At 64.1% G+C, this 92116-nt stretch carries 75 protein-coding genes and 1 tRNA gene; 35 read left to right on the top strand and 41 right to left on the bottom strand.

Annotated elements, in window-relative coordinates:
- Positions 1-67: 67 nt before the first annotated feature.
- The gene (locus tag ACLEJP_RS22270) at positions 68-370 is read left to right on the top strand and encodes a hypothetical protein (protein ID WP_440809961.1); all 303 of its coding nucleotides are present in this window, start codon (positions 68-70) and stop codon (positions 368-370) included.
- A gap of 3 nt (positions 371-373) precedes the next feature.
- Here ACLEJP_RS22270 and ACLEJP_RS22265 read toward each other — a convergent pair whose 3' ends face one another.
- The gene (locus ACLEJP_RS22265) at positions 374-1624 is read right to left on the bottom strand and encodes a 2-aminoadipate transaminase (protein ID WP_440809958.1); all 1251 of its coding nucleotides are present in this window, start codon (positions 1622-1624) and stop codon (positions 374-376) included.
- Between the two features lie 235 nt (positions 1625-1859).
- Complete coding sequence (gene gcvA, locus ACLEJP_RS22260) at positions 1860-2756, bottom strand: transcriptional regulator GcvA (protein ID WP_440809956.1); 897 nt, start codon at positions 2754-2756, stop codon at positions 1860-1862.
- A 254-nt stretch (positions 2757-3010) separates the two neighbouring features.
- On the opposite strand from gcvA, the gene ACLEJP_RS22255 reads away from it, so the two are divergent.
- The 5 genes from ACLEJP_RS22255 (at position 3011) to ACLEJP_RS22235 (ending at position 7195) form a co-directional block, all read left to right on the top strand.
- The gene (locus tag ACLEJP_RS22255; protein ID WP_440809953.1) at positions 3011-4393 is read left to right on the top strand and encodes an amino acid permease; all 1383 of its coding nucleotides are present in this window, start codon (positions 3011-3013) and stop codon (positions 4391-4393) included.
- Positions 4394-4450: 57 nt separating this feature from the next.
- Positions 4451-4948, top strand: coding sequence for a PaaI family thioesterase (locus ACLEJP_RS22250; protein WP_440809951.1), 498 nt, complete (start codon positions 4451-4453; stop codon positions 4946-4948).
- A 277-nt stretch (positions 4949-5225) separates the two neighbouring features.
- Entirely contained in the window at positions 5226-5606 is a 381-nt protein-coding gene (locus ACLEJP_RS22245; protein WP_440809948.1) for a DUF4398 domain-containing protein, read from the top strand.
- An 11-nt stretch (positions 5607-5617) separates the two neighbouring features.
- A complete protein-coding gene (locus ACLEJP_RS22240) occupies positions 5618-6391 on the top strand; it encodes an OmpA family protein (RefSeq protein ID WP_440809945.1) in 774 nt (257 codons plus the stop codon).
- Positions 6392-6499: 108 nt separating this feature from the next.
- A complete protein-coding gene (locus tag ACLEJP_RS22235) occupies positions 6500-7195 on the top strand; it encodes a glutathione S-transferase N-terminal domain-containing protein (RefSeq protein WP_440809942.1) in 696 nt (231 codons plus the stop codon).
- Between the two features lie 61 nt (positions 7196-7256).
- On the opposite strand, the gene ACLEJP_RS22230 is transcribed toward ACLEJP_RS22235, so the two are convergent.
- On the bottom strand, positions 7257-8846 hold the full coding sequence (locus ACLEJP_RS22230) for an inorganic phosphate transporter (protein ID WP_440809939.1): 1590 nt from the start codon (positions 8844-8846) through the stop codon (positions 7257-7259).
- A gap of 128 nt (positions 8847-8974) precedes the next feature.
- On the opposite strand from ACLEJP_RS22230, the gene ACLEJP_RS22225 reads away from it, so the two are divergent.
- The 7 genes from ACLEJP_RS22225 to ACLEJP_RS22195 all read left to right on the top strand — a co-directional run bounded on the left by ACLEJP_RS22225 (position 8975) and on the right by ACLEJP_RS22195 (position 13544).
- Positions 8975-9364, top strand: coding sequence for a DUF488 domain-containing protein (locus tag ACLEJP_RS22225; protein ID WP_440809936.1), 390 nt, complete (start codon positions 8975-8977; stop codon positions 9362-9364).
- Between the two features lie 23 nt (positions 9365-9387).
- Positions 9388-9819 carry a GNAT family N-acetyltransferase gene (locus ACLEJP_RS22220; protein WP_440809933.1) on the top strand — a complete coding sequence of 144 codons (432 nt, stop codon included), beginning with the start codon at positions 9388-9390 and terminating at the stop codon, positions 9817-9819.
- Positions 9820-9888: 69 nt separating this feature from the next.
- Positions 9889-10278, top strand: coding sequence for a helix-turn-helix domain-containing protein (locus tag ACLEJP_RS22215; RefSeq protein ID WP_440809930.1), 390 nt, complete (start codon positions 9889-9891; stop codon positions 10276-10278).
- A gap of 63 nt (positions 10279-10341) precedes the next feature.
- Positions 10342-10980 (top strand): response regulator transcription factor GacA, encoded by a 639-nt coding sequence (gacA, locus tag ACLEJP_RS22210; protein ID WP_003251380.1) that lies wholly within the window; start codon positions 10342-10344, stop codon positions 10978-10980.
- A gap of 6 nt (positions 10981-10986) precedes the next feature.
- Positions 10987-12810 carry an excinuclease ABC subunit UvrC gene (uvrC, locus tag ACLEJP_RS22205; RefSeq protein WP_440809928.1) on the top strand — a complete coding sequence of 608 codons (1824 nt, stop codon included), beginning with the start codon at positions 10987-10989 and terminating at the stop codon, positions 12808-12810.
- Positions 12811-12843: 33 nt separating this feature from the next.
- Positions 12844-13404, top strand: coding sequence for a CDP-diacylglycerol--glycerol-3-phosphate 3-phosphatidyltransferase (gene pgsA / locus ACLEJP_RS22200; protein ID WP_289133290.1), 561 nt, complete (start codon positions 12844-12846; stop codon positions 13402-13404).
- 64 nt (positions 13405-13468) lie between these two features.
- Positions 13469-13544 (top strand) — tRNA-Gly (locus tag ACLEJP_RS22195).
- A gap of 433 nt (positions 13545-13977) precedes the next feature.
- On the opposite strand, the gene ACLEJP_RS22190 is transcribed toward ACLEJP_RS22195, so the two are convergent.
- The 4 genes from ACLEJP_RS22190 to ACLEJP_RS22175 all read right to left on the bottom strand — a co-directional run bounded on the left by ACLEJP_RS22190 (position 13978) and on the right by ACLEJP_RS22175 (position 17967).
- Positions 13978-14976 carry a transketolase family protein gene (locus tag ACLEJP_RS22190; protein ID WP_440809924.1) on the bottom strand — a complete coding sequence of 333 codons (999 nt, stop codon included), beginning with the start codon at positions 14974-14976 and terminating at the stop codon, positions 13978-13980.
- Positions 14973-15821: a transketolase gene (locus tag ACLEJP_RS22185; RefSeq protein ID WP_440809921.1), complete on the bottom strand. Its 849-nt coding sequence runs from the start codon at positions 15819-15821 to the stop codon at positions 14973-14975. The genes ACLEJP_RS22190 and ACLEJP_RS22185 overlap by 4 nt, the downstream gene beginning before the upstream one ends.
- Before the next feature lie 21 nt (positions 15822-15842).
- Complete coding sequence (locus ACLEJP_RS22180) at positions 15843-17141, bottom strand: MFS transporter (protein WP_289133284.1); 1299 nt, start codon at positions 17139-17141, stop codon at positions 15843-15845.
- A 76-nt stretch (positions 17142-17217) separates the two neighbouring features.
- A complete protein-coding gene (locus ACLEJP_RS22175) occupies positions 17218-17967 on the bottom strand; it encodes an SDR family NAD(P)-dependent oxidoreductase (RefSeq protein ID WP_186686905.1) in 750 nt (249 codons plus the stop codon).
- Between the two features lie 195 nt (positions 17968-18162).
- Here ACLEJP_RS22175 and ACLEJP_RS22170 point away from each other — a divergent pair, with 195 nt between their 5' ends.
- Positions 18163-19083: a LysR substrate-binding domain-containing protein gene (locus tag ACLEJP_RS22170; RefSeq protein WP_440809917.1), complete on the top strand. Its 921-nt coding sequence runs from the start codon at positions 18163-18165 to the stop codon at positions 19081-19083.
- Between the two features lie 245 nt (positions 19084-19328).
- The gene (locus ACLEJP_RS22165) at positions 19329-20519 is read left to right on the top strand and encodes an MFS transporter (protein WP_440809916.1); all 1191 of its coding nucleotides are present in this window, start codon (positions 19329-19331) and stop codon (positions 20517-20519) included.
- A 53-nt stretch (positions 20520-20572) separates the two neighbouring features.
- Here ACLEJP_RS22165 and ACLEJP_RS22160 read toward each other — a convergent pair whose 3' ends face one another.
- Both ACLEJP_RS22160 and ACLEJP_RS22155 read right to left on the bottom strand, forming a co-directional pair.
- On the bottom strand, positions 20573-21088 hold the full coding sequence (locus tag ACLEJP_RS22160) for a DUF4880 domain-containing protein (RefSeq protein ID WP_440809914.1): 516 nt from the start codon (positions 21086-21088) through the stop codon (positions 20573-20575).
- Positions 21089-21519: 431 nt separating this feature from the next.
- Entirely contained in the window at positions 21520-21831 is a 312-nt protein-coding gene (locus ACLEJP_RS22155; RefSeq protein WP_406819303.1) for a DUF6124 family protein, read from the bottom strand.
- 130 nt (positions 21832-21961) lie between these two features.
- Between ACLEJP_RS22155 and ACLEJP_RS22150 the strand changes: the two genes are divergently transcribed.
- Positions 21962-22615, top strand: coding sequence for a LexA family protein (locus ACLEJP_RS22150; protein WP_440809911.1), 654 nt, complete (start codon positions 21962-21964; stop codon positions 22613-22615).
- Positions 22616-22861: 246 nt separating this feature from the next.
- On the opposite strand, the gene ACLEJP_RS22145 is transcribed toward ACLEJP_RS22150, so the two are convergent.
- From ACLEJP_RS22145 to ACLEJP_RS22130, 4 genes are read right to left on the bottom strand one after another with little or no spacing between them, the layout of a single operon-like run.
- Entirely contained in the window at positions 22862-24814 is a 1953-nt protein-coding gene (locus tag ACLEJP_RS22145) for an acetyl/propionyl/methylcrotonyl-CoA carboxylase subunit alpha (protein WP_440809909.1), read from the bottom strand.
- Positions 24811-25626 carry a gamma-carboxygeranoyl-CoA hydratase gene (locus ACLEJP_RS22140; RefSeq protein ID WP_440809906.1) on the bottom strand — a complete coding sequence of 272 codons (816 nt, stop codon included), beginning with the start codon at positions 25624-25626 and terminating at the stop codon, positions 24811-24813. Before ACLEJP_RS22140 ends, ACLEJP_RS22145 begins: the two co-directional genes overlap by 4 nt.
- A 3-nt stretch (positions 25627-25629) precedes the next feature.
- Positions 25630-27237, bottom strand: a complete 1608-nt coding sequence (locus tag ACLEJP_RS22135; protein ID WP_440809904.1) for a carboxyl transferase domain-containing protein — start codon at positions 27235-27237, stop codon at positions 25630-25632.
- Positions 27238-27256: 19 nt separating this feature from the next.
- The gene (locus tag ACLEJP_RS22130) at positions 27257-28420 is read right to left on the bottom strand and encodes an isovaleryl-CoA dehydrogenase (protein ID WP_025339821.1); all 1164 of its coding nucleotides are present in this window, start codon (positions 28418-28420) and stop codon (positions 27257-27259) included.
- 323 nt (positions 28421-28743) lie between these two features.
- Between ACLEJP_RS22130 and ACLEJP_RS22125 the strand changes: the two genes are divergently transcribed.
- A complete protein-coding gene (locus ACLEJP_RS22125) occupies positions 28744-30426 on the top strand; it encodes an AMP-binding protein (RefSeq protein ID WP_440809901.1) in 1683 nt (560 codons plus the stop codon).
- Between the two features lie 140 nt (positions 30427-30566).
- On the opposite strand, the gene ACLEJP_RS22120 is transcribed toward ACLEJP_RS22125, so the two are convergent.
- Complete coding sequence (locus tag ACLEJP_RS22120) at positions 30567-30728, bottom strand: hypothetical protein (RefSeq protein WP_170030651.1); 162 nt, start codon at positions 30726-30728, stop codon at positions 30567-30569.
- A 140-nt stretch (positions 30729-30868) separates the two neighbouring features.
- Here ACLEJP_RS22120 and ACLEJP_RS22115 point away from each other — a divergent pair, with 140 nt between their 5' ends.
- The 3 genes from ACLEJP_RS22115 to glgB all read left to right on the top strand — a co-directional run bounded on the left by ACLEJP_RS22115 (position 30869) and on the right by glgB (position 38569).
- Positions 30869-32887: an alpha-1,4-glucan--maltose-1-phosphate maltosyltransferase gene (locus ACLEJP_RS22115; protein ID WP_440809897.1), complete on the top strand. Its 2019-nt coding sequence runs from the start codon at positions 30869-30871 to the stop codon at positions 32885-32887.
- A gap of 154 nt (positions 32888-33041) precedes the next feature.
- Positions 33042-36362, top strand: a complete 3321-nt coding sequence (gene treS / locus ACLEJP_RS22110) for a maltose alpha-D-glucosyltransferase (protein ID WP_440809894.1) — start codon at positions 33042-33044, stop codon at positions 36360-36362.
- Positions 36359-38569 (top strand): 1,4-alpha-glucan branching protein GlgB, encoded by a 2211-nt coding sequence (gene glgB, locus ACLEJP_RS22105; protein ID WP_440809891.1) that lies wholly within the window; start codon positions 36359-36361, stop codon positions 38567-38569. The genes treS and glgB overlap by 4 nt, the downstream gene beginning before the upstream one ends.
- A 107-nt stretch (positions 38570-38676) precedes the next feature.
- Here the strand turns inward: glgB and ACLEJP_RS22100 are convergent, their stop codons facing one another.
- From ACLEJP_RS22100 to glgA, 8 genes are all read right to left on the bottom strand, one after another.
- On the bottom strand, positions 38677-39750 hold the full coding sequence (locus tag ACLEJP_RS22100; protein WP_440809888.1) for an autotransporter outer membrane beta-barrel domain-containing protein: 1074 nt from the start codon (positions 39748-39750) through the stop codon (positions 38677-38679).
- 314 nt (positions 39751-40064) lie between these two features.
- A complete protein-coding gene (locus ACLEJP_RS22095) occupies positions 40065-40859 on the bottom strand; it encodes an endonuclease/exonuclease/phosphatase family protein (protein WP_440809885.1) in 795 nt (264 codons plus the stop codon).
- A 177-nt stretch (positions 40860-41036) separates the two neighbouring features.
- Positions 41037-43190: a glycogen debranching protein GlgX gene (glgX, locus tag ACLEJP_RS22090; protein WP_440809882.1), complete on the bottom strand. Its 2154-nt coding sequence runs from the start codon at positions 43188-43190 to the stop codon at positions 41037-41039.
- Positions 43191-43341: 151 nt separating this feature from the next.
- Entirely contained in the window at positions 43342-43638 is a 297-nt protein-coding gene (locus tag ACLEJP_RS22085; protein ID WP_440809880.1) for a DUF2934 domain-containing protein, read from the bottom strand.
- Positions 43639-43652: 14 nt separating this feature from the next.
- Positions 43653-46427, bottom strand: a complete 2775-nt coding sequence (locus ACLEJP_RS22080; RefSeq protein ID WP_440809878.1) for a malto-oligosyltrehalose synthase — start codon at positions 46425-46427, stop codon at positions 43653-43655.
- Positions 46424-48493: a 4-alpha-glucanotransferase gene (gene malQ, locus ACLEJP_RS22075; RefSeq protein WP_440809876.1), complete on the bottom strand. Its 2070-nt coding sequence runs from the start codon at positions 48491-48493 to the stop codon at positions 46424-46426. Before malQ ends, ACLEJP_RS22080 begins: the two co-directional genes overlap by 4 nt.
- The gene (gene treZ, locus ACLEJP_RS22070; protein ID WP_440809874.1) at positions 48490-50232 is read right to left on the bottom strand and encodes a malto-oligosyltrehalose trehalohydrolase; all 1743 of its coding nucleotides are present in this window, start codon (positions 50230-50232) and stop codon (positions 48490-48492) included. The genes malQ and treZ overlap by 4 nt, the downstream gene beginning before the upstream one ends.
- A 14-nt stretch (positions 50233-50246) precedes the next feature.
- Complete coding sequence (gene glgA, locus ACLEJP_RS22065; protein ID WP_440809871.1) at positions 50247-51809, bottom strand: glycogen synthase GlgA; 1563 nt, start codon at positions 51807-51809, stop codon at positions 50247-50249.
- Positions 51810-52683: 874 nt separating this feature from the next.
- On the opposite strand from glgA, the gene ACLEJP_RS22060 reads away from it, so the two are divergent.
- The 7 genes from ACLEJP_RS22060 to ACLEJP_RS22030 all read left to right on the top strand — a co-directional run bounded on the left by ACLEJP_RS22060 (position 52684) and on the right by ACLEJP_RS22030 (position 60327).
- The gene (locus ACLEJP_RS22060; RefSeq protein WP_440809869.1) at positions 52684-54999 is read left to right on the top strand and encodes a type VI secretion system Vgr family protein; all 2316 of its coding nucleotides are present in this window, start codon (positions 52684-52686) and stop codon (positions 54997-54999) included.
- Positions 54996-56399, top strand: coding sequence for a hypothetical protein (locus ACLEJP_RS22055; protein WP_440809867.1), 1404 nt, complete (start codon positions 54996-54998; stop codon positions 56397-56399). The genes ACLEJP_RS22060 and ACLEJP_RS22055 overlap by 4 nt, the downstream gene beginning before the upstream one ends.
- Positions 56400-56408: 9 nt before the next feature.
- The gene (locus tag ACLEJP_RS22050; protein WP_440809865.1) at positions 56409-57362 is read left to right on the top strand and encodes a PoNe immunity protein domain-containing protein; all 954 of its coding nucleotides are present in this window, start codon (positions 56409-56411) and stop codon (positions 57360-57362) included.
- 101 nt (positions 57363-57463) lie between these two features.
- Positions 57464-58219, top strand: a complete 756-nt coding sequence (locus tag ACLEJP_RS22045; RefSeq protein WP_440809862.1) for a PoNe immunity protein domain-containing protein — start codon at positions 57464-57466, stop codon at positions 58217-58219.
- A 44-nt stretch (positions 58220-58263) separates the two neighbouring features.
- Positions 58264-59037 (top strand): PoNe immunity protein domain-containing protein, encoded by a 774-nt coding sequence (locus tag ACLEJP_RS22040; protein ID WP_440809860.1) that lies wholly within the window; start codon positions 58264-58266, stop codon positions 59035-59037.
- A gap of 15 nt (positions 59038-59052) precedes the next feature.
- Positions 59053-60015 carry a PoNi-like cognate immunity protein gene (locus ACLEJP_RS22035; protein WP_440809858.1) on the top strand — a complete coding sequence of 321 codons (963 nt, stop codon included), beginning with the start codon at positions 59053-59055 and terminating at the stop codon, positions 60013-60015.
- Positions 60016-60033: 18 nt separating this feature from the next.
- Positions 60034-60327 carry a PAAR domain-containing protein gene (locus ACLEJP_RS22030; RefSeq protein WP_289133232.1) on the top strand — a complete coding sequence of 98 codons (294 nt, stop codon included), beginning with the start codon at positions 60034-60036 and terminating at the stop codon, positions 60325-60327.
- A gap of 42 nt (positions 60328-60369) precedes the next feature.
- Here the strand turns inward: ACLEJP_RS22030 and ACLEJP_RS22025 are convergent, their stop codons facing one another.
- Positions 60370-60537, bottom strand: a complete 168-nt coding sequence (locus ACLEJP_RS22025) for a DUF6026 family protein (RefSeq protein WP_186674681.1) — start codon at positions 60535-60537, stop codon at positions 60370-60372.
- Positions 60538-60740: 203 nt separating this feature from the next.
- Between ACLEJP_RS22025 and gnd the strand changes: the two genes are divergently transcribed.
- The 3 genes from gnd (at position 60741) to ACLEJP_RS22010 (ending at position 65167) form a co-directional block, all read left to right on the top strand.
- Entirely contained in the window at positions 60741-61724 is a 984-nt protein-coding gene (gene gnd / locus ACLEJP_RS22020; RefSeq protein WP_289133229.1) for a phosphogluconate dehydrogenase (NAD(+)-dependent, decarboxylating), read from the top strand.
- Complete coding sequence (gene zwf / locus ACLEJP_RS22015; RefSeq protein WP_440809853.1) at positions 61721-63226, top strand: glucose-6-phosphate dehydrogenase; 1506 nt, start codon at positions 61721-61723, stop codon at positions 63224-63226. Before gnd ends, zwf begins: the two co-directional genes overlap by 4 nt.
- A gap of 144 nt (positions 63227-63370) precedes the next feature.
- The gene (locus ACLEJP_RS22010; RefSeq protein WP_440809850.1) at positions 63371-65167 is read left to right on the top strand and encodes a glycoside hydrolase family 15 protein; all 1797 of its coding nucleotides are present in this window, start codon (positions 63371-63373) and stop codon (positions 65165-65167) included.
- A gap of 33 nt (positions 65168-65200) precedes the next feature.
- Here the strand turns inward: ACLEJP_RS22010 and ACLEJP_RS22005 are convergent, their stop codons facing one another.
- Entirely contained in the window at positions 65201-66043 is an 843-nt protein-coding gene (locus ACLEJP_RS22005) for a hypothetical protein (protein ID WP_440809847.1), read from the bottom strand.
- Entirely contained in the window at positions 66040-67368 is a 1329-nt protein-coding gene (locus ACLEJP_RS22000) for an AAA family ATPase (RefSeq protein WP_440809844.1), read from the bottom strand. Before ACLEJP_RS22000 ends, ACLEJP_RS22005 begins: the two co-directional genes overlap by 4 nt.
- 308 nt (positions 67369-67676) lie before the next feature.
- On the opposite strand from ACLEJP_RS22000, the gene ACLEJP_RS21995 reads away from it, so the two are divergent.
- Positions 67677-68297: a TetR/AcrR family transcriptional regulator gene (locus ACLEJP_RS21995; RefSeq protein ID WP_440809842.1), complete on the top strand. Its 621-nt coding sequence runs from the start codon at positions 67677-67679 to the stop codon at positions 68295-68297.
- A 136-nt stretch (positions 68298-68433) separates the two neighbouring features.
- On the opposite strand, the gene preA is transcribed toward ACLEJP_RS21995, so the two are convergent.
- The 3 genes from preA to hydA form a co-directional block, all read right to left on the bottom strand.
- The gene (gene preA, locus ACLEJP_RS21990; RefSeq protein WP_440809840.1) at positions 68434-69708 is read right to left on the bottom strand and encodes an NAD-dependent dihydropyrimidine dehydrogenase subunit PreA; all 1275 of its coding nucleotides are present in this window, start codon (positions 69706-69708) and stop codon (positions 68434-68436) included.
- Positions 69709-71076: an NAD(P)-dependent oxidoreductase gene (locus tag ACLEJP_RS21985; RefSeq protein WP_440809838.1), complete on the bottom strand. Its 1368-nt coding sequence runs from the start codon at positions 71074-71076 to the stop codon at positions 69709-69711. It lies immediately after the preceding gene.
- Between the two features lie 82 nt (positions 71077-71158).
- Positions 71159-72598, bottom strand: coding sequence for a dihydropyrimidinase (gene hydA, locus ACLEJP_RS21980; protein ID WP_440809836.1), 1440 nt, complete (start codon positions 72596-72598; stop codon positions 71159-71161).
- A 337-nt stretch (positions 72599-72935) separates the two neighbouring features.
- Between hydA and ACLEJP_RS21975 the strand changes: the two genes are divergently transcribed.
- Positions 72936-74426, top strand: coding sequence for an NCS1 family nucleobase:cation symporter-1 (locus ACLEJP_RS21975; protein WP_440809833.1), 1491 nt, complete (start codon positions 72936-72938; stop codon positions 74424-74426).
- Positions 74427-74501: 75 nt separating this feature from the next.
- Complete coding sequence (locus ACLEJP_RS21970; RefSeq protein WP_440809831.1) at positions 74502-75785, top strand: Zn-dependent hydrolase; 1284 nt, start codon at positions 74502-74504, stop codon at positions 75783-75785.
- Positions 75786-75824: 39 nt separating this feature from the next.
- Here ACLEJP_RS21970 and ACLEJP_RS21965 read toward each other — a convergent pair whose 3' ends face one another.
- From ACLEJP_RS21965 to nhaB, 3 genes are all read right to left on the bottom strand, one after another.
- Positions 75825-76784 (bottom strand): ribonuclease Z, encoded by a 960-nt coding sequence (locus ACLEJP_RS21965; protein WP_440809830.1) that lies wholly within the window; start codon positions 76782-76784, stop codon positions 75825-75827.
- Between the two features lie 50 nt (positions 76785-76834).
- A complete protein-coding gene (locus ACLEJP_RS21960) occupies positions 76835-77395 on the bottom strand; it encodes a lipocalin family protein (RefSeq protein WP_440809827.1) in 561 nt (186 codons plus the stop codon).
- A gap of 175 nt (positions 77396-77570) precedes the next feature.
- Positions 77571-79073 carry a sodium/proton antiporter NhaB gene (gene nhaB / locus ACLEJP_RS21955; RefSeq protein WP_440809826.1) on the bottom strand — a complete coding sequence of 501 codons (1503 nt, stop codon included), beginning with the start codon at positions 79071-79073 and terminating at the stop codon, positions 77571-77573.
- Positions 79074-79223: 150 nt separating this feature from the next.
- Here nhaB and ACLEJP_RS21950 point away from each other — a divergent pair, with 150 nt between their 5' ends.
- Together ACLEJP_RS21950 and nudC are read left to right on the top strand one after the other, a co-directional pair.
- Positions 79224-80036: a crotonase/enoyl-CoA hydratase family protein gene (locus tag ACLEJP_RS21950; RefSeq protein ID WP_440809824.1), complete on the top strand. Its 813-nt coding sequence runs from the start codon at positions 79224-79226 to the stop codon at positions 80034-80036.
- 35 nt (positions 80037-80071) lie between these two features.
- Positions 80072-80902 (top strand): NAD(+) diphosphatase, encoded by an 831-nt coding sequence (nudC, locus tag ACLEJP_RS21945; RefSeq protein WP_440809821.1) that lies wholly within the window; start codon positions 80072-80074, stop codon positions 80900-80902.
- A 130-nt stretch (positions 80903-81032) separates the two neighbouring features.
- Here the strand turns inward: nudC and ACLEJP_RS21940 are convergent, their stop codons facing one another.
- From ACLEJP_RS21940 to ACLEJP_RS21895, 10 genes are all read right to left on the bottom strand, one after another.
- Complete coding sequence (locus ACLEJP_RS21940; RefSeq protein ID WP_225778406.1) at positions 81033-81812, bottom strand: TSUP family transporter; 780 nt, start codon at positions 81810-81812, stop codon at positions 81033-81035.
- Between the two features lie 201 nt (positions 81813-82013).
- The gene (locus tag ACLEJP_RS21935; RefSeq protein ID WP_440809815.1) at positions 82014-82844 is read right to left on the bottom strand and encodes an alpha/beta fold hydrolase; all 831 of its coding nucleotides are present in this window, start codon (positions 82842-82844) and stop codon (positions 82014-82016) included.
- 106 nt (positions 82845-82950) lie between these two features.
- Complete coding sequence (locus ACLEJP_RS21930; protein ID WP_440809814.1) at positions 82951-84240, bottom strand: NAD(P)/FAD-dependent oxidoreductase; 1290 nt, start codon at positions 84238-84240, stop codon at positions 82951-82953.
- A gap of 134 nt (positions 84241-84374) precedes the next feature.
- Positions 84375-86333 (bottom strand): DNA topoisomerase III, encoded by a 1959-nt coding sequence (locus ACLEJP_RS21925; protein WP_440809812.1) that lies wholly within the window; start codon positions 86331-86333, stop codon positions 84375-84377.
- 224 nt (positions 86334-86557) lie between these two features.
- Entirely contained in the window at positions 86558-86986 is a 429-nt protein-coding gene (locus tag ACLEJP_RS21920) for a GNAT family N-acetyltransferase (protein WP_225778402.1), read from the bottom strand.
- The gene (locus tag ACLEJP_RS21915) at positions 86979-88145 is read right to left on the bottom strand and encodes a ribosomal protein uL16 3-hydroxylase (protein ID WP_440809809.1); all 1167 of its coding nucleotides are present in this window, start codon (positions 88143-88145) and stop codon (positions 86979-86981) included. The genes ACLEJP_RS21920 and ACLEJP_RS21915 overlap by 8 nt, the downstream gene beginning before the upstream one ends.
- An 81-nt stretch (positions 88146-88226) precedes the next feature.
- Positions 88227-89597 carry an adenylosuccinate lyase gene (gene purB, locus ACLEJP_RS21910; protein ID WP_440809807.1) on the bottom strand — a complete coding sequence of 457 codons (1371 nt, stop codon included), beginning with the start codon at positions 89595-89597 and terminating at the stop codon, positions 88227-88229.
- A 216-nt stretch (positions 89598-89813) separates the two neighbouring features.
- The gene (gene hflD / locus ACLEJP_RS21905; protein WP_440809806.1) at positions 89814-90440 is read right to left on the bottom strand and encodes a high frequency lysogenization protein HflD; all 627 of its coding nucleotides are present in this window, start codon (positions 90438-90440) and stop codon (positions 89814-89816) included.
- Positions 90437-91561, bottom strand: a complete 1125-nt coding sequence (gene mnmA / locus ACLEJP_RS21900; protein WP_440809804.1) for a tRNA 2-thiouridine(34) synthase MnmA — start codon at positions 91559-91561, stop codon at positions 90437-90439. Before mnmA ends, hflD begins: the two co-directional genes overlap by 4 nt.
- Positions 91562-91620: 59 nt before the next feature.
- The gene (locus tag ACLEJP_RS21895) at positions 91621-92061 is read right to left on the bottom strand and encodes an NUDIX hydrolase (RefSeq protein WP_440809801.1); all 441 of its coding nucleotides are present in this window, start codon (positions 92059-92061) and stop codon (positions 91621-91623) included.
- Positions 92062-92116: the final 55 nt, after the last annotated feature.

Here is a 92116-nt window from a genome sequence, read left to right as displayed (position 1 = left end):
GACAATAGAGACCACCTGCCGTACTCTACGCGCCCATACGCCTACCCACCCACCGAGGTAACCCCGCTTGAGCACCCAGTACCCGTACATCGCAACCATTACCGTCAGCGCCGAAGACCGTGGCGGCGACGCCGAAGCCTCGGAGAACCCAGGCATGCGCGTTGGCCTGGAGGCCGTCACCGAAACGCTGAAGAAGGTGCATTTCGTCGGTACGCTCGCAGCCCCGGAAAAGTCCGCCACGCACATCTGTGTGACCCTGGAGAACGGCCTGACCTACTACGGCCCGATCGTCAATGGCCACGCCGAACTCGAAGGCGGCTGGATTGCCTTCGAGTCCGACATGCTCACGCCGCAGGAACTCGGCCTGTAACCTTCAGCCCAGCTCCGCCAGGCACTGCTCGAGAATGTCCAGGCCTTCTTCGAGCAGCTCGGTTTCGATGGTCAGCGGCGCCAGCAGGCGGATGATGTGCCGGGCCTTGCCGCTGGGCATCAGCAACAGGCCCCTGGCCCTTGCCGTCTCCATCACCTTGGCCAGTTGCGCCGGCGCCGGGCTGCCGTCGGCATTGACGAACTCGATGCCGCGCATGGCGCCGACGCCAGTCAGGCGGCCGATGAACGGCGTCAGCCCCGAAGCCTTCCAGCGCTCGAAACGGCGAACGATCGCCTGCTCCTGGCGCTCACCCCAGGTGGCGATGTTTTCGTCGCTCATCTGCGCCAGGCTGGCCAGGGCTGCCGCGCAGGCGATCGGGTTGCCCGAATAGGTGCCACCCAGGCCGCCCTTGGGCAGTGCCGCCAGCAACTCCTTGCGCCCGACCACCGCGCCCAGCGGCATGCCACCGGCAATGCTCTTGGCCAGCAACAGCAGGTCCGGCTCGATGCCCAGCCGGGGGAAGGCGAAGCGCTGGCCGGTACGGCCAAAGCCCGACTGGATCTCGTCGATGATGATCAGGATGCCGCGTTCGTCGCAGAAACGGCGCAGGGCCTGGGCAAAGGCCGGGTCAAGGGCGAGGAAGCCGCCTTCGCCCTGCACCGGCTCGAGGATGAATGCGGCGACGTCCTCCACCGCCAGTTCGACGCTGAACAGGCGGTCCATGGCCTTGAGTGCCTGTTCACAGGTCACCCCGGTGTCGGTGCTGGGGTAGGGCAGGTGATAGACCGGCCCGGGCAGTTCCCCGACCCGTTGCTTGTACGGGGCAACCTTGCCGTTGAGGTTCAGGGTCGCCAGGGTGCGGCCGTGGAAGGCGCCGTCGAAGGCGATGATGGCGCGCTTGCCGGTGGCGCCGCGGGCCACTTTCAGGGCGTTTTCTGCGGCTTCCGCGCCGCTGTTGGTGAGCATGCCTGCCAGCGGGTAGCTGACCGGAACGAACTGGCTCAGTTGCTCCATCAACGCCAGGTATGGGCCGTGTGGCGCGGCGTTGAAGGCTGAGTGGGTCAGGCGGCTGGCCTGGGCCTGGATCGCCTCGACCACCGCCGGGTTGCAGTGGCCCAGGTTGAGTACGCCGATACCGCCGACGAAGTCGATGTAGCGTTTGCCGTCGGTGTCCCAGACTTCGGCATTACGGCCATGGGAAAGTGTGATCGGATGAACGATGGCAATGGACTGGCTGATACTTTCCTGGTTCATGGGCACGCGGACCTTTGTTCGGGTTTCTTATTATCCAAGCGTGTTGGCCAATTATTCCGCAAACGAATTATTCGATTGGGGTCATTCCATGGATTCGTGATCTGGCCGTTGAGTTGTGTTGGCTGTGCCGGCCTCTTCGCGGGCTTGCCCGCTCCCACAGGATCACCACAGGTTCGAATTCTGTGCAGTACCTGTGGGAGCGGGCGAGCCCGCGAAGAGGCCGGTCCAGATTAACTCAATCCCCCTCAGCCACCCGCTCGCGGATCCACTGCACAAAGGCCCGGATCTTGGGCACTTCGGCGGCATGCTCGGCATGCGCGATGAAATGCCGGCCATTGCTCGCCACCGGGTGGTCCCAGGCCACCACCAGCTTGCCCTCGCTCAGCTCTTCGGCCACCAGGTAGCGCGGGATCAAGGCGATGCCGCAGCCGGCAATGGCCGCACGGATGCACAGGTAGAACGTGTCGAAGCGCGGCCCGTGGTAGCTGTTCTGGCTGTGCAAGCCCAGCCCCAGGAACCATTCGTGCCAGGCTTCCGGACGCGACACGCATTGCAGCAGGCGGTGCTCGGCCAGTGCCTGGGCGCTGTCGAAACGGTGGCTGGCCAGCAGCTGCGGGCTGCACACCGGTACCACCTCTTCGCTGAACAGCTCGATGCAGGTTGCCCCGGGCCAGGTGCCCTGGCCGAAGAAGAAGGCGATATCGGCCTTGGCCTGGACCAGGTCGAATGGCTCCAGCTCGTTGCGGATGTCCAGGTGAATGCGCGGGTAGCGGTCGCCAAAACCCTTCAGCCGCGGCACCAGCCAGCGCGCCCCGAAGGTGGGCTGGGTGGCGATGCGCAGCACTTCGGTCTCGTCGCCATAGCTGAGGATGTAACGGCTGGAAATGTCGATCTGGGTGAGGATCTTGTTCACTTCGGTGAGGTACAGCGCCCCGGCCGGGGTCAGGTGCAGGCGTCGCCGAATGCGCTGGAACAGCGAATGCGCCAGCATGTCCTCGAGCTGTGCCACCTGCTTGCTGACTGCGCTCTGGGTCAGGTGCAGTTCCTGCGCCGCGCGGGTGAAGCTGAGGTGGCGCGCGGCCGCTTCGAAGCACTGAAGGGCGGTGGTCGAAGGCATCAGGCGTTTGGACATGAGGGGTAACTACCGAGCAAAAAAGGAAGAAGTTCATTCCGTAGCGGAATCATGTGTTTCGAAAAGGTCGTTTGTTGACCCCGGCCTATAGATTAATACTGACCTGGATCAATCATGACAACCGGTTGTGCGAAGAGGAGGCCAGTACGTTTTCCAGCATCTGCAAAACAACAATAACCAACACCAGAAATTGACCAGAATTCTGCTCCAGTCTTCCGCCGCTTCGCCGCGGCCGAGCCATTCGAGGGTTGTTCATGGCTTCGCTACACAACAACAAACAGCGCACCCTGCAGCACGGCCTGACCTCCCGTCAGGTTTCCATGATCTCTATCGCCGGCATCATCGGCGCCGGCCTGTTCATCGGCTCTTCCAACGCCATCGCCACCGCTGGCCCGGCCATCCTCATTTCCTATGCAATGACCGGCCTGCTGGTGCTGCTGGTCATGCGCATGCTGGGCGAAATGGCTATCGCCAACCCCAATAGCGGCTCGTTCTCCACCTATGCCACCGAAGCCATCGGCCCCTGGGCCGGCTTTACCATCGGCTGGCTGTACTGGTGGTTCTGGGTGCTGATCATCCCGGTCGAGGCGATCGCCGGCGCCGATATCCTGCATGCCTACTTCCCCGCTGTGCCGTCCTGGTTGTTCGCCTTCCTGATCATGCTGGTGCTGTCGGGTACCAACCTGATCAGCGTGAAGAACTTCGGCGCCTTCGAGTACTGGTTCGCCCTGGTCAAGGTGGTGGCGATCATCGCCTTCATCGCGGTCTGCAGCCTGGCAGTGTCTGGCGTCTGGCCGCTGGCCGAGGTGTCCGGGGTCAGCCGGCTGTGGGACCACGGCGGTTTCATGCCCAACGGTTTCGGCACCGTGCTGGGTGGCGTGCTGATCACCATTTTCTCGTTCTTCGGCGCCGAGATCGTGACCATTGCCGCGGATGAAACCGCCAACCCGAAAGACAAGATCCGCCGCGCCACCAACCTGGTGGTGTACCGCATCGCCATCTTCTATCTGGCGTCGATCTTCCTGGTGGTGTCGCTGGTGGCCTGGAACGACCCCGGGCTGAAAGCGGTGGGTTCGTTCCAGTGCGTGCTGGAAGTGCTGAATGTGCCGGGTGCCAAGCTGCTGGTCGACCTGGTGGTGCTGGTGGCCGTGACCAGTTGCATGAACTCGGGCCTGTATACCGCGTCGCGCATGCTCTATTCGCTGGGTGCCCGTGACCAGGCGCTGAGCGTGACCAAGCGTATCTCCGGCGCTGGCGTACCGACCGTGGCGGTGCTGTTCTCGACCCTGGCCGGTTTCGCCGGTTGCTTCGTCAACTATGTGTTCCCTGGCAAAGTGTTCGGCTTCCTGCTGTCCACCACCGGTGCCATCGCCTTGCTGGTGTACCTGGTGATTGCCGTGTCGCAACTGCGCATGCGTGCCCGTGCCGAGCGTGAGGGGCGCCAGCTGGAACTGAAGATGTGGCTGTTCCCGTGGCTGACCTGGCTGGTGATCGGCACCATCGTCATGGTCCTGGGCTACATGCTGTTCAGCGATGCCTACCGCTACGAGACCCTGATGACCGCAGGCGTGACCGTGTTCATCCTGCTGGTGTCGCTGACCCAGAAGCGCGGCAAGGCAGTCACCCAGACGGCCTGATGTTTCTGCTTAAATGGGGGCGTTATCCGCCCCCATTCCAACAAGCACAGGAAGCGTATGAACGACCAGCCCCTTTCCCTCCAGGCCCTGGCTGCACCCGACGGCACCTGCTACGGCTGTGGTTGCTCCCATCCCAGTGGCCTGCACCTGCAAAGCCACTGGGACACCGACGGCGTCCATCTGTTATGCCGGCATGCCCCGGACAGCACCTTCATCGGTTGGCCCGGCCTGGTCTACGGCGGTTTGCTGGCGATGCTGGTGGACTGCCACTCCAACTGGACGGCGATGGCCTACCACTACCGCGCCGAGGGCCGCGAAGCGGGCAGCCTGCCGCGTATCGATTGCGTCACTGGCACGCTCAACCTGAGCTACCTGAAACCGACACCGATGGGCGTCGAGTTGCTGCTCAAGGCCCGCGTGGAAGGTGAGGTCGGGCGCAAGACGCGGGTGCTCTGCGAGGTCTGGGCCGGCGATGTACTGACGGTCAGCGCCGACTCGGTGTTCGTGCGCGTGGACACGGAAAAGCTCAAGCTCAAGGCGCATGGCCAAGGCTGAGACCGGCGCCATGCCGCCTGCCTGTTGAAGAATCGCACGTCTTTCAGCGATAGGTCCGATTTGGGCTTCCCGCTTTTCGCACTACTCTGGCCGCGTCTTCACCACAAGAAGCCCAGGATGACCACACGTTTCACGCTGCCCCTTCGCCCGGCCCGCTGACGCGGGCGGGTTTCTCGCCCCATCCTGGTTCATTCCCAACCCTCTGCATCGACACTCCGGCAACGGCGGCAATGCCGTGCCCGAGACCTTTGCAGACGCATTCAAGGAGAGACCCTTCATGCGTGCCAGATCCACAGTCAAAAGCCTGCTCATCGGCTCGCTGGTATTGCTCGGCGGCTGCGCCAGCGCCCTGGTGCCCAGCGAGCAGATCGAACTGACGCGAAGCGCCGTCAACCGCGCGGTGTCTGCCGATGCCACGCAATATGCCCCGGTCGAGATGCGCGCGGCCCAGGAAAAACTCAGCGCCATGGACCGCGCCCTTGGCCAGGGCGACCTCGAGCAGGTCCGTCGGTTGGCCGAGCAGGCCGAGGCCGATGCCCGCCTGGCCGAGCGCAAGGCCATGGCCGGTAAACGCCAGGAACAACTGGATACCGCCCGCAAAGGGATCGAGGTGCTTCGCCAGGAAATGCTCGAAGCGCCGCAGAACGCCATCCACTGAAGGACACGAACATGTCGAAACGCCCACTGTTTACAATGGTTTCGCTACTTGGCCTGCTGCTGGCCGGCTGCGCTGCCACGCCGGAAAACGCCCGCCTGCTGGAAGCCCGTGAGGCCTACTCGGTACTGCAGGGCAAGCCTGAGTCCAGCCGGATTGCCGCACTGGAAACCCAGGAAGCCTACATCGCCCTGGGCAAGGCCGAAGGGGTTTCACTGAACAATCGGAAATCGCCCGACGTCGAGCAGCTGGCCTACCTGGCCCAGCGCAAGATCGACAGCGCCGAGCAGACCATCCTGCTGCGTCAGGCGGAAGCCGGCCTGCAGGGTATCGAGGCGCAACGTACCCAGGCGCGCCTGGACGTGCGTACCGCCCAACTGAAGGCGCTGCAGGCGCTCAAGGCCAAACAGACCGAGCGCGGTACCGTGGTGACCTTCGGTGATGTGTTGTTCGATACCGGCCGTGCGGAACTGCGGGGCAGTAGCCAGCGAAACATCCGGCAACTGGCCGAGTACCTGCTGGCCAACCCGGAGCGCAAGGTGCTGGTGGAAGGGTTCACCGACTCCACCGGTAGCGATGCCTTCAATCAGCAGCTGTCAGAGCGGCGTGCCGTGTCCGTGGCCAATGCCTTGCGTCGCCAGGGTGTGGCGACCGCGCGTATTGCCAGCGCGGGCTATGGCAAGGAGTACCCGGTGGCGAGCAATGCCGATGCGCAATCGCGCCAGCTCAACCGTCGTGTCGAAGTGATCATCTCGCAGGGTGCCGAGGCTGTGGCGCCGCGCTACTGATTGCCGCTCGGGCGTGGCAGGGAGCCGCGCCTTCTGCATCTGCCTGGCGATGGTCAAACCGCGGCGTTGTCCCTAAAGTAGCAGCTTTCATTTCTGCAGGGGCCAGGCATGACCGATCTGAGCGCGTTCCCCATCACCCGTAAATGGCCGGCTCGGCACCCCGAGCGGTTGCAGCTGTATTCGCTGCCCACGCCCAATGGCGTGAAGGTTTCGATCATGCTGGAGGAAGTCGGCCTGGCCTACGAGCCGCACAAGGTCAGTTTCGACAACGATGACCAGCTGAGCCCCGAATTCATCTCCCTCAGTGCCAACAACAAGATCCCCGCCATCCTCGACCCTGATGGGCCGGGCGGCCAGCCGCTGGCGCTGTTCGAATCGGGCGCGATCCTGCAGTACCTGGCGGAAAAGAGCGGGCAGTTGCTGAGCCGCGACCCGGCCCAGCGCTACCAGACGATCCAGTGGCTGATGTTCCAGATGGGCGGCATCGGGCCGATGTTCGGCCAGGTTGGCTTTTTCCACTTCTTTGCTGGCAAGGAATATGAAGACAAGCGCCCGCGTGACCGCTATGTCAACGAATCCAGGCGCCTGCTCGGCGTGCTGGACCGGCATCTGCAGGGGCGGGACTGGATGGTCGATGACTACAGCATCGCCGACATCGCAATCTTCCCTTGGGTGCGCAACCTGGTAGAGCGGTACAACGCCCGCGAGCTGGTCGGTTTCGATCAGTTCAAGGAAGTGCAGCGGGTGCTGGCGGTGTTCCTCGAACGACCAGCGGTGCAGCGTGGCCTGAAGATTCCTGGCTGACCAGGCAACAGCGACCTTGCAGGTATGCACCGGCCGGGCCTGCCACGTCACGTCCAGCCCGTCAGAAAATGTGGCTCAGGAGCCAGTACAGGCTCCCGGCCAACAGCATCGCCGCCGGCAAGGTCAGCACCCAGGCCATCAGTAAGTTGACCAGCGTGCGCTTCTGGATACCTGACCCATTGGCCACCATGGCCCCGGCTACCCCTGAACTCAGCACATGAGTGGTCGACACGGGGAGCCCGAACAGGTCCGCCGCGCCAATGGTGCACATTGCCACCACTTCCGCAGACGCACCCTGGGCATAGCTGAGATGGGTCTTGCCGATCTTTTCGCCAACCGTCACCACGATACGCCGCCAGCCAATCATGGTCCCCAGCCCCAGCGCGATGGCCACGGCTACCTTCACCCACAGCGGGATGTAGCGGGTGGCGTCGTCCAGTTGGGTCTTGAACAGCTGCACTTGGCTGCGGGTGTCGGCATCGAAGGTCACCAGCTGGTATTTCTCGATCAGGTGGATGGCTTCGCTGGCCAGGTACATGTCATTGCGCACGTTGGCCATGGCCTCGGCCGGTACACGCTTGAGCGAGCCGTAGCCGCTGACTTCTTCGCCGATCGTCCCGGTCAGCGCAGCCAGTGCCGGTACCAGTTGCGGGCTGGCCTTGGGTTCGGCAACGAAGCGGGCGAGCAGCTGGCGCGGGTCGGCCGGGGCCGTTTGCGGGGCATTGCTTACCAGCGCCTGGCGGGTCACCTCGGCAATGGCGGAAAACTGCAGCGCCTGCTCATTGGGCATGGTCTTGTTCAGCGCGTAAGCCATCGGCAGGGTGCCGACCAGAATCAGCATGATCAGGCCCATGCCTTTCTGGCCGTCGTTGGAGCCATGGGCAAAGGAAACCCCGGTGCAGGTCAGGATCAACACGCTGCGGATCCACCACGGCGGTGGCGTCTGCCCCTGCGGCGCCTGGTACAGTGCCTGGCGCTTGACCAGCGCCCGCAATGCCACCAGCAGGAGTGCGGCGCAGACAAAACCGATCAGGGGAGAGAACAGCAGGGCATAGCCGACCTTGCTGGCCTGGGCCCAGTCCACGCCGCTGGTGCCGTCACGCCCATGCATCAGCGCATTGGCCACGCCGACGCCGATGATTGAACCGATCAGGGTGTGCGAAGAAGAGGCCGGCAAGCCCAGCCACCAGGTGCCGAGGTTCCAGATGATTGCCGCCAGCAGCAAGGCGAAGACCATGGCGAAGCCGGCTGAAGAGCCGACCTGCAATATCAGCTCCACCGGTAGCAGGGCGATGATGCCGAACGCCACCGCACCGCTGGAAAGCAGTACGCCAAGGAAGTTGCACAGGCCGGACCAGACCACCGCCACAGGTGCTGGCAGGGCGTGGGTGTAGATCACCGTGGCGACTGCGTTGGCGGTGTCATGGAAGCCATTGACGAACTCGAAGCCCAGGGCAATCAGCAACGCCAGCCCCAGCAGCAGGAAGGGTGTGGCCGTGGTGACCACCGTACCGCTGGCACTCACGTCCTGTTTCAGGCTCCAGGCACTGTAGGCGAGGCCGGCCAGCAGCAGGCCGAAGAACAACGCCATGGTGGCGCGCCCAGGTTTGTGCGCCAGCTGCGGCTGGCTGGCCAATAGCGGGGTAGCCATGAGGGCTCCGGTTGGCGTTGGCGAAGGTGCCGAAGGCCTAGAGCATAGAAACAATTCGCCGCCTGGCCGTGACCTCGATCAATGAATTACCTAGTCTGATGACAGACGGTAAAGCCAGGAGAAAACCGATGATTCGCTGCAAGCGTGTCTACGATGCGGTTGAGCCAGGCGATGGCCAACGGGTGCTGGTCGACCGCCTGTGGCCGCGCAACAAGCGCAAGGAGGATCTGCACGGGCAGTGGTTGCGCGAAGTTGCGCCGTCGGATGAGTTGCGCAAGGCATTTCATCAGGGAAGCGTGGACTTCACCGGTTTCACCCAGCGCTACCGGCAAGAGCTGGCAGCTCATCCCGTGCATTGGTATCCGCTGCTGGACGTGGCAGGGAAGGGTACGCTGACCTTGCTCTACGCCGGCACGGACACCGAGTGCAACAATGCCCGGGTTCTGGCCGAGTGGCTTGAAGACGAGCTGGATAGACGAGGCCCCGGCAGCTCGCCGGTATGCTACGCCCAGGATTGACGAACCCAGGAGCCCGACAGTTGATGCCGCTGAGCCTTACCCCCGCCAACGCCAGCCACTGTGCCTTCGCCCGCGATCTGACGCGGCGTGCCATGCTGCCGTACTACCGCGAATACGGCCTGTTGTGGCTCGAGCAAGCGTTCGACGAAGCCTGGGGCTGGCGTGAGCAGTGGCTGGTCACCGAAGGTGATGCCCTGCTGGGCTTTTGCAGCCTCAGCCAGGACCGTCAGGCGTTGTTCATCCGCGAACTGCACCTGCTTCCCGAGCAGCGTGGGCGGGGTATCGGCAGCTGGGTGCTGGAGCAACTGGCGCAATGGGCCAGGCAGCGCCGCCTGCCGCTGTTGCGGTTGATGGTGTTTCGCAGTAACCCGGCGCGCCTGTTGTACCAGCGGCACGGCTTTGTCGAAATGGGCGAGGACGAATGTTTCGTGCGCATGCAGCGCACGATCGATTGATAGCTTAATGGTGGCTTGTAGTGGCCAAAGAGCATCGGCATAGTGAGCCCTGGTAACAGGAGAACCGCTATGGATGGAATCGGGCCGCGGTTGCGGAAAGAACGTGAGCGCCTGGGCATGACCCAGCGAGCGTTTGGCGAGATCGGTGGGGTCGAACCCAACGCCCAGGGCAAGTACGAGAGTGGCGAACGCACGCCCAGGCTCGATTACCTGGCAGCATTGGCGGCCCAGGGCGTGGATGCCTTGTATGTGCTCAACGGCACGCGCACCCCGGCAGCACTGGAGGGGCTGAGCATGGATGAGGCCGGCTTGCTGGCAGCTTTCCGGCAGTTGTCGGGCGACGATCAGGCAGCACTTTGGCACTTGATGGCGCGTTTGACCCACAATGCCAGGCCACGGCAGACAGTAAGACCGTTCAGCGCTGAAGCTCAGTCTTTTCTGACAGAAGGAATGCGTTAGGCCCGCCATGAAAAATTTTGTTAAGGTGGCGGGATCCAATCGCCCTGCTGACGAGGTGTGTGCTTGATTAGGGTCCTAGTGGTTGACGATCACGATCTGGTACGAACCGGTATTACCCGCATGCTGGCCGACATCGACGGCCTGCAGGTGGTGGGTGAGGGGGACTCTGGCGAGTCGGCACTCAAGCTGGCCCGCGAGCTGAAGCCGGACGTGGTGCTGATGGACGTGAAAATGCCCGGCATCGGTGGCCTCGAGGCCACCCGCAAACTGCTGCGCAGCCACCCGGACATCAAGGTGGTTGCCGTGACCGTGTGCGAGGAGGACCCGTTCCCCACGCGGCTGTTGCAGGCCGGTGCCGCCGGCTACCTGACCAAGGGCGCCGGCCTTGACGAAATGGTCCAGGCGATCCGCCTGGCCTTTGCCGGCCAGCGCTACATCAGCCCGCAGATCGCCCAGCAGCTGGCACTGAAACCCTTCCAGCCACAGGGCTCGCCGTTCGATGCCCTGTCGGAACGGGAAATCCAGATTGCCCTGATGATCGTCGGCTGCCAGAAAGTGCAGATCATCTCCGACAAGTTGTGCCTCTCGCCCAAGACCGTCAATACTTACCGGTATCGGATCTTTGAAAAACTCTCGGTCACCAGCGACGTCGAACTGACCTTGCTGGCCGTTCGCCACGGTATGGTCGACGCAAGCCTGTAGAACCTCATGTCCCAAGTTTTCGATGCCAGCGCTTTCCTGGCGACCTGCAGCGGTCGCCCGGGCGTCTACCGGATGTTCGATGGCGAAGCTCGCCTGCTTTACGTAGGCAAGGCCAAGAACCTCAAGAAGCGCCTGGCCAGTTATTTCCGCAAGACCGGCCTGGCACCCAAGACCGCCGCGCTGGTGGCGCGCATCGCCCAGGTCGAAACCACCATCACCGCCAACGAAACCGAGGCGCTGCTGCTGGAGCAGAACCTGATCAAGGAGTGGCGGCCGCCGTACAACATCCTGTTGCGCGACGACAAGTCCTACCCCTACGTGTTTCTTTCCGACGGTGAATTTCCGCGCCTGGGCATTCACCGCGGGGCGAAGAAGGCCAAGGGCCGCTACTTTGGCCCGTATCCCAGCGCCGGTGCCATACGCGAGAGCCTCAGCCTGCTGCAAAAGGCCTTTTCCGTGCGCCAGTGCGAAGACAGCTACTACGCCAACCGCACCCGGCCGTGCCTGCAGTACCAGATCAAGCGCTGCAAAGGGCCGTGCACCGGGCTGGTAGGCACCGAGGAGTATGCTGAAGACGTGCGTCACTCGGTGATGTTCCTCGAGGGCCGCAGCCAGCAGTTGGGCAACGAGCTGAATGCGGAAATGGAGAAGGCGGCCATGGCCCTCAACTTCGAGAAGGCCGCCGAGCTGCGTGACCAGATCGCCCTGTTGCGCCGGGTCCAGGACCAGCAATACATCGAAGGCGGCAGTGGTGACGTCGACGTCGTCGCCGCCTTCGTCAACCCCGGCGGCGCCTGCGTGCACCTGATCAGCGTGCGTGGCGGGCGGGTGCTGGGCAGCAAGAACTTCTTCCCGCAGGTTGGCATCGAGGAGGAGGTGGCCGAAGTGATGGCCGCATTCCTTGCCCAGTACTACCTGGGCAATGCCGAGCGCGAACTGCCCGGCGAGCTGATCGTCAACGTGGTGCATGAAGACTTCGAGGCCATCGGCGAAGCCCTGCAGACCCTGCGTGGCCGCGAACTGGCCATCAGCCACCGCGTGCGCGGCACCCGCGCTCGCTGGCAGCAGCTGGCAGTGACCAATGCCGAGCAGGCTCTCAATGCGCGCCTGGCCAACCGCCAGCACATGGCCGCCCGCTTCGAAGCGCTGGCCGAGGTGCTGGGCCTGGACGAAGTGCCGCAGCGCCTGGAGTGCTACGACATCAGCCATTCCAGCGGCGAGGCCACCGTGGCCAGCTGCGTGGTGTTCGGCCCGGAAGGCCCGTTGAAGTCCGACTACCGCCGTTTCAACATCGAAGGCGTCACCGCCGGCGACGACTACGCCGCCATGCACCAGGCGCTGACCCGCCGCTACGGGCGCATTCGCGACGGCGAGGGCAAGCTGCCCGACGTGCTCCTGGTGGACGGTGGCAAAGGCCAGCTGAACATGGCCCGCGACGTCATGCAGGAGCTGGGCTTTACTGACCTGACCCTGCTCGGCGTGGCCAAGGGCGTAACGCGCAAGGCCGGCTTCGAAACCCTGTACCTGAATGATGTGCATCACGAATTCACCCTCAAGGGCGATTCACCGGCGTTGCACCTGATCCAGCAGATCCGCGACGAAGCGCACCGTTTCGCCATTACCGGCCACCGCGCACGGCGTGGCAAGGCGCGGCGGGTGTCCAGCCTGGAGGATGTGGCCGGGGTAGGGCCCAAGCGCCGCCGCGACCTGCTGAAACATTTCGGCGGCCTGCAGGAACTCAACCGCGCCAGTGTCGACGAAATTGCCAAGGCCCCCGGCATCAGTAAAAAGCTTGCCGAGTCGATTTATGCCAGCCTGCATAGCGAGTAGAATGCCGGGCTCAACTTGCCGCCAGTCGTACCGATGAATATTCCAAACCTGCTCACCGTTCTGCGCGTCCTGCTCATCCCGATTTTCATCCTGCTGTTCTACCTGCCGTACCACTGGAGCTACATGGCTGCCAGCAGCGTGTTCGCCGTCGCCGCCGCTACCGACTGGCTGGATGGTTACCTGGCGCGTCGCCTGCAGCAGAGCACGCCGTTCGGCGCCTTCCTCGACCCGGTGGCCGACAAGCTGATGGTGGCGGTGGCGCTGGTGCTGCTGGTGCAGACCCACGCCAACTTCTGGCTGACCCTGCCGGCGGCAGTCATCATCGGCCGCGAGATCGTGGTCTCGGCACTGCGCGAGTGGATGGCCGAACTGGGGGCACGGGCGCAGGTGGCGGTGTCCAACCTGGGCAAGTGGAAGACTGCCGCGCAAATGCTGGCCCTGGTGATCCTGCTGGCCAACCCGCCGGCCGTGACCTTCTGGGTCATCCTCGGCTACGCACTGCTGTTGGTGGCGGCGGGGCTGACGCTGTGGTCGATGGTGCACTACCTGCTGGCCGCCTGGCCGCACCTGCGTGAAGGCTCGGAACGGAAATAAAAAGTTTTTTGAATCAAGGGGTTGACGCCATTTTGGAAATCGCTAGAATGGCACCCATCACGACGCGGGAATAGCTCAGTTGGTAGAGCACGACCTTGCCAAGGTCGGGGTCGCGAGTTCGAGTCTCGTTTCCCGCTCCAAATATCGGCCTATAGATTTCCATGGAAGTCTGTAGGTCATTGAAAAAAGACGCTTAGGCGTCTTTTTTCGTTTCAGTCAAAGCCGCTTCGTTCCATGGGCATCCGGGCTTTTATGGTCCAGAAATCAGTCCATGAAATCCGGGCTTCCACCGTGGCGGGTTGTTGCTGGAGAGAAGCGTCCAGCGTTACGAGCATCTAGCCCTGAAATTCGTGTTCAGGCGCTCGTACTGGGCACTCTCCGGATGCAACTGTTCGCCAGGCCAAGGCACCGCAAAGAGTATACCCTCGGCGATAGTGACGGTTTGTCACTTGGCGATCGCCTTGGCTGCACAGGCTGTTCGCAAACGCTGCGCACAACCTGTGGTAGCGGTGTCACCCGCAAACACCGGCTAAGCCGGTGCCATCCCAGCCTGACCCGCAACGACTGGCTGCGCTACAACCACGCCTTGATCTGCCTCGACACCGCGTCGGTGGATATCCCGTAGCGGTCATGCAATGTCGGTAGCGCACCCGCATCGAGAAATGCATCCGGCAGTGCGATCTGGCGGAAGGTGGGCGTGACCCCGTTACGCAGCAGCACGCCCGCCACCGCCTCGCCAAGGCCGCCGATGATCGAGTGGTTTTCCGCCGTGACCACCAGGCGCCCAGGCTTGCGCGCCTCGGCGAGGAGGGTCTGTTCATCCAGCGGCTTGATAGTCGGCACATGCAGTACCGACACATCCACGCCATCCTTGTGCAACTGCTCTGCAGCCTCCAGGGCACGCATGGTCATCAGGCCGCTGGCGATCAGCAACACGTCGCGGCCACCGCGCAGCACCTGGGCCTTGCCCAGCTGGAAGCGGTAGTCGTAGCGATCCAGTACCAACGGTACGTTGCCGCGCAGCAGGCGCATGTACACCGGCCCCTGGTGGGCGGCGATCGCCGGCACGGCCTGTTCGATTTCCAGCGCATCACAGGGGTCGACGATCATCAGGTTGGGCATCGCCCGGAAGATCGCCAGGTCATCCGTGGCCTGGTGGCTCGGGCCATAACCGGTAGTCAGGCCAGGCAAACCGCAGACGATCTTGACGTTGAGGTTTTCTTCGGCGATCGCCATGCAGATGAAGTCATAAGCCCGACGCGAAGCGAATACCGCATAGGTAGTGGCGAAGGGGGTCATGCCTTCGCGGGCCATGCCAGCGGCAGCGCTCATCAGTAACTGCTCGGCCATGCCCATCTGGTAGAACCGCTCGGGGTGGGCTTTGGCGAAGATGTGCAAGTCGGTGTACTTGGACAGGTCGGCACTGAGCCCGACGATATCCTGGCGGTGCTCGGCCAGGCTGGCCAGGGCATGGCCGAACGGGGCAGCGCGGGTTGGCTGACCCTCGGCGGCAATCGAGGCGATCATGGCCGAGGTGGTCAGGCGTTTTTTCGGTGCATTCACTGTGCTCATACTTGGCTCCCGGCGTCCAGCGCCTCAAGGGCGAGATCCCATTCGTTTTCATCGACGCGAATGAAGTGCGTTTTGTCGCGGTTTTCCAGGAACGGCACACCTTTGCCCATGCGCGTGTCACAGATGATCACCCGCGGTTGTGCTGCCGGGTGGGCGCGGGCTTGGTCGAAGGCGCTGACCAGCGCATCCAGGTCATTGCCATCCACTCGCTGCACGAACCAGCCAAACGCTTGCCAACGCTCGACGATCGGCTCGAAGGCCAGTACTTCGCTGGCGTGGCCATCGGCCTGTTGGTTGTTCACATCGATGATCGCGATCAGGTTGTCCAGGCGCCAATGGCTGGCCGACATCGCCGCCTCCCAGGTCGAACCCTCGTTCAGCTCGCCATCGGACAGCAGGTTGTACACCCAGCTGTCCGAACCTTTGCGCTTGAGCCCGAGGCAGGCGCCGACCGCGATGCCCAGCCCGTGGCCCAGCGAACCGCCGGTGATTTCCATGCCAGGGGTATAGGCGGCCATGCCTGACATAGGCAGACGGCTATCGTCGCTGCCGTAGGTTTCCAACTCCTCCTCGGGAATCACGCCGACCTCGATCAACGCGGCGTAGAGGGCGATCGCATAATGCCCGATGGACAGGTAGAAGCGGTCGCGCCGCTCCCACTCAGGGTTGTCGGGGTCGATACGCAGCGCGTGGAAGTACGCGACGGCCAGCAGGTCGGCAGCGCCCAAGGCCTGGCCGACATAGCCCTGGCCCTGGACCTGGCCCATGCGCAATGCATGGCGGCGGATATTGCGGGCGCGCACAGCCAGTGGCAGCGCCTCGTTGGTGGAAGGCACAGCAGTCATGGGGGTGACTCCTTTTTCGAATCAGCGATTGACCAGATGAGCCGGTACTCGCGACACCAGGAAGGCGCCAAGGATGAGCACGGCGGTGATGAGATACATACCGATGGCGTTGCTGCCCAAGGTGGTGGTAACCCAGCCGATCAGGTACGGCGAGCAGAACCCGGCGAGGTTGGCGAAACTGTTCACCGCGGCGATGCCGGCTGCTGCCGAAACCCCGCCGAGCAGCGTGGTAGGCAACATCCAGAACAGTGAGGAAGCGGACAGCACCCCGGCCGCAGCCAGGCACAGGCTGAGGATCGACAGGGTCAGACTGCTGCCCAGCGCGGCGGCGAGGCTCAAGCCCAGGGCGCCGATCAGCATGGGGATCGCCAGGTGCCAGCGGCGCTCACGGTGGCGGTCGCCACTGCGTCCGGCCAGCAGCATCGCGACGATGGCGCACAGGTACGGCAGGCTGGTCAGCAGGCCGATGTGCAAGGGCTCGCTGACACCGGCATTGCGCACCAGCGTAGGCAGCCAGAAGGTGATCGCGTACTGGCCCATCACCACGCAGAAGTAGATGCCGGCCAGCAACCACAGGCGACGGTCGCGGATGAAATCGGACACCGAACCATGCGTGACCTTGTGTTGCTCGTCTTCGGCCAGTTCCTTGCGCACCAGGGCCTTTTCTTCGTCGCTCAGCCAGTGTGCCTGGTCGACGCCATCCTTCAGGTAGCTCAGCACCAGGATCCCCACCAGCACCGTGGGGATGGCTTCGAGCAGGAACATCCACTGCCAGCCCGCCCAGCCGTGCACCCCGGCGAAACGTTCCATGATCCAGCCTGACAGCGGGCCGCCAATCATCCCCGAGAGCGGAATGGCGATAAACCACAGCGCAGTCATTTTCGCCCGGCGATAGGAGGGGAACCAGTAGGTCAGGTACAGCAGCAGCCCAGGTGCCAGGCCTGCCTCGGCGATACCCAGCAGGAAGCGCAGGGCATAGAACTGCCAGGCCGTCTCCACCAGGGCGAACATTGCCGAGATGATGCCCCAGGTGATCATGATGCGGGCAATCCAGCGCCGGGCGCCGACCTTGTGCAGGATGATGTTGCTGGGCACCTCGCAGAGAAAGTAGCCAATGAAGAACATGCCGGCACCCAGGCCATAGACCGCTTCGGACAGGGCCAGGTCGTCCATCATCTGCAGCTTGGCGAAGCCGACATTGACCCGGTCGAGGTAGGCACACAGGTAGCAGAGCATGAGGAAGGGCATCAGTCGCCAGGCCGTCTTGCGGTAGGCACTGCTGCGTGCGGCGGACACCGCATCGAGCGCTAGTGTGGTCATTTCGTTCTGATCTCTTGTTGTTATCGAACGCGTGACCTGCGCCGGGCTCGGGCGCCGGTCACGATGCGGCGGATGCTCAGTGGATCAGCATGCCGCCGTTGACATCCAGGGTAATGCCCGTGAGATAGCTGGACAGATCACTGGCAAGGAACAATGCCGCATTGGCGACATCCCGGGCCTCGCCCAGGCGCCCCAGCGGGATGCCTTCGATGATGGCGTGACGGCGTTCATCATGCATCAGGCCGCCAGTGATATCGGTGTGAATCAGGCCAGGGGTGATCGAATTGACGCGGATGTTATCCGGCCCCAGCTCCCGGGCCATGGCCTTGCCGAGGCCGAGTACGCCAGCCTTTGCGGCGCTGTAATGAGGGCCGCCGAAGATGCCGCCACCGCGTTGGGCAGACACCGACGACAAACAGATGATGCTGCCGGCCTGCTGCGCACGCATGGTCGGGATGACCGCCTGGGACATCAGCAGCGTGCCACGCAGGTTCACGTTCAGAATGCGGTCATAGTCCGCGCCAGTGATGTCGAGAGTCTTCACTGGCTGGGTGATACCGGCGTTGTTGACCAGCACGTCGATCCGTCCGAACTGCGCCAGGACCTGGGCGATGGCATCGCGCACTTGCGCTTCATCGGCAACGTTGGCGGCCAGGCCGATGTGGCCTTCGCCGAGGGAAGCGGCGGCTTCGGCGGCGGCGGTTGGATCAAGGTCGAGAATCGCGACCTTGGCGCCCTGTTCGGCGAACGCCTGGGCAGTGGCGCGGCCGATACCGCGGGGCGAGGCGGCGCCAGTGATGACGGCAAATTTTCCTGTTAACAGCATGGGAGTGCTCCGGGTGATTATTGTTGTGAGCGGCGGTTCAGGCAGAACCGATAGGCACAGCTTCGTCTCGCTGGGCGGGCCGAGCAACGCTGGCGGTTTCACCCGATGCTGAAAAATATTCAGCCCTCGGCTTGTGCCTGGGTTTGAAGGACGGGTAAAACCCTAGGTACCGCCGCGAACCATGCAGGAATGCCCATGAGCCTGGACCTTCTCAGAAAGTCTCCGCAGATCCCTTCGCTGAAAGCAATTCAGGCCTTCGAGCAAGTCGCCCGCTTCGCTAACGTTGCGCGCGCCGCCGAGCAGTTGAACCTCACGCCCTCTGCGGTCAGCCATCAGATCGCCAACCTGGAGGCCTTGATTGGTCGACCATTGTTCATTCGCGAGGCGCGCGGTGTGGCGCTGACCCCGGCGGGTGAGCAGTACCTGCGCGAGGTATCGGGCATCCTGCAGAGCCTGGCCATGGCCACCGAGCGCGCCGGTAACGCCGTGGGCTTCGATTGCCTGCGGCTGCATTCCGCACCAAGCTTCGGGCTGCTCTGGTTGCTGCCGCGCCTGGACCACTTCCGCACCAGTCACCCGCAAATCCAGATCAACCTGTCCTGCTCGTACGAGTCATTGCACTTTGGCCGTCATCAGATCGACCTGGATATCCGCCATGGCTATCCCAACTGGCCCAGCCTGGAAGTGCGCACCATCCGCCATGAACGCGCCACCGTGCTGGCTTCGCCGCAGCTGCTCGAACGCACACGGGTCAAGCAGCCCAGCGACTTGCTGGGGCAGAACCTGATCCTGTCGGAGGCCGCATTGGTGCAGTGGCCGCAATGGTTCGCCCAGCAAGGCTTGGCCTTGCCGCAATCGCCCTATGCGCTGAGTTTCGATCGCTCGTACATGAGCCTTGAAGCCGCCAGCCACGGTTACGGGCTGGCGTTGGAGAGCTCCTTGCTGGCGCAGGACTATATAGCCCGGGGCGAGCTGGTACCGGTATTCGCGCAGGACTTGGCGACCCCGGTCAGCGCTCACCATCTGGTGTTTCCCCGGGGCCATGCCGAAACCCACAGGGTGCGGCAATTTCTCGAATGGATGCAGGGCCAGCTTGGCCATGATTTCAATTACTGAGCGGGGCGGGTCGTTTGCTGTTGTCGAAGGCTCAGCGTTACTCGCGAAGGGCCTGGCCAGGGGCAGCGGCGAGGCGTCTTGTATTGCTTCGGATGGGAGCAAAATCCTACATTTTTATCGGAAGTATCGCTGACCGCTTCGCCTTGTGCATCTTTCGGCCATCGCTATCATCGGGCAACAACTTGGCGGAGTTCCGGAGACTCAGGTGATGCTCTTTTGCAACGAGAAGCGGCGAGGTTAACAGCGTGCCTCGGCCCTTCGAACCGGTCAGCAATTTTCTGTACTCGGCCCTGTTGATCCTGCTGTGCCTACTGGGCGTGTTCCCCCTCGATGTGATCCTCCCGTCATTCCCTGCGCTTGCAGATGAATTTCATGTCGGGTCGCAGCAAATAGCCTACTCGGTGAGTTTCTTTGCTTTGGGTGTGGCCCTGGCGCAACTGGTGATCGGGCCACTGTCCGATGCCATGGGACGCAAGCGGCTGTTGCTCGCTGGGCTGGGCCTATCCATCATCGGGGCAGTGGGTTGTGCATTCTCGGGCCGCTACGAGACGTTCATGGCGTTCCGTTTGCTGCAGGCCTTGGGATGCGGGAGTTTCGTCCTGGGCCAGGCGCTGGTCCAGGACCTGTATAGCGGCAAGCAGCGCAATGCCATGCGTATCCTGCTGACCAGTGCGAGTGGGCTGTTCATCTCGTTGTCACCGGTCGCGGGGGCGTTTCTGCAACAGGCCTTTGGTTGGAAGGGCAGCTTTAGCGTATTTGCCTTCATTGCCCTGATCGTTGCGTGCTTGTCGTTTGCGTTGCTGCAGGACACGCCTGCATCGCGCGGGCGGGTTTCAGGCATGGGCAGCTATCGGATCATGCTGCGTGACACGACCTATCTTGCGCACTCCCTGTTGTCCAGCCTCGCTTTTGCCTGCCATTTTTCCTTTATCGTGGTCGCGCCACTGGCATTCATGGATGACCTCGGGCTGACCCCGTATCAATTCTCGATGGTGTTTATCGCCTATGGGCTGGCATATATCGCCGGCGGTGCAGCCGCGACCTATGCGAACAACCGCATAAGCCCGCTGGCGCAGATCAAGACCGGGTTCCTGCTGATCGCTTTCGGTGGCGTCACGCTGCTGGTCTGGGAGTGGGTGGCAGGGTTGACGGTGACGGGGCTTCTACTATCGATGATCGTGTGCAGCACCGGGACAACGCTGGTGCGGCCTGCGGCTACGACCCAAGCCTTGGCGCGTTACCCGCAGCAGGCCGGTGCGGCAGCGTCGCTCAATACCACGCTACTGTTCGCCGGCGGTGGTTTGGCTGGCAGTCTTGTTGCCAGTGTCGAAAGCGCGCTGCCGATGAGCCTGGGGCTTCTGTTCGTGGCCGTCAGCTTGTGCGGGTGGCTGTTACTGGCCGGCTTGTCGGAAACGCTGACCAGCACGCGAACCTGAGCGCCAACAGGCCAATCCCGGTGTAAACGCTGACGGCGTGGTTGAGGCGTGGATCAGGCGCAAAAACCGAGCACTACCAGCGCCGCTACGCCCAGACCTAACGCGACCGAGCAACCGCCCAGCGACAGAGCGGCTCGTCCTTGCCGGTACCAGCCGTCATGCCCCAGTTGCCGTGCCGGTACCAGCAGGCTGCGCCAGTGCAGTTCAGTGTCATGAAACGCTTGCAGGTGCGTCGGGTCTGCGTCCAGCCAGCGACGGAAGTCAATGCGCTCGCAGGCAGTCACCTCGGGGCTCTGCAAACGTACGTACCATTGACCGGCGACGCTCGCCAGCGCATCGCGGCGTGAGTGGCCGGCCTGCAGGGCCTGGCCCATATGCCGCTCGATGCTCGCCAGGGGCAGGTCGAGGCGGGCGGCGATGGCGGCGAAGCCCAGCTGGTCCAGGCGGCTGAGCAGGAACACTTGCTGTACGCGCCGTGGCAGATGCCTCAAGGCGTGCAGTAGAGACGCTTCGGTATCGTGCCCCGCAGCCGGGGTTCGGTGCTCGAGCGGTACTAGCAGGCGGCTCATGGTCAGCTCCTTGCTGGATGGGAGAGGGGGCATCTTCCGTGACGCAACGTCAGCGTAAGACAAACGATATTGATTCTCAAGTGCTGTTTTCGCAATGTTCTGCAATGAACGTTCACGCCCTGAAACACTTTTGCTACGATGCGCGCCATCACGATCTTCATTAGCCTGAAGAGCCAAAAAAAAAGACCCGGCAAAAAAGCCGGGTCCAAAACCGTGATTAGCCTGATGAGGAGATAATCTGATAGCGACCTAAGCTCCAGGTTATCCAGCTGATCTCGCGATCAGTTGAGTGCAATAATAATCGTTATCATTTGCCAGTCAAATGAATTTTTCGCTTATCCGGTAAAAAAGTTTTACCGGTGCGCTTCCTGGTCCGGCAATCGGGGCCTTTGCCGTTACCCGGCCAATCACGTCTCTCCCTTCTTTGTTGCCTAGATGCCTGGTTCCATAGCGCGTTTGTGCTCCAGCAGCGCGCGGGCCATGTCCATCATGTGCATCAGGGCGAAGGTCAATTCGCGCTGGCTGCCGTGCTGGTGGGTGGCGGTTTCCTGGGCGGTGGCGGCGGCGCAGCGCAGCAGGGCGATGGCATGCTCCCGGGCCTGTTCGCTGGTGACGCCCTCGTGCAACGTCCAGATCCTGTTGTCGAGGGTGGGGCGCTGCGGGTTGGGGTTGAGGTAGTAGTCGAGGGCGCGGCGAGCGGCTTCGCTGTCGAGATCTGTTTCGTCGTTTTTCGGTGGTTTCATCGCGATACCTTCTGATTTCCCTTCAAACACACAGGAATCACAGCATAGGTCAAACTGTACTATTCATGCCCAAATAAATAATTCAGATTGTGTATTGCTGCGGATAATACAGTCCGTATTGTTGCCGCTCATGGAAAACTGGAACGCATTTCTCAAGCGCTACAAGCGCGAACACAATCTCAGCCAGCTCAAGCTGGCCGAACGCCTGGGCATGACTCAGGGCGGCGTAGGCCATTGGCTGCGTGGCACGCGGCAGCCGACGTTGGAAACCATCAACGAAAAGCTTGAAAAACTTGGGCTGGTGTTTCTCGAAGCGCAGGTCATGGTGGTGGAGCGCGATATGGTGCGCGAATCACCTGGTCGCTATGCGGCCGACCAAGCGGACTCAGGCAAAGCGCTGCTCTATGCAAGCTTTCGCTTCCCAGTCCTGAGTTGGGCGGACTTGCAGGGACCCTTGCCAGAAACAGGCAAAAGCCACGAGCAGAGCGACTACATGCCTGCGGGTAATGCGTTCTGGCTGGTGGTAGAGAACGATTCGATGAATGCCGCCAGTGGCAAGAGCGTGCCCGAGGGTATGCGAGTGCTGGTGGATACCGGCCTGCCGGCAGAGCCAGGTAGGCTGGTCATTGCCCGGCAGCCGGGGCGGCCGGCGGTGTTGCGGCAGTTGATCGAGGAGGGCGGAGACAAGATGCTCAAGCCGCTGAATACGCGCTATCCGACTGTTCTCTGTGAAGCGGGGTGCGAGTTTCTGGGTGTGGTCGTGCGGGTGCATGGGGTTTTTTAGGGTCTGAGATTCGGGTGGGGCTGGCGGGTGCCAGGCGTGGTTGTTGTGGCGCGTTGGAGATCGAGCGCCGCCCGCGCGGCGCATCGCGGATGAAATCCGCTCCTCCAGGCATGCGCCAGGCTGGCAACCATGGCGTAACAGGTTCGGCACGTTGCAACAAATGTAGGAGCGGATTTATCCGCGATGCGCCGCGCGGGCGGCGCTCGATCTCACAGGCCCCACAAAACTCAAGCCAAACAGCTCCGGTCACTCCGCCAGTTCGACCAGCACCGTCCCTTCGCTGACCATATCGCCTTCCTGGCAGAACAACGCCTGCACCGTGCCGCCATGCGGCGCACGAATGCTGTGCTCCATCTTCATCGCCTCCAGCACCACCAGCGCCGTCCCCGCTTCCACCAGCTGCCCTGGCTCGACCAGCACCCGCACGATGCTGCCATTCATCGGCGCACCCAAACCACCCTGATGGCTGTGGCTGGCCTCGGCCTCGGCGATCGGGTCGAAGGCTGCCACTGCATGCATCTCGCCGTCCCAGTGCAGGTACAACGTGGCGCCACGGCGGATCGCCAGATGCTGGCGACGCATACCTGCGTGGTCATGCACCAGGTGCTCGCTCACCAGTTGCCAGGTGGACGCGGCGCTGCGTTCCAGGGCCACCGCCTGGTCCTGCCCATTGCTGGCCAGATGCAGGCTGCTGCGTGCCGGCAGCCCCAGGCGCAGGCCAGTGCGCTCGGCCCACGGCGAGCCGCGGTCGTCATCGCGCTGCAGCCCGGGCTGGCCTTGCAGCCAGGCCTCGGCTGCGGCCTCCCAGAAAGCGGCCGGCAGCGCCTGCGGCGCGGGCAGCAGAACGTCCTGGTGGCGCGGAATGAAACCAGTGTCCAGCTCGGCCGCGGCAAACGCCGGGTGGGCGAGAATGCGCCGCAGGAAGGCAATGTTGGTCTTCAGCCCGCCAATGGCAAATTCATCGAGCATGGCCAGCAAGCGCAGGCGTGCCTGTTCGCGGTCCTCGCCCCAGGCAATCAGCTTGCCCAGCATAGGGTCGTAGAATGGCGATACCGCATCGCCCTCGCTGACGCCGCTGTCCACCCGCCGGCCTTCACCAGGCGCCGACTCACGGTACAGCGCCAGCGTGCCGGTGGCGGGCAGGAATTCGTTGGCCGGGTCCTCGGCATACAGGCGCACTTCGATGGCATGGCCGATCAGCGGCACCTGTTCCTGGGTAATCGGCAGGGGCTCGCCGCAGGCCACGCGGATCTGCCAGGCCACCAGGTCGAGGCCGGTGATGGCCTCGGTAACCGGGTGCTCCACCTGCAGGCGGGTGTTCATCTCCATGAAGAAGAACTCGCCACGGGCGTCAAGCAGGAACTCGACGGTGCCTGCGCCGACATAGCCGATGGCCTGGGCCGCGCGGACCGCCGCCTCGCCCATGGCCCGGCGCAATTCAGGCGACAGGCCAGGCGCAGGGGCTTCTTCAACCACTTTCTGGTGACGGCGCTGGATCGAGCAGTCCCGCTCATTGAGGTACAGGCAGTTGCCGTGCTGGTCGGCGAACACCTGGATTTCCACGTGGCGCGGCTTGAGCACGTACTTTTCCACCAGCATGCGCGCGTCGCCGAACGACGATTGCGCCTCGCGCTGGGCCGAGGCCAGGGCGTCGGCCAGCTGGCTTTCCTCCTCGACCACTTTCATGCCCTTGCCACCACCACCGGCACTGGCCTTGAGCAGCACCGGGTAACCGATGCGTTCGGCGGCGGCGCGGAAGGTGTCGAGGTCCTGGGCCTCGCCGTGGTAACCCGGCACCAGCGGCACGCCAGCGGCTTCCATCAGCGCCTTGGCCGCCGACTTGCTGCCCATCGCATCGATGGCGCTGGCCGGTGGGCCGAGGAAGATCAGCCCGGCCTGTTCGATGGCACGGGCAAAGCCCGCGTTCTCCGACAGGAAGCCATAGCCGGGGTGAATGGCCTGGGCGCCGCTGGCCTTGGCCGCGGCGAGAATCTTGTCAACCACCAGGTAGCTGTCGGCCGCCTTGCTGCCGCCGAGGTCGACGCGAATATCGGCTTCGCGGCTGTGCCGGGCGTCACGGTCGGTGGCGCTGTGCACGGCGACGGTGGTCAGGCCCATGGCCTTGGCGGTGCGCATCACCCGGCAGGCGATTTCGCCACGGTTGGCGACCAGCAGGGTGGTCAAAGCGGGGCGGCTCATGGGCGCGACTCCTTCTTGTCGTCGGTTTGCCAGGCGGGGCGGCGCTTTTCCAGGAAGGCGCGCAGGCCCTCCTGGCCTTCGGCGCTGACGCGGATGCGGGCAATGGTGTTTTCGCAGTAGCGGCGCAGGGCCGGGCTGAGTTCGCCGGCATCCACCTCGCGCAGCAGGTCCTTGGTGGCGCGTAGCGCTTGCGGGCTGTTCTGCAGCAGGTTGGCGACCCAGGCTTCGACCTGGGCGTCCAGCTCGCTGGCCGGGTACACCTCGGCCAGCAGGCCCAGTTCGCGGGCTCGCACGCCACTGAAGCGTTCGGCGGTGAGGGCGTAGCGGCGCGCGGCGCGCTCACCGATGGCCTTGACCACGAACGGGGTGATCACCGCCGGGGCCAGACCGATGCGCACTTCCGACAGGCACAGCTGGGCGTCCTCGGCCCCGATGGCCATGTCGCAGCAACTGATCAGGCCCAGTGCGCCGCCAAAGGCTGCGCCCTGGACCACCGCCAGGGTCGGCGTCTTCAGGCGGTGCAGGGCGTACATCAGCTCGCCCAGCTCGCGGGCGTCGTCCAGGTTGGTGTTGAAGTCCAGTTGCGCCGACTGCTGCATCCAGGCCAGGTCGGCGCCGGCGCTGAAGTGCCGGCCACGGCCGCGCAGCAGCACAAAGCGCAGGCTGGCGTCCTCGGCCAGCTGGTCGAGGGCGACGATCAGCTCGCGGATCATCAAGGCGTTGAAGGCGTTGTTCTTGTCCTCGCGGCTCAGCCACAGGGTGGCGAAACCGCGCGGGTCGCGGATCACTTCGAGGGTGCTGAAATCGCTCATGGGTCACATCCGGAAAATGCCGAAGCGGCTCGCTTCGATCGGTGCGTTCAGCGCGGCCGACAAGGCCAGGCCGAGCACGTCGCGGGTCTGGGCCGGGTCGATGACGCCGTCATCCCACAGGCGGGCGCTGGAGTAATAGGGGTGGCCCTGGTGCTCGTACTGGTCGAGAATCGGTTGCTTGAGCCGGGCTTCGTCTTCGGCACTGAATGGCTGGCCACTGCGCTCGCTCTGTTCGCGCTTGACCTGGGCCAGCACGCCGGCGGCCTGCTCGGCGCCCATCACGCCAATCCGCGCGTTGGGCCACATCCACAGGAAGCGCGGGTCGTAGGCGCGGCCGCACATGCCGTAGTTGCCGGCACCGAAGCTGCCGCCAATGATCACCGTGAACTTCGGCACCTGGGCGCAGGCCACCGCAGTGACCAGCTTGGCGCCGTGCTTGGCGATGCCGCCTTCCTCGTACTTCTTGCCGACCATGAACCCGGTGATGTTCTGCAGGAACAGCAGCGGAATGCCACGCTGGCAGGCCAGTTCGATGAAGTGCGCGCCTTTCTGCGCGGCCTCGGCGAAGAGGATGCCGTTGTTGGCCAGGATCGCCACCGGGTAGCCGTGCAGGTGGGCGAAGCCGCACACCAGGGTGGTGCCGAACAGCGCCTTGAATTCATCGAACAGCGAGCCGTCGACCAGTCGCGCGATCACCTCACGCACGTCGAACGGCTGCTTGGCGTCGGCCGGCACCACGCCATACAGCTCCTCGGCGGCATACAGCGGTGCCACCGCTGCCTGGCGCTGCAACTGGCCCAGCTTGCGCCAGTTGAGGTTGGCCACGCTGCGCCGGGCCAGGGCCAGGGCATGCTCGTCGTTGTCGGCATAGTGGTCGGCCACGCCGCTGGTGCGGCAGTGCACATCGGCGCCGCCGAGGTCTTCGGCGCTCACCACTTCACCGGTGGCGGCCTTCACCAGGGGCGGGCCGGCAAGGAAGATGGTGGCCTGCTGGCGCACCATGATCGCTTCGTCGGCCATGGCTGGCACGTAGGCACCGCCGGCCGTGCACGAGCCCATGACCACGGCGATCTGCGGGATGCCAAGGGCACTCATGTTGGCCTGGTTGAAGAAGATCCGCCCGAAATGCTCACGGTCGGGGAACACTTCGTCCTGGCGTGGCAGGTTGGCGCCGCCGGAGTCCACCAGGTAGATGCAGGGCAGGCGGTTCTGCAGGGCGATGGTCTGCGCGCGCAGGTGTTTCTTCACCGTCAGTGGGTAGTAGGAACCGCCTTTGACCGTGGCGTCGTTGGCCACGATCATGCATTCCACGCCCTCGACGCGGCCGATGCCGGCGATCACGCCGGCAGCCGGTACGTCTTCGCCATACACCTCATGGGCGGCCAGCTGGCCGATCTCGAGGAACGGCGAGCCGGGGTCCAGCAGGCGGTCGATGCGTTCGCGCGGCAGCAGCTTGCCGCGTGAGGTGTGGCGTTCCTGGGCTTTGGGCCCGCCGCCCTGGGCCACCTGGGCGAGCAGGCCACGCAGGGCCTGGACCTGTTCGAGCATGGCCGCGCTGTTGCCGGCGAACTCCGCCGAACGCGGGTTGATCTGGGTGTGCAAGGTAGCCATGTGCGCCCGTCCCTTGTGCTCAGCGGGTTTCGTTGAACAGTTCGCGGCCGATCAGCATCCGGCGGATTTCGCTGGTGCCGGCACCGATCTCGTACAGCTTGGCGTCGCGCAGCAGGCGGCCTGCCGGGAATTCATTGATGTAGCCGTTGCCGCCAAGAATCTGGATTGCCTCCAGGGCCATCTGCGTGGCGCGCTCGGCGGTGTACAGGATGACCCCGGCAGCGTCCTTGCGGGTGGTCTCGCCACGGTCGCAGGCCTGGGCCACGGCGTACAGGTAGGCGCGGCTGGCGTTGAGCTGGGTATACATGTCGGCAATCTTGCCCTGGATCAGCTGGAACTCGCCGATGCTCTGGCCGAACTGCTTGCGGTCATGGATGTATGGCACCACCAGGTCCATGCAGCTTTGCATGATGCCGGTCGGCCCGCCCGACAGCACCACGCGCTCGTAGTCCAGGCCGCTCATCAGCACGCGCACGCCGCCGTTGAGCTGGCCGAGGATGTTTTCTTCCGGCACTTCGACGCCGTCGAAGAACAGCTCGCAGGTGTTGGAACCGCGCATGCCCAGCTTGTCGAACTTGTTGCTGCGGCTGAAGCCTTTCCAGTCACGCTCGACGATGAATGCGGTGATGCCGTGCGCGCCCTTGTCCAGGTCGGTCTTGGCGTAGATCACATAGGTGTTGGCGTCGGGGCCGTTGGTGATCCAGGTCTTGCTGCCGTTGAGCACGTAGTGGTCGCCGCGCTTTTCCGCACGCAGCTTCATCGACACCACGTCGGAACCCGCGTTGGGCTCGCTCATGGCCAGGGCGCCGATGTGCTCGCCGCTGATCAGCTTGGGCAGGTACTTGAGCTTCTGTTCGTGGCTGCCATTGCGGTTGATCTGGTTGACGCAGAGGTTGGAGTGGGCGCCGTAGGACAGCGCCACCGAGGCCGAACCACGGCTGATTTCTTCCATCGACACCACGTGGGCCAGGTAGCCCAGGCCGGCACCGCCGTATTCTTCCGGCACGGTGATGCCCAGCAGGCCCATGTCACCGAACTTGCGCCACATGTCGGCGGGGAACAGGTTGTCGTGGTCGATTTGCGCGGCGCGGGGCGCCAGTTCGGCGGCGACGAAGGTGCGGACCTGGTCGCGGAGCATGTCGATGGTTTCGCCCAGGGCGAAGTTCAGGGTGGGGTAATGCATGCGGGGGCACCTTGTTGTTCTTGAAATATGGGTAACACCGTAGCTCAAGGATCTGGCGTCGAACCCTGTGGGAGCGGGCGTGCCCGCGAATGCGTCAGCAGGACCACCGTCATTGCCTGAGTGATCGCATTCGCGGGCACGCCCGCTCCCACAGGGCTCGGCGTCAAGCCTGGGGCCGGTGTCGTTCATCACCTTTACGTTAACGTAAACCTGTGCCGAGTGACTGTCAATTGCCTCGTCACCTTTACGTAAACGTAAATCTGCGCCAGAGTATTCCCCGCTTGTTTCAGCCGTGCCCAGAACAACCACAAGAAGGGACACCCATGAGTCAACCAAGCTATACCCGCGGTCGCCAGGACCAACCGCTGCTGACCCTGACCATCGGCCAGGCGTTCGATGCCACCGTGGCCCGCTGTGCCGATGGCGAAGCCCTGGTCTCCCGCCACCAGGGCCTGCGCTACAGCTGGCGGCAGCTGGCCGAACAGGTCGAAGTGCATGCCCGCGCGCTGATGGCGCTGGGGGTGAACACCGGCGACCGCGTCGGCATCTGGTCACCCAACTGTGCCCAGTGGTGCATCCTGCAACTGGCCAGTGCCAAGGTCGGCGCCATCCTGGTCAACATCAACCCGGCCTACCGCGTGGGCGAGCTTGAATATGTACTGCGCCAGTCCGGCTGCCGCTGGCTGGTGTGTGCCGATGCCTTCAAGACGTCCGACTACCACGCCATGGTCCAGCAGCTGGTGCCCGAGTTGGCGTGCGCCATTCCGGGTCAACTGGCCAGTGCACGGCTGCCGGATTTGCGCGGTGTGATCAGCCTCGCGGGCAACCCGCCGTCAGGCTTCCTGCCCTGGCATGCGCTGGCAGAGCGGGCAGGGCAGACCTCTCGCGAAGCTTGCGTTGCACGTCAGCAAAGCCTGCAGTTCGACCAGCCGGTGAACATCCAGTACACCTCCGGCACCACCGGCGCACCCAAGGGTGCCACGCTCAGCCACTACAACATCCTCAACAACGGTTTCATGGTCGGCGCGAGCCTGGGCCTGAGCGAACACGACCGCATGGTGATCCCGGTGCCGCTGTACCACTGCTTCGGCATGGTCATGGCCAACCTCGGCTGCATCACCCACGGCAGCACCATGGTCTACCCCAACGACGCCTTCGACGCCGAGCTCACCCTGCGCGCCGTGGCCGAGGAGCGTGCCAGCATCCTCTATGGCGTGCCGACCATGTTCATCGCCATGCTCGACCACCCGTTGCGGGCCCAGGTGGACCTGTCCACCTTGCGCAGCGGCATCATGGCCGGCGCCACCTGCCCGATCGAGGTGATGCGCCGGGTCATCGACCAGCTGCACATGGCCGAAGTGCAGATTGCCTATGGCATGACCGAGACCAGCCCGGTGTCGCTGCAAACCGGCCCGGACGACGATCTGGAACTGCGCGTGACCAGCGTTGGCCGTACCCAGCCGCAACTGGAGAACAAGGTTGTAGACGCCGACGGCTGCATCGTCCCGCGCGGGCAGATCGGCGAGCTGTGCACCCGTGGCTACAGCGTGATGCTCGGCTACTGGGACAACCCGCAAGCCACGGCGGAGGCCATCGACCCGGCTGGCTGGATGCATTCGGGCGACCTGGCGGTGATGGACGAGCAGGGCTATGTGCGCATCGTCGGGCGCAACAAGGACATGATCATTCGCGGTGGCGAGAACATCTACCCACGCGAGCTGGAAGAGTTCTTCTACACCCACCCGGCGGTGGCCGATGCGCAGGTGATCGGCATACCGTGCAGCCGCTATGGCGAAGAGATCGTCGCCTGGATCAAGCTGCATCCGGGGCACAGCGCCACGGTCGAGGAGTTGCAGGCATGGTGCAAGGCGCGCATCGCGCATTTCAAGGTGCCGCGGCATATCCGTTTCGTCGACGAGTTCCCGATGACGGTGACCGGCAAGGTGCAGAAGTTCCGCATGCGCGAGATCAGTGTGGCGGAGATCTCGGCGGTTACTGCTGGTTGATGCGTTGGCTGTTCCGGCCCTTTCGCGGGCACGCTCGCTCCCACAGGTACTTCACTGCCCTGGGGCGCTGTGAAATACCTGTGGGAGCGGGCGTGCCCGCGAAGAGGCCGGCCCTGTCAGCACAAAATCCTGGTCTACCCTTAACCCTTCACCGGTGGCTCCTGGCTCGGCGGGTCACCTACCGTCGGCGGCACGGTCGGCTTGATCGGCAGCTCGTCCGGGTCTTCTTCCGGCACGGGCGGCGGCAGGCTCGGGTCGTCGATGTTGGGGTCGGGTGTTTCCGGTGGAATGGGAATGTTCATGGCCTGACCTCGCGTGGGTAATTGAAGAGGTGCTGCAGGCTTCGACCCTGGCAGCTGCCGTTCGCTCAATTTTTTTGAACCCCCGCGCCTGCGCATGGCTCTGAACCCTTACCGCCACCAGCCCAAGGGAGCAAGGCCTGATGTCTCTGAAAGAGCCCTTCGAAAGCGTGCCCATGGCCAATGACCATCCGGACCAGGTCATCAGCCTGTCCCAGGCCCTGCTGGCGCCGCGCATTGTCATCGAGGACACCCAGCCGGTGCTCGAAGGCGGCGCATTCGCAGCCAAGGCCATCAGCAACCAGCCGGTTGCGGTCAGCAGCAAGGTATTCAGCGACGGCCACGACCGCATGGCAGTGACGCTGAACTGGCGCCAGGCCGGCAGCCGGCGCATTCATTGCGTGCCGATGACCTCGGCGGGCAACGACCTGTGGCTGGCGGAGTTCATCCCCACCGAAATCGGCCCGCACCTGTTCAGTATCGAGGCCTGGATCGACCCCTTCGCCACCTACTGCCACGACCTGGAAAAAAAGTACCAGGCCGGCGTCGACATCAGCCTCGAACTCGAAGAAGGGCGCCTGCTGCTGGGCAAGGGCATCGAGCTGAGCGGCGGTGCCTTGCGCGACCAACTGCAGGCACTTGCCGAGCGGCTGCCCACCCTTGATGAAGACGACCAGGTGGCCGTGTTCCTCGGCGCCGAGGCCAGCCGGCTGATGGCCGAGGCCGAACACCGCAGCTACCTGACCCGCAGCATCGAGTACCCGTTGGATGTGGACCGCCCGGCCGCGCAGTTCGCCAGCTGGTACGAGCTGTTCCCGCGCTCCTGCACCGACAGCCCCGAGCGCCACGGCACCTTCAACGATGTGCACGAGCGTTTGCCGATGATCCGTGACATGGGCTTCGATGTGCTGTATTTCCCGCCCATCCACCCGATCGGCAGCAAGCACCGCAAGGGCCGCAACAATTCCCTGCAGGCCCAGCCCGGCGACCCCGGCAGCCCGTACGCCATCGGCAGTCCGGAGGGCGGCCATGACGCCATTCACCCGCAGCTGGGCAGCCGGGAGGATTTTCGCCGGCTGGTCTCGGCAGCCGCCCAGCACGGCCTGGAAATCGCCCTGGACTTCGCCATCCAGTGCTCCCAGGACCACCCGTGGCTGCAGGAACACCCTGGCTGGTTCAGCTGGCGCCCGGATGGCACCATCCGCTACGCCGAAAACCCGCCGAAGAAATACCAGGACATCGTCAACGTCGACTTCTATGCCCCCGATGCGGTGCCAGGCCTGTGGCTGGCCCTGCGCGACGTGATCATCGGCTGGGTCGAGGAGGGCGTGAAGACCTTCCGCGTCGATAACCCGCACACCAAGCCACTGCCGTTCTGGCAATGGCTGATCGCCAATGTGCGCAGCCACTACCCGGACGTGATCTTCCTCGCCGAGGCGTTCACCAAGCCGGCGATGATGGCGCGCCTGGGCAAGGTCGGGTACGCGCAGAGCTACACCTATTTCACCTGGCGCAATACCAAGCAAGAGCTGCGCGAGTACTTCGAACAGCTCAACCAGCCGCCCTGGAGCCAGTGCTACCGGCCCAACTTCTTCGTCAACACGCCGGACATCAACCCGTTCTTCCTGCAGCATTCCGGGCGCGCCGGCTTCCTCATCCGCGCCGCCCTGGCGACCATGGGCTCGGGCTTGTGGGGCATGTACTCGGGCTTCGAACTGTGCGAGGCGGCGGCTTTGCCGGGCAAGGAGGAGTACCTCGACTCGGAGAAGTACGAGATCCGCCCGCGCGATTACACCCAGCCGGGCAACATCATCGCCGAGATCGCCCAGCTCAACCGCATTCGCCGGCAGAACCCGGCACTGCAGACCCACCTGGGCGTGGCGTTCTTCAACTGCTGGAACGACAACATCCTGTACTTCGCCAAGCGCACGCGCGCGCGCGACAACTACATCCTGATCGCCATCAGCCTCGATCCGCACAATGCCCAGGAGGCGCACTTCGAGCTGCCCTTGTGGGAGCTGGGGCTGGATGACAACGCCGAGACCCATGGCGAGGACCTGATGAACGGCCACCGCTGGTCCTGGTATGGCAAGACCCAGTTCATGCGCATCGAACCCTGGCACCTGCCATTCGGGATCTGGCGTATCGAAAAGCTGCGGTAACCCTGTGGGAGCGGGCGCGCCCGCGAACACCGGCAAAGCCGGTGCCATGCACTGCGGCGCCTGATTCGCCAGCCCGCCCGCTCTCACGGGGACTGTGTAAAGTAAGTTGCTTGTGCATGGGGCCAGAGCAACCTGTAACTGAAAGGAGTCGCACATGGCCAAGCGTTCCCGCCCGGCAGCCTTCATCGACGACCCGCTGTGGTACAAGGACGCCGTCATCTACCAGTTGCACGTCAAGTCGTTCTTCGATTCGAACAACGACGGCATCGGCGACTTCGCCGGCCTGATCAGCAAGCTCGACTACATCGCCGAGCTGGGCGTCAACACCTTGTGGCTGCTGCCGTTCTACCCCTCGCCACGGCGTGACGACGGTTACGACATCGCCGAATACAAGGCCGTGCATGCTGACTACGGCAACCTTGCCGACGCCCGCCGCTTCATCGCCGAGGCGCACAAGCGCGGCCTGCGGGTGATCACCGAGCTGGTCATCAACCACACCAGCGACCAGCACCCCTGGTTCCAGCGCGCCCGCCACGCCAAGCGCGGCAGCAAGGCGCGGGACTTCTACGTGTGGTCGGACGACGACCAGAAATACGACGGCACGCGCATCATCTTCCTCGACACCGAGAAATCCAACTGGACCTGGGACCCGGTCGCCGGCCAGTACTTCTGGCACCGCTTCTATTCGCACCAGCCAGACCTCAACTTCGACAACCCGCAGGTGCTCAAGGCGGTGATCGGCGTCATGCGCTTCTGGCTCGACCTGGGTGTCGACGGCTTGCGCCTGGACGCCATCCCCTACCTGATCGAGCGCGACGGCACCAACAACGAGAACCTCGCGGAAACCCACACGGTACTCAAGGCGATCCGCGCCGAGATCGACGCCAACTACCCTGACCGCATGCTGCTGGCCGAAGCCAACCAGTGGCCGGAAGACACCCGCCCGTACTTCGGTGAAGGCGAGGGCGACGAGTGCCACATGGCCTTCCACTTCCCGCTGATGCCGCGCATGTACATGGCGCTGGCCATGGAAGACCGCTTCCCGATCACCGATATCCTGCGCCAGACCCCGGAGATCCCGGCCAATTGCCAGTGGGCGATCTTCCTGCGCAACCACGATGAGCTGACCCTGGAAATGGTCACCGACCGCGAGCGCGACTACCTGTGGAACTATTACGCCGAAGACCGCCGCGCGCGCATCAACCTGGGCATCCGCCGACGCCTGGCGCCGCTGTTGCAGCGTGACCGCCGGCGTATCGAACTGCTGACCAGCCTGCTGCTGTCGATGCCCGGCACGCCAACGCTGTACTACGGCGACGAGCTGGGCATGGGCGACAACATCTACCTCGGCGACCGGGATGGCGTGCGCACCCCCATGCAATGGTCGCCGGACCGCAATGGCGGTTTCTCCCGCGCCGACCCACAGCGCCTGGTGCTGCCGCCGATCATGGACCCGCTGTACGGCTACCAGACAGTCAACGTCGAAGCCCAGGCCAACGACCCGCACTCGCTGCTCAACTGGACCCGGCGCATGCTGGCGGTGCGCAAGCAGCAGAAGGCCTTCGGTCGTGGCAGCCTGCGCACGCTGACGCCGAACAACCGGCGCATCCTCGCCTATATCCGCGAATACACCGATGCCGACGGCAATACCGAGGTCATCCTGTGCGTGGCCAACGTCTCGCGTGCCGCGCAGGCGGCCGAACTGGAATTGTCACAGTACGCCGGCAAGGTACCGGTGGAGATGCTCGGTGGCAGCGCCTTCCCGCCGATCGGGCAACTGCCGTTCCTGCTGACCTTGCCACCCTACGCCTTCTACTGGTTCCTGCTGGCCGAACACGATCGCATGCCCAGCTGGCACATCCAGCCCACCGAGGGGTTACCCGAATTGACTACGTTGGTATTGCGCAAGCGCATGGAAGAACTGCTCGAAGCACCTTCCAGCGACACCTTGCAAGGCGCCATCCTGCCGCACTATCTGCCCAAGCGCCGCTGGTTCGCCGGCAAGGAAGGCCCGATCGACCAGGTGCGCCTGTGCTACGGCGTGCGCTTCGGCACCGCCACCACGCCGGTGCTGCTCAGCGAGATCGAAGTGCTCAGTGGCGCGGTGGCCACGCGCTACCAGCTGCCGTTCGGCCTGCTGCCGGAAGAGCAGATCAGCACCGCCTTGCCGCAGCAGCTGGCCTTGTCGCGGGTGCGCCGGGCCCACCAGGTGGGCCTGATCACCGACGCCTTTGTCCTCGAACCGTTCATCCGCGCCGTGCTGCGTGCCTGTCACGACGGCCTGCGTCTGCCTTGCGGCCGCGGCGAGGGCGAACTGCAGTTCGCCAGCACCGACCAGCTGGCCGGCCTTGAGCTCAACGAGGACAGCAGCGTGCGCTACCTCAGCGCCGAGCAATCCAACAGCTCGGTGGTGATCGGTGACAAGGTGGTGCTCAAGCTGATCCGCCGGGTCAACCCGGGCGTGCACCCGGAGCTGGAAATGAGTGCCTACCTGACCGCTGCCGGCTTTGCCAACATCTCGCCGTTGCTGGCCTGGGTCAGCCGCGTGGACGAGCAGGGTGCGCCCCACCTGCTGATGATCGCCCAGGGCTACCTGAGCAACCAGGGCGACGCCTGGGCCTGGACCCAGAATACCCTGGAACGGGCCATCCGCGACCAGATGGAGCCTGCCAGCCTCGACACCGAGGTGCACACCGACGCGCTGGCCGAACTGACCGGCTTTGCCGCCTTGCTCGGCCAGCGCCTGGGCGAGATGCACCTGCTGCTGGCCGCGCCGAGCGACGACGAGGCGTTCCAGCCGCGGCCGAGCGATGCTGCCGACAGCGAGCGCTGGAGTGCGCAGATCAGTGCCGAACTGACCCACGCCCTCGACCTGCTGGTGCAGCACCGTGAGCACCTCGACAGCGACAGCCAGGCGTTGGTCGACGACCTGCAGCAACAGCGCGACGGCCTGGCCCAGCACATTGCCGAACTGACCCGCCAGGCCCAGGGCGGCCTGCTGATGCGCGTGCACGGCGACCTGCACCTGGGTCAGGTGCTGGTGGTGCAGGGCGATGCCTACCTGATCGATTTCGAAGGCGAGCCGGCCCGGCCGCTAGAGGAACGACGGGCGAAACACAGCCCGTACAAGGACGTCAGCGGCGTGCTGCGATCGTTCGACTATGCTGCTGCCATGATCCTGCGCAGCGCCTCTGCCGTGGACCTTTCCGAGCCGGCGCGGCAGGCCCGGCAGCGGGTTGCCAGGCAGTACCTGCACCAGTCGCGGCATGCCTTTGTCGAAGCCTATGGCCTGGCCACGGCGGCCATGCCGCATGCCTGGCAGCAGGCCGAGGGCGAACGTGCCGCCCTGGAACTGTTCTGCCTGGAAAAAGCCGCCTACGAAATCACATACGAAGCCGAAAACCGTCCAAGTTGGCTGGCCGTGCCTTTGCATGGCCTGCATAGACTGATCAGTACCTGGGGAGAGTCAGCATGAACGTAACAACGCGTGAAAACGGCGGCCTTCGGCAACGGGACCTCGATGCCCTGGCCCGCGCCGAGCACGCCGATCCATTTGCAGTACTCGGCCCCCATGGCGACGGCGCGGGCGGGCAAGTGATCCGCGCCTTCCTGCCGAATGCCCTGAAAGTGAGCGTCCTGGCCCGCCATGACGGGCGCATCCTGGCCGAAATGGAGCAGGGCAGCCTGCCAGGCTTGTTCACCGCGCACCTCGACCAGGCGCACCCGTACCTGTTGCAGATCGCCTGGGCCGGCGGCGAGCAGGTCACCGAAGACCCCTACAGCTTCGGCCCGCAACTGGGCGACATGGACCTGTACCTGTTCGCCGAGGGTAACCACCGCGACCTGTCCGGGCGTTTCGGCGCCCAGCCGACGCAGGTCGATGGCGTCGACGGGGTGTGCTTCTCGGTGTGGGCGCCGAATGCGCGGCGGGTCTCGGTGGTGGGCGACTTCAACAACTGGGACGGCCGTCGCCACCCGATGCGCCTGCGCCACAGCGCCGGGGTGTGGGAGCTGTTCGTGCCGCGCCTGGGTGTGGGCGAGACCTACAAGTACGAGGTACTGGGCAAGGATGGCATCCTGCCGCTGAAGGCCGACCCGCTGGCGCGTGCCACCGAGCTGCCGCCGAGTACCGCGTCCAAGGTGGCGGGGCCGCTCGGTCACGCCTGGCAGGATCATGACTGGATGGCGCAACGTGCACAGCGTCATGCCTACAGTGCGCCGCTGTCGATCTATGAACTGCACCCGGGGTCGTGGCGCTGCGAACTGGACGAGGCGGGCGATGTCGGGCGCTTCTACAACTGGCGTGAACTGGCCGAACGCCTGGTGCCCTACGTGCAGGAACTGGGCTTCACCCACATCGAGTTGCTGCCGATCATGGAGCACCCGTTCGGTGGGTCCTGGGGCTACCAGCCGCTGTCGCTGTTCGCGCCCACCTCGCGCTACGGCACCGCCGAGGACTTCGCCGCCTTCGTCGATGCCTGCCACCAGGGCGGCATTGGCGTCTTGCTCGACTGGGTGCCGGCGCATTTCCCCACCGACGAACACGGCCTGGCACGTTTCGATGGCACCGCGCTGTACGAGTACGACAACCCGCTGGAAGGCTACCACCAGGACTGGAACACGCTGATCTACAACCTCGGCCGCAATGAAGTGCGCGGGTTCATGATGGCCTCGGCACTGCACTGGCTGAAGCACTTCCACATCGACGGCCTGCGGGTCGATGCGGTGGCCTCGATGCTGTACCGCGACTATTCGCGCAAGGCCGGCGAGTGGGTCCCCAACCGCCATGGCGGACGCGAGAACCTGGAGGCGATCGATTTCATCCGCCACCTCAACGGCGTGGCAGCCCATGAGGCGCCGGGGGCGTTGATCATCGCCGAGGAGTCCACTGCCTGGCCTGGTGTCAGCCAGCCAACCCAGCAGGGTGGCCTGGGCTTTGCCTACAAGTGGAACATGGGCTGGATGCACGACACGCTGCATTACATCCAGAACGACCCGGTGCACCGCACCTACCACCACAACGAGATGAGCTTCGGGCTGATCTATGCCTATTCCGAGCACTTCATCCTGCCCATCTCCCACGACGAAGTGGTCCACGGCAAGCACTCGCTGATCGACAAGATGCCTGGCGACCGCTGGCAGAAGTTCGCCAACCTGCGTGCCTACCTCACCTTCATGTGGGCGCACCCGGGCAAGAAGCTGCTGTTCATGGGCTGCGAGTTCGGCCAATGGCGCGAGTGGGACCACGACAGCGAGCTGGACTGGTACCTGTTGCAATACCCCGAGCACCAGGGCGTACGGCGCCTGGTCAGTGACCTCAACCGGCTGTACCGGGACATACCTGCGCTGCATGAGCAGGATTGTCAGCCGCAGGGCTTCCAGTGGCTGATCGGTGACGATGCGCAGAACAGCGTGTATGCCTGGCTGCGCTGGAGCAGCAGTGGCGAGCCGGTGCTGGTGGTGGCCAACTTCACCCCGGTGCCGCGCGAGGGCTATCGCATCGGCGTGCCGTTCGGCGAACGCTGGCAAGAGCTGCTGAACAGCGATGCCGAGCTGTATGCCGGGTCGAATGTCGGCAACCTGGGGGCGGTGGCAAGCGAAGCGCTGCCGAGCCATGGGCAACCGCTGTCGCTGGCGCTCAACCTGCCGCCGCTTGGGGTATTGATGATGAAACCGGCCTGATCTTCTGCCTCTTCGCGGGCATGCCCGCTGCCACAGGGATGGCGCCAGCCTCTGGCCCGGTGCTATCCCTGTGGGAGCGGGCGTGCCCGCGAAAGGGCCGAACCTGCCTACCAGCGCATCCGCACCCCAAGGCTGCCAATCAATCCGTTCAGGTCATTGTCATCCACGTCACTGCTGTAGTCGGCACTGACAAACACCGCCACCGCCGGCGTCACCCGCGCTACCAGCCCCAGGCCCAGTTCCACCGTGGTCGAATAGCGCGAGCTGGATATCTTGTCGACCTGGTCCAGCTTCACCTCATCGGCATTGCTGAAGTCATACCACACGTTGGTCCGCACATAGGGCTCGATCGGCATGCCGTGCACATCGTAGCGTCCGGACAACCTGGCACCGACCCGCCCGCTCCAGCTCGGCTGGCTGCCCAAGGCTTGCAGGGTCTGTTGCTGAGCCTGGCTGCCGGGGAAGAATTGCTGGTTGATCAACTGCGCCTGTGGCTCGATCACCCAGCCACCGCCCAGGCCGATGGGAATGCCACCTGCCAGCGAGAAGGTCATGGCGTGGCCGCTGTCGTCCAGGCGCTGGCCGTTCTGGTCACGGCCATTGACGTCGATGCGCGACCCCATTGCCACGGCATCCAGGTGCCAGCCTTGTTCATGGGTCATGCTCCAGTAAACGCCAAGGCTTTCGCCGCTCAGGCTCACCGCGTTGCGCTGTTTGTCCCCCAGCCGCTGGCGCATGCCGTTGAAACGGGTCTGCAGGTGGTTCTGCCCCACGAAAATACCGGCACGGTGCACATTGCCTGTTGCCGTTTCCCGCACGAACAGGTCCGGGCCGACCAGCAGTTGCGGGCCGGGTGCCAGTTGCTCCGCAGGTTGTGCGTCGCTGCGGGCAGGGGTGGGGAAGAACTGCGCCCACGGGTTGGCACTCGGGGTTGCTGCGGCCAGCCCGTGGCGCTCGCTGATCTTCTGCGAAAAGGCCGCCAAGGTATCGGTACTCAAGCCACTGGAGCTGACCGGGTCGAGCGATAGTTGCGGCGGCGCGGTGTGCTGCAGGAAGCCAGGCGAAGTCGGGTCATCCTGCAGTTCGTACGCGATCGTTTCCACCGGGGTTGCCAGAAGCAGCGACGTGGAAACCGCATAGAAAATGCTGTCGAAGCGCAACGGGTTCGAGGTGCTTTTCATGGCGGATCTCCTTGGTTTGAGGGTACAGCCCTGGGACCTGGCCTGAGGTCACGGGCTGTACGGCAAAAACAGTGGGCGACCCAAACCAGCACGCCAGCTTTCGCGCACGCGCACGAAGGCGCGAGCTAGAGGCCCGGCGCGAGATATTTACTGCTAGACAGGAACAGCTAAGGAGAGACCGCCGCTTGCGTCAAGAAAGCGTGAAGAAAGTGTCGGAAGCGTGTAGCCAGGGTCAATGTGTTGATTTTGCGCAAAAAAAATCAGCTCATAGCCGGCTTCGCTATTTGCCATCCCGGGGCTATGAAAAATCATTGTTAGAGCCGTACCTCCACTGCCAGGGGCAGGTGATCCGACAGGTGCGACCAAGGTTTGTGCCCCAGAATACACGGCCCATGGCTTTCCGCATTGCGCAGGTAGATGCGGTCCAGGCGCAGCAGTGGCAAGCGGGCAGGGTAGGTACGGGCAAGGTGGCCATGATGGCGTTCGAAGGCTTCGTGCAGGTCGCGCTGCAGGCCCAGGGTGCGGTTGCCGTGGGATTTCCAGTCGTTGAAGTCACCGGCAATGATCACCGGAGCGTCGCCGGGTAACGACTCGAGCAGCTTGCGCAGCAGCTGCAACTGTTTCTGGCGGTGGCTTTCCAGCAACGACAGGTGCACGCAGATGGCGTGCACGTTGTGCTGCCCGGGCACGTCGAGAATGCAGTGCAGCAGGCCGCGGCGTTCCGGGCCGGTGATCGACACGTCGAGGTTGCGGTGTTCGATGATCGGGTATTTGGAGAGCAGGGCATTGCCATGGTGGCCGTCGGGGTAGACCGCGTTGCGACCGTAGGCAAAGTCGCTCCACATGCTGTCGGCAAGGAATTCGTACTGCGACGTCTGCGGCCAGCCGGGGTAGCGTGCAGCGTGGCGATCGTGGCTGCCGAGCACTTCCTGGAGGAAGACGATATCGGCCTGGGTACTGCGCACCGCCTCGCGCAGCTCCGGCAGGATGAAGCGCCGGTTGAAGGCGGTGAAGCCCTTGTGGGTATTCACCGTCAGTACCCGCAGCCGTTTCACGGCCGGGGCCTGGTTGACGCTGGCGAAACCTTTACTACCGGCTTCGGGGTTCACGATGGCTCCTCAGGTAACGGTTTACACGCTTCAGTGTAGGAGCGGCCTTGCGTCGCGAAAGGGCCGCCCGGCGGCCCCCGTTTCCATCAGCATGCCAAGCCGGGCCGGGGCCGCCATGCGGCCCTTTCGCGACAGGAGGCCGCTCCTACACAAAGGACCCATGCCGGCGGTTCAGGTTCACTCCTCGTCGCGCTGCAACACCATCAGCAACAACGACCGCCCCTTGACCTCGAAGGTGCTGTCGAACTGCAGGTGCTGGCCTTTGCGCAACTCCGGCCGGTCGGTGTCGACCAGGCAGCTCCAGTAATCCCCTTCAGGCACGCTCGGCAGCTTGAACGGCACGATGTCATGGTGAGCGTTGACGATCAGCAGCAGGGTGGCCTCGGCGCCTGGCCGGGCGATGCCGCTGACCTGGGCACGGCCATCGATCAGCATGCCCAGGCAGCGCCCGTGCGGGTCTTCCCACTGCTCCACGCTCATCTCGTTGCCGTCCGGTGCCAGCCAGGTCACGTCCTTGACCCCGATGGCTTCATTGTAGTCACCCACCAGGAAGCGCGAACGGCGCAATACCGGGTAACTGAGGCGCAGCCGGGTCAGGCGCTTGACGAACTTCAGCAACTCCTGGCCTTCCTCGTCCAGCTCCCAGTTCACCCAGCCGATTTCGCTGTCCTGGCAGTAGGCATTGTTGTTGCCGTGCTGGGTACGGCTGAACTCGTCGCCGGCGACGATCATCGGCGTGCCCTGGGCGAACAGCAAGGTGGCGAAGTAATTGCGCATCTGCCGCATGCGCAGGGCATTGATCGCCGGGTCCTGGGTAGGCCCCTCGACGCCGCAGTTCCACGACAGGTTGTTGTCGGTACCGTCCTGGTTGTTCTCGTCGTTGTCCTCGTTGTGCTTCTCGTTGTATGACACCAGGTCACGCAAGGTGAAGCCGTCGTGGGCGGTGATGAAGTTGACCGACGCGTACGGCCGTCGGCCGCGGTTGTTGAACATGTCGCCCGAGGCGGTCATGCGCGCGGCGAAGTCGGCCAGCTGGCCCTCGTCACCTTTCCAGAACGCCCGCATGGTGTCGCGGAAGCGGTCGTTCCACTCTGCCCAGCCCGGGGCGAAATTGCCCACCTGGTAGCCGCCCGGGCCGCAGTCCCAGGGCTCGGCGATCAGCTTGACCTGGCGCAGCAGCGGGTCCTGGCGGCAGGCGACGAGGAAGCTGTGCCGCTCGCTGTAGCCTTCGTGGTAGCGGCCGAGGATGGTGGCCAGGTCGAAGCGGAAGCCGTCGACATGCATCTCGCCGGCCCAGTAGCGCAGCGAATCGGTGACCAGCTGCAGCACGCACGGGTGGCTGAGGTCCAGTGTGTTGCCGGTGCCGGAGTCGTTGATGTAGTAGCGCTTCTGGTCAGGCATCAGCCGGTAGTACGAGGCGTTGTCGATACCGCGCATCGACAGCGTGGGTCCCAGCTCGTTGCCCTCGGCGGTGTGGTTGTAGACCACGTCGAGAATCAGTTCCAGTCCGGCGTCGTGCAGGTGCGCGACCATTTCCTTGAACTCGGCGATCTTGCCACTGGCCAGGTAGGCCGGGTGGGGGGCGAAGAAGGCGATGGTGTTGTAGCCCCAATAGTTGTTCAGGCCTTTCTGCAGCAGGTGCTGGTCGTTGACGAAGGCATGGATCGGCAGCAGCTCGATGCTGGATACGCCCAACTCCTTGATGTGCCCGAGCAGCTCGTCATTGGCCAAGCCGCCGAAGGTGCCGCGCAGGTGTTCCGGCACGGCGGGGTGGCGCATGCTGATGCCCTTGGTGTGGGCTTCGTAGATGATGGTGCGCTCCCAGGGGATCTGCACCCGTTCGTCACGGCCCCAGGTGAACGCCGGGTCGATGACCTTGCACTTGGGCACGAACGGCGCACTGTCGCGCTCGTCGAACGACAGATCGCCGTCGGGGTGGCCGATGGTATAGCCGAACAGCGCTTCGGACCATTTCAGCGCGCCGACCAGTTGTTTGGCGTAAGGGTCGATCAGCAGTTTGTTGGGGTTGAAGCGGTGGCCGTTCTCCGGCTCGTACGGCCCATGCACGCGGTAGCCGTAGATCAGGCCAGGGTGCGCGTCGGGCAGATAGCCGTGGTAGATCTCGTCGGTGTATTCCGGTAGTTCGATGCGTTCGACTTCCTTTTCCCCCGTCGGGTCGAACAGGCACAGCTCGACCTTGGTGGCGTTGGCCGAGAACAGGGCGAAGTTGACGCCCAGCCCGTCCCAGGTGGCGCCGAGGGGGAAGGGCAGGCCTTCGCGGATGCGCGAGGGGGCAACGGAGCGGGTTTTCTTGGGCGTGCGCGGGCTCATGACGGTCCTCGAATGGCCGGGTGCTGGAAACGGAATGATGGCTGGCTGGGCCGGCCTTTCGCGGGTACGCCCGCTCCCACAGGGATTTCCCCAGCCACTAGCCAGTACAGGCTGGTGGCCGCGGGCCTGGCGCGAAAGGACCGGTGGCGGCTCAGCCGGCTGTGGGTTTCTTCACCGCACGTGGTTTCTTCGCCGCCGCCGGCTTGACGCCCGGCAACGCCGCCACCTTGGGCTCGGCTGGCGCCTTGGGCACTGCCGCTGCTTTCGGCTTGGCCGCTACCTTGGCTTTGCCGGCCGCCTTGGGCTTGGCTTCGGGGGCCAATGCCTCGGCTTCGGCAAGCTTGCGCGCCATGTCCCAATGGCGGCTTTCCTGGCCCTCCGGTTTGCCCTCCGATTCCCAGATCTGGTAGGCGAATTCGCGTACTCGTTTTTCATCGACACTCATCACGACGCTCCTGAATGCTAGGCATGTTCGATCAACAGGTTGACTGGGAACTCCGACAGCACGGCGCTCAACATCAACTCTCTAACAGGGCTGACAACGGCACCGCCAAAAAGTCCAGTCGAATTGGCAGGCGACAAGGCAAACGGCAAAGTTACCCGGGTGTCGTCCCAGTTCTGTGCCGGGATCAGGGGTATGGGGGCTGCGCCCAGCAGGGTACTGGCCAGGCGTGGCGCGATGATGACGGCGCGCTGGCCTTCGCCCAGGCGGGCGAACGCCACTACCTGGTCGGCGTGGCGACCCTGCACGGTCAGCGGCAGGTAGTCGCCCCGGCGGAACAGCTCGGCGTTGGCCTGGCGGCAGTCGAGCACGCGGGCAATCAAGGCCTGCTTGATACGGCCGTCCTGCCAGTGCGCCAGCAACTCGGCCAGTGGCGTGGCGTCGTCCAGGCTGTTGCGCCGGGCGGCGTAATCCACGGCCCGGCGGTTGTCCGGGTCGACCAGGCTGAAGTCCCAGTATTCGTTGCCCTGGTACAGGTCCGGCACACCGGGCGTGGTCATGCGCAGCAGGGCCTGCACCAGGCCGTTGAGTGCGCCGGGGCAGGCCAGCAGCTGCGCGGCTTCGGCCAGCGAGTTGCGCAACTGCTGGTTCTCGCCGTCCAGCAGCAGGCCGTCGACATAACCCGCGCAGGCAGCTTCATAAGCCTCGTTCGGTGCGCTCCAGCTGCTGCGCAGCTTGGCTTCACGCACGGCCTTCTGCTGCCATTGGCGAATGCGCTCGGCGTACTGGCGCAGGCCATTGTCGTCATGCGGGTCGAGCTCCAGCGGCCAGCTGCCGAGCAAGGTTTGCAACAACATCAGCTCGTCGCCGGGGCTGGGCGCCGGGCCGTCGTCCAGGGGCACGCGCAACGGGCTGGCCAGCTCGCGCCAGTGCTCCACCCGGCTGGCCAGCCACGGGCCGCGCTCGCTCAGCACGGCCAGGCGCGCACGGGTGTCCTCGCCGCGTTTGTGGTCATGTGTGGCGGTGGCCAGCAGGTTGTCCGGGAAGTCGCGCAGGCGCCGCTGCGCCTCGTTGTGGAAGTGCTCGGGCGGGGCACTGAAACGCTCGGCCTCGAAGCCGACGTCGTTGCGCGACAGCAGCCGGGCGCTGCGGTAGAAGGCGGTATCTTCCACGGCCTTGGCGGCGCTGGGCGCAGTCAGTTGCTGGAAGCGCACGCAGGCGTGGCGCAACTGCTTGCGCGCATGGCCCGCTGGCAGCGTGCGCCAGGCCTGTCCGCCCAGCCATTGCTCGAGTTGCTCGAGCAGCGGCCAGTCGGCCTCGCTGAGGTCTTGCCGGGCGTTGGCCAGCGCCTGCTGGAAGAACGCTTCGTCTTGCGCCGGGCGACCGCAGGCATTGAAGTAGGTGCGGTACACCGGGTAATGCGCCACCAGCGCCTGCAAGGCGCGGCGAATCGCGCCCAAGGTCAGGTCGCGGGTCATCAGGTCGTTGCGCGCCACCTGCAACAGCGCCTGGGCCACCGACTCGCAGTCCCCGGCCAGGCTGGCATTGAGTACCAGGTGACGCGCCTGGCGCACTTCTTCGCTGAAGGCCGGGCGCTCGGTCACGTTGGCCCACAGCTCGGTCAGCGTGGCCTCGCCAGCCGGGTCGTGCTGCAGCAGCGATACCTGGTTCATGAACTCGTAGCCGGTGGTGCCGTCGGTCAGCCAGTCGCGGTGCAGGTGCTCGCCGGCGCCGAGGATCTTCTCCACGTAGATCGGGAAGTGCTCCAGCGCCGCGTGCAGCGGGCGCCGCGCCAGCAAGCCATCGACCCGCCGGCGCAGTTTGCGGCAGTAGCCACGCGGGTCGGCCAGGCCGTCGATATGGTCGATGCGCAGGCCATCCACCAGGCCGCGCTCGATCAGCTCGAAGAGCTTGGCATGGGTGGCCTCGAACACCACTGCGCGTTCGACCCGCAGGCCGCCCAGTTCGTTGATGTCGAAAAAGCGCCGCCAGTTGATGTCGTCGGCAGCGGTGCGCCAGCTGGCCAGGCGATAGGTCTGGCGTTCCAGCAGCAGGTGCAGGCGCCTGAAGCCGGCCTCGCTGCGGCTGTCGAAGGCCACCAGGGCCGATTGCAGGTCGGCGCCTTCGCCCACCAGGCGGGCCAGCTCGGCGTGCAAGGGCAGGGCGGCGGCCAGCGGGTCGGGCGCTGCGTTGAGGGCGGTGAAATGTTCGGCCAGGGCCTTCAGCGCCGGTTCCGGGCTCAAGGCCAGAATCCAGCCGTAATCGGCCGGGCAGATCGGGAACCGGTGCTGGTAATGGGCGATCTGCAGCACGCCTTGCTGGGCGTCGAATTGCAGCGGTATCTCACCCTGTTTCAACGCCACGCCGTAGTCGCTGCCGAGGAACGGCAGCAGCAACTGCCCGGCCAGCAATGGGTCGCTGGAATGCCACTGGATGTCGAAGAACTGTGCATACGGGCTGCGCCGGCCCCAGGCCAGCAGGCTTTGCCACCACGGGTTGTCGGCACCGCCGACGGCCATGTGGTTGGACACCGTGTCGAGGATCAGCCCCATGCCGTGCTGGCGCAAGGCTGCGACCAGCCGCACCAGGGCTGCCTCGCCGCCCAGTTCCGGGTTGACCTGGGTCGGGTCGACCACGTCGTAGCCATGGCGCGAACCGGCGCGGGCCTTGAGGATAGGCGAGGCATACAGGTGGCTGATGCCCAGCTGGGCGAAGTACGGCACCAGCGGCACGGCGTGGTCGAGGGTGAAGTCGCTGTGAAATTGCAGACGCAGGGTGGCGCTCAGGGCTTTCATCGGTCACGCTCCCAGGCTTGCTCGCGGGCCTGGGCCAGCAGCTCGACACGCCGGGCGGCATCGGCATCGTCGAGCAACTCACGCACCGGCCGGGCAAAGCGCCGGCGCCAGTTGGGGTGGCCTTCGGTGGTACCGGGCAGGTTGGGTTGCTCGTCGCAGCCCAGCAGGTCTTCGAGGGGGACCAGCACCAGCGGGGCGCGGGTGTGGCCAACATAGCGAATGGCGGCGTCGATCACGGCGTCGTTGTCCTCAAGCAGACCATAGTTGGATTCCAGTGTGCGCCGCAGGCCGGCGTGTTCTTTCTGGCGGTCATGGCGCCAGTGCAGTTCGGTCGCGGCATCGATCAGTTGCAGGCGGTGGCTCCAGTCGATATCGCGGTTTTCCAGCCAGCCGGCCAGGGGCGCCAGGTCGTGGGTGCCGGTGGTGGCCAGGGCGTTGTCCGGCCAGTCCAGAATCGGCGTGAAGTTGCCGGGCGAGGCCTGCTCGAACGGCAGCACCCGCATACCCAGCACGTTGCGCCTGGCCAAGGCTTCGCGCAGCCCAGCGGGTACGGTGCCGAGGTCTTCGCCGAGGATGACCGCGCCGTGGCGCATCGACTCCAGCGCCAGCAGGCGCAGCAGGTCGTCCAGCGGGTATTCGAGATAGGCACCTTCGCTGGGCTTGGCGCCACGCGGAATCACCCACAACCGGCGCAGGCCCATCACATGGTCGATCCGCAGCCCGCCGGCGTGCGCCAGGTTGGCCCGCAGCATTTCGATGAAGGCGCGGTAGCCGTTGCGTTTCAGGCCTTCCGGGGAGAAGCCGCAGATCCCCCAGTCCTGGCCCGACCGGTTGAGGATGTCGGGCGGTGCACCCACGGTGAGGTTGGCCAGCAGCTCGTCCTGGCGGCTCCAGGCCTGGCTGCCGGCGCCGTCGGCACCCACTGCCAGGTCGGCGATCAGGCCAACCGCCATGCCATTGCCGCGTGCAGCTTCCTGGGCGCGTTGCAGGCTGCGTTCGGTCAGCCACTGGCAGAACGCGTGGAACTCGATGCGCGCCGGGTAGCTGCTGGCAAAGCTCTGCACTTCGGCATGGTAGGGGTCGCGCCAGGCCTCTGGCCAGTTGCGCCAGTCGGCGCCGAGGCCCTGGTCGACCGCCTCGGCCTGCAGCACTTCGAAGCGGCAATGGTGTTCCAGCGCTTCGCCGGCGGCCTCGCGAAAACTGTCGAAGTCGCTTCGCTGCGGGTGGTCGCCTTGGCTGAAGTCCTTGTACAGCGCCTGCAACAGCCGGCGACGAGCTTCGGCTGCACGCGGCCAGTCCACCAGCGGCTCCTGCTCCAGCGCTTCCAGCGCCTGTTCCAGGTCGCATGCCTCCACGGCCTGGCGCACGGCGCGTTCGCCGAGGATAGCCGCCGGGCTGGCGTACAGGCTGTTGAGCAGCAGCCGGCTGGAGGGGGAATAGGGGCTGTAATGGTGCTGGTCGAATGCCGAAAGCGCATGGATCGGGCTGATGGCCAGGGCATCGGCACCGCGTTCGGCGGCGCTGCGGGCCAGCTGTTCAAGGGCCATGCAGTCGCCGTAGCCACCATCGCCAGGGCGCCGCAGGCTATACAGCTGCACCGCAATACCCCAGCAGCGCGCTGGCGGTTGGCTGACCCGTTCATGCAACGCCACGCAGCCGGCCGGCGCCACGGCCAGGGTGAAGGCATGGCCTTCGATTTGTAGTTGATGGTAGCCCGGTGGCAACTGGCCAGGCAGGCGGCCCTGGGCATCCAACTGCAATTGCAGCTGCGCGCCGTCCTCCAGGGTGCAGCGCACCGGGCTGCCGCCGGCAAAGTAGCGGTCGAGCGCCAGCGCCTGGCCAACATCCGCGGTCAGCAGGGGTGGCACATGCTCGGCATCATCACTGTGCGCTAGGCTGGCCAGGCTGTCACGTAGCTGGGCATCGTCTGCGCAGCCATGGCCAAGGGCTTCCAGCACCCGGCGCAGCACAGCGTCACTGACTTGCTGGGGGCGGTTGTTGGCATCGACCCAGTCGCGGGCCAGCCCGGCCTGCCGTGCCAGCTGGTGTAGCAAAGGTTCGCTCATGGCGTCTCCGGGCTGTGCGGCAGCAGGCTGGCCACACAACTGTAGGGGGAAAGGGTGTCGTCCGGGTGGGCATCGGCGCTGCTATCGAACAGCCGTAGCCCGGCGGGTGGCAGCGCGACGGGCTGCGGCTGGTCCGCCAGGTTCAGGTCGATGCGCAAGGTACTGCCGTCGCCCAGGCGCCAGCTGGCGCTCAGCGCCCTGGCGCCAAGTACCTTGGCGCCCAGCGCGCGCGTGCCGGGCAGGCGCGGCAGCAATTGCTGGCGGCGTAGCGTCAGCAACTGCTGATAGAGCCCATGCCAGCCGGCGAGCACGTCGTGACTGTCTGGCCGCGAGCGCTCGAAGGTCTGCAAGGCGTTCGGGTCGGGGATGCGGGCGCGCTGTTCCGGGTCGGCAAAGGCCGGGAAATGGGCGAACTCACCGCGCCGGCCTTCACGTACGGCGTCGGCCAGTTCGTCGTGGAAATCGGTGAAGAACAGGAAGGGCGCGCGGCTGCCGTCATCGTCGCCCATGAACAGCAACGGGACCATCGGGCTCAGCAACAGCAAGGCGGTGGCTGCCTGCAACGCCGCAGGCGGGCACAGCACGCTGAGGCGCTCGCCCAGCGCCCGGTTGCCGACCTGGTCATGGTTCTGCAGGAACAACACGAAAGCGCTGGGTGCGAGGTGGCCACTCGGTTCGCCCCTGGGCTGGCCGTGGCGATTGGCTTCGCCCTGGAACACGAAGCCTTCGCTCAGGCAGCGGGCCAGCTTGTCGATCGGCTGGTGCTTGTAGTCTTCGTAGTAGCCTTCGGTTTCGCCGGTCAGCAGCACGTGCAATGCGTTGTGGCCGTCGTCGTTCCACTGCGCATCGAAACCTTGCTCCAGGAGGAAGGCCTGGTTGTGTTCGTTTTCCAGTACCAGCCACACGTGGCGGCCAGGTTCCACGGCAGCCCGCACCCGTTGTGCCAGCTCGACGAGGAAATCCGGCTGGTCGATGGCATGCACCGCATCCAGGCGCAGGCCGTCGAAGCGGTACTCGCACAGCCACATCAAGGCGTTCTGGATGAAGTACTCGCGCACCTGCGGGCGCCGGAAGTCGATGGCCGCGCCCCAGGGCGTCTGGCGGTCTTCGCGAAAGAACGGGCTGGCGTACTGGTGCAGGTAATTGCCGTCCGGGCCGAAGTGGTTGTACACCACGTCGAGCATCACCATCAGGCCATGGCCGTGTGCCTGGTCGATCAGCTGGCACAATTGCAGCGGGGTGCCGTAGGAATGTTGGGCGGCGAAAGGCAACACACCGTCATAGCCCCAGTTGCGTGCGCCGGGGAACTGGCCTATCGGCATCAGTTCGATGGCGGTGATGCCGGTGGCGGCCACGCGCGGCAGCAGGCTGGCCACGCCTGCGTAGCCACCCAGCGCACCGACGTGCAGTTCCTGGATCACGGCTTCGTGCCAGGGCCGGCCTTGCCAGCGGTGCTGCCATGGGTAGGCGGCGATATCCACCACCTGGCTGGGGCCATGGACACCGTCGGGCTGGTAACGGGACGCTGGGTCGGCCACTTGCAGCTGCCCGTCGATCCGGTAGTGGTAGTTGTCGCCTGCCCGGGCCGGGGCGACTCCGGTGTACCAGCCATCTTCCTCGGGCAGCAGCGCTATCGGCGGCTGTTGCTCCAGTTCCACACTCACGCTGCGCGCATCGGGTGCCCAGAGGGCGAAGCGCGCCGACGTGGCGTCCAGCAAGTGTGCGCCATGCCTGTGCATCTTCGATCCCTCTTTCAGTAATAGGCCAGGTGGGCCTGGCGGACCAGATCCTCATACAGGCGGGCATAGGGTTCCACGGCCTGGCACCAGTTGAACGGCTGGGTCATCGACAGGCAGCGCATGGCGTTGAGCAGGTCTTTCTTCTGGTACACATAGAAGGCGCGGGCAAGCGCTTCGCGGTAGCTTTCCACGGTGGACTCATCGAACAGGAAGCCAGTGACACCGTTCTCGATGGTGTCGGCCAGGCCGCCGGTGTTGCGTGCCACCGGCAGCGAGCCGAAGCGCTGCGCGTACATCTGGCTGAGGCCGCAGGGCTCGTAGCGCGAGGGCATCAGCAGGAAGTCGCTGCCGGCGAACATGCGGCGGGCGTCGGTTTCGTTGAAGCCGATGCGCACACCGATGCGCCCGGGGTGGCGCAGCGCCAGTTCGCGCATGGCCTGTTCTTCCTCCGGCTCGCCACGGCCGATGATCGCAATCTGGCCACCTTGTTCGACGATGTAGTCGGCCACGCCCAGGGTCAGGTCCAGGCCTTTCTGGTAGACCAGGCGCGACACCACGGCGAACAACGGCCCTTCGGACGGCTGCAGCTGGAACAGCTGGCGTACCTCGCGGGTATTGCGCGCCTTGCCTTCCCAGTCATTGATGCTGAAGTTGTGCTGCAGGTGCTTGTCGGTGGCCGAGTCCCAGCTTTCGTCGATGCCGTTGGGGATGCCGCCCAGCAGGCCTTGCTGGGCCTTGCTGGCGAGGAAACCATCCAGGCCGCAGCCGAATTCCGGGGTGGTGATTTCCTGGGCGTAGGTGGCGCTGACCGTGGTGATGTGGCTGGAGTAGGCCAGGCCGGCCTTGAGGAACGACAGCTTGCCGTAGAACTCCATGCCTTCCTGCTGCATGGCATGGTCGGGGATCGCCAGTTCCGGGCTGCAGCCACGGCTGTAGACACCCTGGTAGGCCAGGTTGTGGATGGTGAACAAGGTCGGGGTGTTCAGGCCGCGCCAATGCATGTAGGCAGGCGCCAGCCCGGCAGGCCAGTCATGGGCGTGCACCAGTTCGGGCTTCCAGTGGATCATGCCTTCGCCCGCGGCGATCTCGGCGGCAGCCAGGCCCAGGCGGGCGAAGCGGATGTGGTTGTCGGGCCAGTCGCGACCGTTGTCGGCAGCATAGGGGGTGCCAGGGCGCTGGTACAGCTCGGGGCAGATCAGCACATAGATGACCAGCCCGTCGGGCAGGTCCATGCGGCCGATCTTGCACGGCGGCAAGGCAGCATGGCCGCTCAGTTCGCCGACGATGTGGATGGGGTTGTCGCTTTCCACCACTTGCGGGTAGCCCGGGATCAGCACCCGTACGTCATGCAGATGCCCCAGCGCCCGCGGCAGGGCGGCAGAAACGTCGCCCAGGCCGCCGGTCTTCACCAGGTCGGCGATCTCCGAGGTGACGAACAGGACCTTGCGCTTGTTGCGGTTGTGCTGGCGGCGCTGGGCGCCGGGTGCCTTGCCTGTCGTGGCGAAATCCGGGGTGACCGATTCGCGATTGTCCGAGGTAAAGGTGTCTACGTGAGGCTCGACAGCGGCACTGATCATACTTCTCTCCGTCCCTATGCTTTGGTCGGGTGCTGGCACCCGTGGCGATATCTCGTGTTGGTTCTCTCTGATGCTGAATTCTGCGTAGTGCATTCCATGCCCCTGAGTCGTGCGCGCAGGCACAGCGCGATCGGCATTCCCGCCAAAAGCGATTGGACTGGTTGGGATGGGTGGGCCGAGCCAGGGAATGTCCCTTGCGTTTGGCCTACTTAGTTCCTGACCTGCCGGCTTTCCTGAAAGTTCGACTTTTTTTCGTCACTCTTCCGATGAGCAAATGGCGGGCCGAAACCCGAGTGTAGGAGAGAAAAAGGGGGAAAGGTGACCCACTGGTCACTAAGGTGACGCCGCACGCTAGACGCAAACGTTGGCGTATGTGAGCGGATGTGTATGCCTGGCGGGCGTGCAGGGCGCGGGGCGCAAGGCATGCCCCAATCAGGCAACGCTTGCACCGGTATGGTGCATTTTGTTGCTTCGCCCTGGGTTCGCTGCTGCCGGGCGATTGTGCACCGTCCTGTCGCGGGGCGATGCCCTGCACCATGACGAGTCGCCAGGCACTTTGACAAGTTGACGAGTTATATATTTAGGCAAATAACGCGCTGATAAAAAGTTTGTAGGTGAGTACTTTAGGAAATTGCCTACGGCACGCCCCTGTGTATTAAACCCATCGTTCCTGTTATATCGGGTCAGAACCGTTTAAGTTGTTCTTCAGTCACTGCCCCATCCTGGAAGTCGTCATGGGTTGAAACCCGCAACGCCACGTTCCACGCGGTTTGTAGCCTGACGGTTGGCCAATTTGATTCGACGTTCTCATCTTGCAGAAGGCCAGGGTGTGGTTGTTTTTCGCCGATAAACAGCATGGCGGGTAGAGCAACTCATGAAACAGTCTGACCTACGCTTCGGTTTTCAGGCGCTCGCCGCGCGCAGCGAATTCGAAGTGGTTTCATTCAAGCTGGAGGAGAGCCTCAACCAGCCATTTGTGTTGAACCTGGAACTTGTCAGTTACGAAAGTGATATCGACTTCGGCCACCTGCTCGACAAGCCGGCGCTGTTCACCCTCTATTGCGCCGACCGGCCCGTGCGCCACGTGCATGGCTTGGTCAGCGCCTTCAGCCAGGGCGAAACCCGCTGTTCTCGCACGCGCTACCACGCCGTGGTCGAACCGCAGCTGGCCCGCGCCCGGTTGCGTTCCAACTGGCGCATCTTCCAGCAGAAAACCGTGCCGCAGATTCTTGAACTGATGTTCAAGCGCCAGGGTATCAACCGCTTCGAACTGAACAGCTGCGCCGAGCACCAGGTACGGGAGTTCTGTGTCCAGGCGGGTGAGACCGACCTCGACTTCATCCATCGCCTGGCCGCTGAAGAAGGGTTTGTCTACCGCTTCGCCCACTGTGCCAAGCAGCACACGCTGATCGTCACCGACCGCCTGCTTTCGTTCGGGCTGCTCAGCCGGGGCGCGCTCAAGCGCGAAGATGACGAGGCACTTTGGCAGGATGAGGTCGATGTCGGCCCCGATCAGGTGCTGTACCACGCCGACAGTGGCGGCGACCAGGCCCGCGCCTGCCTGCGGCGCTTGCGCTACTGCGAGCAGGTGCGTACGGCGCGGCAGGTGCAGCGCGACTACACCTTCACCCACCCCGCCTATCGCCAGGAGCACAGGGCGCAGGCCAGTAACGTCACGCACCAGTCCCTGGACTACGAACGCTTCGATTACCCGGGGCGCTACAAGCGCGATGCAGTGGGCAAGCCCTTCACCGAAACACGGCTGACGGGCTTGCGCCACGATGCCTGCCTGGCCGAAGTGCAGGGCGATGACGTGCGTCTGCAACCAGGCCTGAGCTTCACCCTGGTCGGCCACCCACGGCAAGACCTCAATGTGCACTGGCGCGTGGTCAGCCTGTGTCATCAGGGGGCCCAGCTCACCAGCCTGCTGGAACAGGCCGCCGGCGCCGAACAAGGCACCCACTATGTGAACGATGCGCTGCTGGTGCAGGGCATGGCCGAGTGGCGCCCGGCACCCGTGGCCAAGCCGCGCATCGATGGCCCGCACATGGCCACGGTGGTCGGCCCGCCGGGCGAGGAGATCTACTGCGACGAATGGGGCCGGGTCAAGGTCAGCTTCCCCTGGGACCGGGAGAGCGAAGGCAACGAGTTCAGCTCCTGCTGGGTGCGGGTGTCGCAAGGCTGGGCCGGTGGCAGCTGGGGTTCGATGGCCATCCCGCGTATTGGCCAGGATGTGATTGTCCAGTACGTCAATGGCGACCCCGACCAGCCGATCGTCACCGGGCGCACCTACTGCGGTGACCAGCTGCCGCCGTACGACCTGCCGCAACACAAGACCCGCATGACCATCAAGAGCCAGACCCATAAAGGCACTGGCTTCAACGAGCTGCGCTTCGAAGATGAACTGGGGCGGCAGGAAGTATTCATTCATGCCGAGCGTGACCAGAACAACGTCGTCAAGCACAACGAAACCACGCTGATCGGCAATGACCGTAGCGAGCGCGTCGAGCATGACGAAGTGGTGCACATAGGCGGCAACCGCAGCGTCAAGGTGGGCGCCAGCAAAAGCGAGACGGTCGCCCTTGGCAAGATCGAAAGCGTTGGCCTGGGCAAGGTGCTGGCGGTGGGTGGCGCGCTGAGCGTGAGCGTCGGCCTCGAGGCCAGCGAGCAGGTGGCACTGGACAAGCGCGTGCAGGTTGGCGGGCAATTGCGGGTCGACAGCCAGGACGACGTGTCGATCACCAGCCATCGCGGCCACGTGCATATCGACAGCCGCACGTCGCTGACCCTGAGCTGTGGCGGGGCCTTTATCAAGCTGGCTGACGGCCGCATCGAAATCGGCTGCCCCGAGCCACTGCTGCTCCATGCCATCGCCCAGGTCAAGGCGCCGGCACGCTACGGTGAGCCGCCTGCCCCGGTACAGGACGACATCGAGTTTCGCCTGGTGCACGCCGACGGCACGCCGATCGCCGGCACGGCCTACGTGGCGAGCTTGTCCGATGGCACCCAGCGCCAGGGCGTGGTCGACCAGAACGGCTATGCCCGCCTGGCCGGGGTCACCCCCGGCTGCAGCGCCCAGGTGCGCTATGAGGTGGGCCCAGGCCCGCTGCAGCTGACCACCGCGACCGAGCTGGATGCTGCCTTGCAGGCTTTGCTTGCCGGCTGCACCTCGGCAGGTGGCCAGGCATGAGTTCGACAGCGGACTGGCTGGATGAAGCGGTCGACAAAGTGGCCGGCGGCTTTGCCTGGCTGCGCGACCTGGTGCTAGGCGAGTTTGCCGAGGAGCGGCCGCTGAGCGTGGTCATCGCCGACATGCTGCTGTCCCTGGTGCCGGGGGTGGTGATCGTGCTCAGCGCCCGTGACCTCGCCGCAGTGTGCCTGCGCCTGGGCAGGCGCTACACGGCGGATGGCAGCCAGGCAGCGGCGCAGCCGCCGGAATGGCAGGAGTGGGTGTTGCTGGTGGCCTGCCTGATCACCTTGATCGCCCCGATCATCGGCGCGGTGGTCGGGGCGGCGGGCACCGCAGTGGGCTCGGTGGCAGGTGCACTGGTTGGGCAGGAAGCGGCGGCGTTTCTGCGTGGGTTGTGCCTGCTGTTGATTCGTGAAAGCCAGGTCCTCTTGCAGGCCGTGGTTGCGTTTCTCGGCAAGTTCACCCGCGGCAGCGTGGAGTTCTGGCTGCGCCAGGTCCGGTTCGCCAGCTATGAAAAGGACCTGCTGGCCTACCTGGACCAGTTTCTGGCCAAGGTCATTGCGGCGACGGTAAAGCTGCGCAGTTACCTCGGCAACTGGCCGTTCAACCAGGCGGCCTCGCGCCTGTTGGTGCGGCTGCAGGCCATGGAAGCGCAGTTCTACGCGGTGCAGGTGCATGCCGTGCGGGAAATCCCGCATGCGCTGATGCAGCTCGATGCCAGGCTGGCCAAGGTACTGGAACAGGCCAGCGACCTGCCTGCGCAGGTGGCGCATGCCGGGGTGCATGCAGCAAAGCCGGTGCCCATGGCCATGAGTGGTGGGCGGGTGACGTCCGGCATTGGCATGCGCCCGCGTTACCTGGAGCGCCCCGAAGGTGTGCTCGGCCCGCCGGTGCCCACGTCACCGCCAGTGGCTGCGCATGGCGCCAATGTGCACACGTTCGATCACGCGACGGCGACCCGGACGCAGAAGGGTATTTACGGGGAGGTGGTCAGTGATCAGTACATGCTTGGCAAGGGCCACGAAAACCTGTTGTCGGCGGCGCGGGGGCCGCGCAGCCTGGAAATGAAGCCCACTGGGCGCGGGCTGGATGGTGTCTATCGTAATGCCCATCCGCCACCGCCGTTCATTATTACCGAGACCAAGTATCGAACGGGGGGCGTGTTTTCGCCGGGGAGTTTGCCGGTTACGAAGGGGAGTAAGGGGTTTCCTAGTGCCAGGCAAATGAGTGATGCATGGATTATGCCGAGGCTTAAGTCAGACTTAGGGGATAAACAGGGGCGAGATATCTTATTAGCTGGTTATGAACGTTGGCTAATGATCGTGGATGAAAGTGGGGTTGTAACCAAAATAATGAAGCTCGACGAAAATGCTAAATTTGTTGGTGATGTGATCCAGTAGGAGTGAGAGATGAATCAGTTTGATCGAGTCAAGCGTGAGCCGCTTTTAAAAGAGGCTGCTTATTTGGGTAGTGTGCAGTTTTGGAAGGAATACTATGTCGAACTCCAGGCTGAGCCTTTTTTGAAAATAGAGCGCCCTGAATACGTAAATGTTGAAATGCTGAGTTGGAGTTGGTGCTACGAAACTACAGAGTTGCTCATCGCGCTGTATTCGGGAGGAGAGCCCGTCGAGTCTCTTGAGTTTTATGTTGATCATATGTTTTCCCAATTTCAACGTCATAAGCAGGCATATCCGAATTTCAGCTTGAAGCTGTGGGAGCCTGATGCTTATCAATTCACACTCTGGCTTTTATCGTTTGCAGTGCTGTTCAATAAGCCTGGGCGTATCAAGCAAGTCGCAAGTTATTTGAGTGAGGATCCGGATGACGGTGAAGACATCCTGCTGCGACAGCTGTTTTCCCGTGTTGGAGTGACTATTCCCGGGAACACGTTGATCCATGAGCGCCCCTATAATGAAATGCTCAACGCTATAAATGCTGAGAATGATGAGCAGCAACAGGCCCTGCGTAGTTACCTCAAGCAGTGGTATCGAGGCATGCGCAACTGCTATTGGCATGATCGGCACAAAGCCCGAAGTGATGCGGGGTTCTTTGGCTACTGGGCATTTGAGGCTGGATTGGTCACTGTGCTCTGGGACGTGGACGACACGCCCTATAGAGATCTTCCTTACTATCCTAAAGATTTGGTTGACTACGCGCGTGAATGTAATGTTCTTCAAGTTTTCCCTCGCAGTCTTCAAGTGACGTATTCGGATGCGATTGCCAAATCAGGAGAGGTTTGTCCTCGGACTGGTGTGTGGGTCTGCGACGATTGGGTCGTGGGGCCTCAAACATTTATGCAAGGTGTTGAAATGCCCGCTGACGAGGGACGTATCTTGACCTGGCGCTTGGTAAAGGGCCTATAAGGGCTGATCTGACCAGGTCACCTATTTTGCAGGTGAGCGTGGCCGTCTGAATCCATTGGGTGTGAATGATGTGTCGATTCGATCAGTGTAAGCGTGAACCATTGCTGCAAGAAGCAGCTTATCTCGATAGTATTTCGTTTTGGCAGGAGTTTTATGTCGAGCGTGAAGCTGAGCCTTTCCTGAAAATTGAGCGGCCCGACTATGTAGACGTTGAAATGTTGAGCTGGGATTGGTGCTACGAGTCCTTGAACCTGCTCATTGCACTTTATTCTGGGGGTGAGCCCATAAAATCGCTTGAATTCTACGCGGAGCACATGTTCAACCAGTTCCAGCGTCACAAACGCTCTTATCCCGAGTTCTCCTTTAAGCTGCGTGAGCCCGATGCATATCAGTTCGCACTTTGGCTGCTGTCCCTTGCAGTGCTCTTGGATATGCCTGAGCGCATCGAGCAGATCGCCGGTTACATCCGTGACGACCCGGATCACGGTCAAGACCTGCTGATCCGCCAGCTGTTCACTCGGGTTGGTATCAACCTGCCTGGCCAGGCATTGATTCACTTGCGTCCCTACGCAGAGTTGCTGCAAGCCTTGGACGGCGAACAGGCTGAACAGCAGCAGGCCATGCGCAGCTACTTGAAGAAATGGTACCGAGGCATGCGCAATTGCTCTTGGCATGACCTTCACAAAGCCCGAAGCGATGCCGGCTTTTTTGGCTACTGGGCATTCGAGGCAGGAATGGTCACTGTGCTGTGGGGCGTGGATGACACTCCCTATAGGGATCTTCCCTACTACCCGAAAGATCTGGTAGACGATGCTCGTGAGCGCCAGATTGTTCGGGATTTTGAAGAAGGCCTCTGAACGGGGAAGTTCGGATATGTTTGCCAAGGTCTAGGATGTGAATGATGTGTCGATTCGATCAGTGTAAGCGTGAACCATTGCTGCAAGAAGCAGCCTATCTCGATAGTGTTTCTTTTTGGAGGGAAAAATATGTCGAACGACAGGCTGACCCATTTCTTAAAATTAAGCGTCCGGAATATGTAAATGTTAAGGTGTTGAGCTGGAGGTGGTGCTGGCAAACTGTGCATTTACTTGTGGCTCTTTATTCAGGTGGTGAGCCCATCAAATCGCTTGAATTTTACGCGGAGCACATGTTCAACCAGTTCCAGCGTCACAAACGCTCTTATCCCGATTTTTCTTTGAAGCTATGGGAGCCCGACGCCTACCAGTTCGCACTTTGGCTGCTGTCCCTCGCGGTGCTGTTGGATATGCCTGAGCGCATCGAGCAGATCGCCGGTTACATCAGTGACGACCCGGATCACGGTCAAGACTTGCTGATTCACCAGCTGTTTACCCGAGTCGGCATCAACCTGCCCGGTCAGGCATTGGTTCACCCGCGCCCCTACGCAGACTTGCTGCAAGCCTTGAGCGGCGAACAGGCCGAACAGCAACAGGCCATGCGCAGCTATCTGAAGAAATGGTACCGAGGCATGCGCAATTGCTATTGGCATGATCGCCACAAAGCCCGAAGCGATGCCGGCTTTTTCGGCTACTGGGCCTTCGAGGCCGGTTTGGTCACATTGTTGTGGGGTATCGACGATACGCCTTACCGCGACTTGCCCTATTACCCCAAAGACCTGGTCGATCACGCCCGGCAGCGCCCGGCTTGCCTGGGTTAGCGTGGAGGAGGGCCAATGGGCCACTTTGACAGCATCAAGCGCGACCCGTGGATGGTCGAGCAGCACTATCGGGCCTCGACCTATGAAAAGGAACAGGAATTCGCCGACCCGGACACCCAGGCCTTGCTGGCCGGCCCCGCCGAGCACAGGCACCACTACCGGGGGCTTAGCCGCGACTGGGCGCACATGGCTTTGGAGCTGGCCATCCAGCGCTACTCCGGTGGCGAGCCGATGGAACTGGTAGAGGCCTATGTCGATTACGCGTTCGCCCAGTTCGCCCGGCATTTTTCCGCGTACCCGGCAGCCAGCGAGCAATTGCGCCCGTGGGTGGCGGACGACTACCGGCTTGCCCTGTGGCTGCTGTCGCTGGCGGTGCTGTGCGGTTACCCCGAGCGGGTCGGCCAACTGCTGGGCTGGCTGAACCAGGCTGACGAGCGCAGCCCCGACCTGCTGCTGCATCGGCTGTTCCAGCGCCTGGGCAAGGCCTATCCAGGCACTTCGTTGCTTCACCCCGAGCCCTACGCCACGTTGCTGGACAGCCTCGATCTACGTGGCCCCGCGCAGCAGGACGCACTCATGCGCTACCTCGGCCAGTGGTACGCCGAGGCGCACGGCTGTTACTGGCACGAGCGCCATGCGCGGGCACGCGGTGACCACCTGGGCTATTGGGCATTCGAAGCGGCGCTGGTGGCGTTTCTATGGTCGGTGCAAGGTGATGCCCTGCAAAACGCGCCGCAGTTCTACCCAAAGGCACTTGTCGACCGGGCCCATTACCGGCGGCTGGGCAAGCAGTTCCGCGACCCGGAAACCGCCAGGCGCGAGGATGCCCCCGGCTGGCCATCCGGCACCCCCTGCCCATGGCCCGGCCACTACACCTGCGTCGAGCGCGCGCTGGGTGAGCAGGTGTTCATGCACCAGGTACCTTTCCCCGAAGTCGATGGCCAGGTCGTGCACTGGCGGCTGTCGAGAACGTTCTGATTGAGGCCGCCGGCACCGGTGCCCGGCGCGTCATATGAGCAAGGAGTCGCAACAATGCCTGCCATCGTTCTGCTGGGCCACGCTCACCATTGCCCGCTGTGCGGCCCGACCAGTGTCAGCAGCGGTTCCCGCCTGTTCTTCGTCAACGGCAGGGCCGCAGCCAGGGTTGGCGACCGGCTCGGGTGTGGGGCGCTGATCACCAGCGGCTCGGCACTGATGATGGATGACGGGCAGCCGTTTGCCAGGGTCGGCGATACCACCAGCCATGGCGGCGTACTGGAAAATGGCGATAACAGCTGGTTGCTCGATTGAGCGATGTGGGAGCGGTTCAGCTCCCACCGGGAAGAGGCAGGATCAGAGGCTGACGGCGTCGCCGTCGGTGCGTGCCTGTGCCAGCAGCAGGTTCAGTTGAGCGACCTGCTGACGCAGCTGGTCACGTTCTTCCTTCAGTTTACGCAGCTCATCACGGCGCACGGAGACATAGAGGGTCTGGGTTGGAGTAGCAGGCATCAAGGTACCCATGAGCACACCTCGCGGTTTTGGCTGGTGACAAGTTAAAGCGTAGACGCTTCACGCGGGGCGCATTCTGAATTCTTTTGCAGGTCTTGGGAACTTTTTTGTTTATCGTGGTCGCGCCGTTCGTCGCTGAACCCACGAGCGGTTCGCTGGACTAACCTGAAGGCTGCACTGTGTTGTCATTCAATTCGCAAGGGGAGCATCGGCTCATGCAACTGGGAATCATCGGGCTGGGCCGCATGGGCGGCAATATCGCAAGGCGCCTGATGCGCGCCGGCCACCGTACCGTGGTGCACGACCGCAGCCGTGAAGCCATCAGCACGCTGGAGGGCGAGGGTGCCCAAGGGGCGCACGACCTCGGGGCGCTGGTGCAGAAGCTCAAGGCACCGCGTGCGGTGTGGGTGATGCTGCCGGCCGGCGAGCCCACCGAGCAGACCATCGCGCAGCTGGCCGAGCTGCTGGAGCCGGGCGATGCGATCATCGACGGCGGCAATACCTTCTACAAGGACGATATGCGCCGCGCGGGCGAGCTGGCCAAGCGCGGGCTGCATTACCTGGACGTGGGCACCTCCGGCGGTGTGTGGGGCCTGGAGCGTGGCTACTGCATGATGATCGGTGGCGAAAAGGCCGTGTTCGAGCGCCTGGAGCCGCTGTTCAAGGCACTGGCCCCGGGCGTGGGTGACATCCCGCGGACCCATGGCCGTAGCGGCGAGTACCAGCGCGCCGAGCATGGCTACATCCATGCCGGCCCAGCCGGTGCCGGGCACTACGTGAAAATGGTGCACAACGGTATCGAGTACGGCTTGATGCAGGCCTATGCCGAAGGCTTCGACCTGCTGCGCAGCAAGGGCGGCAACGAACTGCCCGAAGACCAGCGTTTTGACCTGGACGTGGCCGAAATCGCCGAAGTGTGGCGGCGCGGCAGCGTGGTCACCTCGTGGTTGCTCGACCTGACCGCCGATGCCCTGGTGGCCGACCCTCAGCTGGCGCAGTTCAGTGGCTCGGTGTCCGACAGCGGTGAAGGCCGCTGGACCATCGATGCTGCCGTCGAGCAGGCCGTACCGGTGCCGGTGTTGTCCAGTGCCCTGTTCGCCCGCTTCCGCTCGCGCCAGCAGCAGGGCACCTACGGGGACAAGATCCTCTCGGCCATGCGCCTGGGCTTCGGTGGCCACATCGAGAAGAAAGGCGAATGACCAGACAGCACATTCCTGCCGCGCCACCCTGCACCCTGTTCCTGTTCGGCGCCAATGGCGACCTGGTCAAGCGCCTGTTGATGCCGGCGCTGTACAACCTCAGCCGCGACGGCCTGCTGGACCGCAACCTGCGCATTGTCGGCGTCGACCACAACCCGGCCACTGCCGAGCAATTTGCCGAGCGCCTGCATGCGTTCATGGTCGAGCGTGATAAAGGCGGTGAGGGCAGCAGCAAAGGCCTGGACGAGAAATTGTGGGCGCGCTTGGCCAAGCGCCTGGACTACCAGACCGGTGACTTCCTCGACCCGGCCACCTACCAGGCCCTCGCCAGGCGCATCGACAAGACCAGCCATGGCAACGCCATCTTCTACCTGGCGACTTCGCCGCGGTTCTTCCCGGAGGTCGCCCTGCGCCTGGGGCAGGCCGGCTTGCTCGATGAATCCGCCGGGGGCTTTCGCCGCGTGGTGGTGGAAAAACCCTTCGGCACCGACCTGGCCAGCGCCGAGGCGCTCAATGCCTGCCTGTTGAGAGTGATGAGCGAGCGGCAGATCTACCGCATCGACCATTACCTGGGCAAGGAGACGGTGCAGAACATTCTGGTCAGCCGTTTCTCCAACGGCCTGTTCGAGTCGTTCTGGAACAACCATTACATCGACCACGTGCAGATCACCGCCGCGGAAACCGTCGGTGTCGAGACCCGCGGTGCTTTTTATGACAGCACCGGGGCGCTGCGCGACATGGTGCCCAACCACCTGTTCCAGTTGCTGGCGATGGTGGCCATGGAGCCCCCGGCGGCGTTCGCCGCCGATGCCGTGCGCAGCGAGAAGGCCAAGGTGATCGGTGCCATTCGCCCATGGTCGACGAAGATGGCCCTGAAGCATTCCGTGCGTGGCCAGTACCGCGCCGGCAAGCACGGGCGCAAGCAGTTGCCCGGTTACCGCCAGGAGGCCAACGTCGCCCCCGACAGCCAGACCGAGACCTACGTGGCACTGAAGGTGATGATCGACAACTGGCGTTGGGCCGGGGTGCCGTTCTACCTGCGCACCGGCAAGCGCATGAGCGTGCGCGACACCGAAATCGCCATCTGCTTCAAGCCCGCGCCGTATGCGCAGTTCCGCGAGTCGGAGCTGGAGCGGCCCAAGCCCAATTACCTGAAGATCCAGATCCAGCCCAACGAAGGCATGTGGTTCGACCTGCAGGCCAAGCGCCCCGGGCCGGAGCTGGTGATGGAAAACGTGGAACTGGGCTTTGCCTACAAGGACTTCTTCAAGATGACCCCGGCGACCGGCTACGAGACGTTGATCTATGACTGCCTCACCGGGGACCAGACGCTGTTCCAGCGCGCCGACAATATCGAGAACGGCTGGCGGGCGGTGCAGCCATTCCTGGATGCCTGGGCCCAGGGCGGCGAGGTGCATGAATACCCGGCCGGTGAAGACGGGCCCGAGGCCGGCAATGAACTGCTGGCGCGGGACAAACGCGAGTGGCATCGCCTGGGGTGAGGTTTTTGTAAAGCCTGTGCCGGCGCTTTCGCGGGCACGCCCGCTCCCACAGGTATATCGATGGTTTCAAGGCCAGAGATGTATCTGTGGGAGCGGGCGAGCCCGCGAAGAGGCCGTCACAGGCAGCCACACAAAGGAGCCGCAATGCCTGCCCACATCGAAGACTACGCCCTGCTGGGCAACTGCCGCAGCGCTGCCCTGGTCAGCCGCGAGGGTTCGCTCGACTGGCTGTGCCTGCCACGCTTCGACGCCCCGGCAGTCTTCGCCGCGCTGCTGGGCAACGAAGAAAACGGCCGTTGGCGCCTGGCCCCCAGCGACCCGGTGGCGCACAGCGAGCGTCGCTACCTGGACGACACCCTGGTGCTGGAGACCACCTGGGTCACTGCCACCGGCCGCGCCCGCGTGCTCGACTTCATGCCATTGGGCGAGGTCAACTCGGTGGTGCGCATCGTCGAGGGCCTGGCGGGTGAAACCAACTTCGAGATGGACCTGGTCATGCGCTTCGACTATGGCCGCAGCGTACCTTGGGTGGAGCGGGTGGCACCGCTCACGCTCAGCGCCGTGGCCGGGCCTGATCGCCTGGTCCTGGCGGCGACGGTGGCGCCGCAAGCGCGTGACCACCACACCGTGGCCCGCTTCCGGGTCGCGGCGGGCCAGCGGCAGGTGTTCAGCCTGCGTCACCAGCCATCGCACCTGCCGGTGCAAGCGGACTGCAACATCGACGATGCCCTGAAAGATACCATCGACCAGTGGCAAACCTTCGCGGCCCGCTGCCCCGAGGTCGGCGCCTACAGTGCCCTGGTGCGCCGCTCGCTGCTGACCCTCAAGGCCATGACCTACGCCCCCACCGGCGGCATCGTCGCGGCGGTCACCACCTCGCTGCCTGAGCGCGTCGGCCACGAACGCAACTGGGACTACCGGTTCTGCTGGCTGCGCGACGCCACCATGACCCTGCTGGCGTTCATGAACCTGGGCTACTTCGACGAAGCCCAGGCCTGGCGTGAATGGCTGCTGCGCTCGGTGGCCGGCAACCCCGAGCAGATGCAGATCATGTATGGCCTGGCCGGTGAGCGCGACCTGCAGGAATACACCCTGCCGTGGCTGGCCGGCTACGAGCATTCGCAGCCGGTGCGTGTGGGCAATGCGGCCTCGACGCAGACCCAGCTCGACATCTATGGTGAGCTCGCCGATGCCATGGCCCAGGCAATCAACGGCGGCTTGCCACGCCACCCGCGCAGCGCCGCCATCGCCCGGCTGATCCTGCCTTACCTCGAGCGCATCTGGCGCGAGCCGGACGAAGGCATCTGGGAGGTGCGCGGTGGCCGCCAGCAGTTCGTGCATTCCAAGGTCATGGCCTGGGTGGCCTTCGACCGTGCCGCGGGGCTGGCCGACACCACCGAGGAGGGCCGCGAGCGTGGCCAGCATTATCGCCAGGTGGCTGAGCAGATTCGCCGCGAAGTGTGTGCACAGGGCCTGGATGCCAGCGGCCAGTTTTTCGTCCAGGCCTACGGCTCGAGTGAAATGGACGCCAGCTTGTTGCAGATCGCCCTGACCGGTTTCCTGCCGGTGGATGACCCGCGCTTTTTGCGCACCCTGGAGCAGATCGAACAGCGCCTGCTGAAGCATGGCCTGCTGCTGCGCTACGACAGCGACAGCTGCAGCGATGGCCTCACGCCCGGCGAGGGCACCTTCCTGGTGTGTTCGTTCTGGCTGGCCGATGTGTATGTGCTGCTGGGCCGCCAGGCCGAGGCCCAGGCCCTGTATCAGCGCCTGACCGGCCTGTGCAACGACCTCGGCCTTTTGGCCGAGCAGTACGACCCGGTTGGCCAGCGCATGCTCGGCAACTTCCCGCAGGCATTCAGCCATATCGGTATCATCAATACCGCGCTGAACTTGCACCGGGCCCAGTGCCCGGTACGGGACCGGGCGACCCGGCGTTGAACTACAGGCGACTGGCATGCAGCTGCCGGGTGGCTAGAGCAGACCCCAGCTTTTCAGAAAGAACCGCGTCATACCGGCAAAAGGGCGGTCTGCCTCGGCCTGGGTTCGTATGCGCAGCAAGAACTCACGCTGGCGCTCGGCAGCAAAGTCACCTTCCTGAAAAAGTAATACCAGCGTCTCCAGCGTTTCGTAGGTATTCCAGCGCAGGCGCAGCAATTCCTGGCGGTTCAACCCGAGCACGTCCTCCGCAGCCTTCACCGCCCTGCTGGATTGACTGGACCCGGTTACGGCGACCAGCCAGACTTCGCGTGTTTCCGGGATGGCTTTCCAGGCAAAGAACTGTTCCGGGTCGGCGACGTAGGGGTTGATGAGCTCAGCGTCCTCCTGCGCGTAGAGTTGGGCCACTGCTGCATCCGTGGTGGTGACTGGATCGGGGCAAATAGTCTGCAACAAGGATTTCAGCGCTGCGCCGTCGCTGGGAAGGGTTAACGGCACTGCAGGCGGCGCGAGCCTTGGGCCCTGCACCGGAAACGTATCGCCTTTATAGGTCTGGTTGCAGATCTGGCAGCTGAACGTGTAGTTGTCGTAGCAATACGCCAGCCACCAGTACTGGCTTTTGGGGCGGAAGTGTTCGACGTCGCCATGCGCTACCACGGCAGTGTCCGCTTCACAGTAGATGCACTTGTTGCAGGACTCGACCTTGAGTTGCGGCTTGGCGCGGCCCCAGACCTGACGGTTCTTGGGCCTGAAGTTGACCGTTCCGGTATGGCCGTCGTCCTGGTAGTACTGCACCAGGTTGTTGAGTTTGGTTTCCAGTTGAGTCCCGGTAAAGCCCTTGAGTTTTACGGCAGAGCGCGTGCGCGAGACCTTGATCATGGCTCGCGCTCTAGGTTTTTGGTGATGGCGGTGAGTTTGTCTGGCGATACCCTGGTTTTGCGCTTGTTCTTGAGCAATGAAGATTTGAGGCTGCGGATCAACTCGGCTTGCTCTTTTGCATAGTGCGGCATGACGTCCCATTCGGGGGCTTCGTTCAGGATTGTCTGCAGTGCTTTCAGCTGCGCGGCTTCTTGCTTGTTGAGCGAGTCTTTGAGGCTGAGTGCCCTGACTGCGTTGCGAGCCTTTTCAATTTCGACTGATTCCAGCGAGTCCAAACCGAACATAGGGCTCATCAGCAGTTGATGGAGCATCATCTTGCGCGGTTCGCCGATGAACGGCACCAGGGTAGGTGTCGCCTCTGCACCTTCCCGTCTGATGACATAGAGTTCACCTTCACCACTCTGCTGTGCCGTGAGCGCCGAGTGGGTGGTAGCGATGAACTGGAAGTTCGGCAGGGTGCTGGAGAGAAACTCAACCAGATGACGCCGCCACACCGGATGCAGGTGCAGATCGATTTCGTCGATCAGCAGCACCCCGCGTGTGCTGAGGGGGTTCTTGCGGTCGGGAAAGGTTTCGGTGATCCGGTACAGCAGGTCGCCACACCAGGCGGCCATGTTCTGGTAACCATCGGAAAGTTGGTTGAGTGGTATTTCGCCATCCACCGTGTCGAACATGATCTGCCGCGTGGCCCGGTCGATTCGCGAGAACTGCATGCCGGGTAGAAGCTTGTCCAGCGCTTCGTTGACCGCGCCCATCATCGACGACAGGCCTTTGCGGTAATCGAGGTCCATCACCCACTGTTCAAGTGACACCAGGCTGGCGTCTGGCGAAAACATCGTCGCCATACCTTGCGCCCGTGGTACGCGCGAGCGTTCATCGGGGAACGTGGCGCGCATGTTGATCACCGGTGGGCGACGGGAAACACCGTAGGCCAGGACAAAGTAGTTGCGCTCGGCTTTGGCAATCGCGGCATCCAGCGCTTCCAGCGAGTCATGGTTGTTGGCGAAGATCTTGCGGATCCCGTCACCACGGTTGATTTCCAGCGCTATCTCTCGGATTTCGCCCTTGGCGGTAACCAGCGTTCCTTCAATACGGCATTTCTTCGCGCCATTCCTGATCCACGCATCAGGGTCGCCGAGCAGTTCAGGAAGGGCATCGCTGCCTGCGAGAAGCAATGCAATCGCTCGCAGCACCGAGCTTTTGCCGCAGCCGTTTTCTCCGAGGAGCAAGGTCCAGCGACGCGTTCCGCCGGCACTGGCATGGAAGTCCAGGTCCAGGGACTTGATCGAACGGACATCGCGCAACGCGATTCGCACCAGATACATCGTGAGGTCCTTCCAGTTCCGTAAGCGTATCAGTCATCTTCACAGGCGACTGGCTATTGCCGAGGGGGCTTGGGCAATGATCAACGTCATGCCTGTCAGCAACAAGGTGGCGCACATTTTAGCAGTTGCGAGAAACCACCCGAACCGAGTATCAAGGCTTTTCACACAGAGCCTAGCGCCAACACCATTCGGCACGGAGCACACATGGGTATTCGCGGTACAGATCGGCAGATCGACAACATAGAGTTCAATGTCAGCGTCATCGACCCGGTCGGCTACGAACTGGCGGTGTGGACGGCGCAAGCCTGATGGCCAACCACAAGATCGAAATCCGCCGGCGCAATATCGGCAAGATCCTGCAGGCGGCGGAAAAGGTATTTGCCGAGAAGGGCTATGGCGCCACCTCCATGGGCGATATCGCCGAGCAGGCCGAGTTGCCGCGTTCCAACCTGCATTATTACTTCAGCACCAAGGACGACCTGTTCCGCGCGGTGTTGCAGGATCTGCTGGAGGTGTGGAAACAGGACGCGCTGTGCTTCGAGAATTTCGACGACCCGCGGGTGGTACTGACCAGCTATATCCGCGCCAAGATGGGCCATTCACGCTCACGGCCGCTGGGTTCGAAAATCTGGGCCGAGGAGATGCTGCACGGGGCGCCGTTGCTGGGGGCGGACCTGGCGGAAAGCCTGGTGCCCTGGGCCAAGCTCAAGGAAGCCAAGATCCGTCGCTGGGTGGAGGAGGGGCGCATCCTGGCGGTGGAACCTTCGGCGCTGTTGTACATGATCTGGGCCTCGACCCAGCACTATGCCGACTTTGGTTACCAGGTGGCGTTGCTCAATGGTGGGGAGCCGTTGTCGGACATGGCTTTTGAAAGTGCGGTGCAGACGGTGACCAGCGTGATCCTGCGGGGGATCGGGCTGGAGCCTTGAACAGGCAATTGGGGCCGCTGCGCGGCCCTTCGCGGGCATGCCCGTTCCCACAGGGTCTCGGCAGCCCTTGAGAGCGGCGCGGAACCTGTGGGAGCGGGCAAGCCCGCGAAGGGCTGCGCAGCAGCCCCAATCAGTGTCAGCTGGCCTCGCGATAGGGGTTGCGCGGATCCTGCGTCCAGTTCAAATAAGGCTTGCCAGTGTTTTGAGCCACCATCTCGATGCAGTTCTCCACCGGGCAGGTGATCTGGCACAGGTTACAGCCGACGCATTCCTCTTCCACCACGTTGTAGGCATGCGTGCCATCTGCCTTCAGCGTGCTGGCAATGGCCTGGTGCGAAGTGTCCTCGCAGGCGATGTGGCAGCGCCCGCAACCTATGCACGCCTGCTGGTTGATGTGCGCCACCGACTGGTAGTTCATGTCCAGGTACTTCCAGTCGGTGGTATGCGCCACCGCCTGGCCACGGAACGCCTCGAGGTTGCGATGCCCATGCTGGTCCATCCAGCGTGCCAGGCCATCCTTCATGTCTTCGACGATACGGAAGCCATGCAGCATCGCCGCCGTGCACACCTGCACGGCACCACTGCCCAGGGCGATGAATTCGGCGGCATCGCGCCAGTTGCCGATACCGCCAATGCCGCAGATCGGCAAACCACGGGTTTGCACGTCGCGGGCGATTTCCGCCACCATGTTCAGGGCGATCGGCTTGACTGCCGAACCGCAGTAGCCGCCATGGGTGCTCTGGTCGCCGACGATGGGGTGGGCGACCATGCGCTCCAGGTCGACACTGGTGATGGAGTTGATGGTGTTGATCAACGACACCGCATCGGCGCCGCCACGGTGCGCGGCGCGGGCCGACTGGCGGATGTCGGTGATATTCGGCGTGAGCTTGACGATCACTGGCAGCGCGCAATACGTCTTGCACCAGCGGGTGACCATCTCCACGTACTCCGGCACCTGGCCTACCGCCGCGCCCATGCCTCGCTCCGGCATGCCGTGCGGGCAGCCGAAGTTCAGCTCGATGCCATCAGCCCCGGTGGCTTCCACCAGCGGCAGGATGAACTTCCATGACTCTTCCACGCACGGCACCATCAGCGACACGATCAGCGCACGGTCGGGCCAGTCCTGCTTCACCTGGGTGATTTCGCGCAGGTTGATCTCCAGCGAACGGTCGGTGATCAACTCGATGTTGTTGATGCCCTGCACCTGGCGATTCGGGCCATAGTGCGCCGAATAGCGCGACGATACGTTGACCGCCGCCGGGTCCTCGCCGAGGGTCTTCCACACCACGCCGCCCCAGCCGGCCTCGAAGGCACGTACCACGTTGTAGGCCTTGTCGGTTGGCGGGGCGGAGGCCAGCCAGAATGGGTTGGGTGCCTTGATACCGGCAAATTCGATCGACAGGTCGGCCATTTACGCTGCCTCCACATTGAGCATGAGTCGGGCATGGATGGCTTCGGCGGCCAGCTTGCCGTGTTGTACGGCCTGGACGGTCAGGTCCTGGCCCAGGGCGGTGCAGTCGCCACCGGCGTAGATGCCCGGCAGGCTGGTCTGCATGTTTGCATCGACCCGAATGCGCTCGCCGTCGCGGGCCAGTTGTGCCGCCAGCGGGTCGCCGAGGCTGCTGTCGTCGAAGCGCTGGCCGATGGCCTTGAAGATGGCATCGGCGGCCAGCTCGAAGGTTTCGCCGCTGTCGCGCAGGCGACCTTCAGCCAGCTCGGTGCGGGCAAAGCGCATGCCGCGCACCTTGCCGCTGTCGTCCAGCAGCACGGCATCGGGGCGCGCCCAGGTGTGCAGGCGTACCTGGTTGGCCTTGGCAATGTCCTGCTCATGGCCGGTGGCGCCCATGTCGGCGTGGCCGCGACGGTACACCAGGTTGACGTCGCGGGCGCCCAGGCGGCTCATCTGTACCGCCATGTCGATCGCGGTGTTGCCGGCACCGATCACCACGCAGCGGTCGGCCAGTGGCAGTTGGCTCAGGTCATCGGCCTGGCGCAGTTCGCGAATGTATTCGGTGGCGGCGAGCAGGCCGGGGGCGTCCTCCGCGGCCAGGCCCAGCTGGCGCACGGCATTCAGGCCGAGGCCGAGGAACACCGCGTCATACTGGTCGCGCAGCTCGCCCAGGCTGAGGTTGCCACCCAGGCGCTGGCCATGCCGAATCTCGATGCCGCCGATGCCCAGCAGAAACTCCACTTCACGCTGGGCGAAGTCATCCACCAGCTTGTAGCGGGCGATACCGTACTCGTTCAGGCCACCGGCCTTGTCGCAGGCTTCGAACACCACCACATCATGCCCGTGCATGGCCAGGCGATGGGCGCAGGCCAGCCCGGCCGGGCCGGCACCGACCACGGCGATGCGCTTGCCGGTGGCCGGCGAGCGCTGGAACGGGTGCGCGGTGAAATGCGCATTGTCCAGGGCATAGCGCTGCAGCTGGCCGATCAGCACCGGTGCGCATTCCTGCGCATTGTTACGCACGCAGGCTTGCTGGCAGAGGATTTCGGTGGGGCAGACGCGGGCGCAGCTGCCGCCGAGGATGTTGGCCGAAAGGATGCGTTCGGCGGCGCCTTGCAGGTTGTCGTCGCTGATGCGGTGGATGAACGACGGGATGTCGATTTCGCTGGGGCAGGCGTTGACGCAGGGGGCGTCGTAACAGTACAGGCAACGCGCGCTTTCGACGGCGGCCTGGCGCGCAGTGAGGGGTGGGGCCAGGTCGCTGAAGCGCTCGGCCAACTGGTCGGCACCGGCCCGGGGGCGCGGCAAGTGGTTCAGGGCGTCGATCACGGTTGTAGCCTCTCTATTTTTTTTTGGATGCAGGCAACAAGGATTGCGCGGGTGGTCGGGGGCGCTGCGCAGCCCGATGGCCTCAGCGTTGAACCGGCGTCGGCCGCTGCACTTCGGCCCTGCGCCCGAGCACCTCATACACCGATGGATACGCCGGCCGTTGCACATAGCGCCCCGCACCTGCTTCTGCGCGCAGGTCGCCATCAGCCCAGCGCAGCTTGCCCTGGCTGATGGTGTGGCTGGGGATGCCGCGCACAGTGCGGCCTTCGAAGATGTTGAAGTCCACCTGCTGATGGTGGGTCTTGGCCGAGAGGGTGCGGGTACCTTGCGGGTCCCACAGCACCAGGTCGGCATCGGCACCCACGCGGATGGCGCCCTTGCGCGGGAACAGGTTGAAGATTTTTGCCGTGTTGGTGGAGGTCAGGGCGACGAACTCGTGCATCGACAGGCGCCCACTGTTGACCCCGGCATCCCACAGCACTGCCATGCGGTCCTCGATGCCAGCCGTGCCGTTGGGAATCCGGCTGAAGTCATCGCGGCCCATGGCTTTCTGCTCGGCGCAGAAGCAGCAGTGGTCGGTGGCGGTGGTGTGCAGGTTGCCCGCCTGCAGGCCGCGCCACAGGGCCTCCTGGTGTTCGCGCGGGCGGAACGGCGGGCTCATCACATAGCCGGCGGCGGTGGCCCAGTCCGGGTCGCGGTAGACGCTGTCATCCAGCAGCAGGTGGCCGGGCAGTACTTCGCCGTATACCGGCTGGCCCTTGCCGCGGGCATAGGCAATTTCATCCAGCGCTTCGCGGCTGGAAACGTGCACCAGGTACAGCGGCGTACCGAGGGTTTCGGCAATGCGGATGGCGCGGCTGGCGGCCTCGCCCTCGACTTGCGAGGGGCGCGACAACGGGTGCGCTTCCGGTCCGGTCAGGCCCTGGGCCAGCAGTTTTTTCTGCAGGTGGTACACCAGCTCGCCGTTCTCGGCATGCACGGTGGGCACCGCACCCAGTTGCAGGCAGCGTTCGAAGCTGGCCACCAGGGTGTCGTCGGCGGCCATGATGGCATTCTTGTAGGCCATGAAGTGCTTGAAGCTGTTCACCCCATGCCTGGCGACCAGCTCGCCCATTTCTTCCGCCACCTGCTCGCTCCACCAGGTGATGGCGACGTGGAAGCCATAGTCGCTGGCGCTTTTCTGCGCCCAGCCACGCCAGGTGTGGTACGCCTCCAGCAACGATTGCTGCGGGTTGGGGATGACGAAGTCGATGATCGAGGTGGTGCCCCCGGCCAGGCCGGCAGCGGTGCCGCTGAAGAAGTCCTCGCTGGCCACGGTGCCCATGAACGGCAATTGCATGTGCGTGTGCGGGTCGATACCGCCGGGCATCAGGTAGCGGCCGCTGCCGTCGAGGATCTCGCAGCCGCTGGGCGGCTCGAGGTTCTGCCCGATGGCGCGGATCAGGCCATCGGCACACAGGACATCGGCGGGGTAGCTTTCTTCGTGAGTGACCACGGTGGCGCCACGGATCAACAGGGACATGCCGTCTTCCTCGCAGGCTGACCGGTCTGGGCCGGTTCTTGGAATTGTCAGGGGCAGGCGGGCAGGGCGATTGATCCTGTCATGCCTGACAAGAATCGAGGCTAGATGCTGATCCGGCATTCAGCAAGAAAATTTTCCTATTAATTTTATGGTTTTTAAACTACTGAAAAATAACGATTAATTTCCATGGTTGCGCTGATGTCGGGGTTTTCATGGACGTTGACTGACTTGACAAGATGAAATTCTGGTCGAGATTTTCAAGCACATAACGCGTGTACTCCGGCCATCGCATCAAGCCGATGAGCAAAGAACTAAAAGAACATCTGGAGAAAGCCCCATGCAGCAGAGCAGATCGGAAGTGGTCGAGCAGGGTGGCCTGTTCGAGCTGTCCGAGGGCAGCGATGTCCTCGACAGCCCGCGCTACAACCACGACATCGCCCCGACCAAGGTGCACCAGCGCACCTGGAACAAATGGCACATCACCGCGCTGTGGGTGGGCATGTCCATCTGCGTACCCACCTATACCCTTGGCGGCGTGCTCACCGCGTACTTCGGCCTCAGCGTGGGCGAGGCCTTGCTGGCGATCTTGCTGGCCAACCTGATCGTACTGATCCCGCTCACCCTCAACGCCTTTCCCGGCACCAAGTACGGCATCCCGTTCCCGGTGCTGCTGCGTTCGTCGTTCGGCATCCTCGGCTCCAATGTACCGTGCCTGATCCGCGCGGTGGTCGCCTGCGGCTGGTTCGGCATCCAGACCCTGTTCGGTGGCCTGGCCATTCACCTGTTCCTCGGCTCGGTATTCGACGGTTGGAAGGCCTTGGGCGGTACCGGCGAGGTGCTCGGCTTCATGATCTTCTGGTGCCTGAACCTGTGGGTGGTGCTGCGCGGTGCCGAGTCGATCAAGTGGCTGGAAACGCTGTCGGCACCACTGCTGGTGGCGGTGGGCGTCGGCCTGCTGTTGTGGGCCTTGCCGCACATGTCGATGACCGAGCTGCTGGCCCAGCCGGCCAAGCGCCCGGCCGGCGCCAGCATGCTCGGTTACTTCTGCGCCGGGCTCACCGCCATGGTCGGCTTCTGGGCCACGCTGTCGCTGAACATCCCCGACTTCAGCCGTTACGCCCGCAGCCAGAAGGACCAGATTCTCGGGCAGATCTTCGGCCTGCCGCTGACCATGTTCCTGTTCGCCGCCCTGGGCGTGGTGCTGACCGCCGCCTCGGCATCCCTGGTAGGCGAGACCGTGGCCGACCCGGTCAGCCTGATCGGCAAGATCCACAGCCCGTTCTGGGTGGCCCTGGCCATGGCCTTGATCGTGATCGCCACGCTGTCGACCAACACCGCGGCGAACATCGTGTCGCCGACCAACGACTTCCAGAACATCGCCCCGCGCCTGATCGGGCGCAGCCGCGCGGTGTGGCTGACCGGTTTCATCGGCCTGGCGCTGATGGGCCATGAGTTGCTCAAGAAGCTGGGCTGGATCGTCTCCGACCTGAGCCTGGAGAGCGTGTACTCCAACTGGTTGCTGGGCTATTCCAGCCTGCTGGGGCCGATCGCCGGGATCATGGTGGTGGACTACTTCCTGGTCCGCCGGCAACAGCTGGACCTGGCCGGGCTGTACCGCGACGACGTGTACCCGGCATGGAACTGGGCCGGCTTTGCCGCCTTTGCCTTGCCGGTCGCGTTGACGCTGATGGCCATCGGCAACAGCAGCTTCAGCTGGTTCTACGACTATGGCTGGTTCACCGGCTCGCTGCTGGGAGGGGGGCTGTACTACCTGTTCGCCGGGGTGCTGGCGCGCAGCCCGGCGCAGGTGGCCAAGCCTTTGCCTTGAGACCGCGTGTGCTGCTTCGCAGGGTGCCCGCGTAGAGGCCGGCACAGACAACAACAAAGCCTGAAGGAGAAACCCGTGACCCCAGTCCAAGAGATCCTCGACAGCAGCGCCCGGCATATCGACAGCGCCCGCCTGTGGCAATCGCTGATGGACCTGGCACGCCTCGGTGCCACTGCCAAGGGCGGTGTCTGCCGCCTGGCCCTGACCGACCTCGACCGCCAGGCCCGCGACCTGTTCGTGCAATGGTGCGAAGCCGCCGGCTGTACGGTGAGCATCGACGCGGTCGGTAATATCTTCGCCCGGCGCCCGGGGCGTAACCCCAAGCTGCCGCCGGTGATGACCGGCAGCCACATCGACACCCAGCCCACCGGTGGCAAGTTCGATGGCTGCTTCGGGGTCATGGCAGGGCTGGAGGTGATTCGCACCCTCAACGACCTGGGTGTGGACACCGAAGCACCACTGGAAGTAGTGGTGTGGACCAACGAGGAAGGCTCGCGCTTTGCCCCGTGCATGATGGGCTCAGGCGTGTTCGCCGGCAAGTTCACCCTGGAGGAAACCCTGGCCAAGCGTGATGCCCAGGGCGTCAGTGTCGGCGAGGCCTTGGACGCCATCGGCTACGCCGGCCCGCGCGCGGTGCAGGGCCACCCGGTCGGGGCCTATTTCGAAGCGCACATCGAGCAAGGGCCGATCCTCGAAGACCAGGCCAGGACCATCGGCGTGGTACTGGGTGCCCTTGGCCAGAAATGGTTCGACCTGACCCTGCGCGGCGTCGAAGCCCATGCCGGCCCGACCCCCATGCACCTGCGCAAGGACGCCCTGGTCGGCGCCGCCGCCGTGGTCGAAGCGGTCAACCGTACCGCCCTGGGCCACCAGCCGCATGCCTGTGGCACGGTGGGTTGCCTGCAGGCCTACCCCGGCTCGCGCAACGTAATCCCCGGCGAAGTACGCATGACCCTGGACTTCCGCCACCTGGAGGGTGAGCAACTGGATGCGATGATCAGTGACGTGCGTGCCGTGATCGAGGCGACCTGTGCCAGGCACGGCTTGAGCCACACACTGGTGCCGACGGCAGACTTCCCGGCGTTGTACTTCGACAAAGGCTGTGTCGATGCCGTGCGTGCATCCGCCGAGGCGCTGGGCCTGCCGCACATGGACATCGTCAGCGGGGCAGGGCACGACGCGATCTTCCTTGCCGAAATGGGCCCGGCGGGGATGATTTTCGTGCCTTGCGAGAACGGCATCAGCCACAACGAAATCGAGAACGCCAGCCCCGAGGACCTGGCGGCGGGCTGCGCGGTGTTGCTGCGCGCGATGCTGGCGGCGTCGGAGGCGATTGCCAGCGGGCGCCTGGCGGCTTAGCAACGCCGCCTCGGCAGCGCGGGCACGTCGCCGGGGCAGTCATCCGCTCGGTTCAAGGCTGCCATCGCGCCCGATGTGATAGCGCTGCAGGTCCTGCGCCAGGGTCAGGTGGCCGCTGTAATGGGCAGCGGCTTCGTCACGTATATCGACGATGCTCGGGCTGCGCCGTGGGTCCGGCTGGTAGCGGGCGCTGAAGTGGGTGAGCACCAGGTTGCGCACGCCAGCCGCTTCGGCAAAGCGCGCCACCGCTGCGGCGGTGCTGTGGCCGAAGGTGACCCCGGTACGTGCCACCACTGGCTGGGTGAACGTGGCTTCGTGCACCAGCACGTCCGCGCCCCTGGCCGCGTCGGCCAGCAGTTCTGGGGTGTCGTTGTCGCCGCACACGATCACGCGCCGTGGCGGACGGGACGGGCGCAGGTAATCCCGGCCGTGCAGCATCCGCCCGCCGTGCTCCACCGCCAGGCCCTTGACCAGGTCGCCCCACAGCGGCCCGCGGGGGACGCCTTCGGCTTCCAGGCGCGCGATATCCAGGCGGGGTTCGGGGTTGAGTTCGGTGAACACGAACGCGACGCTCGGGACCCGGTGCGACAGCTGCACGGTAGTCACGTGCATCGCCTCACTGTGCCATTCCAGCAGGTCCTCCACCGCCAGCAGGCGCAGTTCGAACGGCAGGAAGGTGTCGCTGGCCGCCAGCCCCTGCCGGACCCATTCGTGCAGGGCAACGGGCAGCACCAGGTCAAGTGGCTGGGTGCGTCCGCTCATGCCGGCGCTGGCCAGCAGGCCCGGCAGGCCGAAGCAGTGGTCGCCATGTACATGGGTGATGAAGATCGCCCGCAGGTCGCGGATCGAAAGCGGTGTATGCAGCAGCCGGTGCTGGGTGCCTTCGCCACAGTCGACCAGGTACCAGTGGCTGCCCGTGGCTTCGATCACAGCCGTGGCGCTGACATTGCGTGCCTTGGTGGGCACCCCGGCGGAGGTGCCGAGGAACAACAGATCCATTACAACTCCTTGGTGATGCCCGGGCCGGCTGGCCGAGCCGTCCTGTGGTTTCAGGGGCGCGCTTCGGCATCCGCCTGGCGCCAGATCAGTTCGCTGGTGTCGTAGCCCTGCTCGCGGGCGATATCCAGCAGCTGCTCTCGTGTCTGGTCGGGGATGGCCGGCGTGCGTGAGAGCAGCCACAGGTACTCGCGGTTGGGGTGGCCGACCAGGGCCACGCGGTAATCCTGGTCGTGGTACAGCACCCAGTACTCGCCCTTGGTCAGGCCGGGTGCCAGGCGGCTGAACCAGTTGTCGAAGCGCACCCAGAGCTTGTCGGTACTGCCTGGTTGCTGGGCTTCGGCGATACCCCTGGCTTCATTCCACTGGCCGTCCTTTTCCCGGCAGCGGTTGGTCACGTCGACGCGGCCGTCGGCCCGCAGGCCATAGTGCGCCTCGGACTGCACGCAGTTGCGCTGGAAGAACATCGGCAAGCGCGCCAGTTCGTACCAGGTGCCCTGGTAGCGTTGCAGGTCAACCTGCTGGGTATGCGGCGGCGCCGGGTGGTCGTTGCCGGCGCAGCCGAGCAGGGCCAGGGTCAGGCAGGAAAGCAGCAGCGGGGTGCGTAGTGCCATGTCGACCTCCTTGCAATGGGTAGGGCTCACCTGTGTTTCGATGCGGGCGCGCGGCAAAAGTTGTACGGGATTGCGCTTTTCAGCGCGAACCGGACTGCACCTCGCCGGCGCGCGCCTGCCGGGCGAGGATAGTCGAATGACAGCCGCCTGATCGACTGGGCCGCTGCAGGCTGCCTCACAGCCAGTAGGTCACCGCCCACCAGCCCAGCCCACCCATTACCACGGTATAGGGCAAGGCCATCCATACCATGCGCCCATACGACAGCCGGATCAGCGGCGCGATCGCCGAGGTCAGCAGGAACAGGAACGCAGCCTGGCCGTTCGGGGTCGCCACGCTGGGCAGGTTGGTGCCGGTGTTGATCGCCACCGCCAGGGTCTCGAAATGCTCGCGGCTCATGCCGCCATTGACAAACGCCTGCTTCACTTCGGTGATGTAGATGGTGGCGACGAACACGTTGTCGCTGATCGCCGAAAGCAAGCCATTGGCCAGGTACAGCATGCCTGGCTGCTGTTCGGCCGGCAGGGCCAGTACCCAGGTAATCAGCGGGCTGAACAGCTGCTGCTGGTGGATCACCGCCACGACGGCGAAGAACACCACCAGCAACGCGGTGAACGGCATGGCGTCCTGGAAGGCGCGGCCCAGGCGGTGTTCATCGGTGATACCGGTGAACGCGGTGATCAGCACGATCACCATCAGGCCGATCAGGCCGACTTCGGCAACGTGCAACCCCAGGCAGACGATCAGGATCAGCGCGGCGAAGCCTTGCACCCACAGCGCGATGCGCTGGGCGGGGGTGCGTGCGGCATCGTCCTCGGCGGCGTAGGCGGCCAGCACCTGGCGCACCGGCTCGGGCATCAGTGTGCCGTAACCGAACAGGCGCAGCTTCTCCAGCAGCACGCAGGTCAGCAGGCCGGCAGCCAGTACCGGTAGCGATACCGGCGCCACCTTGAGGAAGAAATCGGCAAAATGCCAGCCCATTTCGTGGCCGATCAGCAGGTTCTGCGGCTCGCCCACCAGGGTGCAGACACCGCCCAGGGCAGTGCCCACCGCGCCATGCATCAACAGGCTGCGCAGGAAGGCACGGAACTGGTCGAGGTGTTCACGGTGCAGTGCCGCGACCTGCTGGTCGCTGTCCAGCGCAACGTCTTCGCGTGGGTTGGCCCCGGAGGCAACACGGTGGTACACCGCATAGAAGCCGACCGCGGCGCTGATGATCACGGCGGTCACGGTCAGTGCGTCGAGAAACGCCGAGAGAAAGGCCGACAGCACGCAGAACAGCAATGCCAGGATTGCCTTCGAACGCACCCCGAGCAAAATGCGCGAGAACAGGAACAGCAGCAGTTCCTTCATGAAGTGGATGCCGGCGACCATGAACATCAGCAGCAGGATGACCGGGAAGTTGTGCTGCAGCTCTTCGTACAGGGCTTGCGGGGTGGTCATCTGCAACAGCAGCGCTTCGACCAGCAGCAGCCCGCCGGGCATCAGCGGGTAGCATTTCAGGGCCATGCCCAGGGTGAAGATGAACTCGAGCACCAGCGCCCAGCCCGCGGCGACCGGGCCAAGGGTGGCCAGCAGCAGCGGGTTGAGTACCAGGAACAGGCAGATGACGGCCTTGTACCAAAGCGGCGACTGGCCCAGGAAGCTGTGGGCGAGGGCGCCAGTCAGGGAGCGCGACATGAATTTGTATCCTTATGATTCGGCGATGGCGAACGGTGCCGGATCGGCGCGTCTTAGGCAAGGCATACAGTCCCGTTTTTGGCACAAGTACGGCCATCGGGCTGGGTTACCATCCGTGGCATGAACCTGTCACCTCCAGGAGTGCCGCCCGTGACCGAGTACAGCGCATTCAAGGTCGAACTGACCGACAACATTGCCCATGTCCAGATCAACCGCCCGGAGAAGGTCAATGCGATGAACGCCGCCTTCTGGGAAGAGATCATCGATATCTTCCAGTGGGTAGACGATACCGACGCGGTGCGGGTAGTGGTGCTCAGCGGCGCCGGCAAGCATTTTTCCGCCGGCATCGACCTGATGATGCTGGCCTCGCTGGCCGGGCAGATGGGCAAGGACGTCGGCCGTAACGCGCGCTTCCTGCGCAGTACCATCCTGCGCCTGCAGGCGTCGTTCAATGCCGTGGACCAGTGCCGCAAGCCGGTTCTGGCCGCTGTGCAAGGCTATTGCATCGGCGGCGCCATCGACCTCATCTCGGCCTGCGACATGCGTTACTGCAGCGCCGACGCGCAATTCTCGATCAAGGAGATCGACATGGGCATGGCTGCCGATGTCGGCACACTGCAACGTTTGCCTCGTATCATCGGGGACGGCATGATGCGTGAGCTGGCCTTCACCGGGCGCAATGTCGAGGCTGCAGAGGCGCTGCGCATCGGCCTGGTCAACCGGGTCTATGATGATCAGGCCGCGCTGCTGGACGGGGTCTTTGCCCTCGCCGGCGAGATTGCCGCAAAATCACCGATCGCCGTGGCCGGCACCAAGGAGATGCTCAGCTACATGCGTGACCATCGCATCGACGATGGCCTGGAATACATCGCCACCTGGAACGCCGCGATGCTGCAGTCTGAAGACCTGCGCGTGGCCGTGGCGGCGCACATGAGCAAACAGAAACCGACGTTCGCCGACTGACCGGGCCGGGGGACGCGCAGTAAAGGATCCCCGACATGTCAGCACGCTGGACTACTGCAGTACTCGACCCGCAGATCACCGGGGGCCTGGCCGTGGCCCGCAGCCCGGAAGGGTTCCTGGTGGACGCCAACGGCGCGCTGTTCTCCCGCGACTGGCTCAAGCGCCAGGACCTGGATGTGCTGTGCGAGCATGGCATCGGCCACTTCGATGGCCAGCCGGTGTTCCTCCTGGAGCTGCGCAGCGCCAGCGAGATGCCAGGTTGTGCCTGGCGTGGCCTGCGTGCGTTCATGCTCGAAGGCGACTTCGACACCTACAAGGTGCTGGGCTACGCCGCACAGATCGGCACCTGGGCGCGCGAGCACCGCTTCTGCGGCAGTTGCGGCCAGGCGATGACACAGATCCGCTGGGAGCGGGCGATGTACTGCCAGCCCTGCGACCTGCGCAGCTACCCGCGCATTTCGCCGAGCATGATCGTGCTGGTGACCCGTGGCGATGAAGTGTTGCTGGCGCGCTCGCCGCGCTTCGTCAGCGGGGTGTACAGCACCCTGGCAGGCTTCGCCGAACCGGGCGAGTCGGCCGAAGATTGCCTGGTGCGCGAAGTGCGCGAGGAAGTGGCGGTGGAGGTGAAGAACATCCAGTACGTGGGCAGCCAGTGCTGGCCGTTCCCGCACTCGATGATGCTGGGCTTTCATGCCGAATACGCCGGGGGCGATATCGTCATGCAGCCGGACGAGATCGAGGATGCCAGGTGGTTCAGTGTCCACGACCTGCCGCCGCTGCCGGCCGGGCGCTCCATCGCCCGCTACCTTATCGACCTCTACGTTGCACGGCGGCTGGGCTGTGATATCCCTGCTTTCCCGTCCTAGCTGCAGTGAGAAATGTTCTCCGACTAGGCGCAGGGCGCAGGCAATGGTCATTCCATTGCCAAGTCCTGCAACGACGGCGGAGGACATTTCTCGCGCAGATAGGGCGGGTAAGCAGGGGTATCACAGCCCATCAGGCCTGCCCGAACCAGTGCTGCCACGCCAGGCGCACGGTCAAGGCCAGCACCACGGTGATGAATACCGGGCGGATGAACTTGCTGCCGCCGCTGATCGCCGTGCGTGCACCAAAGAAGGCGCCCACCATCACTGACAGGCCCATGCACAGGCCGACGATATAGTCCACCTGCCCGGAGATGATGAACACCGTCAGCGCCGCGATGTTGCTGACGAAGTTCATGCTGCGTGCCACACCGCTGGCGCGCACCAGGTCGATGGGGTACAGCAGCAGGGTGCTGACGGTCCAGAACGCCCCGGTACCCGGGCCGGCGACGCCGTCGTAGAAGCCCAGGGTGAAGCCTTGGGGCAGCTGCCATTTCTTCCTGATCGGGGCGTCGGCATCGAGCGGTGCCTTGGGCGTGCCGCCGAACAGCAGGTAGACGCCACAGGCGAAGACGATCACCGGCAGCATCTTGTTCAGCCATTCGGCTGGCATGTAGTGGGCGATCACTGCACCGAGCAGGGCCCCGGTCAGGGTGGCGAACAATGCCGGGCGCCATTGCGCGGGGTGGAACAGCTTGCGTTTGTAGTAGGTGAAACCCGCTGTCGCCGAGCCGAATGTGGAACTGAGCTTGTTGGTGCCCAGCACCAGATGGGGTGGCATGCCGGCGGTGAGCAGTGCAGGGGTGGTGAGCAGGCCGCCGCCGCCGGCGATGGCGTCGATGAAACCGGCGACAAAGGCGACCAGCGCCAGGATCAGCAGGGTGAGCGGTTCTACGGTGAGTTCGAAGGGCATGGTTTCTTGGCAGGCAGGGAGGCAAGGGGCGGCAAAGGGCCGCGCTAGAAGGGAAACATGTTAATCCTGAGGTGTATGGGTTGCCAGTGCCGGCCCTTTCGCGGGTAAACCCGCTCCTGCAGGTTACGTGCACATTTCAAGAGCTGTGCAGTACCTGTGGGAGCGGGTTTACCCGCGAAGAGGTCGGTGCAGGCGATCACATCAGCTACGGATAAACGCCAGCAGGTCCGCATTGATCACATCGGCATGGGTGGTCGGCATGCCATGCGGGTAACCCTTGTACGTCTTCAGCGTGCCGTTGGGCAGCAGCTTCGCCGACAGCAACCCGGCGTTTTCATACGGCACGATCTGGTCATCGTCGCCATGCATCACCAGCACCGGCTGGGTGATGCCCTTCAGGTCTTCGGTGAAGTCGGTCTGGGAAAACGCCACGATGCCATCGTAATGGGCCTTGGCGCTGCCGATCATGCCCTGGCGCCACCAGTTGCCGATGATGCCCTCGCTGGCTTCGACACCGGGGCGGTTGTAGCCATAGAACGGCCCAGCCGGCACATCCCGATAGAACTGTGCGCGGTTGCTGGCGACCTGGGTCTGGAAGCCGTCGAACACCGACTTGGGCAGGCCGCCCGGGTTGGCCGCTGTCTGTACCATCAGTGGCGGCACGGCGGCAATCAGCACGGCCTTGGCGACCTTGTCGCCGGGGTGGCGGGCCATGTAGCGCACCACTTCGCCGCCACCGGTCGAATGGCCGACATGCACGGCGCCCTGGATCCCCAGGTGGGCGACCACCGCTGCCACGTCGTCGGCGTAGTGGTCCATGTCATGGCCGTCCCAGACCTGGCTGGAGCGGCCATGGCCACGGCGGTCGTGGGCGACCACTCGGTAACCGTGGGCGAGGAAGAACAGCATCTGCGCGTCCCAGTCATCGGCGCTCAACGGCCAGCCGTGATGGAAGTGAATGACCGGCGCATCGCGCGGGCCCCAGTCCTTGTAGAAGATCTGTACGCCGTCCTGCGTGGTTACATAGCTCATGGTCGTGTCTCCTGTGCGGCAGGAACCGAAGGGAGCTATTGAGCATAGGCGGGATCTGGGCGGCTATCGGGATTTTGTGTCGCCTGCGTAGGCGACACAGATGCCCTCAGATGCGGTCGCGCATGCGGTACCAGGCCTTGGCGGCGGCTTCCAGCGGTGCGGCCAGCAGGTCGCCGCCCGGGAAGCGGCCATTGTCGAGGCCTTGGTACAGCGAAAGCAGGTCATCGTCACCGAGGATGGCGTCACTCACCGCCCGCGCGGCGGCCAGGGTCGGCAGCACGCCATGCCCGGAAAAACCTTGCAACCAGTAGCGCTGGCCTTCACGACCGACGTCCGGGGTACGCTGCATGCTGCAGTCGATATGGCCGCCCCAGGCGTAATCGATGGCCACCCCGGCCAGTTGTGGGAACACCCGTTCCAGGTAGGGGCGGGTGGCGCTGGCGACGTCCCTGGGAATACCGCCGAGGTAGGTGCAGCCGCCACCGAACAGCAGGCGGTGGTCTGGGGTGAGGCGGAAGTAGTCGGGCACGAACTGGTTGTCGATCACGCAACTGTTGCGTGGCAGCAGCGACTGGGCGAACTCGGCATCCAGTGGCGCGGTGGCGACCTGGTAGGAGCCGACCGGCAACAAGCGCCGCGACAGGTTGCGGTCGAGCTGGTCGATGTAGGCATTGCAGGCCAGCACCAGCACGTCGCAACGTACCTCGCCGCCGGCGGTGCGTGCGACATAGCCGTTGCCACTCGGCGCGTAGGCCAGCACCTGGCTTTGCTCGAAGATGCCCCCGCCCGCAGCCTCGAGGGTGCTGGCCAGGCCCTGGGCCAGTTTCAGCGGGTTGAGATGCGCGCCATTGGCGTCATACAGTGCAGCCTGGTAGCGCGGGCTGTCGATCCACTGTGGCAGCTCGTCGCGGCCAATCAGGCGCAGGGCGTCGTAGCCCCATGTGTGTTCAGCCTCGTGCAAGGCCTGTTCAAGCATTTTCACCCGGCGTGGCATCACGGCGGTCCACAGGCTGCCTGGCCGATAGTCGATGTCGAAGCCATGCCGCTGCGGTAGTTCGCGCATTTCGTCGGCGGCCCAGCACATGCTGGCCCACAGGCGTCGGCTGCGCTCGAGACCCAGGGCTTTTTCCAGCGGCGGCATGTCGCATGACCAACCGAGCAGGGCCTGGCCACCGTTACGCCCGGACGCAGCCCAGGCCACGCGGCTGGCCTCCAGCAGCGTCACGCGCTTGCCTGCCTGGGCCAGGCGCAGGGCGGTGTGCAGGCCGCTGAAGCCGGCGCCGATGATCAGCACCTCGGTGGCGTGGCTACCTTGCAGGGTGGGGCGCAGGGGGATGCTGGCGGGGTAGGTCTGGGCATAATACGTGGCGACGTGCTGGGCGGATTGCTTGAACATGCAAGCCTCTCATGAAAATTATTGTGATTATTTTCATGAAAAGTTAGCAGTTAAATTTCATGATGCCAATGCGTCGGCTACGTTTTGTGGTTTGCCTGGCTTGCCAGCGATAGGGCTACTCATGGCAAAAGGATTCAGGTTGAGGCTTTTTTCCTGGGCTGTCGCGGCTTGCTGGCGGCCGCTTTTCTTCCAGCCGCCTTGCTTTTCCCACCACTTCGGCGCTTCTTCTTCCAGGGTGGCGCAGCCCCGGCTGCTGGCCCGCTGATAGTCATGCGCATACCGCTGCAGCGCTCCACCAGCTTGCCCATCCACGCCGACTGCCGGGCGACGAATTCTTCCAGTGTCATTTCACCGCTCTGCACCATGTCCAGCGCCTGCTCCCAGATTGCCGTGGTGCCGGGGTCGGCAATCGCACGGGGCACGGCGTCGATCAGGCTGAACGCAGCAGGTGTGGCGGACAGGGCTTTGCCATGCTTCACCAGGTAACCACGGTCGAGCAGGCCCTGGATGATGCTGGCACGGGTGGCTTCGGTGCCGATGCCGGTGGTTTCCTTGAGCTTCTGTTTCAGCCGCGGGTCTTCCACCAGCTTGGCCACATTCTTCATCGCCTTGATCAGGTCGCCCTCGGTAAACGGCTTGGGCGGCTGGGTCCACAGGTCTTTCAGTTGCAGGCTATGCACTGCGCAGTCCTGGCCCTCGCGCAGCGCTGGCAGCACCTGGGCCGGTAGTGCTTCGCGGCCCTTGGCCGGGGCCAGTGCCTCGGGCAGGGCGCGGCGCCAGCCGGGTTCGACGATCTGCTTGCCCACCGCGCGCAGGGCGTGGCCGGCGCAGTCGAAGTCGGCCTGGGTACGGTCGTACTCGTGGTTGGGCAGGAACTGCGCCAGGTAGCGGGCGCGGATCAGGGTATACACCGCCTTGTGCTTGGCCGGCAGGCGCGTTGGGTCGCTGGCGGCGGCGGTCGGGATGATGCCGTGGTGGGCGCTGACCTTGGCATCGTTCCAGGCCCGTGAGCGGCGCTGCGGCTGCAGATGAGCCTGCAGCGCTGCCAGGCTGGCATCGGCCCGTTGCAGCGCGGCGAGGATGGCCGGCGCCTCGGCGTGCTGGCTTTGCGGCAGGTAGCCGCAGTCGCTGCGCGGGTAGGTGATCAGCTTGTGGGCTTCGTACAGGGCCTGGGCTATGTCGAGGGTTTCCTGGGCACCGAGGCCGAACTTTTTCGAGCACAGCTCCTGCAGGGTGCCCAGGTCGAAGGGCAGGGGTGCGGCTTCCCGCACGCGCTCGGTGGCCACCTTGCTGGCCCGTGCGGTACCGGCCTGGTGGATGTCGGCAGCGGCCTGCTGTGCCAGCTCCTGCTTCAGGCAGCGGCCCTGGTCGTCGCAGGCGTCCTCGGGGGCGCGCCACTGGGTGTTGAATTGTTGACCGGCATGTTCCAGTTGCACGTCGATGGCCCAGAACGGCACCGGTATGAAGCCGGCGATGCTGCGGTCGCGGTCGACCACCAGGCGCAAGGTCGGTGTTTGCACCCGGCCTACCGGTAGCACGCCCTGGTAGCCGGACTGGCGGCCCAGCAAGGTGAACAACCGGCTCATGTTCATGCCGATCAGCCAGTCGGCGCGGGAGCGCCCCAGCGCCGAGTGGTACAGGTTGAAGGTTTGGTGGCCCGGTAGCAGGCGGGCCAGGGCCTTGCGGATGGAGGCGTCGTCCAGTGCCGACAACCACAGGCGCTGCACCGGGCCGCGATAACGACAATGCTCGACCAGTTCGCGGGCAATCATTTCGCCTTCACGGTCGGCGTCGGTGGCGATCACCAGTTCCCGCGCTTCGCCGAGCAGGCGCTTGACCGCCTTGAACTGGCTGGCGGTCTTGGGCTTGACCAGCATCTTCCATTGTTGCGGAATGATCGGCAGGTCGGCCAGGTTCCAGCGCTTGTAGCGTTCGTCGTAGCTGTCGGGCGGGGCGGTTTCCAGCAGGTGGCCGATGCACCAGGTCACGCAGACGTCGGTGCCTTGCCAGCAGCCGTCGCCCTTGCGGTTGGCGCCGAGCACCTTGGCGATGTCTTTTGCCTGGGAGGGTTTTTCACAAAGGAACAGGCGCATGGCCGAGGACGCTTCATCGGGGGTGATGGGCGATAGGATGCGCAAGCGAGCGCGCGGAGGCAAGTTTTATCTGGATGGATGTACAGGTTTTTGTCAGGCAAGATGTGTCTTGCTGTGCCGGCCTCTTCGCGGGCTTGCCCGCTCCCACAAGGACCCCACAGATATTGAATATCTGCGCAGTACCTGTGGGAGCGGGCAAGCCCGCGAAGAGGCCGGTACAGGTATCAGACGCGTGAGTCGCGCACCATGTCCACATGCGGGATGCCGGCTTCGAGGAATTCCTCGCTGACGACGCGGAAGCCCAGCCGCTCGTAGAACGGCGTGGCATGCACCTGGGCGCTGAGCATCTGCTGCTTCAGGTCGCGGTTCTGTGCTTCGGCGATCACCGCATTGACCAGCGCATCGCCAACCTTCATCCCACGCCAGTCCTTGAGCACCGAGATGCGCCCGATGGTGCCGTCGGCCAGGAGGCGGGCCGTGCCGATCGGGTAGTCGCCTTCCAGGGCCAGGAAATGCAGCGCATCCTGGTCTTCCGAGTCGAATTCCAGTTCTGGCGGAATGTGCTGTTCGGCAACGAACACGGCTTCGCGAATACGACGAATATCGGCGTTGTCCTTGTGCCAGTCGGCGAGGCGAACACTGATTCTATTCATTGGCAAACCCCAGGCTTCCTTGTTTCACCAACTGCTGTATCAGCATCAGGCCGTCTTCATCCTGCAGCCACTCGGCCAGGTTGTCGATGTGCAGGGCGTCGGCGGCGCAGACCAGCTTCAGCAGCTCGCGCAGCTTGCCCGGCAGCGGGCAGCTGCGGCCGCTGGCGAACAGCAGCAGGTCGTCTTCGAACTCGGACCAGGCCAGGCGTGCGCTCGGGTTGCGGATCAGGATGGCGCCTTGCTCCAAGGCGTCGACCAGTTCTTCTTCGCTGAGCTCTTCACCGACGATCTGTTCCGGGTAGCGCGGCTCGGTCATGAACTGGCCGAACCAGGTCAGCAGCAGGTCCTTGTCGCTCATGTGCTTGTCGAGCAGGGCCTTGAGGCGGTCGAGCGCGTCGTGCTGGATCTGGTGCGGGTCGCTGACCGGCTGGGCGTCGGCGTCGCTGTAACGCTCTTCATCGGGCAGGAACTGGCCGAGGAAGTCGGTGAAGTGGGTCAGCACCTCGGCGGCGCTGGGGGCACGGAAGCCGACCGAGTAGGTCAGGCAGTCGTCCACCGCCACGCCGTAGTGGGCCAGGCGCGGTGGCAGGTAGAGCATGTCGCCCGGCTCCAGGGTCCACTCTTCGCTCTGCTCGAAGGCGGCGAGGATGCGCAGGTCGGCGTGCTCCAGCAGCGGGCTGTCGCTGCTGCACATCTGGCCGATCTTCCAGTTGCGCTGGCCGTGACCCTGCAGCAGGAACACGTCGTAGTTGTCGAAGTGCGGACCGACACTGCCACCAGGCGCGGCGAAGCTGATCATCACGTCATCGATGCGCCAGCTCGGCAGGAAGCGGAAGTTTTCCAGCAGTTCGGCCACTTCCGGGACGAACTGGTCGACGGCCTGCACCAGCAGGGTCCAGTCCTTCTCCGGCAGCTTGGCAAAGGTGTCTTCGTTGAACGGGCCGCGGCGCAGCTCCCACGGGTGCGCGCCGTGCTCGAGCACGATACGCGACTCGACTTCCTCTTCCAGGGCCAGGCCGGCCAGCTCGTCGGGGTCGATCGGGCTGATGAAGTCCGGGAAGGCCTGGCGCACCAGCAGCGGCTTCTTCTGCCAGTAGTCGCGCATGAATTCGCGGGCCGAGATGCCGCCGAGCAGCTGCAGTGGAGTATCAGGATTCATGTTCAACCTATTGAAAAAATGTAATTTTCGTCCGTGAATAAAAACGCCCGGCCAGGCCGGGCGTTGAACGCGACGCTCAGCTTAGATGCGTTTGGCCTGTGCTGCCGCGTTGCCGATGTAGGTAGCCGGGGTCAGCTGCTTGAGCTCGGCCTTGGCTTCGGCTGGCATATCCAGGCCGTCGATGAAGGTCAGCAGCGCTTCCGGGGTAATGCCCTTGCCGCGAGTCAGCTCCTTGAGCTTCTCGTAGGGGTTCTCGATGTTGAAGCGGCGCATCACGGTCTGGATCGGCTCGGCCAGCACTTCCCAGCAGGCGTCCAGGTCGGCAGCGATGCGGGCTTCGTTGACTTCCAGCTTGCCGATGCCTTTCAGGCTGGCTTCGTAGGCGATGACGCTGTGGGCGAAGCCCACGCCCAGGTTGCGCAGCACGGTGGAGTCGGTCAGGTCGCGCTGCCAGCGCGAGATCGGCAGCTTGCTGGCCAGGTGCTGGAACAGCGCGTTGGCGATGCCCAGGTTGCCTTCGGAGTTTTCGAAGTCGATCGGGTTGACCTTGTGCGGCATGGTCGACGAGCCGATTTCGCCGGCGACGGTCTTCTGCTTGAAGTAGCCCAGCGAGATGTAGCCCCACACGTCACGGTCGAAGTCGATCAGGATGGTGTTGAAGCGGGCGATGGCGTCGAACAGCTCGGCGATGTAGTCGTGCGGCTCGATCTGGGTGGTGTACGGGTTGAACTGCAGGCCCAGCTCGTCTTCGATGAAGGCGCGGGCGTTCTGCTCCCAGTCGATCTGCGAGTAGGCCGACAGGTGGGCGTTGTAGTTGCCTACGGCACCGTTGATCTTGCCCAGCAGCGGTACGGCAGCAACCTGGGCGATCTGGCGCTCCAGGCGGTACACGACGTTGGCCAGCTCTTTGCCCAGGGTCGTCGGCGAGGCCGGCTGGCCGTGGGTGCGCGACAGCATCGGCACGTCGGCATGGGCGTGGGCCAGGGCGCGGATGGCGTCGGCGATCTGGCGCATCAGCGGCAGCAGCACGTCGTCGCGGCCAGCGCGCAGCATCAGGGCGTGGGACAGGTTGTTGATGTCCTCGCTGGTGCAGGCGAAGTGGATGAACTCGCTGACCTTGGCCAGCTCAGGCAGCTTGGCGGCCTGCTCCTTGAGGAGGTACTCGATCGCCTTGACGTCGTGGTTGGTGGTGCGCTCGATTTCCTTGACGCGTTCGGCGTGCTCAAGCTTGAAATCGCTAGCCAGGCTGTCCAGCAGGGCATTGGCTTCGGCGGAGAATGCCGGCACTTCGCCGATCTGCGGGTGGGCGGCCAGGCGCTGCAGCCAGCGCACTTCGACCAGGGCGCGGAAACGGATCAGGCCGAATTCGCTGAAAATGGGGCGCAAGGCCTGGGTTTTGCCGGCATAACGGCCGTCTACAGGGGAAACCGCAGTGAGCGAAGAAAGCTGCATGGGGTGTTCTCGGACAGTCAGGCTTTTGGAAGGGCGCATATCATACACGAAAAATGCGCCCGAGTCGGGTGGCTGACCAAAGGTCGGCCGTACAAAAGTGCTTGATGCGATCCCTGTGGGAGCGGGCGTGCCCGCGAACACCGGCGAAGCCGGTGCCATCCACCGAGTTGCCTGTTTCGCGGGCGCGCCCGCTCCCACAGAGGCTGGTACAGCCTTTCAGTTAGTGCTACGCATCATGTCGTACAGTTCGTTGAGCAACTTGCGCCGGCTGAACACCAGCTGCCAGCGGTGGCCACCCAGCTGGCGCCACAGACGGGCGGCGCGGATACCGGCCAGCAGCAGGGCGCGAATCTTCGAGGCGTTGCTGGCCTGCTGCAGGAAGCGCATGTCGCCATGCACCTGGATACGCTGGCGCAAGGTGCTCAGGGTGTCCTGGTACAAGGCTCCGCTGGAAGCGATGACGTTTTCGTGAACCAGGCCGAAATGCTCGGCCTGGGACTGGATTTGCGGCAGGCGATTGCCAATGGTGTCGAGCAGGTCGGCGCGCTTGTTCAGCTGGCGCTCCAGGCCGAGTATCGACAGGGCATAGCGCAGCGGCTCGCGCTGCAGGCTGCTGGGGTCGCGCTCCAGGGCGCCGACCAGCGCCCGGTAGCCGTCGCGCAGGTTGAGGTCGTCGCCGCCGAACACCTCCAGGGTGTCCTTGGGGTCACGCACCAGCAGGCTGCCCAGCATGCAACCGATGTTGGCTTCGCTGGCCTGGCCGGTGCGGGCGATGCGGTCCACCAGTACTGCGGCCTGAAACACGCCGCCCAGCGCAATCAACTGCTCCTGCAGCTTGCTCATGCGCGCGGGCTCCACGGCTCGGCAGTTTCGATCACGCCACCGCCCAGGCATACCTCGCCATCGTAGAACACCACCGACTGGCCCGGGGTAACGGCGCGCTGGGGTTCGTCGAACACGGCGCGGTAACCGCTTGCGCTGCGTTCCAGGGTGCAGCGCTGGTCACCCTGGCGATAGCGAACCTTGGCGGTGAGCTGGCGCGGGCTGCCGAGGTCGATCGGGTTGACCCAGAAAATTTCCGAGGCCAGCAGGGCCCGCGAGAACAGCCAGGGGTGGTCGTTGCCCTGGCCGACCACCAGCACGTTGCGCGCCAGGTCCTTGTGCAGCACGTACCACGGCTCGTCACCTGCATCCTTCAGGCCGCCAATGCCCAGGCCCTGGCGCTGGCCGATGGTGTGGTACATCAGGCCGTGGTGGCGGCCGATCACTTCGCCGTCAGTGGTTTCGATGTTGCCCGGCTGGGCCGGCAGGTACTGCTTGAGGAAGTCGCTGAAACGGCGCTCGCCGATGAAGCAGATGCCGGTCGAGTCCTTCTTCTTGGCAGTGGCCAGGCCATGCTTTTCGGCAATGGCGCGCACTTCGGGCTTTTCCAGTTCGCCGACCGGGAACAGGGTGCGGGCGATTTCCTTGCCGCCGACGGCGTGCAGGAAGTAGCTCTGGTCCTTGTTCGGGTCCAGGCCCTTGAGCAGTTCGGTCAGTTCGCCGGTGTCGCGGCGGCGCACGTAGTGGCCGGTGGCGATCAGGTCGGCGCCCAGCGACAGGGCGTAGTCGAGGAACGCCTTGAACTTGATTTCACGGTTGCAGAGGATGTCCGGGTTGGGCGTGCGGCCGGCCTTGTATTCCTCGAGGAAATGCTCGAAGACGTTGTCCCAGTATTCGGCGGCGAAGTTGGCGGTGTGCAGCTTGATGCCGATGCGGTCGCACACGGCCTGGGCGTCGGCCAGGTCTTCACGGGCAGTGCAGTATTCGGTGCCGTCGTCTTCTTCCCAGTTCTTCATGAACAGCCCTTCCACCTGGTAGCCCTGCTCCATGAGCAGAAGGGCGGAGACGGAAGAGTCCACGCCGCCGGACATGCCGACGATGACGCGGGTCTTGGCGGGGTCTTTGAGTGCTGGGCTGGTCATGGTTACCGGTGTGTATCAGGGGGGAAAAGCGCCGATTCTATCAAACCCGCGGCGCCACGTCAGTCACGCAGCAGGTCGAGGCTGTGCAGGGGGCCTTTGAGGTAGTCGTCGAGGCAGCGTGGTACCAGTTCGCTGCGCCAGCGGGCCGGGTCGGCCAGCAGTTCATCGCGGGTCAGCCACACGGCGCGGATGATGTCGCTGTCCAGGGCCAGTTCCGGGCGGTGGCGCACGGGGCGGGCGGCGAAGCAGATGCGCTGGTAGGTCACGCCGTTGCTGGGGGCGGTGTACAGGTAGATGCCGACCACCCCGGTCAGCTCGACTTCCCAGGCGGTTTCTTCCAGGGTTTCGCGCAGGGCGGCCTGGGGCAGGGTTTCGTTGCGCTCGAGGTGGCCGGCGGGTTGGTTGAAGACCTGCGCGCCTGCCTTGAATTCCTCGACGAAGAGGAACTTGCCGTCTTGCTCGACGATGGTGGCGACGGTGATGTGGGGTTGCCAGGTCATTGCTGTGTCCTTGTCGATTGACGGGGCCGCTTTGCGGCCCTTCGGGGGGTTGGTC

The sequence above is a fragment of the Pseudomonas sp. SMV7 genome (assembly GCF_052041995.1).
GTDB lineage: Bacteria > Pseudomonadota > Gammaproteobacteria > Pseudomonadales > Pseudomonadaceae > Aquipseudomonas.
This window is presented reverse-complemented; position numbering and strand designations above follow the sequence as displayed.

Bases quoted from the DNA above. Each gene is read 5' to 3' on its own strand.
- ACLEJP_RS21895 (WP_440809801.1), bottom strand. From the start codon at position 92,061: ATGACCTGGCAACCCCACATCACCGTCGCCACCATCGTCGAGCAAGAC.
- glgX (WP_440809882.1), bottom strand. From the start codon at position 43,190: ATGAGCCCGCGCACGCCCAAGAAAACCCGCTCCGTTGCCCCCTCGCGC.
- ACLEJP_RS22055 (WP_440809867.1), top strand. From the start codon at position 54,996: ATGAGTTCGACAGCGGACTGGCTGGATGAAGCGGTCGACAAAGTGGCC.
- zwf (WP_440809853.1), top strand. From the start codon at position 61,721: ATGACCAGACAGCACATTCCTGCCGCGCCACCCTGCACCCTGTTCCTG.
- ACLEJP_RS22130 (WP_025339821.1), bottom strand. From the start codon at position 28,420: ATGCATTACCCCACCCTGAACTTCGCCCTGGGCGAAACCATCGACATG.
- hflD (WP_440809806.1), bottom strand. From the start codon at position 90,440: ATGAGCAAGCTGCAGGAGCAGTTGATTGCGCTGGGCGGCGTGTTTCAG.
- nhaB (WP_440809826.1), bottom strand. From the start codon at position 79,073: ATGTCGCGCTCCCTGACTGGCGCCCTCGCCCACAGCTTCCTGGGCCAG.
- hydA (WP_440809836.1), bottom strand. From the start codon at position 72,598: ATGTCCCTGTTGATCCGTGGCGCCACCGTGGTCACTCACGAAGAAAGC.
- ACLEJP_RS21960 (WP_440809827.1), bottom strand. From the start codon at position 77,395: ATGGCACTACGCACCCCGCTGCTGCTTTCCTGCCTGACCCTGGCCCTG.
- ACLEJP_RS22125 (WP_440809901.1), top strand. From the start codon at position 28,744: ATGAGTCAACCAAGCTATACCCGCGGTCGCCAGGACCAACCGCTGCTG.
- ACLEJP_RS22160 (WP_440809914.1), bottom strand. From the start codon at position 21,088: ATGAGCCGCCTGCTAGTACCGCTCGAGCACCGAACCCCGGCTGCGGGG.
- ACLEJP_RS22150 (WP_440809911.1), top strand. From the start codon at position 21,962: ATGGAAAACTGGAACGCATTTCTCAAGCGCTACAAGCGCGAACACAAT.
- nudC (WP_440809821.1), top strand. From the start codon at position 80,072: ATGTCAGCACGCTGGACTACTGCAGTACTCGACCCGCAGATCACCGGG.
- ACLEJP_RS22220 (WP_440809933.1), top strand. From the start codon at position 9,388: ATGCCGCTGAGCCTTACCCCCGCCAACGCCAGCCACTGTGCCTTCGCC.
- ACLEJP_RS22175 (WP_186686905.1), bottom strand. From the start codon at position 17,967: ATGCTGTTAACAGGAAAATTTGCCGTCATCACTGGCGCCGCCTCGCCC.
- ACLEJP_RS22235 (WP_440809942.1), top strand. From the start codon at position 6,500: ATGACCGATCTGAGCGCGTTCCCCATCACCCGTAAATGGCCGGCTCGG.
- ACLEJP_RS22170 (WP_440809917.1), top strand. From the start codon at position 18,163: ATGAGCCTGGACCTTCTCAGAAAGTCTCCGCAGATCCCTTCGCTGAAA.
- ACLEJP_RS22265 (WP_440809958.1), bottom strand. From the start codon at position 1,624: ATGAACCAGGAAAGTATCAGCCAGTCCATTGCCATCGTTCATCCGATC.
- ACLEJP_RS21930 (WP_440809814.1), bottom strand. From the start codon at position 84,240: ATGTTCAAGCAATCCGCCCAGCACGTCGCCACGTATTATGCCCAGACC.
- ACLEJP_RS22185 (WP_440809921.1), bottom strand. From the start codon at position 15,821: ATGACTGCTGTGCCTTCCACCAACGAGGCGCTGCCACTGGCTGTGCGC.
- glgB (WP_440809891.1), top strand. From the start codon at position 36,359: ATGAACGTAACAACGCGTGAAAACGGCGGCCTTCGGCAACGGGACCTC.
- mnmA (WP_440809804.1), bottom strand. From the start codon at position 91,561: ATGACCAGCCCAGCACTCAAAGACCCCGCCAAGACCCGCGTCATCGTC.
- ACLEJP_RS22140 (WP_440809906.1), bottom strand. From the start codon at position 25,626: ATGAGCGATTTCAGCACCCTCGAAGTGATCCGCGACCCGCGCGGTTTC.
- ACLEJP_RS22060 (WP_440809869.1), top strand. From the start codon at position 52,684: ATGAAACAGTCTGACCTACGCTTCGGTTTTCAGGCGCTCGCCGCGCGC.
- ACLEJP_RS22145 (WP_440809909.1), bottom strand. From the start codon at position 24,814: ATGAGCCGCCCCGCTTTGACCACCCTGCTGGTCGCCAACCGTGGCGAA.
- uvrC (WP_440809928.1), top strand. From the start codon at position 10,987: ATGTCCCAAGTTTTCGATGCCAGCGCTTTCCTGGCGACCTGCAGCGGT.
- ACLEJP_RS21925 (WP_440809812.1), bottom strand. From the start codon at position 86,333: ATGCGCCTGTTCCTTTGTGAAAAACCCTCCCAGGCAAAAGACATCGCC.
- ACLEJP_RS22215 (WP_440809930.1), top strand. From the start codon at position 9,889: ATGGATGGAATCGGGCCGCGGTTGCGGAAAGAACGTGAGCGCCTGGGC.
- ACLEJP_RS21915 (WP_440809809.1), bottom strand. From the start codon at position 88,145: ATGAATCCTGATACTCCACTGCAGCTGCTCGGCGGCATCTCGGCCCGC.
- ACLEJP_RS22100 (WP_440809888.1), bottom strand. From the start codon at position 39,750: ATGAAAAGCACCTCGAACCCGTTGCGCTTCGACAGCATTTTCTATGCG.
- ACLEJP_RS22135 (WP_440809904.1), bottom strand. From the start codon at position 27,237: ATGGCTACCTTGCACACCCAGATCAACCCGCGTTCGGCGGAGTTCGCC.
- glgA (WP_440809871.1), bottom strand. From the start codon at position 51,809: ATGATCAGTGCCGCTGTCGAGCCTCACGTAGACACCTTTACCTCGGAC.
- ACLEJP_RS21975 (WP_440809833.1), top strand. From the start codon at position 72,936: ATGCAGCAGAGCAGATCGGAAGTGGTCGAGCAGGGTGGCCTGTTCGAG.
- treZ (WP_440809874.1), bottom strand. From the start codon at position 50,232: ATGCACAGGCATGGCGCACACTTGCTGGACGCCACGTCGGCGCGCTTC.
- gcvA (WP_440809956.1), bottom strand. From the start codon at position 2,756: ATGTCCAAACGCCTGATGCCTTCGACCACCGCCCTTCAGTGCTTCGAA.
- ACLEJP_RS22025 (WP_186674681.1), bottom strand. From the start codon at position 60,537: ATGGGTACCTTGATGCCTGCTACTCCAACCCAGACCCTCTATGTCTCC.
- ACLEJP_RS22000 (WP_440809844.1), bottom strand. From the start codon at position 67,368: ATGTATCTGGTGCGAATCGCGTTGCGCGATGTCCGTTCGATCAAGTCC.
- pgsA (WP_289133290.1), top strand. From the start codon at position 12,844: ATGAATATTCCAAACCTGCTCACCGTTCTGCGCGTCCTGCTCATCCCG.
- ACLEJP_RS22245 (WP_440809948.1), top strand. From the start codon at position 5,226: ATGCGTGCCAGATCCACAGTCAAAAGCCTGCTCATCGGCTCGCTGGTA.
- purB (WP_440809807.1), bottom strand. From the start codon at position 89,597: ATGCAGCTTTCTTCGCTCACTGCGGTTTCCCCTGTAGACGGCCGTTAT.
- ACLEJP_RS22080 (WP_440809878.1), bottom strand. From the start codon at position 46,427: ATGAAAGCCCTGAGCGCCACCCTGCGTCTGCAATTTCACAGCGACTTC.
- ACLEJP_RS21935 (WP_440809815.1), bottom strand. From the start codon at position 82,844: ATGAGCTATGTAACCACGCAGGACGGCGTACAGATCTTCTACAAGGAC.
- ACLEJP_RS21995 (WP_440809842.1), top strand. From the start codon at position 67,677: ATGGCCAACCACAAGATCGAAATCCGCCGGCGCAATATCGGCAAGATC.
- ACLEJP_RS22010 (WP_440809850.1), top strand. From the start codon at position 63,371: ATGCCTGCCCACATCGAAGACTACGCCCTGCTGGGCAACTGCCGCAGC.
- ACLEJP_RS22250 (WP_440809951.1), top strand. From the start codon at position 4,451: ATGAACGACCAGCCCCTTTCCCTCCAGGCCCTGGCTGCACCCGACGGC.
- ACLEJP_RS22190 (WP_440809924.1), bottom strand. From the start codon at position 14,976: ATGAGCACAGTGAATGCACCGAAAAAACGCCTGACCACCTCGGCCATG.
- ACLEJP_RS21940 (WP_225778406.1), bottom strand. From the start codon at position 81,812: ATGCCCTTCGAACTCACCGTAGAACCGCTCACCCTGCTGATCCTGGCG.
- ACLEJP_RS22050 (WP_440809865.1), top strand. From the start codon at position 56,409: ATGAATCAGTTTGATCGAGTCAAGCGTGAGCCGCTTTTAAAAGAGGCT.
- ACLEJP_RS22155 (WP_406819303.1), bottom strand. From the start codon at position 21,831: ATGAAACCACCGAAAAACGACGAAACAGATCTCGACAGCGAAGCCGCT.
- ACLEJP_RS22255 (WP_440809953.1), top strand. From the start codon at position 3,011: ATGGCTTCGCTACACAACAACAAACAGCGCACCCTGCAGCACGGCCTG.
- ACLEJP_RS22225 (WP_440809936.1), top strand. From the start codon at position 8,975: ATGATTCGCTGCAAGCGTGTCTACGATGCGGTTGAGCCAGGCGATGGC.
- malQ (WP_440809876.1), bottom strand. From the start codon at position 48,493: ATGAGCGAACCTTTGCTACACCAGCTGGCACGGCAGGCCGGGCTGGCC.
- ACLEJP_RS22240 (WP_440809945.1), top strand. From the start codon at position 5,618: ATGTCGAAACGCCCACTGTTTACAATGGTTTCGCTACTTGGCCTGCTG.
- ACLEJP_RS21965 (WP_440809830.1), bottom strand. From the start codon at position 76,784: ATGGATCTGTTGTTCCTCGGCACCTCCGCCGGGGTGCCCACCAAGGCA.
- ACLEJP_RS22230 (WP_440809939.1), bottom strand. From the start codon at position 8,846: ATGGCTACCCCGCTATTGGCCAGCCAGCCGCAGCTGGCGCACAAACCT.
- ACLEJP_RS22035 (WP_440809858.1), top strand. From the start codon at position 59,053: ATGGGCCACTTTGACAGCATCAAGCGCGACCCGTGGATGGTCGAGCAG.
- preA (WP_440809840.1), bottom strand. From the start codon at position 69,708: ATGGCCGACCTGTCGATCGAATTTGCCGGTATCAAGGCACCCAACCCA.
- gnd (WP_289133229.1), top strand. From the start codon at position 60,741: ATGCAACTGGGAATCATCGGGCTGGGCCGCATGGGCGGCAATATCGCA.
- ACLEJP_RS22180 (WP_289133284.1), bottom strand. From the start codon at position 17,141: ATGACCACACTAGCGCTCGATGCGGTGTCCGCCGCACGCAGCAGTGCC.
- ACLEJP_RS22115 (WP_440809897.1), top strand. From the start codon at position 30,869: ATGTCTCTGAAAGAGCCCTTCGAAAGCGTGCCCATGGCCAATGACCAT.
- treS (WP_440809894.1), top strand. From the start codon at position 33,042: ATGGCCAAGCGTTCCCGCCCGGCAGCCTTCATCGACGACCCGCTGTGG.
- ACLEJP_RS22005 (WP_440809847.1), bottom strand. From the start codon at position 66,043: ATGATCAAGGTCTCGCGCACGCGCTCTGCCGTAAAACTCAAGGGCTTT.
- ACLEJP_RS22120 (WP_170030651.1), bottom strand. From the start codon at position 30,728: ATGAACATTCCCATTCCACCGGAAACACCCGACCCCAACATCGACGAC.
- ACLEJP_RS22040 (WP_440809860.1), top strand. From the start codon at position 58,264: ATGTGTCGATTCGATCAGTGTAAGCGTGAACCATTGCTGCAAGAAGCA.
- ACLEJP_RS21920 (WP_225778402.1), bottom strand. From the start codon at position 86,986: ATGAATAGAATCAGTGTTCGCCTCGCCGACTGGCACAAGGACAACGCC.